Genomic DNA, 112560 nt, shown 5'->3' on the forward strand with positions numbered 1-112560 from the left:
ACCCGTTCCACGCGCACCGTGAGCGGGTTTTCGCCATTGATCGACCCGGCATGGGCCCGGCAGCCGGGCCCGCGGGCTTCGGGCAGGTATTCGCCGGTGAGCGCGGCCTCGTTGAGAGTGGAATGTCCCGACTCGATGATGCCGTCCACCGGAACCACCTCGCCGGGCCTGATCCGGACGCGATCGCCGGGGTGCAACTGCTGCACCGGCACCACCTCGAAGCCGGTGACGGTTTCCCGGGTGGCGATCGGCGGTGGCGATGAGGCCAGCGCGCCGCTGCTCAACCCCGCCCGGTAGCGGGCCTGCATTTCGATGTAGCGACCCAGGGACAGGAAAAAGGTGAACATGCAGACCGACTCGAAGTACACCTCTTCGCCGCCGGCCACGGTAACCCAGGCGCTGGCCACGTAAGCGAGCCCAATGGCGAGCGCCACCGGCACGTCCATGGTCAGGTGACGGCTGCGCAGGTCCCGCAGTGCGTTCCGGAAAAACGGACGGGCGCTGTACATCACCACCGGTGTTGCCACCAGCAGGCTGACCCAGCGAAAGAAATCGAGTTGCGCCTCGCTGACGCCGCTGATCAGGCCGAAGTAGAGCGGCATGGCCAGCATCATGTTCTGCATGGTCCCGGCGCCGGCAATCCAGAGCCGGATCAGTGCGGTGCGTTTCTCTCGCTGGAGCTGGGCCTCCGCCTGGTCGGGCTCGTAGGGGCGGGCGCCATAGCCCAGCTCATGGATCGCTTCCAGCAGGTGACTGAGCGGGACCCGATCCGGGTTCCACACCAGGCGGGCACGGCGGGTGGAATGGTTGACGCTGAACTGCTCGACGCCGGGTTGCTGGGCCAGGTGATGCTCAAGCACCCAGATGCAGGCGGCGCAGGACAGTCCGTCTATGAGCAACTGGGCGTCGTGGCGCGGGGCTCCGTCGACGTCGCCGATTCGGGAGACAAAGGTTCGTTGCACCTGTTCATGGTCATATAGCGCCAGCTGTTCGCGTCGGCGTTCGTCCAGCGGTTGCGGTGTGGCGGGGCGGGCGGTGCGGTGATGGTAGAAGCCGGTCAGCCGCTCATCGATGATCAACTGGCACACGGCGCGGCAACCCTGGCAACAGAAACGGCGTGTCTCGCCGTCGACGGTCAGAGTGATGGCGGGGTGGGCGGAAATCGGCTCCCCGCAGTGGAAGCAGGTGTGATCGTTCAAGACTTACCCCTGCGGTGCCGGTCGCAACGGCAGGGCGACATCGGACGGCAGGGCCGCCTGGCCCTTCAGGCGCCAGCTGTTGTCCGGTCCGCGCAGATCCAGGTACCAGCGACCTTCCAGTGGCGTGGCCAGCGTGGTTTCGTAGCGACCGTCTCTCACCGGCTGCAACTGGAGCCGGCGGTCTTTCTCGGACAGGGTGGGGTGCGACAGGTTGAGTACCAGGAACGGGAAGCCGTCGCCATCTTGCAGCGTCAGGGCGACCCGCCGCTCGTCGAAACGGATGTTGCCGTTCAGCCCCAGGTCGGCGGCCTTGCGGTCTCGCGCCAGTTCCATGTTGATGCCCAGGCCATCCCTGGAGTAATCGTCGCTGACCATTGAGCCCCGGGTCTGGACCGCCACGGTGATCATGAAGATGCACCAGAGGATGGTGACCGCCGGAATGGCCAGCACAAACCAGAGCCAGAACTGCTTGTACCAGGGGCCGTGGTCTTCGACGGAATTTTCGGACATGGGTGTCAGCCTCGCAGCAAATCGGATCAGCGCCGTCGGGCGCCCAGGAAACGGCTTTCAGTCTCGGCCCGCAAGTCGCTGTCTTCGGCGCCGCTGACCACAAACACGATGTCGTTGTGGGTGCCGGGCAAGGCGTCGGGACTGGCTTCGACGACCGTGGGCAAGGCGAGATTCTCGCCGGCATCCAGTCGCACGCGGGTATCGGTCAGGATACGGGCGGTATCCAGGCCGATGACCGACAGCGTCAGCGTCTGCGGCACTTCCGTCTTGTTCTGGATCTTGACGGTGTAGGAGTTTTCGATCAGGCCGCGATTGTTCATCTGATAGAGTGCACCGCGATCCCGTAGCACCTCAAGTTCCAGCGGGGAGCGCGTCAGCAGGGTGAACACCAGCGCGCCGATCATCAGCGCCAACGCCACACCATAGCCGATGGTGCGCGGTCGCAACAGCTTGGATGGCTTGCCTTCGAGCGTGTGTTCGGTGGTGTAGCGGATCAGCCCGCGCGGGTAGTTCATCCGGTCCATGATCTCGTCGCAGGCGTCAATGCACAGGGCGCAGTTGATGCACTCGTATTGCAGGCCGTCGCGGATGTCGATGCCCGTCGGGCAGACCTGCACGCACTGGCCGCAGTCGATGCAGTCGCCCAGGCCCAGCGCGGTTTTGTCGGCGTCCTTGCGGCGCCCGCCGCGGGGCTCGCCGCGGTTGAAGTCGTAGGACACCACGCGGGTGTCTTCGTCAAACATCACCGACTGGAAGCGGGCGTAGGGGCACATGTACAGGCAGACCTGCTCGCGCATCCAGCCGGCGTTGGTGTAGGTGGCCACGGTGAAGAAGAACACCCAGAAATAGGCCCAGCCGTTGGCCTGCAGCGTGAACAGGTCCACCGCCAGTTCGCGCACGGGGTAGAAGTAGCCGACGAACGTCAGGCCGGTGGCGAAGGCGATGCCCAGCCAGAGGGCGTGCTTGATGACTTTCTTGGTGGATTTCGCCGTGCTGCCCGGCGCCTGGTCGAGCTTGATGCGCTTATTGCGACTGCCTTCGACCTTCTCCTCGACCCACATGAAAATAAAGGTCCAGACCGTCTGCGGGCAGGTGTAGCCGCACCACACGCGTCCGAACAGGGTGGTGATGAAGAACAGGCCGAAGGCGGCGATGATCAGCATGCCCGACAGCAGGATGAAATCCCGGGGGAAGAAGGTGGTGCCGAACAGGTGGAATTCGCGACCGGGCAGGTCGAAATAGATCAGCGGCTCGCCACCAATGTGAATCCAGCAGAACAGGAAGTACATGCCCATCAGCGCCCACAGGCTGAAAAAGCGGATGCGCTGATACAGGCCGGTAACGGCTTTGACGTAGATCTTTTTCCGGCTGGCGTAGAGTTCGACGTTGTCGGATTTCTTGTTGTCGGAGGCAGCGTCAGTCGCAGGGTCAATGTCTTTGACCGGGATTTGACGGCTCATCATGACCTCTCATCAGTACTGACGGCCGGCGAGTGCGGACAGTCTTGCGCTGCCTTGCGGGCTCACCGGATGGTGCACCGGGTACGTAGCCGCCCGGCCGGCTGTGGCGTGTGCCATCGGTTGCGCGGCCCGTCCGGAGAACGGGCCGGTGGTAAACAGGTTTACTCATCGCGACGCGACAAGCCGTAGACGTAAGCGGCCAGGATGTGGATCTGGTCGTCGCTCAGGCGCCCCTCCTGCGGCGGCATCCGGTTTTGTCGGCCGTACACCACGGTTTCCCGGACCCACTCGTAGGTGCTGCCGTACAGCCACGCGTCGTCGGTCAGGTTTGGGGCCCCCAGCATCGGGTTACCCTGGCCTTCCGCGCCGTGGCATTGCGCACAGGCCTGAGCGAAAACGGCCTCGCCCTGTCTGGCCAGTTCCGCGTCCTGTTCGCGGTCGCTGAAACTGAGCACGTAATTGACCACCGCATCCACCTGCTGATTGGTCATACTGGGCATCAGTCCCTTGGCCGGCATGGCGGCGACGCGCCCCTCGTGCAGCGTTTGCAGGATGCGGTCGGGTTCGCCGCCCCAGATCCAGGCGTCATCGGTCAGGTTGGGAAAGCCGATGGCGCCGCGCGCGGCGGAACCGTGGCACACCGAGCAGTTGTTGGCGAACAGCCGCTGGCCCATCTTGCGTGCGTCCTCGTTCTGCGCCAGTTCCGGGATCGGCACGTCGCCGTAACGCGCGAACAGCTCGCCATAGCGGGCCTCGGCCTGCTGCATTTCCTCTTCCCACTGTTTCTCCTGGCTCCACCCAAACAGGCCCTGGAAGTTGCCCAGCCCGGGATACAGGAGCAGGTAGATGAGGGCAAAGACGCAACTGGCCGAAAAGAGATAAAACCACCACTTGGGCAGCGGGTTATCGTATTCCTCGATGCCGTCGAAGGAATGACCCATGGTGCGATCGGTTTCGGTATCGGTGGTCTGGCTCTTGCGTGTCGCCCAGAGTAGCCACCAGCACCCGATGACGGTACCGAGCACGATCACGCTGATCCAGATGCTCCAGAACGTACTCATGGCTTCTTCTCCGTCTCCGTCTTGTCCTGCTGCTGAGTGCGCTGGTCGATGTCGTCGTCCTCGAACGGCAGGTTGGCCGCCTCGTCGTTGTGCTTGCGGCGGTGGGCGCTGTAAGCCCACCAGACAACGCCGACGAAGGCGATCATCACGAGCAGGGTGTGAATCCCGCGCAGGTCGTTCATATCCATCGCGATCACCGTTTCGTCGAAATCACAGTGCCCAGTTGCTGCAGGTAGGCGACCAGGGCTTCGATTTCATACTTGCCGCGGATCTCGTCGGGCGCGGCGGCGATCTGCTCATCGGTGTAGGGCACGCCGAGCATCTTGTACGCCTCCAGCTTGCCCTGGATGCCGTCCGGGTTCAGTTGACGATCGAACAGCCAGGGAAACGCCGGCATGTTGGATTCGGGCACCACGTCCCGTGGGTTGTACAGGTGAACCCGGTGCCAGGCATCCGAGTAACGATCGCCCACCCGTGCCAGATCCGGACCCGTGCGCTTGGAGCCCCACAGGAACGGATGGTCGTAGACGAACTCACCGGCCACCGAGTAATGCCCGTAACGCTCGGTTTCGGCGCGGAAGGGGCGGATCATCTGGGTGTGGCAGACGTGGCAGCCCTCGCGGATATAGATATCCCGGCCTTCCATCTCCAGTGGCGTGAGCGGCTCCAGGCCGGCGATGGGTTCGTTCACTTCCTTGAGGAAGAACAGGGGCACCACCTCGACCAGAAAGCCGCCGCTGATCACCAGTACGATCAGCACGGCCATCAGTCCCAGGTTCTTCTCGACAACTTCGTGCTTCATTGGCTCTCTCTCCTGCTCACGCGGTCTGCGCCACGCTGTTGTCGAGGGCGGCAGCGTCCTTCTGGCGGATCGTCATGCGCACGTTGTAGGCCATCACGAACATGCCGGCGAGGAAGATCACGCCCCCGATCAGGCGCACCAGATAGCCCGGCTTGGACGCCTCCAGGGCCTCCACGAAGCTGTAGGTCAGGGTGCCGTCGGCGTTGACCGCACGCCACATCAGGCCCTGCATGATGCCGTTGACCCACATGGCGACGATGTAGAGCACCGTGCCGATGGTCGCCAGCCAGAAGTGCACGTTGATCAGTCCCACGCTGTACATGCTGGAGATGCCCCACAGCCGCGGGATCAGGTGGTAGACCGCGCCGATACTGATCATCGCCACCCAGCCCAGCGCGCCGGAATGGACGTGGCCGATGGTCCAGTCGGTGTTGTGGGACAGGGCGTTGACCGTCTTGATGGACATCATCGGGCCTTCAAAGGTCGACATGCCGTAGAAGGACAGGGACACCACCAGGAAGCGCAGGATCGGGTCGGTGCGCAGTTTGTGCCAGGCCCCGGACAGGGTCATCATGCCGTTGATCATGCCGCCCCAGCTCGGTGCCAGCAGGATCAGGGACATCACCATCCCCGCGGTCTGGGCCCAGTCGGGCAGGGCGCTGTAGTGCAGGTGATGGCCGCCGGCCCAGACGTAGGTGGCGATCAGCGCCCAGAAATGGACGATGGACAGGCGATAGGAATAGACCGGCCGCTCTGCCTGCTTGGGCACGAAGTAATACATCATGCCGAGGAAACCAGCGGTCAGGAAGAAGCCCACCGCGTTGTGGCCCCACCACCACTGCATCATGGCGTCGGTCACGCCGCTGTAGATGGAGTAGGATTTGAACGCTGCTACCGGCAGCTCCAGGTTGTTGCCGATATGCAGTACCGCCACCGTGATGATGAACGCGCCGTAGAACCAGTTGGCCACGTAGATGTGTTTGGTCTTGCGCTGGGCAATGGTGCCAAAGAACACCAGCGCGTAGGTCACCCAGGTGAGGGCGATCAGGATGTCGATGGGCCATTCCAGCTCGGCGTATTCCTTGGTGGACGTGAACCCCATGGGCAGCGTGATACAGGCCGCCACCAGCACAAGCTGCCAGCCCCAGAAGGTGAACGCCGCCAGGCCGTCGGAAAACAGCCGGGCCTGGCAGGTGCGTTGCACCACGTAGTAGGAGGTGGCAAACAACGCACTGCCGCCGAAACCGAAGATGACGAGGTTGGTGTGCAGCGGACGCAGTCGGCCGAAATGGGTCCAGGGCAGATCGAAATTCAGGGCGGGAAAGCGCAACTGGGCGGCGATCAGAACCCCCATGGCCATGCCGACGATCCCCCAGACGACCGTCATGATGGCGAATTGGCGCACTACCTTGTAGTTGTAGGTCAGCGTTGGATGCACTGTGCTCATAATGGCCCTGCCAGAGGATTACGAGGGAGAAATGTCGCGTTCGCAAGTATGGTTAATGGGTAGCCGCTTTTCAATGATCTGGATCAAGCAAACAAGTCGTCCAAATCAGCGACATAGCTGCCAAACAGGGGGTTATTCGACTTGAGGAGCAGACGCGTCCCTCGAGCGTGCAGTCAGCAGCTGTCCCGTGCCCCTGGCCCCGCTCCAGTAAGGGTAGCCGCAAATATGGGGTTCGCACGGCAGGGCTGATAAACTGCCGGGCTTTGCGGATCGGTTGGCCCGAGCCGGCCGGGAAGGAGGCACCTTTGGAGCTACGACCAATGGCCGAAGACATTCAGACGGGAGAAGCAGGCCCGATATTGCTGCTGGCCCATGGTGCGGGAGCGCCAATGGATTCCCCATTCATGGCCGCACTGGCTGACGAGCTGGCCGAGCGTGGCGTCCAGGTGGTGCGCTTTGAATTCGGCTATATGGCCCGGCGCCGGGAGGATGGCAAGAAGCGGCCGCCCCCCAAGGCGGAAAAGCTGGTGGACGAGTTCGCCGAGAAAGTCACGGCCTACGGCGGCGATAGCCGGAAGCCTGTGTTCGTCGCCGGTAAATCCATGGGCGGTCGGATCGCCTCGTTGCTGGCGGCTTCTCACGCCGCGCCGGTTAGCGGCTGCGCCTGCTTCGGCTATCCGTTCCATCCGCCGGGCAAGCCCGATCGCTGGCGCACCGACCATTTTGCCGAACTGGCTGTACCCCTGCTGGTCAACCAGGGGACGCGGGATCCGTTTGGCCGCCAGGAGGAAGTCCTGGCGCATTTTGAGTCGTCCCTGCCGTTTGCCGTGGAATGGCTTGAGGATGGCGAGCACGATTTCAAGCCGCGCAAAGCCTCCGGCCTCACCCAGCAGGCGCTGATCGCCCAGGCGGCGGAACGCACGGCGCGCTGGATCAACGATCTCACGACCTGACCTTTTCCAACCGAACGAGCGAACCACCATGGATCAGATTCTTCTTTTCTGCCGGGCCGGCTTCGAGACCGAGGCGGGTCGGGAGCTGACCGACGCCGCCGCAGCGGCTGGACGCTACGGCTATTTCCAGCCTGAAGCCCATGCCGGCCGCGTGCTGTTCGTGCTGGCCGATGGTGGCGAGCCCGGTCAATTCATGAACCAGGTCGAACTGGCGGATCTCGTCTTCGTGCGCGACTGGTTCCAGGTGATCGCCGACGAGCCCCTGCCGCAGGAAGATCGGGTGGGTGCAGTTCTGGACGTGCTCCGGGAGCAGCCTGAGTTGCCGGTGGCAGCGCGGGTCGAGATCCGGCTGCCTGAAGACAGTGAGCAACGGGATCTCAGCCATTTCGGGCGCAAGTGGGCTTCGCCCCTGTCCCGTGCATTGCGGGAAACGGGGTTTCTGGAGGAAAACGCCGACAACCCTTGGCGCCTGGAAGTTTTCCTGCCGTCTTTCGAGCGCATGGTGGTGGGCCTCAGCCACGCCGGAAACCGGTCGCCCTGGCTGAGCGGAATCCCGCGGCTGCGGCTGCCGGCTTCGGCGCCAAGCCGCTCCGCGCTCAAGCTGGAAGAAGCTTGGAAAGTGTTTATCCCCGATGCCCAGTGGCTTGACTATCTGGGGGGCGCCAAGAAGGCTGTGGACCTGGGCGCGGCGCCTGGCGGTTGGACCTGGCAGCTGGTGCAGCAGGGCATGCTGGTGACCGCCGTGGATAACGGACCCATGAACGACGAGCTGATGGCGTCGGGCCACGTCGAGCATGTGCGCGCCGACGGTTACCTGTGGCGTCCCCAGCGCGCGGTGGACTGGATGGTGTGCGACATCGTCGACAAGCCACGTCGCACCACCGACATGGTGGTCGACTGGTTGGGCCAGCGGCTCTGCAAGTACGCTGTCTTCAACCTGAAACTGCCGATGAAAAAGCGCTACGACGAGTGGTTAACCTGCCGTGAGCGTCTGCTGGAAAACCTGGACGCGGTCGGCGTTCAGGTGCGCCTGCGGGCAAGGCACCTGTATCACGACCGGGAAGAGATTACCTGCTTTGTCGAACGCATGAGCTGAGCGGGCAAGACCGTAACCTGCATGCCTCAAGAGTCCGTCAGCATTGCTCCAGGATGGTGATTTTCTCGTCCTGGTCCATCATCGGACTGAGTTCGTTCATCATGTCCTTGCGCTCGTCGGAGTGGTACCACTGGTCCCAGTCCGAAATGCAGCGCCAGTTGCACAATGTCAGTCGGTGATTACCATCCCTGGCGTCCACCAGCGTCTCTCCGGATATGAAGCCGGGGGCGCCGACGGCCCGTTGCAGCAGTCGTCTCGACTGCTGTTCGTAGGCGGATTCCAGGGTGGCAGCGATATGGCGTTCGATCAGTACCCGTATCATCATGGCCTCCGCAACTCTTTGTTCTTATAATTCAATCTAGCACCGTAATCGACGATTCGCCTGTAAAGGGCGGGGGAGACATGATTTGGCGGACCTGACCTTCGACCTGGAACTGGATGCCACGGGCCTGATGTGCCCCGAACCGGTCATGATGCTGCACAATCGCATGGCGGAATTGCCGGTCGAGGGGGTGCTGAGAATGGTCGCCACCGACCCATCCACGCAGCGCGACGTGCCCAAATTCTGCCAGTTCCTCAACCATCGGCTGCTGCAGGAAGAGCACACCGACACGCAGTTCGTCTATTACATCCAGCGGGGCGCCTGAAGATTGCGGCCGGCGCGGCTCTGTGGTCGTGTCAGGCCGGTGCCCGGCGTTGGCGCAGGTTGAACAGGCCCGCGCCGACGATCAGTGCGCACCCGATCACCTGGGAACCGGTCACCGGTTCCATAAAGAACAGCCAACCCAGCAGTGCGGCGAAAATCACCGACGAGTAGGTGAACTGGCCAATCTGCCCGGCCGGTGCAATGCGGTAGGTGGTGGTGATCAGCATTTGCGCCAGGGTGGCGCAAAGTGCAAGCCCACCCATCCAGAGCCAGGTCGACAGGCCTGGCGGAACCCAGACCGCAGCGGCGGCCGGCGCGGTGACCAGAGTTCCGAACAATCCGAAGTAGAAGACGATGCGCGCACTGGGCTCGGTAACGCCCATGCGCCGGATGGTCACCTTCGCCGTGGCTCCGAGCAGGGCACCGGCGAGGCCCGCCGCCACAAACAGGTAGTCGTTCAGGTCGGCGGAGGCCGGATCGAGGATCACCAGAACGCCGGCAAATCCCACCGCGATGGTCAGCCAGATAAGGCGCGAGGTGCTTTCCTTCAGCCACAGCAGGGCAATGACCGGAATGAAGAAAGGCGCGGTCAGCTTGAGCAGCACCGCTTCGGTCAGCACCAGCTTCTCCAGGCTCAGGTAGTAGCAGTACATGGCGCTGACGCCGATGACCGCGCGCATCAGGTGAAAACGCAGGTGCCGGGTTTTCAGGCCGGCCACGCCCTCGCGGCTGATCAGCAGCGGTCCGATGATGGCCAGCCCCAGGATATTGCGCAGGAAGACCAGTTGGGCGGACGGGATATCCGGCGACAGGTGCTTGATGATCGCCCCCATGACCGCGAGCAGCATCTCGCCGGCCAGGACAAAGGCCGCGCCACGCTGGATGGCCGTCACAGGCCCGCGGAGAGGGGTTGGAGGCGCTCCAGGTGGGACAGGAACTGTTCCCGGTCCATTTCACCCATGATGCGGGCGTTGACGCGCTCTTCACCGGCGGCGTCGAAGAACAGGATTGCCGGAGGGCCGAACAGTCCCAGTTCGTCCAGCAGTGCCTGCTGTTCGGCGGTGTTATCGGTCACGTCAATCTGCAGCAGCGTCAGCGGGGCCAGGGCTGAACGCACCGCCGGCGCGCTGAACACGTTGCGCTCCATCACCTTGCAGCTGATGCACCAGTCGGCGTAGAAGTCGAGCATCACCGGACGGCCGGCGCTGGCGGCGTCGGCCAGCGCGTTCCGGAGGGCCCCCGGTGAATCGACGCGGCGGAATATCGTTTCAACGTCGTGGGTGCTGTTATTAGCGAGGGTCGGCTGCGTGGTAAACGGCGCCAGCGGCCGAAGCGGATCCACGCCGCCAGCCAGGCCGCCGCCGATCAGCGCAATGGCGTAGGCGAACAGGACCAGACCCGCCCCTTTCCAGGTGCGCTGCCAGCCGACACGGGCCGCCTCGAACGCCCCCAGTTGGACGCCGGTGACCGCCGCCAAAAGGCCCCACAGAATGAGCGTGACCCAACCGGGCAGCAACCGCTCCAGCAGCCAGATGGCAACCGCCAGCAGCATCACCCCGTAGAACGCCTTGACCGTCCGCATCCAGGGGCCGGTTTTCGGCAGCCAACGGCGACCGCCGACGGCCACCAGGATCAGCGGAATGCCCATGCCCAGCCCCAGAGCCAGCAATGCCATGCCGCCCAGGATGGCGTCCTGGGTGGTGCTGATATAGAGCAGGCTGCCCGCCAGGGGCGCCGACACGCAGGGGGATACAACCAGGGCCGACAACGCGCCGATGGCGAACACCCCCAGCGTCTGGCCGCCGGGCAACCGGCTGGAAGTGGCATCGAGTCGGCTGGTCAGGGTCTGGGGCAGGCGCAGGTCGAAGACGTCGAACATGGCCAGGGCAAAGACGAAGAAGAAGGCGGCGAACGTCACCAGCACCAGCGGCGACTGCAGTTGTGCCTGCAGATTGAAGCTGGCTCCGAGCAGGCCAGTCAGAACCCCGGCGGCAGCATAGGTCAGCGCCATGCCCAGAACGTAGCTGATCGATAGCGCCAGCGCGCGGGCGGTGCTGCTGGTCCGATTCGACACCACCGCGGTGATGATCGGCACCATGGGTAGCACGCAGGGCGTGAAGGTGAGCCCCAGGCCCAGCAGCAGGAAGAGTCCGGCAATCGCCAAGGGCGACTGGCTGCTCAGCAACGCGGCGATGCCACTGGCGTTGTCGGCAGAAACGGTGCCTGCCGGATCTGCGCTGGTTGTTGCGCCGGCCGCTCCGGCGCCATTGCCGACGAACAGTACCGGTCGCTTCTGAGGCGGATAACACAAACCGGCTTCTGCACAGCCCTGATAGCTGACCGTCAGCTGTGCCTCGTCCATGCCGCTGGGCAGGGTGACCGGCACATTGGCGGTCACCGGCTCGGTAAAGACTGTGACCTCGCCGAAATAGGGGTCGTCTTTCAGATGGCCCGGCGCGGTGAAGCTTGGGGTACCGATCCTGACGTCCGGGTTGTCCGCCGTGACCGTCACGCGTCCGCGATACAGGTAATGCTCAGGGGCGATGTCCCAGCGTAACGCGACGCCGCCGTCCGTCACGGACGAGCTGAACGGCAGCGCTTCATCGACGGGCAGGAATTCACCGAGCTGATCGTTTCCGGTTGCCGACTTGAGATCGAAGGCGTGTGCCGGAGCGGTTGCCAGCAGGAAAACGACGGCAAGGAGCTTCAGCAGGGCCTGCAAGGCGCGCCGGTGTGTCGATGAGCGGAATATCGGGGGCAAACTGGTCAAACGTCGACTCTTCTCGCCTGGTCAGTGAAAGCGGAGCGCGGCGCGGGGCCCGTATCGGGCGCGCCGCGAGCTGGCCATTTAGAGTCGAATGGTATCAGAAAGTTCGCAACCCGGTGGGGCCGTGGATGCCGCAACTATCCCACCATTGGTGCGGTCTTGATCCGAATACTGGTATTGAGTGGACGAAACACGCACAATAGCGCACGCATGCAACACCATCCAGACGACCTGATAATGCTTTTTAACGATCTTTTTCGCGCACGATGGCGAACAGAACTGGTGCGTGGAGAGGACGAGCCTGAATACATTCCGGCCGCGGACAGCGAGGCGTACCACCGCGTTGTCTTTGCCCACGGCTATTTTGCCAGCGCCCTGCACGAAATCAGTCACTGGTGCATCGCCGGCGAAAAACGGCGCCAGCTCTACGATTACGGCTACTGGTACTGTCCCGACGGGCGCACCGGTGATCAGCAGGCGGCTTTCGAGAGTGTGGAAGTCAAGCCCCAGGCCCTGGAGTGGCTGTTCAGCGAGGCTGCGGGCCGCCGCTTTCACATCAGCGTCGACAATCTATCGGGCGATGGTGCCTGCGACGAGGAGCGCTTCCGGCGGAACGTGGCGTTGCAGGCCCAAACCTACCTGGCGGAAAAGATGCCGGAGCGGGCCCGGATGTTCCTGGATACCCTGCTGGATTTCTACGACCGCCGTTCCCGGTTCGGCGCGCACCTGTTCCAGGCCTGAAGACGCCGACGAGGTGCGGGCGCGGATAGCGGATAGAGAACGTAAGACGCTCGATGAGAGTACAATGACATGTTGCTCCCGCCGAACCCATCACAAGGGCGGGACGAAGACCGTGGAGAGGTTTCTTTGAATACGATGGAAGTGCCACAAGACGACGGCCAGACGCCGTTCACCTCGTTCGATCTGGACGCGAAGCTGCAACAGGCGATCAGCGGTATCGGTTTCGAATACTGCACGCCGATCCAGGCGGAGGCGCTGCCGCTGACCCTCGCCGGCCATGACCTGATCGGTCAGGCCCAGACCGGGACCGGAAAGACCGCCGCGTTCCTGATCACTGCGATCCAGCGCATGCTGAAGTCCCCGATTCCGTTGGAGGAGCGCTATGCCTCCGAGCCGCGGATCCTGGCCCTGGCACCGACGCGCGAGCTGGCCCTGCAGATCGCCAAGGACGCCGAGGAACTGTGCGCCCACACCGGCCACAACGTGGTGACCGTGCTGGGCGGCATGAACTACGACCGCCAGCGCGACCAGTTGCGCAATGAGGTGGTGGACGTGCTGGTGGCCACGCCGGGCCGCCTGATCGATTTCCTGGGTTCCCAGGATGTGTTCCTCGATCAGCTCGATATCCTGATCATCGACGAAGCGGATCGCATGCTGGACATGGGCTTTATCCCTGACGTCAAGCGCATCATCCGCAAGTGCACGCCCAAGGAAGAGCGCCAGACCCTGCTGTTCAGCGCCACCTTCAACCAGGACGTGCTCAACCTGGCGTCCATGTGGACCCGGTCCGCTGAATTCGTGGAGATCGAACCGGAACAGAAGACAGCCGAGCGCGTCGAGCAGACCGTTTATATGGTCAGCGAGGACGACAAGCTGAAGGTGCTGGTCAACTACATCCAGCGCCCGGAGGTCACCAAGGCGATCATTTTCGCCAACCGGCGCGACCAGTGTCGCGATCTGGAACAGGATCTGCGCCGCCAGGGTGTGAGTACCGCGCTGCTGTCCGGCGAGATCGCCCAGAACAAGCGTCTGAAAACCCTGGATCGCTTCAAGGACGGCTCAATCAAGGCTCTGGTGGCCACCGACGTCGCCGGTCGCGGCATTCACGTCAGCGGCGTCAGCCATGTGTTCAACTACAACCTGCCGGAAAACGCCGAGGACTACGTGCATCGCATTGGCCGTACCGGGCGTGCCGGTGAGCACGGCGTGTCGGTCAGTTTTGCCAGCGAGGACGATGCCTTCTCGTTGCCGGCCATCGAAACCTACATCAGCCAGAAACTGCCTTGCACGATTCCCGAGGAAGGCCTGATGGCGGAACTGGCCCAGCCCCAGGAACCGCGTCGCCGGCGTCGGAGTAGTGGCGGCGGCGGTGGCAACCGCCGGCCGTCGTCGGGGCGCCGTCCGCGCCGGGCGTGAGGTAGAGACAGATGCTGATCGTTGCGGACGAGAACATTCCCTTACTGGATGCCTTCTTCGACGACATGGGGACGATTCGCCGGGTGTCCGGCCGGGATCTGACGCCGGCCGACGTGGCGGACGCCGACATCCTGTTGGTGCGGTCGGTCACGCGTGTGGATCGGCAGTTATTGGAAGGCAGTCGCGTCAAGTTCGTGGGCACCGCCACCATCGGTACGGATCACGTGGACACCGAGTGGCTGGCCGGGCAGAGCATTGCTTTCGCCAGCGCCCCGGGCTGCAACGCTTCCAGCGTCGTGGAATACGTGATCAGCATCCTGTCGATTTATGCCGAGCAGCGCGGCCATGACGACTGGTCTGACCTGTCGGTGGGCGTCGTCGGCGCGGGTAACGTCGGGCAGCGCCTTGCCGATACGCTGGGCCGCCTGGGCTTCCAGGTTCGACGCTACGACCCGCCGCGGCAGCAGGCCGAGCCCGGCGAAGACTTTGCCACGCTCGAGGATGTCCTGGCCTGTGACGTGATTTCCCTGCACACGCCGTTGACCGACGACGGCGATTGCCCGACGCGGCACATGATCGATACCGATCGCCTGGCGACCCTGAATGCCTCCCAATTGCTGATCAACAGCGGTCGCGGCGGCGTGGTGGATTGTCAGGCCCTGAAAGGGCGACTGGCGCAGCCGGAACCGCCCTGGGCGGTGCTCGATGTCTGGGAAGGGGAGCCGGCTGTGGACCCGGAGCTGGCCCGGATGCTGTGGTTGATCACGCCGCATATTGCCGGCTACAGCCTGGAAGGCAAGGTCGGGGGAACGGAGCGGATCTACCAGGCGCTGTGTCGTTTCCTGGGTTTGCCGGCCCGCAAGAAGAGTGGTCAGTTTATGGCCGATCCGGCCTTGAGCAAGCTTTCGTTTACAGCGTCGGCGACCGCTCAGGAAGCCGCTCACCTGGCGATTCGCGCCTGCTACGACGTGCGTCGCGACGATGCCCGCTACCGGCGGGTGCTCGATCTGCCGGAGAGCGAGCGGGCAGCAGCGTTTGATGCCATGCGCCGCGATTATCCCGTGCGTCGGGAATTCTCCAGCACCAAGGTACAGCTCAAGGGCGGTGCCAAGGACCTGCAACAGGTGTTCAAGGCGCTGGCCTTCAAGCTGAAAACCTGACGCTTCGTCGATCCGCCGGCAAGCGTCCGCTGGCCGGCCATGTCAACACTTTCCCGCTGTGTCTGCGGGCGGCCCGATCCGGGATCGCGCCTGTTAGCCTACTTTGCGCAGCGGCTCCTCGCGGGTGTCGTCCGCGTCAGCCAGCTGTGCCAGCGATGAGCGAACCATCGCATCGGTAATCGGTACTTCACGGCCATCGGACAGGACGATGGCGGCGCCGTTCATCCAGCTTTCCGTTTGCGGTTGCTGTTGCGTCATGAATCCGGCCTCTCTCGGTTGTCGTTTCATCCTGCTGGCAGGCTAAAGCAGCTATGTGTCCGATTGATGACATCGGTACGATGCCTGCTGTTGCCTGACCTTTGCAACAGTCTGTCAGTCGGCGGAGAGGGAGGCTATTGTACGAAGGTGGGGGCCAAGCCAGGGGAAGGGCAGAGATAAGGCGGGGCGAAGGGCCCCGCCATCAAACTCAGTTGCCCCGGCCCTGCAGGGCGGCAATGCGCTCTTCCAGCGGTGGGTGCGTCATGAACAGGGCGCTCAGGCCCCCGCGGGCGCCACGGTTGATACCGAACGCCTGCATGGAGTCGGGCATCTGGTCGGGCACACCGCTTTCCTGGCGCAGTCGCTCCAGGGCGCTGATCATGGCGCCGGTGCCGGCCAGCTGGGCGCCGGCAATGTCGGCGCGGAATTCCCGCCGGCGCGAGAACCAGAACACGATGGTGCTGGCGAGGATGCCCAGGACCACTTCGGCGATCATGCTGACCACGAAAAAGCCGATGCCGTGGCCGTTTTCGTTCTTGAGGATGACCCGGTCCACCACGGAGCCGATTACCCGGGCGGCGAAGATCACGAAGGTGTTGACCACGCCCTGGATCAGCGCCAGCGTCACCATATCGCCGTTGGCCACGTGACCGATCTCATGGCCCAGCACGGCACGGATTTCATTTTTGTTGAAGCGTTCCAGCAAGCCCTGGCTGACGGCCACCAGCGCATCGTTCTTGTTCCAGCCCGTGGCAAACGCGTTGGACTGGCTGGCCGGGAAGATGGCCACATCCGGCATCTTGATGCCCGCCTGCTGAGCCAGGTCGGCCACGGTTTCCACCAGCCAGCGTTCGGCCGGCGTACGCGGTTGTTCGATGATCTGGGCGCGGGTGCTCCAGAGCGCCATCTTCTTGGAAATAAGCAGCGAGATAATTGATCCCGCAAAGCCGAAGACGGCGGCAAAGATCAACAGGTTGCCGTAGGCAATGCCGTTTTGCGCCAGGTAGCTGTCCACGCCAATCAGCTTCAGCGTGATGCTGGCTACCACAATCACCGCCAGGTTTGTGGCGAGGAAGAGCAGGATTCTCATCAGGTTCCAACCTCCAGTTGAATACGACAGACAATATCGGGGCGGCAGAATTCCCGTTCAATGGGATTACAGGGAATTAACCTGGAGGGCTGTGGGCTTTTCGGTCGCGGATCAGTTGCCGACGAAGAGAATGGCATGGACCGTATCGGCCAGCAGCGAGGAGTTGCCGTGTTTCAGGGCAACGCGGACCAGGTGGATATTGGTGGCCAGGTCGGCCTGAACCGCGGGCGGCAGACCTTCGGTGTCCTCCGGGTAAGTACCGGCCAGGGAAGCGGGGAGGGCATCGGTGCGCACCGCGGCGTTGAGCCGGGTGAAGGTGGGCTGCGTCAGCACCACCTGGTCGACGGCGTCCTGGTGGATCGTATCCTGGTAGCGGATGTGGCCCTCCTCAGCGAGCCACAGCATGGTGGAGAAACAGGCGCGGTGGCGGCGGCTGTGCAGGCCGAACTCGTCGGGGGTGTCCGGGCCGGCAATGTCTTCCACGTACAGGCTCACCTTGCGCGGAAAAGCGTTGTAGAGCTGTACGAGGATGATGGCGGTGTCCCGGAAGAACTCCTCGATGTGGATGTCTGCCATGGTGCTGATACGTCCCGCTTGCCGATGATTTACTGCTGGTAGGTCGACAGGAAGTGCGCCAGGCGCTTGACGGCGTCTTCCAGGGTGTCGACCCGCGGCAGGAACACCACCCGGAGGTGTTGCCGGTCCTCGATATTGAAGGCCGAGCCCTGCACCAGCAGGATACGCTCCTGCATCAGCAGATCCAGGACCAGCTTCTCATCGTCGAAGATCGGAAAGCGCTTGGGATCCAGCTTGGGGAACATGTACAGCGCGCCGGCGGGCTTCACGCAGCTGACACCGGGGATGTCATTGAGCAGGGACCAGGCGGTTTCGCGCTGTTCGTAGAGTCGCCCGCCCGGCGCCACCAGATCGTTGATCGACTGGTAGCCGCCCAGGGCCGTCTGGATCGCCAGTTGCGCCGGCACATTGGAGCACAGGCGCATGGAGGCCAGCATCTCGATGCCCTCGATCAGATCACGGGCCTTGTGCTTGGCGCCGCTGATGATCATCCAGCCGGAGCGGTAACCCGCCGCCCGGTAGTTCTTGGACAGGCCGTTGTAGGTGAAGAACAGCACGTCGTCCGCCAGGGAGGCGGTGGATACGTGCCTGGCGCCGTCGTAGAGGATCTTGTCGTAGATTTCGTCGGACAGCACGATCAGGTTGTGCTGGCGCGCCAGTTCGATGACCTGTTCCAGCAGTTCCGGCGGATACACGGCACCGGTCGGGTTGTTCGGGTTGATCAGCACAATGGCGCGGCTGCGCGATGTGATCTTGCTGCGAATGTCGTCGATGTCTGGGAACCAGTCCTGGGATTCGTCGCAGTGGTAGTGCACCGGCTTGCCGCTGGACAGGGTGACGGCGGCGGTCCAGAGCGGATAGTCCGGGGCTGGAACGAGCACCTCGTCACCGGTGTTCAACAGGGCCTGCATGGACATGACGATCAGCTCGCTGACGCCGTTGCCCAGGTAGACGTCGTCGATGTCGACTTTTTCGATGCCGCGCTGCTGGCAGTAGTGCATGACCGCCTTGCGGGCGGAAAACAGGCCCTTGGATTCCACGTAGCCCTGGGCCGAGTGCATGTTATAGATGACGTCCTGCTGGATCTCTTCGGGAACGTCCATCTCGAAGGCGGCCGGGTTGCCGATGTTGAGCTTCAGTACCCGATGGCCTTCCTCTTCCAGGCGACGCGCTTCACGCAGAACCGGACCGCGGATTTCATAGCACACGTTATCCAGCTTGGCGGACTTCTTGAAATTCTGCATGAGCGTTCAATTCCTGAAAGATGGGGTGTATCGATTGCCCGGTTATCCCGGAAGCGTTCTATTCTAGCCAAAGCGCCAGTTGGGTAGAAAGGGCGAAAGGCTCCTGAATTGTGATGAATAGTGGCACAATGGCCCGGAATTTGAGAGTCACAGTCCCTGGCCCGGCGACCGGTACAGTTGGCGGCTGATGACTTGCTGTATCGGTATTCAGTGTACAGGGAGACAGACATGCTGGCTTTTGACGTCATCCACGATCGTGCCGCTGCCCGCGCGGGCGGTCCTTCGGCGTTGGCGGCGCGGATGCCGCCGGTGCGCAGCGCTCAGGAGCTGGCCGGTTTGCCCGATCGATTCTACCTGTCCGCCATGACCCGACGGATCTTTCAGGCCGGCATGAAGCATAGCCTGATCAACGAGCGCTGGCCGGTGTTCGAGGAATGGTTCTGGGCCTTTGAGCCGGAGAAACTGATGCTGCTCTCCGAGGAGCAGCTGGAATCCGCCATGCAGAACCCGAAGCTGATTCGTCATTGGGGCAAGCTGCGCACGATCCCGGTCAATGCCGGCGAACTGCATCGCGTCAGTCAGGCGGAGGGCGGTTTCGGCCAGTTTCTGGCGCAGTGGCCGGACGACGACCTGTTCGGGCTGTGGCGCTGGCTCGGCAAGCGTTTCCAGCGCATGGGCGGTCATTCCGGCGCTCGCTTCCTGCGTCTGGTCGGTCGCGACACCTTTCTGTTGACCGACGATGTGCTGGCGGCCCTGCAGGCCAGCGACGTGATAGACGATAAACCCACTCGTAAGGCGGACAGGCAGCGCGTGAACGACGCCTTCGTCACCTGGCGCGAACAGTCTGGCCTGCCCATGGCACACATCAGCCGGATCCTGTCGATGACCGTCGATTGATGGCCTGATCGGCGGTGTTACGTCGTTGCCAGACGCACTCTGTTGTGCAAAATTAAATGGTGAAAAATAATAAGCCCGGTGCCCGTCAGGCTGGCGACCGGATTCCGAAAGACACCGCTAATCGGGGAGTGACTATGGCAACGGAAGACATCTACAGCTTCAACGTGCAGGATATCCAGGGCCGCGACCGGTCCCTGGCCGAGTACAAGGGGCATGTGATGCTGATTGTGAACACGGCCAGCAAGTGCGGCTTCACCCCGCAGTTCGAAGGGTTGCAAACGCTTCACCGCGAGCTGTCGGATCGCGGGCTCAGCGTGCTGGGTTTTCCGTGTAACCAGTTCATGAGCCAGGATCCCGGTGACAACGACGAGATCAGCCAGTTCTGTAGCCTGAACTATGGCGTTGACTTCCCGATGTTCGCCAAGATCGAGGTCAATGGCGACGGAACGCATCCCCTCTACCAGTTTCTCAAGCGTGAGGCGCGCGGCGTGATGGGGTCGGAGAAGATCAAATGGAACTTCACCAAGTTTCTCGTCAACCGCGAGGGTGAGGTGGTCAAGCGCTACCCGCCGACAACCCGCCCGGAAGACATCCGGGAGGATATCGAAAAGCTTCTGTCATGAATGGGTACCACGACCGCAATGAGTGAGAACAAGGACCCGCTGGCGCTGGACAACCAGGTCTGTTTCGCGCTGTACGCGGCCAATCGAGCGATCACCGGCCTTTATCGCCCGCTGCTGGAAGAGCTCGGGCTGACCTATCCGCAATACCTGGTGATGTTGGTGTTGTGGGAGGCGGAGCAGGTTGCCGAGGCCACCGAAGTGATCAGCGTCTCGTTCCTGGGGCAGCGGCTGCGGCTCGATTCCGGGACCCTGACGCCGCTATTGAAGCGCCTCGAATCCCGCGGTCTGCTGCGGCGTCAGCGTCACCCGGAGGACGAGCGGGTGGTTGTGGTATCCCTGACCGAGACCGGCCGCTCCCTGCGCCAACGTGCCGAATCCGTGCCCGGCGAACTGATGTGCCGCAGCGGCCTGGATACGGAGCAGGCCCGGCAGCTGCGATCGTCACTGCAGGCGTTGCTGGATCATTTACCCTGAGCGACGGTATGGCCGGCCCAGCGTTCGATCACCGCGCGTAGCTCGTCCTTGTTGTAGGGCTTCGTGACGTAGTCGTTCATGCCCGCTGCCAGGCAGTCTTCCTTGTCCCCCTGCATGACGTTGGCCGTTACGGCGATCACCGGCAGATGTTTCCATTGCGGGTGTTTGCGAATGTGGCCAGTGGCGGCGTAGCCGTCCATCACCGGCATCTGACAGTCCATCAGCACGATGTCGTAATCCTGCTGGCGCAGGGCGGCCAGGGCCCGCTCACCGTTCTCCGCCAGATCCACCCGATACCCCAGCTTGCGCAGCATGCTGCTGGCCACGATCTGGTTGACCCGGTTGTCCTCCACCAGAAGGATGTTCAGGTCCGGGCTCGCTTCCCGGGGCGGCGAGGGCGCGGCGATCTCATCCGCTGCCCGTTCCCCTGAAGCCCACTGCAGAACGTCCTGCAGCTGGTCGCGGCGTAGGGGCAGGGCCACTACCCGAGGTGTTTCCCCGGCCAGGTTGGTGATCGACTGCTCCGGTTCACCGAACAGGATCAGGGGTGCAACGGGGGACTGATCCACCAGCGCCCCCCGGGTCCAGAGATCCGTGTCGCACAGGTAGGCGCCGGCCTGCTCGGCATCGGTTTCCAGCACGGGAATCTGCCAGGTCTGAAGTTGGCGTTCCAGTGGCAGGCGATGCGGATTGTCCAGCGGGATGTCGAGGATGACGCCCTGGTCCCGCAACGGGGACTGGTCCATCTGGGTGACCAGGGACGGGCTGCGGACGGGCAGGGGCAGGATGACCGTGAAATGGGTGCCCCGGTTTTCGCGGGACTCCACGGTAATCTGTCCATGCATGCGTTCCACCAGTTGCCGGCACAGGGTCAGCCCGAGACCGGTGCCGCCGAAGCGCCGGGTGGTATCGGCTTTACCCTGGGCAAACGGCGAAAAGATGCGGCGCAGGGTCTCGTCGGTCATGCCGATGCCGGTATCGATCACGTCGATCCGGGTCTCGCCATCCTGGCACAGGGCGCGGATGCGGACTTCACCGGCTTCGGTGAACTTGATGCCGTTGCCCAGCAGGTTGTTGATGATCTGGCGTACCCGGGTCGGGTCGCCCTGGAAGGTTTCCGGCAGGGCCGGGTCGATGTCGATCACCAGCTGCACGTCGCGGCCTCGGGCCTGCTGGTTGAGCAGGGTGGCGCATTCCTCAATGACATCGCGCAGGCTGAACTCGATGGCTTCCAGGCTCAGTTTGCCGGCTTCCACCTTGGAAATGTCCAGAATGTCGTTGAGCAGTCCCAGGAGGCTTTGGCCGGCATTGCGGGCGATCTCCAGCCGGTTGCGCTGACTTGGCGACATTTCGCCGTCCAGGGCCAGTTCCAGCATGCCCAGCACGCCGTTGAGTGGGGTGCGGATTTCGTGACTCATGCTGGCCAGGAAGTTGGCGCGGCTGCGGGCCCGGTGTACGGCGTCTTCCTTGGCGCGGATCAGGGCCCGGTTGCCGCGTTGCAGGGCTTCGTTCTTCTCGGAGATCTCCCGGGTGCGGTCTTCGACCTCCCGTTCCAGCTTGGACGAATAGTGCTTCATCTTGCTTTCGGCCAGGCGCACCTGGTCCAGGCTGCTGTCGATGGTATCCAGGTGCTCGTTGATGATGCCGACCATCTGGCCGATCTCGTCGTTCTGGTGATTGCCCGGGATAGGCAGACGCACTTTTTCCGGCGCCTGCGGTTCCACCTCGCGCAGGGCCTGGATGACTCGCATCAGCGGTTTAGTGAGGATGAAATAGAACACGAACAGCAGGATGATGCTCAGGATCAGGCTCTTGATGAAGCCGCTGAACAGGGTATACCCGGCGCGGCTCAGAAAGGCCGTGCCGTAGTGATAGGTGTCGATGCGCACTTCCAGTTGGCCGAGGGGGATTTCCTCCAACTGGGGTACGCGCAGGTTTTCACTGTATTCGCGGGAAGATCCGAACAGGAAGTCGCTCAGAACCCGGTAGGTGGACTCGGTGGAGCGCCGTGAAGAGGCGGCCAGCACCCGACCGTCCGGATCGACGATGCGGGCGTCGATGATTGCCGGGTGGCGAAGCAGGCCATCGAGCAGTTCCTTGGCCAGGCGGGTGTCGATGTTGTAGGCGATCTGGGAGGCAGGGCTGAAACTGATGTCCATCAGTGCCCGGATTTCCTCGTCCATGCTCTTGCGGGCGGTGAAATAGTCCAGCGTGACCTGGACCATATTGAGCAGGACGCCCAGGGCCATGGCCAGGAGCACTGTGTTGCGGGTCAGCCTGAACGACAGGCGCTTTGTGAATGTCATACTCACCGGTTTACAGTCCCTGTTCGGACAAGGCGGCCGAACAGGCTGTCCATGCAGTGCACTGCGTTGCCCGGGTCATCGGCCACTAACACTAGTCGTCATAGTCCGCTTTTTTCTTCCACTCTTCCTCTTCGTGCAGGAAGGTGTCCCATTCCTTGTCGAGACGGTGCTTTTCCTCTTCCTGGCTTTTGGCCCCTTCGGTCGTCACCATGTCCTCCAGCTCCTTGATGCGGGTCCGGTAACTCTTGATGGACTTGACCGCGAGTGGGTGATCCTTGGTCTTGCCCATCTCCGTCGACGCCAGGTGATAGGCGTGGATCGCCTTGCGCAGCTGCTTCTGGCGGATCATGTCGCGGGCCTGGGCGACATGAAAGTCGGCGGTGGTCTTGTGCACCAGGAAAACCGTCAGCTTGAGGTTCTTGCGCGCCAGCTTGGTGTCGAGACGGCCCCGCTTCTGCATGGACTCGATGATCCGGTACAGGGACTGCAGCATGGAGCGGACTTCGCCGGCCCGGGCCGGACTGTCGATGCGCACGGGAGAGCGTTCGTCGGCACCGTCTTGCATCCGTTCCCGCCGTGTGACGAGATCTTTTTCCCAGTCGTCGACGGGCTGAGCCCCCTTGAGCCCCTTCAGCTCGCGGCAGGCGTCTTCGGCCCGCATCAGCAGGATCGACTTGATGTCCCGGGTGAGGTACTGCGGAGGCAGTTCATCCAGCAGTCTCAGGCAGAGGCGAAAACCGTCTTCGCTGGATTTGGCCTTGCGGGCCCGTTCGATCCGGGCTTTTTCACGAGCCTGGACAAGCACGATAACGGCGATGGACACCAGTACGATAACCGCGAAGAAAATGACAATGAGCGTTGTATCCATGCCCGGGCAGCCGTCTCTCTATCGTTGATGTTTATTATGGCGGCGCATCACCTGGATCCGCCTGATTATCCCTATCGGAAAACCTGTCGATACCGTATCCGTAATACCGGCTTCGAGTATAGCGTATTAAGCGTGTTCAAAGGGTTAAGTTGTGTGTTCTATGCAACGAGTCCGCCGGATGGCACTCAAGGGCCTTGGGTTTGAGCGACTGTTTGATTCCGGAAGGTGATGGTCTTCTTGTTTTGTATTTATCTGATGAATGATAGGCTGAGCCCCTGATTCTCTCTGGAACTTGCCGATGGATATTTCCCGCGTCGACCTGAATCTTCTGGTCTATCTCGACGTACTGTTGCGCGAAAAGAACGTCACCAAGGCGGCCAATCACCTGGGTATTACCCAGCCGGCCATGAGCAACGGCCTGCGCCGCCTTCGCGATCTGTTCGAAGACCCTCTGCTGGTGCGCACCAGTGAGGGGATGACGGCCACCGAAAGGGCGCTGGAGCTTAAACCGCTGGTGCGTAGCGTGCTCTCGGACATAGAGCGGGCGGTGCAGGCCAAGTCCGAATTCTCCGCCGCGGACAGTAACCGGGTGTTCCGTATCATGGCCAGTGATTACGCCGAATCCTGCCTGATCCCCCGGGTCCTTCGACGTATCCGCCAGGAAGCGCCAAATGTGACGCTGGACGTGCTGACGCCCAGTGACGTGAGCTTCCCCGATGTGGAGCAGGGGCGGCTGGACATGGCCATCAACCGTTTCGACAAGCTGCCGCAGTCGTTCCACCAGAAAACCCTGTGGATCGAGTATTTCGCCTGCCTGATGAGCGCGCACAACCCGATCCTGCGCGAGCCATTCACCCTCGACACCTACCTTGACGCGAGTCACATCTGGGTCAGCAAGACCGGGTTTGGCGTGGGCGTCGGGGTCAACCCGCAGGACGTGCAGCGGCTGGGTTGGGTGGACGAGGCGCTGGGTCTGATGGGGCGCAAGCGGCGGATTTCGGTATTTACCCGTCATTATCAGGTGGCGATGTTGCTGGCCGAGCAACACGACCTGATCGCCACGCTGCCCAGTCGGGCCGCCTGGCTTCAGCAGCACAACGCCAACCTGGTGGTGAAAGTGCCGCCGTTCCGGATTCCCCCGTTCGAACTGAAAATGGCCTGGAGCCCGCTGCTCCAGCACAACCCGGATCACCAGTGGCTGCGCCGCCTGATTGTGGATGTGGCGGCCGAGGTGGATGAGGAGTTTGCCGACTTCGGCCGGCCTTTCGAAAACCAGGGGCCGCAGCCGAGTCTGCAGTCAGAGCGGTAGTTCGCGCAGCTCCAGGGACGGGCGGGCCGTATCCCACATACGCTGGAAGGCCTCCGCCTGGAGTTTGACCCGCCCGGAGTCGCTGAACCGGGCCCAGCCTTCCAGGGTGTCGAAACCGTGGCGCCAGGCCATGGTCTCGCGATCGCCAATCAGGAAAGGCGCGTCTTCGGCCGGGTAGTCGTCATTGACCAGGCGCAACTCAATCTTGCTGGGCAGTCGGCGCATCAGCTGCACAATCTGGTGGCGGCGCTGGACCAGCGGCTTGTCGTCGTGGACCAGCAGGCGGATCTCGCATACCCGGTGACGCCGCGCCATGGCGGAGAAAATGTCCCGCAGACGCTCGCGGTCGTAGAGGTCGTGATCCAGCAGGCGGTCGTAGAGCCAGAGGCGCTGGTTGGCCTGACCGGCGACCGTATCCAGCAAATCGGTAAAATCATTCTCCTGGGCAAAATGCCAGGTGGCGTCATCGCGCCCAGCGATGGTTGGAGCCTGTTCCCGGCCGGACTCGATAATCTGGGTCGCGGCCAGGCAGCGCATGTCCAGATGCGGTATGCCGGCGTCGTCGTAGGGCGTGGAGCATACGTGGAAGCCCAGCTTCTCGTAGAAGGGCACCGCGTATTGCTGGGCGCTGAGCCAGAGTTCGCTGAACTGTTCGGCAGCTTCTGCCATCAGGTGGCGCAACAGCTGCTCGCCGTAGCCCTTACCCCGGTGTTCCTTGACGACCGCCATGCGTCCGATGCGGCCGATGTCGGTGATCGACGGCACCAGGCGGGCGACCGCCACCGGCGTGTTGTCCGGCAGGACCGCGACGAAATGATCGGACACCTCGTCCGTATCGTCCCACTCCAGCTCGGGCGGGACACCCTGTTCGTCGATGAACACCTGCTGACGAATGGTCTTGATCGAGGCCGGCGCCAGCTGCCAGCTGTATTTGCGAATCTTCAGTGTCATTCCAGGTACAGGCTGCCTTGGTTGATCAGTGTGACGAGCAGGCCAGCGAGGGCCGGGTCCGCGGCGGCTTCACGCATCCGTGCCGGGTCCGGCTGGTGACCGGCGCAGAGCAGGGGGGCGATCCAGCGAGCGTCGCCGTTCAGCAGGTAGCGTTCACCGTCCACGAACAGCGCAATCCGGTCGTCCATGGGGCGGTAGGCGAAGCGCGATCCTTCATTCCAGCGCAGCGTAAAACCGTCTTCGAGGGCCGCGCCAAGCTGCTCGGCGTCCAGCGCTTCTTCTGGAGGCTGCACGATCTGGGCGCTCTTGGGCGCGGTGCTGTACTGGCCCAGCCACAGGGCCAGCAGGTCTTCCCGGCGCAGTGCATTCTCGACAATCGCCTTGACGCCATCAACGGCGGCATCGCTGACCAGGCCGGGATTGTCCTGGGGTGCCAGGTCCGGGTCGCGCAGCAGCTGCTCGGCGCCGGGCTGGTTGCACAGGAAGTCGCTGAAGCCGGTGAGAATGTCGTCGTGGCTGGGCGCGCGGAAGCCGATGGACAGGGTGATGCAATCGTCCTGGGCGATGCCGTGATGGCCCACGCCGGGCGGAATATAGAGCATATCCCCCGGAGCCAGGACCACGGTTTCTTCCGGCTGCCAATCCTTGAGGATGCGCAGCGGCGTGCCGTCCACGCGGGGCGAGGTTTCATCGCACCGGCCGCCGAACTGCCATTCCCGATGGCCTTCCGCCTGCAGCAGGAACACGTCGTACTGGTCGTAGTGGGGACCGACGTTGCCACCTTGCGGCGCGTAGCTGGCCATGATGTCGTCGAGACGCCAGTTGGGGATGAAGCGGAAGCGGTCCAGTAACGGGGCCAGTTCCGGCACCCAGTGGTCCAGGCCCTGCACCAGCAGGGTCCAGTGGGTCGCCGGCAACTGCTCGAACCGCTCCGGCTGGAACGGGCCGTTCTCCAGCTGCCAGGGGCGTCCGCCATCGTTCTCGATGACGATGCGGGACTCCACCGCCTCCTCGCAGGCCAGGCCGGCCAGTTCGTCCGGTGTCACCGGGCAGGTCAGGCCGGGAAAGGCCTGACGGATAACGAGCGGCTTCTTCTGCCAGTAATCGCGCAGGAAGACATCGACGTCGAGGCCACCGGGAAGCTGCATCAGAGCGCCCTGGTCTGGTCGATCGCGTTGCCGACGTAAGTCGCCGGTGTCAGGGCCAGCAGCTCTTCCTTGGCGGTCTCGGGGATATCCAGATTGCGCACGAAGTCCTGGATCAGCTCCGGCGTCATCGCCTTGCCGCGGGTCAGTTCCTTGAGCTTCTCGTAAGGCTTCTCGATGTTGTAGCGGCGCATGACCGTCTGGATCGGCTCGGCCAGCACTTCCCAGGCGTGGTCCAGGTCCGCGTCCAGGCGTGCCGGGTTGACTTCCAGTTTGCCCAGGCCTTTCAGGGTCGCCTCATAGGCGATCAGGCTGTGGGCGAAACCGACGCCCAGGTTGCGCAGCACGGTGGAGTCGGTCAGGTCACGCTGCCAGCGGGAAATCGGCAGCTTGGCGGACAGGTGGCCGAACAGCGCGTTGGCGATGCCCAGGTTGCCCTCGGAGTTCTCGAAGTCGATCGGGTTGACCTTGTGCGGCATGGTGGAAGAGCCCACCTCGCCGGCCACGGTCTTCTGCTTGAAGTAGCCCAGGGAGATGTAGCCCCAGATGTCCCGGTCGAGATCGATCAGGATGGTGTTGAAACGGGCCACCGCATCGTACAGCTCGGCGATGTAGTCGTGCGGCTCGATCTGGGTGGTGTACGGGTTCCAGGACAGCCCCAGGGACGTCACGAAAGCTTCAGCATTGGCCGCCCAGTCGACGCTCGGGTAAGCGGACAGGTGCGCGTTGTAGTTGCCCACGGCGCCGTTGATCTTGCCCAGGATCTCGACGGCACGGATCTGCTTGAGCTGGCGGCGCAGACGGTAGACCACGTTGGCCAGTTCCTTGCCTACGGTGGACGGGGAAGCGGTCTGGCCGTGGGTGCGCGACAGCATCGGCTGTTCGGCGTGCTCGTCGGCCAGCTCGGTCAGGCGCTCCACCACGCGATCCATGGCCGGCAGCAGGCCGTGGTCCAGGCCTTCGCGCAGCATCAGGCCGTGGGACAGGTTGTTGATGTCCTCCGAGGTACAGGCGAAGTGCACGAACTCGGTGATGGCCTGCAGTTCCGCGTTGTCCGCGATTTTTTCCTTGATGAAGTATTCCACCGCCTTGACGTCGTGGTTGGTGGTGCGCTCGATGGACTTGATGCGCTCGGCGTCTTCCAGGCTGAATTCGGAGACGAGTCGGTTCAGTTGGGCATCTGCATCGGCGGACAGGGCCGGCACTTCGGTAATACCGGGGTGTGCGGCCAGTTGTTGCAGCCAGCGGATTTCCACCGTGACACGGTTTCTGATCAGGCCATACTCGCTGAAAATTTCGCGAAACACGCGGACTTTTTCGCCGTACCGGCCGTCAACCGGTGAGATGGCGGTGAGGGCAGTTAATTCCATCAGAAACCTCTCAATAGATCGTATGCGGACTGCAGTTCATCGATGCGGGATGCGTGGGCGCTCGCGGCGATCGCCCACGCTGGAAAATGGCGCCTATGATACACCACCCGGCGGCGCGGTTCAGTGAAAAACGGCCTGGTTGGCCTGCTCCGAAAGTCGCCTGGCGGTCTCCACCACACGCTTGCGGTAGAACACCAGGTGCCAGCGGCGCCCACCCAGTTGCCGCCAGAGCACGGCGGAGCGGATGCCGGCCAGGAGCAGGGCGCGCACCCGCGCGGCGTTTTCCTCGACCCGCAGCTGGTTGGGGTCGCCGGTGACCTGGATGCGCAGACGGAAGGTGCTGATGGTGTCGGTGTAGATCGACGCCAGGTTGTTGATCAGATTGATGTGGTTGTAGCCGAAATGCTCAGCGGTGTGGCGGGCCTGGTCGATGCGGCTGCCGATGACGTCCATCATGTCCGGCTGCTTGCGCAGGCGCGCTTCCAGGTGGATCAGGTTCAGGGTGTAGCGCAGGATTTCCACGTCCTGCTGGCCGTCCTGCTTCTGCATCAGACCGTGCAGGACCGACAGGCCTTCCCGCAGGTCACGCAGTTCGCCATAGACGCTGAGCGTGTTGGGAGGATCGGTCATGAACAGGGAGCGAATGCAGGTCTCGAACGTGGACTGCGCGCATTGGCCCTGGTGGGCAATCTGTTGCACCAGTTCGGCGGCTTGAAACACGCCGGCCAGGGCCAGGGTCTGATCTTCCAGTGAGCGGCTCAACGTCACCTCACGTCTGTCGGGTTAGCGGGAAATGGGGTGCCCGGTGGTCGTCTTTCAGCGACACCGTCGGCTCAGGATGCGGTCCGGTCCAGGCCGGGCGCTTCATCGCGCCACGTGGTTTCGATCACGCCGCCACCAAGGCAGATGTCGCCGTCGTAGAACACCACCGATTGACCGGGGGTGACGGCGCGCTGGGCGTCGTCAAAAACCACGCGGGTGCCCGCGTCGGTCACCGTGACGGTGCAGGCCTGGTCAGGCTGGCGGTAGCGGGTCTTGGCGTGGCAGCGGAATTCCTTCGCCGGCGGCTCGTCTGCCACCCAGTCAATGGGGCCGCTGGTCAGCCCGCGGGAGAACAGCAGCGGATGCTGCTTGCCCTGCACGGCGATCAGCACGTTGCGGTCCAGGTCTTTCTCCGCCACGTACCAGGGATCGTCGTTGTAGTGGCTCAGTCCGCCGATACCCAGACCCTGTCGCTGGCCGATGGTGTGGTACATCAGGCCCTGGTGGCGGCCAATGACGTCGCCGTCCGGCGTTTCGATGTTTCCCGGCTGGGCCGGAATGTACTGTTTGAGGAAATCCCGGAACTTGCGTTCACCAATGAAGCAGATGCCGGTGGAATCCTTCTTGTCGTGGGTGACCAGACCCGCTTTCTCGGCGATGCCGCGCACTTCCGGCTTCTCGATCTCGCCAACCGGAAACAGGGTGCGCGCAATGCGTTCACCGGAAACAGCGTGCAGGAAGTAACTCTGGTCCTTGTTGTCGTCCAGGCCCTTGATCAGCTGCGCGCGGCCGTCATCGGTGACGCGGCGGCGGGCGTAGTGGCCAGTGGCGATGTAGTCGGCGCCCAGGGTCACGGCGTAGTCGAGGAAGGCGCGGAACTTCACTTCCTTGTTGCACAGGATATCCGGGTTCGGGGTGCGTCCGGCCCGATATTCCGACAGGAAGTGCTCAAACACGCGATCCCAGTACTCGGCGGCAAAGCTGGCGGTGTGCAGTTTGATGCCGATCCTGTCGGCCACTGCCTGGGCGTCGGCCAGGTCGGTCATGGCGGTGCAGTATTCCGTGCCGTCGTCTTCGTCCCAGTTTTTCATGAACAGCCCCTCGACGGCGTATCCCTGTTCCTGCAGGAGGAGGGCGGCGACGGAGGAGTCAACACCGCCGGACATGCCGACGATGACGCGGGTGTTTTGGTTGGCGTTGGACACGGACTCAGTCATAACGGTGGCGGACGCAGTTGCTCGCAAATGTGTGTTGAATGACGCGCATTCTAACAGGTTTGCGGCGCCGGGTGATCCGTAGTAGCACGTCCGCCCCGACCGGCCTCAGGATCAGGCCGCCGGATCGATGATCACCGACAGCGGGAAACGGCGGCCGGCCAGATAATCCTCAATGCAGCGCATCACCAGAGGGCTGCGCAGTTTTTCCGACTGCTCCTTGAGCTCTTCGTAGGTGAGCCAGTGGGCGGCGATGATGTCGTCGTCCAGTTCGTCGGTCTCATGAGTCAGCGCCTCGGCGACGAAGCACATGCGATAATATGTTTTGCCGGTGGCCGGCGCCTGGTAGGTGTACAGTCCCAGAAAGTGGCGCGGCTCGACCTGCCAGCCGGTTTCCTCAAGGGCTTCCCGGCAGGCCGCCTCCAGGATGGTTTCGTTCTCTTCCACGTGGCCGGCCGGCTGATTGAAGACGACCAGTCCATTGCTGCGCTCTTCGACCATCAGGAATCGACCGTCTTTCTCGGTAACGACGGCAACGGTGGCGTGTGGCTTCCAGGTCATTCAGGTCTTCCTTCTGTTGGACCGCGACGCGCCCCGGCGCTGGCGGGGTGCGCCGGACGATCGGGGTAAATGGATACTGAGGTGGCGGCTTTCACCGGGCGCCAGCTTGTCGATGGACCAGTCGCCGATCGAGCGCCGGATCAGGCGGAGGGTCGGAAAGCCAACGGCGGCGGTCATGCGACGTACCTGGCGGTTGCGACCCTCGGTTAGCGTGAGTTCAATCCAACTGGTGGGCACGTTGGCGCGGTAACGCACCGGCGGCTGGCGCGGCCAGATGTCCGGGTCTTCCAGACGCCTGGCCCTGGCCGGACGGGTGGGGCCGTCCTTCAGGTCCACGCCGGTGGCGAGGCGCTCAAGCGCCGCGTCATCGATGGCGCCATCGACCTGCACCCAGTAAGTTTTCGCCATCTTCTGGCGCGGCGAGGCGATGCGGTGCTGGAGCTGGCCGTCGTCCGTCAGCAGCACCAGACCCTCGGAATCGAAGTCGAGCCGCCCAGCCGGGTAGACGTCGCGATGGGCCACATAATCGGCCAGGGTTGGACGCCCCTCAGGGTCGGTGAACTGACACAGTACGTTGTACGGCTTGTTGAGGAGAATCAGGTTGGCCATCGATGCTCTGCTGGCAGAGGCGGAGTGATGCCGCCGGATGAATTCGATTACTGATCTTACAAGACGGTGGCGGCGATCACTATGACCGGGCGGTCATCGGCCTGTTACAGGCGCCGCCGCGCGGGACGGTTCAGCGGGCGCCGGGCACGGTTACGAGCGATAGTCGCCTATAAGGACATCCGCCCATAAAAAAGCCGGTGCATCACGCACCGGCTTTCGGCAAATAGACTGCGTTGTTGTGCCGGGTTGTCCGTTCTCCGGCACCAAGTTTGAGGGTGATCTGACCAAAGTCAGACCGCTTTCATTCATTGCTTAGCCGACGCTTGGCCGGTTGGTAATCCCTGTAGCCGGCGTCAGGCGTGGGCCGTTCGCATCTGACTGTCGTTGGCGGTTTCCGAGCGCTCCGATCGCGATTCCGCGTGATCGGAGTTTGCTGCCTTGCTCTGCGTAGGCTCCCGCTTTTCCAGGCGATCAAGAGGGACGATGTTGACCGCGTGGGTTCCCTTGTCACTGGGCTTCTTATCGAAACTGACCGTCTGGCCGGCTTTCAGTGTCTTGTAGCCTTCCATCTGGACAGCCGAGAAATGAGCAAACAGGTCTTCGCTGCCGCCATCCTCGATAATGAAGCCGTAACCCTTGGCGTTATTGAACCACTTCACTTTGCCTTGAGGCATGATTCACTCCCTTGGTTTCCTGCTCGTCTTATTATTGCTTTTCATTAAGTTACAAATGCCGAAACAGAATAATAGTGTAGTCGATGCGGTGCCGGATGGTGCGGCTTCCGGGTTTACATAATTTTACAATAGCAGTACCTACTCTTGACCAATATTTCCACAGAGTCAATAGGCAAAAAACTGGTTGGCGAGGCGGCTCAGGCGTTAAGATGATGACGTCGATAAACAAGGTTTAACCTGCCTCGTCTTGAAAACGTCCGTCAGGGGAACCACCTTCATTCAAGAGCGGAACTCGGCCAGCAGGCGAGCATCTAAATTCCGGAACGAACCATGCGGAACATCGAGAATTCTCTACTAATATTGAATCAGGGGGATCATGATCAGGATCCGGATCACGACGACGGTCTGGTGACTTCTCCTGAGAAACCGGCCCTGAAACGCCCGGCGCGATTTCGGGTCGTGTTACTCAATGACGATTACACGCCGATGGATTTCGTCGTTGATGTCCTGATGAAATTCTTCGCAATGAACGAAGAAAAGGCGACGCAGGTGATGCTGCTCGTCCATACGCAGGGAAAAGCTGTATGTGGGGTGTACACCCGTGACATCGCGGAGACCAAAGCGGCACAGGTGAACCAGTACTCTTCGGAGTGTGAGCACCCGCTGCTTTGCGAGATTGAACGTGCGGACTGATAGACCTTGGGGTGGCCCATGCTAAGTAAAGATCTGGAAATCACGCTGAATACTGCGTTCAAGAATGCCCGTGACAAGCGGCACGAGTTCATGACGGTGGAGCACCTGTTGTTGGCTCTGCTGGACAATGACTCTGCCATCGGTGTGCTCAAGGCATGCGGCGCAGATCTGCAGCGACTCCAGGAAGAGCTTCTGGAGTTCGTGGATTCGACCACGCCCCTGATTCCCCATAACGACAGTGAGCGTGAAACCCAACCGACGCTCGGTTTCCAGCGTGTGCTGCAGCGGGCCGTCTTCCATGTCCAGTCTTCCGGCAAGAAGGAAGTAACCGGGGCCAATGTGCTGGTGGCCATCTTCAGTGAGCAGGAAAGTCAGGCTGTGTATGTGCTGAAGAAGCAGAACATTGCCCGGATTGATGTCGTCAATTACGTATCCCACGGTATTTCCCGGGTTCAGGGCGGAGAAGAGCAGGAAGGCACCGACCATACCCAGGAAGAGGTGGGCGAGGACGGAACGTCCTCCAAGCCGCTGGAAAGCTATGCCACCAACCTGAACGAGCAGGCCCGGCAGGGCCGCATCGATCCGCTGATCGGTCGCGAGCACGAAGTCGAGCGGGTGGTGCAGATTCTGGTGCGGCGTCGCAAGAACAACCCGCTGCTGGTCGGCGAGGCCGGCGTCGGCAAGACCGCCATCGCCGAAGGTCTGGCCAAGCGGGTGGTCGACGGTCAGGTGCCGGACGTGATTTCCGACGCGGTGGTCTATTCCCTGGACCTGGGCGCGCTGCTGGCGGGCACCAAGTACCGTGGCGACTTCGAGAAGCGCTTCAAGGGGCTTCTGGCCGAGCTCAAGAAAGAGGATCATGCGATTCTCTTTATTGACGAGATTCATACGATCATCGGTGCCGGGTCGGCATCGGGTGGCGTCATGGACGCCTCCAACCTGCTCAAGCCACTGCTGAGTTCCGGGGAGATCCGTTGCATCGGCTCCACGACCTTCTCCGAATTCCGCGGTATCTTCGAGAAAGACAGCGCCCTGGCGCGCCGTTTCCAGAAGATCGATGTCAACGAGCCCAGCGTAGAGGATACCTACCAGATCCTGCGCGGCCTGAAGTCCCACTTCGAGAAGCATCACGACCTCAAGTACACGGACAAGGCCCTGCGCGTGGCGGCTGAGCTGGCGGATCGTTACATTACCGACCGGCACCTGCCGGACAAGGCTATCGACGTGATCGACGAGGCCGGTGCCCGTCAGCGCCTGATGCCGAGCAACAAGCGCCGCAAGGTCATCGGTGTCTCCTCGATCGAGGACGTGGTGGCCACCATCGCGCGAATTCCGCCGAAGAGCGTATCCACCAGCGACAAGGATCTGCTGCGCAACCTGGAGCGGGATCTCAAGATGGTGGTGTTCGGTCAGGACCGTGCCATCGAGTCCCTGTCCACCGCCATCAAGCTGGCGCGGGCGGGTCTGAAGGCACCGGAGAAGCCGGAAGGGGCGTTCCTGTTTTCCGGCCCCACCGGGGTCGGTAAGACCGAGGTCACCCGGCAGCTGGCCAAAATCCTGGGAATCGAGCTGGTGCGCTTCGACATGTCCGAGTACATGGAGCGTCACACCGTGTCGCGACTGATCGGTGCGCCTCCGGGCTACGTCGGCTTCGATCAGGGCGGTTTGCTGACCGAGGCGGTCAACAAGCAGCCGCATTGCGTCCTGCTGCTGGACGAGATCGAGAAGGCGCATCCGGAAGTGTTCAACCTGCTGCTGCAGGTGATGGATCACGGCACGCTGACCGACAACAACGGCCGCAAGGCGGATTTCCGCCACGTGATCCTGGTGATGACCACCAACGCCGGCGCCGAGACCATGACGCGTCGCTCTATCGGCTTCAGCGAGCAGGATCACAGCACCGACGGCATGGAAGTGATCACCAAGACCTTCACGCCGGAGTTCCGCAACCGCCTGGACGGCATCATCCAGTTTGCCGATCTGCAGCGGGACACCATCACCCACGTGGTGGACAAGTTCCTCACCGAGCTTCAGGCGCAGTTGGATGAGAAGCGCGTTGTCCTGCATGTGGACGATGACGCCAAGCTCTGGCTCGCCGAGAAGGGCTACGACGTGACCATGGGCGCCCGCCCAATGTCGCGCCTGATCCAGGACAAGATCAAGCGGCCGCTGGCCGAGCAGATCCTGTTCGGAGCCCTGGCCGAGACGGGAGGGGAGGTTCATATCCATCTCGAGAACGACGAACTGGTTTTCGAGTACGAGAACGAACCCGCCGAAGCTGTCTGAGATTCGGCATCGGTATAGAAAACCCGCTTCTCTGGAAGCGGGTTTTTTTATGCTCGCGTCAGCAGGCGGGTTCGCTGGGCAACGGGGCCGACGGGCAAGCGGCAAACAAGTGGGGATACAAAAGCGGGAAAACAAAAAGCCCCGCGCGAAAGGCGGGGCTTTTGACGGCGCGGGCGTTGTCGGCCCGGCAAATCGCAGTGCGGAAACCGATTAACGGGCGCGGTAGACGATGCGGCCCTTGCTCAGGTCGTAGGGAGTCAGCTCAACCTTGACCTTGTCGCCGGTTAGGATGCGGATGTAGTTCTTGCGCATCTTGCCGGAAATGTGGGCTGTCACGACGTGGCCGTTGGACAGCTCAACGCGGAACATGGTGTTGGGGAGGGTGTCTACAATCACACCTTCCATTTCAATGACATCGGATTTCGCCATTCAGTAGGAACCTCACGTGTTTGAGTCGATTGATTACGGGCTATAACGTCTGGCCGGAAATAGAAAAATCAAGGGCCCGACGCCCAGCGCGATAAATGTGCGCAATTCTGCCTGAATTATAACCCGATGGCAAAATGGAAAGTTGCCGGATCCTGCCGGCCGTGCCGGCCGCCTCAATCACTGACGTTCAGCGGTTGCCAGTGGCCGCCGATCAGGGCCTCCAGCGGCTTGAAGCGCGACTTGTAATTCATTTTTCGGCATTCACGTATCCAGTACCCCAGGTACAGGAACGGCAGATGCCGGCGCTGGGCTTCTTCCACTTGCCAGAGAATCCCCAGGGTACCCAGGCTGCGCCCCTCTTCATCCGGGTCGAACAGGGTATAGATGGCGGAAAGTCCGTCGTCAAGCGCGTCCAGGACGGCCAGGCCAATGAGCTCGTCGTCGAGCCACATTTCCAGGAACTCGCTCTGGTTGGCGCCTTCCACCAGAAAAGAGGTGAACTGTTCCCGTGAGGGCGGATACATATCGCCGTCATGGTGGCGTTGCTCGATATAGCGGGCGTAGAGCTGGTAGTAATTTTCCTGGAAACGTGCCGGTTGCAGGCGGAAGGTGATGTCCTCGTTGCGCTTCCAGACCCGGCGCTGGGATCGGTTGGGCTGAAACGCGGTGGCGTCCAGCCGCACCGGGATGCAGGCGTTGCAGTTTTCGCAATGCGGCCGGTAATAGTGGGAGCCGCTGCGACGAAAACCAAGGGCCGTGAGCTGGCTGTAGAGGCGCTTGTCGACATGGGCGCGGGGGTCGACAAACATGGTCGTCGCCTCGCGGTCAGGCAGGTAGCTGCAGTCGTGTGGGGGGGTTGCGAAGAATACCAGTGTCTTGAGGCTGCTCATCACACCTCCTGCTAGCGTTCGGCGCGGGTCCAGTGTTTTTCCAGGATCCACTGCTGGTGTCCGGGTGATTTGTCGATGTTTTTCTCCAGTATAGTTAAAAAGGATTTGCGTGGAATACACCGCGCCCCGAGGCTGATCAAGTGACTGTTTTCCACCTGGCAGTCCATGAGCGCATAGCCCCAGGCCTGCAGTTGACGGGCGACGTGGACGAAGACGACCTTGGACGCGTCGGTTTCCCGGGTGAACATGGATTCGCCGAAGAAGCAGCACCCGATGGCGACGCCATAGAGTCCGCCGACCAGTTCGCCCCGGTCGTTCCAGGCTTCAAAGGAGTGTGCCAGACCGCGGCGGTGCAGGCGCTTGTAGGCCTGTTCCATCTCGTCGGTGATCCAGGTGCCTTCCTCGCGCACCTCGGCGCAACCGCGAATCACACCGGAGAAATTGCGATCGATGGTGATGCGGAAGTGTTCCTGGTTGAGTGTGCGCCTCAGTCGCCGCGAAATGTGCACCTCGTCGGGAATGAGCACGCAGCGGGGGTTGGGCGACCACCAGAGAATGGGTTGCTCTTCACTGAACCAGGGGAATATGCCGGAACGATAGGCTCTTTCCAGCCGCTCGGGGGCGAGGTCGCCGCCAATCGCCAACAGGCCGTCAGGTTCGTCCAAAGCCTCTTCCGGCGAGGGGAACCAGAGCTCATCGGGATCAAGCCAGGGCAATGAGGTCATTGTCGGGTCGGGTACTCCAGTGCACGCCGTTGGCTCTTTACAGGAAGGGTAGCATCTACGCCGGACTCGGGCACGACTCGGGGATGACCCACAAAAAAGCCCGACGGGCGCCGGATCAGGCGCGCCGTCGGGCTTTCTGCGGCGAGTCAGTCGCCCAGTTCGTCCAGGAAACGCTCCGCGTCGAGTGCTGCCATGCAGCCAAAGCCGGCGGAGGTTACCGCCTGGCGGTAGACGTGGTCGGCGACATCGCCCGCGGCAAAAACGCCCGGCACGCTGGTCTGTGTGGCCATACCTTCCAGGCCGGAACGGATGCGCAGGTAGCCGTTCTCCATATCCAGCTGTCCGCTGAACAGGTCGGTGTTCGGCTTGTGGCCGATGGCGATGAAGACGCCGGCCAGCTCGATGTCCTGGGTCTCGCCGGTCTGGGTGCTCTTGATGCGCATGCCGGTGACGCCGGTCGCATCGCCCAGCACCTCGTCCAGGGTGTGATCCCAGACAACCTTGATGTTGTCCTTTTCGAACAGCTTGTCCTGCAGGATCTTCTCGGCACGCAGCTTGTCGCGGCGGTGGACCAGAGTGACTTCCTCGGCGATGTTGGAGAGGTAGAGCGCCTCTTCCACAGCGGTGTTGCCGCCGCCGACGACTGCGACTTTCTGCTTGCGATAGAAGAAGCCGTCGCAGGTCGCGCAGGCGGACACGCCCTGGCCCTTGAACTTCTCTTCGGACTCCAGGCCCAGATACATGGCGGACGCGCCGGTGGCGATGATCAGGGCGTCACAGGTGTATTCCCCGCTGTCACCCTTGAGGCGGAACGGACGCTGGCTGACGTCCGCTTCGTTGATGGTGTCGTACACCACGCTGGTTTCGAAGCGCTCGGCGTGCTTGAGCATCCGCTGCATCAGTTCCGGACCCTGCACACCGTCGTTATCGCCCGGCCAGTTGTCCACGTCGGTGGTGGTGGTGAGCTGGCCGCCCACTTCGATGCCGGTGATCAGAGTGGGGCTCAGGTTGGCACGGGCTGCGTATACAGCAGCGGTGTAGCCGGCCGGACCGGAACCGAGAATGATCAGTCGGGAATGTTTCGCTTCGCTCATCTTGCGCTCTCTCTTGAAACGTGTCGGTAACCAACAGGCGCATCGCCCGCCTGTGTAAATGGGGGCGAGGATAGCACGATCCGGGTCTTCGCCTGAATTGATCGCCCTAATTTGTCCGATTGCAACGGGCTATGGGCGTGGCTTCCGTGCCGGGTTTCCAACGGATATGACGGTTGAGCCGACTTTTTCAAGGGCCGTCCGCTCAGGTCAGAACGGCCACCTGTTCCATCAGCTGTCGAATGCGCTGCTGACTCTGGCCGGTATCGCCCTGTTCCAGACGGTGGCGGGCAACGGCGGGGAGGACCGCCTGAACGTCGTCCGGCAGCACGTGATGGCGGCCGTCCATCAGCGCCCAGGCACGAGCGGCTCGCACCAGGCCCAGTCCGGCGCGGGGCGACAGGCCGTAGAGAACGCCCGGCATCTGGCGGCTCTGCTGGAGGATGCGTTGCACGTAGTCGAGCAGGGCTGGGCTGGTCTTGATGCGGTCGACGGCTTGTTGCAGCACCGACAGGTTGTCGGGCGTGAGGATGGGCGACAGTTCGGCCGTGAGCTGCCGGCGGTCCGAGCCTTCCAGAAGCTCACGTTCGGCCCGTGGATCCGGGTAACCCAGTTCGATGCGCATCAGGAACCGGTCCAGCTGGGATTCCGGTAGGGGGTAGGTTCCACCCTGTTCCAGCGGATTCTGGGTGGCGATGACAAAGAACGGTTTCGGCAGGGGGCGGGTCTCGCCCTCAATAGAGACCTGACGCTCTTCCATGGCCTCAAGCAGCGCGCTCTGGGTGCGTGGAGAAGCGCGGTTGATCTCGTCCGCCAGGACCACCTGGCTGAAGATCGGGCCCGGGTGGAATACGAGGCTGCCGGCTTCCTTGTCGTACATGGAAAAGCCCAGTACGTCCGCCGGCAGCAGGTCGTTGGTGAACTGGATGCGGGTATAGCTCAGATCCATGGCGCGGGCCATGGCATGGGACAGGGTGGTCTTGCCCATGCCCGGGATATCCTCGATAAGCAAGTGTCCGCGGGCCAGGATGCAGCACACGGCCAGGCGCACCTGGTGATCCTTGCCCAACAGGATGCCGTTGAGACGGGCGACCGTATCATCGATGACTTTTTTCATACGATCCATCAATCTCGCACCCGCTTGAGGATGTCGCCATAGGCGTCGATGCGGCGGTCCCGCAGGTAGGGCCAGATGCGGCGGATGGACTCGCTACGGTCCCGGTCGATCACCGCGTGCAGGATGGATTCCCCGGCGTCGCCCGCGCGGGCCAGGAACTCGCCCTGAGGGCCGCAGATGAAGCTGTTGCCCCAGAACCGGATGCCGTCGCCAATACCTTCCGGGTGCGGCTCGGTTCCGACGCGATTGGGCGCGATGACCGGCAGGTTGTTGGCCACGGCGTGGCCGCGCTGCACGGTCACCCAGGCTTCAAGCTGGCGTTGCTGTTCGTCCGCTTTGTCGGTGATGTCCCAGCCGATCGCGGTGGGGTAGATCAGCAGCTCGGCGCCGGCCAGTGCCATCAGGCGGGCGGCTTCGGGATACCACTGGTCCCAGCAGACCAGGAGGCCCAGCTTGCCCACCGAGGTGTCGATCGGGGTAAACCCGCTGTGGCCGTCGTTGAACTGGGCGTCGCCAGGTGTGAAGTAGAATTTCTCGTAAAAGCCGGGGTCGTCCGGAATATGCATCTTGCGATACAGCCCGGCGAGGCTGCCGTCACGCTCAAACACGACGGCCGTGTTGTGGTAGACGCCGTTCATGCGGCGCTCGAAGATTGAGCCCACCAGTACGACGTCGAGCTCTCGGGCCAGGCCGGCCAGATGCTCGGACGTGGGGCCGGGGATGGGCTCGGCCAGGTTGAATGTGTCTGTATCTTCGTTCTGGCAGAAATACAGGGTGGCGTGCAGTTCCTGCAGGACCACCAGTTGAGCGCCATCGGCCACAGCCGCGCGGATCAGGCGCTCGGAAGTGGCCAGGCTTTCGTTTTTGTCCGGGCTGCAGGCCTGCTGGATGGCAGCGACCCGGAGTTGGCGTGTATCGGTCATGGGGTGACGACTCCTGCCGGCACCTGCATGGTGACGCAATGCAGGCTGCCGTGCTGTTCGATCAACGGGCGGCAGTTGATGGGGATAATCTCCCGGTCCGGGAAAATGTCGCCGAGGACGCGGATGGCTTCGTCGTCCTGGGGAACGTCGTAGACCGGAAGCAGAACCGCATCGTTGATGATCAGGAAATTGGCGTAGGTCGCCGGCAGGCGTTCGCCGTCTTCGCCGTAGCAGGCTTGAGGCCAGGGTAGGGCGGTCAGGCGGTAGGGGCGGTCATCGGCCGTGCGAAATTGCCTGAGTTCATCCGCCATGGCCTGCAGGGCCGGGTAGTGTTCGTCTTCCTGGTCGTCGCAGGCCACGTAGGCGATGTGGTCGGGCGCACAGAAGCGGGCCAGGGTATCGATGTGGCTGTCGGTGTCGTCACCGGCAAGGTAGCCGTGATTGAGCCAGAGCACACGCTCGGCGCCCAGGGTCCGCGCCAGCATGCCCTCGATGCCGCTGCGATCCAGGTCGGGATTGCGGGCGGTGGCCATCAGGCATTCGCTGGTGGTCAGGATGGTGCCCTGTCCGTCGGATTCAATGGAGCCGCCCTCGAGTACGAAGTCCACCGCTGTCAGCGGCGTACGGCCGAACAGGCCGGCTTCGCTCAGCAGGCGATTGAGAGCGTCATCCTTGCGCCATTCGAACTTGTCACCCCAGGCGTTGAAGCGGAAGTCGAGCAGCTGCACCTGGCCATCTTCCTCAACCGCGATGGGGCCGTGGTCGCGCGCCCAGGTGTCGTTCGCCGGAGCGGCGGTCGCCTGTACCCGGCCCGGCAGTGCGTTGGCCTGCGCCCAGGCGTTGAGTGAGTCCCTTACCCTGGACAGGCGGTCGGCCTCCTCGCAACTGAGTACGAGGTGTTCGTGGCGCAGCACGGCTTTGGCAATGTCACGGAAAGCCGATTCTACGGTATCCAGGCTGTCTTGCCAGTCAGTGCCGGCGTGGGGCCAGGTCAGCATAACGGCACTTTGCGGTGCCCATTCGGCGGGCATACGGCGGAAGGTACTCAAGCTCTGTTCACCTTTTTCCGGTCGTGGTGCCGCCTGGCCGTTGATTTGAAGCCTGTTTCAGGATGGGGCGGTCACCTGGGAAGTCGCTATTCTACCTGCTTCGGGGGCGGGCGCCAGCGGCCCTGGCCGTTCTCTGACAGCGTTTTCGGATTTCACTGACGCGCCGGGTTTTACGATCGCCCCACCGTTGTTATTCGGGCTTTTTTACCGAATGGATGACATGGTCGTATTCGAAATAAACCACGAAATCGTCGTAGACCCATTGTGTGATGGGCGGATCGCCCACCGGCCCCTTGACGGTCTGTGGCTGGCCGTAGTCGCTCTGCACCTGCTGCTGGGGCTGGCCGTGACGGGGCATCTGCACCTGCTTACGGTCCGCGCCCTGCTGCATGACCGGTGTCTTGAGCTCATCGGCGGCGACGCTACCGGCGGCGCCCCACAACAGGCCGCCGGCCACCAGAGCCATGGTGGCCCGAGCCATTGTGCGACGTTGCCCATGCTTTGAATGTCTGTCCATGAATGCGATTTCCTCAGTGACTGCTTGCTACTGCTACGCGTTGTTTTGGTTACGTAAATTTATTATCAGGCCAACAGTACTACAGGTTAAGGTCCCAAGAAACGTTTGCGCTTACCCGGTATGGGCCGGGTCGTCGGCAATGTCGACCCGTTCCCGTTTCCGCTGGCGGACCTGCCAGCGCATGACGTGGCGGGCAATCTGCTGGCGGTCGGCGTCGTCAATCTGGCGGAAATCGGCGTGGGCCCAGGGTGCGCCTTCGGGATCCTCGCGAATCGAGACGACTTCGGCCACGGCAACCGGACGGTAAAGTTCCGGTGGCAGGGTCATTCGGACGGCGATGGCGTCGCCCGGTGAAAACGCCGCATCGGCCAGGGGAAAGGCGATGCCCCCCTCACTGAGCGTCACATCCCGCCATTGCTGCGGTTGCAACGGATTTTGCTCAAAGGCCATAATGCGCGCCAGCGTGTCGACCTTGGTGTTCAGGGATTTCAGCAAGTTGGCGAGCAGGCGATCTTTTTCCGCCAGGCTGGCGAGCTGATTGCGCACATCCTGGTCGACCCGGCGCAGCTCGGAATGCAGTGCCGCCAGGTGGTCAGGGTCGAAGGGACGCGTCGTATCTTCCGGCGGATCCGGTTCCAGTGGGCGGACCTCCAGGCCGATGTGATCCTGGATTCGGTAGTATTCGCGGCGATCATCGCTTGCGTTCGGAGCCATGCCTTGCACCTCGTACTTCCTGTCGGTTGGCTGTGGGTTGGCACTGGTAGATGCTTGCGGGCCCGCAACCGGGTTTCCGGACCCCAAACGGTAAGCACGATTCAAGTTTAACAGCTGGACCGATCCGTTGGGGCGGTTAACAGCACGGACTTCAGGGAAGTGGTAGGCCCTCATTAATGTTCAAACCCTTAACCTTTTCCATCGGTCTGCGGTACACCGCGGCCAAGCGACGTAATCATTTCATCTCCTTCATCTCGCTGACCTCGATGCTGGGCCTGATGCTGGGCGTCGCCCTGCTGATCATTGTGCTGTCGGTGATGAACGGCTTTGACCGCGAGTTGCAGAACCGGATCCTGGGCATGGTGCCGCACGCCACGATCCAGGGGCAGAGCACTGTCGATGACTGGCAGCGGCTGGATCGCATGGCCACCGAGGATCCCGATGTCCTGGCGGCGGCGCCGTTCATCCGCGGGCAGGGCATGATGACCGGCTCCGGGAACGTCCACGGCATCCTGCTCAACGGCATCGTGCCGGACGAAGAACGCCAGGTGTCGATCATCGACAAGCACATGCAGCAGGGTTCGCTGGACGATCTCAAGTCCGGCGAGTTCGGCATTATTATCGGTCGTCTGCTGGCGTCGAGCCTGCGGGTGGGCATCGGCGACAAGGTCACCGTTGTCATGCCCGAGGCGTCGATCACCCCGGCCGGGGTGTTGCCGCGACTGAAGCGGTTTACCGTCAAGGGCGTCTTCAGTGTCGGTGCCGAGCTGGACGGCAACTATACCCTGATCCACATGGACGATGCCGCCAAGCTGATGCGCACCGGGGGCAAGGCCCAGGGCGTGCGACTGCTGGTGTCCGACCTGTTCAAGGCGCCCGGTGTGGCTGAGCGGGTCGCGCGCAGTCTGGGGGGGCGCTACTACGTGTCCGACTGGACCCGCACCCACGGCAACCTGTTCCAGGCCATCCGGATGGAGAAGACCATGATCGGCCTGCTGCTGATGTTCATCGTCGCCGTGGCGGCCTTCAACGTGGTGTCGACCCTGGTCATGGTGGTGACCGACAAGACCGCCGACATCGCCATCCTGCGCACCATGGGGGCCACCCCCGGACGCATCATGCGCATCTTTATCGTGCAGGGCGCGATCATCGGCGTGGTCGGCGTGCTGGTGGGCACGGTGCTGGGCATCCTCGGTGCCGAGAACATCAGCGCCATCATCAGTTGGCTCGAAGGCGTAATGGGTCACAAGTTCCTGAGTCCGGACGTGTACTTCATCAGTTACCTGCCTTCCCAGCTAGAATGGGAAGACGTGTTCATTATCAGCGGGTCGGGCCTGATCATGGCCTTACTGGCAACCATTTATCCGGCATGGCGTGCGTCCCGTGTCGATCCGGCGGAGGCTTTGCGCTATGAGTAATGCGGTACCATCCACGCAAGCGGCCGAAGCACCGCTGGTTATCGACTGTCAGACCATTACCCGGTCTTACCGGCAGGGACCGGAAACCCTGACCATCTTCTCCGACATTTCCCTGGAAGTGTCCGCCGGGGAGACGGTGGCCATCGTGGGTAGCAGCGGCGCGGGTAAAACCACGCTGCTCAACCTCCTGGGCGGTCTCGACAAGCCATCCTCCGGGCACATTTCGATCTGTGGCGCCGATATTCACGCCATGCGGGAGAAGGTTCGGGCGAAGTTTCGCAATCGCCAGCTTGGCTTTGTCTACCAGTTCCATCACCTGTTGCCTGAATTCACGGCGCTGGAAAACGTCATGATGCCCTGTGCGCTGGCGGGGCAGTCCATGTCCGAGGCGCGTCGCAAGGCCACACGGATTCTCGAACAGGTGCGCCTCGGCAGCCGGCTGGAACACAAGCCTGGTGAGCTGTCCGGCGGGGAGCGTCAGCGTGTGGCCATTGCCCGGGCGCTGGTCAACGAACCGGAATGCGTGCTGATGGATGAGCCGACCGGCAATCTGGATGAGCATACCGCTCGCGAAGTGCAGCACCTGATCGAATCATTGCGGGATGACTTGGGAATCGCCTTCGTGGTGGTGACCCACGACATGGGCATCGCGCGCCAACTGGGACGGGTGTTGCGACTGGAAGAGGGGCGCCTGGTCGAGGTCGATTGATCGCTCAGGCCGACTGGCGCAGGTCACGGCGTTTGCGCCAGTCGCCCCGTACTTTTCTCCGCCACAGGAACTGGATCAGCAGGTAGCTGATGCAGGCGCCGATAACGCCCATCACGATCGACCCGAAGTAGAGCGGCACGCCGATGTCGATCAGGCGCTCACAGAGCCAGTGCCACGACAGGTGGAACTCGAAGTCGAGAACCGGACGGCCCAGCAGCCAGGCGCCTACCTTGTAGTTGAAATAGAACATCGGCGGCATGGTCAGCGGGTTGCTGATCCAGACGAGGATGATTGACAGCGGCAGGTTGGCGTTGAACCAGATCGCAAAGAAGCCGGCCGCGACCATCTGGAACGGCATCGGGATAAAGCAGAAGAACACGCCAACCAGGAAAGCGCGACTGACCGCGTGGCGGTTGATGTGCCACAGGTTGGGCTCATGCAATACGTCGCCCAGAAAATGCAGGGCCTTCATCTCCCTGATTTTCTCCGGCGTGGGCATGTGCCGTTTTATGAACCGTTTCGGCATGGCGTGATTGTCGGTCGTCTTCCGTCGTTGGCAAATGACCTTCTGAGGGTCAACTCTGCCGTTATTATGGATGAAGGGGCAAGGATTGCCCGGGAGTTTCACCGTGCGAGTCTGGATGACGGCGTTCGCGGGCGGCGTAATCTTACTGTATAGCCTTGACGAAATACCACCGTGGCCGGTCTTCGTAATTGCCGCGATCATGGGCATCGGCCTTTGGCGGATTGGGCACCGTTGCCGCCGGATTGCGCCCTGGGTGTTGGGACTGGCCTTCGGCCTGGCCTGGGCCGGGTGGCACGCTGGCGCACGCATCGATTCGCGATTGCCGGCGAGTATGGAAGACAGCGTCTGGCAGGTCCAGGGTTATCGCTGCAGCCTGGTGTCGCCCGGCGCCTACGACAGTCTTCGCTTCGATTTCTGCGTGACCGGGTGGGTCGCACAACCGCCGTCGGTGACCACTGCTCCCAAACGTCTCCGTCTGGCGCTCTACGACGAGGACCCGCCACCCGACCTTCCCATGCGGATGCAATTGAGTGTTCGCCTGAAGCGCCCCCATGGCGCGGTTAATCCGGCTGGCTTCCGTTACGAAACCTGGCTTTTCCGGCACGGATACGATGCGACGGGCAGCGTCCGTGAGTGGCGCGAAGCCGATGTTCCCTGCTGGCTGACGTGCCGCTACCACACCCTGCGCGAGGATCTCGCCGGGACTCTACGGGACCGCCTGGGCGGCATGGACGAATACCGGTTGCTGGAAGCGCTGCTGCTGGGCGAGCGGGGGCGGCTGACGCCCGCTGACTGGGACCTGTTCAAGGCCACCGGCACTTCCCACCTGATCGCTATTTCCGGGTTGCACATCGGTCTGGTTGGCATGCTGGTCGGCGGGCTATTCGGGCTGGTTCAGCGCCGCCTGTCCGGCCGCGGATCAGACGCCCGGCGCCAGCGATGGGTACGGGCGGCCGGGGTGCTTCTGGGGTGTCTGGCTTATGCCCTGGCCGCCGGATTTACCGTGCCCACGCAGCGGGCGCTGGTCATGGCCGTGGTGGCGTCGGTGCTGTACGTCAGGGCTCGGCTGTCCGGAGCCTGGACGGCCTGGCTCTGTGCCCTCTGTTTTGTGCTGCTGATCGACCCGTTAGCACCGCTGGACGGTGGTTTCTGGCTGTCTTTCGGCGCGGTAGCCAGTCTGATCCTGGTGTTTGTGGGCCGGGTGGCGCCTGCCGGTCGCTTGCAGGGGCTGTTGCAGGCTCAGTTCGTGGTGGTGGCGGGATTGCTGCCGGTGATGGCGCTGGCCGGATTGCCGATGGCGCCGCTGGGTTGGCTGGCCAATCTGGTGGCCATTCCGCTGGTGTCGGTGCTGGTTCTGCCGGTGGCGTTGGCGGGGGCTCTAATTGCTTTGGCGGTGGCACCTCTGGCGGGCTGGGCCGGGCTGGTGATCGATGCCTGCCTGCAAGCGCTGATGCAATGGCTGTCGTGGGTGGCGGCAATTGCCCCGGAGCCCGTTGCTGTACCGCTGCCACTGGCGGTGCTGCTTGCCTCGCTGGCGGTGGTGGCGCTGTTGCCGCTCCGCTGGCCCGCGCGCGCCGGCCTGTTCTGCGTAGCGGTGTTTGCGATTGCCGGTTGCGTGGTGCCGGGTCGCACGTCGGCACCCGCCGCCAACGACCGCATAATGGAACCGGAGCTCTGGGTCTGGGATGTGGGGCAGGGGCTGGCCGTCACCTATCGCGAGGGCGCCCGGGTGCTGCAATACGATTCCGGGCCCGGCTCGGCATCCGGCTATACGGCGGTCGAGTCGGTGTTGTTGCCGGTCTACCGGGCGCTGGGTATCGGCAGGCTGGACTGGCTGGTGATCAGCCACGGCGATGCCGATCACGCCAGCGGCCTGGATGATCTGCTGGATAAGGTGTCCAGCGACCGGTTTATCAGCGGTGAGCCCGGACGGGTGACTGACCGCATCGAACGGCATCATCGCGCGATTGGACCCTGTCACGGAAGCGGTCAACTGGGGCAGGCCAGACTGTCCTTCTGGCGGGATGCGCAGGCGGAACCCGGCAACGCGTCGTCCTGTGTGCTGGTTATCCAGCGCGACGGCTGGCGGGTCGTGCTGCCCGGCGACCTGACGGCGGAGGAGGAACGGCGTTGGCTGGCGCAGCATCGCGATGAGGCCCGCAGCCGTACGATTCTGGTGGCGCCGCATCATGGCAGCGCCACATCGTCCAGCGAGGCCTGGATCCGGGCGCTGGCGCCTGACGTGGTGGTGTTCGCCGCCGGTTACCATCACCCTTACGGCCATCCGGCCCCGGAAGTGGTGCAGCGTTATCGGGCTGCCGGGGCGCGTCTGTTCAACACGGCGACGGCCGGGGCGGTAAGAATCCGGCTGTCGGAGTCCGGCGTTCAGGTCACCCCCTGGCGCAGCGACGTCCCGTTCTGGGTCGAACCGTTTACAGACGCTATACGATGAAGGTCCCGCCAGGGTGTGGCGCGCGGGGCGGCCTGTGCTAAAGTAGCGCGCGGCTGTTCATTATCAGGGAGATAAAGCGTGTTAGAGCTTCTTCAGGCGGGTGGCATCATCATGGTGCCGATTGTTGCGTGTTCCATCCTCGCCCTGGCTATCATTCTCGAAAGATTCTGGTCCTTGCGCGAATCCCGCGTGGCACCACAGGAAACCATCAACGAACTGTGGCGCTGGATCAAGAAAAAGGAGCTGAACGCGCGCAAGCTCAAAGCCCTGCAAGGTTCCTCCCCGATGGGCCGCGTTCTGGCCGGTGGCCTGATGAACGCCAAGCACGGTCGCGAGATCATGAAGGAAAGCATCGAGGAAGAGGCCAGCCAGGTCATTCACGACCTTGAGCGTTTCCTCAATCCGCTGGGTACCGTGGCCACGATCACGCCGCTGTTGGGTCTGTTGGGCACGGTGATCGGCATGATCAAGGTGTTTGCCGAGATCCAGTTGGCCGGCGTCGGCAACGCCGGCAACCTGGCCGGAGGGATTTCCGAGGCGCTGATGACCACCGCCGCGGGCCTGAGCGTGGCGATTCCCGCCCTGATCTTCCACCGCTACTTCATCCGCCGTGTCGATGCGCTGGTGGTGAGCATGGAGCAGGAAGCCATCAAGTTGGTGGAAGTGGTCCACGGTGACCGCGAAATTGACGTAGAGGGAGCTTGAGCGTCGTGAAGTTCAAGCGCCAGAGAAGCCAGGAAGTCGGCGTTGACCTGACCCCGCTGATCGACGTCGTGTTCCTGCTGTTGATTTTCTTCATGGTGTCGACCACCTTCACTCGGGAGAGTCATCTGCAGGTGGACCTGCCTGAAGCGGACGGCAAGGTGTCGGAAGCCCCGGTCGAGCAGGTGGATGTGGTGATCAATGCCGAAGGGCAGTATTCGGTCAATGACCGCCGCCTGGTCAACAACCAGCGCGACACACTGCAGAAAGCCGTGAAGGATGTGTCGGGAGGCGACTCCAAGCTGCCGTTCATCATCACGGCCGATGCCCAGACCCCCCACGAATACGTTGTCCGGGCGATGGACGTGGCTGGCCGACTGGGTTTCGTCAAACTCAGTATCACCACCGAACGTCCCTCGGATGGCGAATAAATCCAGTGCCCTGGCGTACCGCCGGGGCGCGTGTACAGACCGACCATCTTAACGGAACCCGACTATGACAGCGGACTCCGCATCCAACTGGCAGACGTACAAGCGTCTGCTGTCCTACGTTAAGCCCTTCTGGGTCGCCTTCTCCCTCGCCGTGTTCGGCAACATGATCTACGCCGCTGCGTCCACTGGCATGGCGGCGGCCATGGAATACGTCATCAACGCCATTGAGAACCCGACCGACCAGAATCGCATGCTGCTGACCGGGATGATCGTGGGCGTGTTCGCTCTGCGCGGGCTGGGGACTTTTCTGGGCCAGTACTTCATCAACTACGTTGGCCGGCACGTGGTCAATGCCCTGCGTAACCAGGTGTTTGACCGCCTGCTCAAGCTGCCTTCGCGTTTTTTTGACGACCATTCCTCCGGGCACCTGGTGTCCAAGCTGACCTTCAACGTCGAGCAGGTGGCCGATGCCACCACCAGCGCGGTGACCATCACCCTGCGCGAAGGGCTGACCATCATCGGCCTGATGAGCTTCATGCTTTATACCAACTGGAAGTTGACGCTGATTTTTGTCGCCCTGGGGCCGGTGATCGGTTTCGTGGTGAGCTACGCCAGCAAGCGCTTCCGCAAACTGAGCCGCCGTATCCAGGGTTCCATGGGGGACATTACCCATGTGGCGTCCGAGTCGATCGGCGGCTATCGCGTGGTACGGATTTTCGGTGGTGAAGGCTACGAGCGCGATCGTTTCTATGCCGTCAGCGGTCGCAATCTGAACCAGAGCCTGAAAATGGCCTCCACCCAGGCGATCAGTGTGCCGGTGATCCAGATCCTGGTGGCGCTGTCCATTGCCGCGCTGGTGTGGGTCATGCTGGCGCCTGAGATTCGGGGCGGCATGACCACCGGCGAACTGGTCGCTTTCATCACTGCGGCGACCACCATGGCCAAGCCCATCCGTCAGGTCACGTCGGTGCACGCCAAAATCCAGAAAGGCGTGGCGGCGGCACACGATGTGTTCGAGACGATCGACGAGGTGCCGGAAAACGACACGGGCACCTTCGCGCCGGAACGCGTCAAGGGCGATATCAGCCTGCGTGACGTGCGTTTCCGCTACCGCGACCAGTTGGATGACGTTCTCAAGGGCATCGATCTGGAGATTCCGCAGGGCCAGAGTGTGGCTCTGGTGGGGCGCTCAGGCAGTGGTAAGTCCACCCTGGTCAGCCTGTTGCCGCGATTCTATGAATACACTGGTGGCGACATCCTGATTGACGGTGTTCCCCTGACCGATTTCAGTCTGGAAGCGCTGCGTCGACAGATCGCCCTGGTGACCCAGAACGTGGTGCTGTTCAACGACAGTATCGCCGCAAATATTGCCTACGGCGCGCTGCGAGACTGCAGCCGCGAGGAAATCCGCGAGGCCGCCGCCAAGGCCCACGCGCTGGAGTTCATTGATCGCATGCCGGAAGGCATGGACACCCTGATCGGCGACAACGGCGTGATGCTGTCCGGCGGTCAGCGCCAGCGTCTCGCCATTGCCCGGGCGTTGCTCAAGGATGCCCCGATCCTGATTCTGGATGAGGCCACCTCGGCGCTGGACACCGAGTCCGAGCGGCATATCCAGGAGGCCCTGGATGTGGTGATGAAGGGGCGTACCACGCTGGTCATCGCGCACCGGCTGTCGACCATCGAGAAGGCTGACCGCATCCTGGTGATGGACAATGGCCAGATCGTGGAATCCGGCAACCACGAGGCGTTGCTGGAGCAGGGCGGTATCTACGCCCAGCTGCACCAGACCAACTTTGCCGAGGCCGGCTGAACACCATGATCCAGCGCCTCTGGTATGGAGCCGGGCGGCCGCTCTGGTTCCTGTGGCCACTGGCCTGGCTCTACCGCTGGGTCAGTCGGCGTCGGCGGCAGGCCTATGCTGACGGTCACAAGGCGTCGGCTCGGCCGCCGATCCCCGTCATCGTCGTGGGCAACATCACCGCCGGCGGCACCGGCAAGTCCCCCCTGACACTGGCGCTCGTCGATCATCTGCGACAGGCCGGCTGGCGGCCGGCGATTGTCAGCCGGGGTTATGGTGGCAAGTCCGATCGCTATCCCCTGGAAGTCACCCGCGATACGCCGGCCAGCATCAGTGGCGATGAGCCCCGGATGCTGTTGGAGCAGGCCGGGGTGCCGGTGGTTGTCGATCCCAGGCGTGCCCGGGCCGCTGTCTGGGCCCATGATGAAGGATTGGCGGACATCCTGGTCTGCGATGACGGCCTGCAGCACTATGCCCTGGGGCGCGATCTCGAAATCGCGGTGTTCGACGGTCAGCGCGGGCTGGGCAACGGGGCCCCGATTCCTGTGGGCCCGCTGCGTGAAGGGCCGGAACGCCTGGCTGACGTCGATGCCGTAGTGTTCAACGGCAGTCCGGTGGCGGGCATTCATCATTCCCAGACGGCGGTCATGCAGTTCCAGTCGGTGCACCTGAAAAATCTGGTCAGCGGTGAGCGGGTGCCGGTGGACTGGTTGCAGGGGCGCTCGGTGGCGGCCGTGGCCGGTATTGGCAACCCGCAGCGGTTTTTCCAGGCCCTGGAAGCCCTCGGGGCCCGGGTCGACGGTCACCCGCTGCCGGATCATCACACCTTTGAGGCGCGCGATCTCCAGCGACAACCGCAACAGGCATTGGTCATGACCGCCAAGGACGCCGTAAAATGTCGGGAACTGGCCGATGCCGACTGCTGGTCGCTTGAAGTTCGCGCCACCTTGCCGGATGCTTTCTGGAGTTGGCTGGATCAGCGTCTGGCCGCTCTGGTCCAGCGTCCGGCCTGACAGTGAGAGAAACGAATATGGACAAGAAACTGGTAGCCATGCTGGCCTGTCCGGTGTGCAAGGGTGAGCTGCACCTGACCGAGAACCGGGAGGAGTTGATCTGCCGGCCCGACGGGATGGCCTTTCCCATCCGTGAGGGGATCCCGGTGATGCTGGCCGTCGAGGCCCGCACCTTGACCACCGACGAGCGCCTGGAAAAGCGCTAGGGCGGTCCGGGGCCGGTCACAGACTGGTCCCGGGCGAATCCGCAACACCACCGAGTCAGGAACGACCATGTCTTTTACCGTAGTCATTCCCGCCCGCTATGCGTCGACCCGTCTGCCGGGTAAGCCGCTGCTGGAAATCGGCGGGCAAACGATGATCGAGCATGTTTATAACCGTGCCTGTGAGAGCGAGGCCGGCCGGGTGATCATCGCCACCGACGACGAGCGCATCGCCACCGCTGCCGAAGGTTTCGGGGCGGAAGTGGTGATGACCGCCGCCAATCATGCCTCGGGCACCGACCGACTGCAGGAAGTGGCCGACACCCTGGGCTTCGGCCCGGAGGAGCGTGTGGTCAACGTGCAGGGGGACGAGCCGCTGATTCCGCCTGTGCTGATCAACCAGGTGGCCCAGAACCTGGAGCGCTACCCGGACGCGGACATCGCGACCCTGTGCGAGTCCGTTGAATCCCCCGAACTGGCGCTCAACCCCAATGTGGTGAAAGTTGTTCGCGGCCTGGACGGGTTCGCACTCTACTTCAGCCGCGCGCCGGTGCCCTGGGCGCGCGAGCATTGGCCCGATCTGGCCGGCGCCGCGGCGGCCGGTATGCCGACCGGCATTCGGTACCTGCGGCATATCGGCATCTACGGCTACCGGGTGCGCCTGCTGCACGACTTCGTGCGCTGGCCGGCGTCACCACTGGAACAGGCTGAGTCGCTGGAGCAGCTGCGCGCTCTGGAAAACGGTGCTCGCATTCACGTGGACGTGGCCTCCGAACGGCCTGCCGGCGGTGTGGATACCCCTGACGACCTGGAGCGGTTACGCCGCGCCTTTGCCGACGGCCTGCTGGAGGTTGAGCAGGATGCCTGATCCGGTCCGCGTACTGTTCGTCTGCATGGGCAATATCTGCCGCTCGCCGACGGCGCATGGTGTTTTCCAGGCCCGGGTGGAGCAGGCCGGTCTTGCCGACTCTATCGAGATCGATTCCTGCGGCACCGGCGCCTGGCATATCGGCGAGCCGCCCGACGAGCGCGCCATGGCGGCCGCCGGCAAGCGCGGATACGACCTGTCGACCATTCGCGCCCGCCAGTTGAAATCGGCGGATCTGGATCATTTTGACTATGTGCTGGTGATGGATCGCGACAACCTGGCCCGAAGTCGCAGCCTGGCCAGTTCACGACGCACCCAGCCCGAGCTGTTCCTGACCTACGCCGGCGACAGCCCGGTCGATGAGGTGCCCGATCCCTATTACGGTGGCGGCGACGGCTTCGAATTTGTGCTCGACCTGGTGGAGTCGGCCTGTGACGGCCTGATCGATCACATCCGGGAGCACCGGCTTTGACCGGGAAGCCGTTTGAACCGGCCGCCAACGTGAGCCTGCAGTCCCGTAACACACTGCGGCTCCCGGCCGAAGCGGCCTGGTACGCGCGCGCCGGTGATGTGACCGAACTGCGTCGTGCACTGGACTGGGCGGATCGACAGGATCTCCCGGTGCTCCTGCTTGGTGGCGGCAGCAATCTGGTACTGGCCGGGGATTTCCCGGGACTGGTGTTGCGTGTGTCCCTCGGCGGGCGCTGCTGGAGCGGCGTGGATAATGGTTCCGCGATCCTGGAAGTGGGCGCCGGCGAGAACTGGCACGAAACGGTGATGTACTCGGTGCGTTCGGGCTATCGCGGCCTTGAGAACCTGGCGCTGATTCCCGGCACGGTGGGGGCGGCGCCGATTCAGAACATTGGCGCCTACGGTGTGGAACTGTCCCACGCCTTGGTCGATGTGAGCGTCTGGGACCGGGAGCAGGGCGCCGAGCGCGTACTGACGTGCGAAGAGTGCGCCTTTGGCTACCGCGATAGTCTGTTCAAGCGCCAGCCGGAGCGTTATGTGGTCCTGAAAGTGCGTCTGCGTCTGTCCAAGCGGGCGCCGTTGAGACTCGGCTACCGGGATCTGGAAGAATTCTTTGACGGTCAGGCCATTGACGCGCTCACCGCCGAAGACGTGGCCCAGGCCGTGATCCAGGTGCGCAGCCGCAAGCTGCCGGACCCGGATTTCCTGCCCAACGCCGGCAGCTTCTTCAAGAATCCGGTGGTGTCGTTGGAGCAGTTCGAATCCCTGCGACAGCGCTTTCCCGACATCGTGGCCTATGTTGGCGAGGACAGTGCCAAACTCGCCGCGGGTTGGCTGATCGACCAGTGTGGCTGGAAAGGTCATCGTGACGCCCACGTTGGTGTCCACAATCGTCAGGCCCTGGTACTGGTGCACCATGGTGACGGACAGGGCGGGGAATTACTGGGGCTGGCCTCGCGTATCCGCGACGATGTCCAGGCCCGTTACGGCGTCGCGCTGGAGGTCGAGCCGCGGATTTTTCCGGTGTCGATGCGGGAGGAGTTCCGTTTTTAGTGTCCCGCGAGCAACAAAACGCCTAGCAACAAAACGCCTAGCAACAAAAAAGCCACCCTCGGGTGGCTTTCTCGTTTGTGGCGGTGCGACTCAGATCAGCCGCACTTGCTGTCGCCACAGGACAGGCAGGTGGCGCAGCCATCCATAACGATGACCGCCTTGGTGTTGCACTTGCCACACATGGTGGCGTTGGCCGGGTAGTCCCCGCCGCCGCTGTCTTCGTTATTGGCGGACTGGCGCGATTCGAACTCCGCCCGCTTCTCGGCCAGAACGCGCTTGGTGACGTCGCTCATCTCGTCGCTTTCGATCAGGCCGATGGCCTTCATGTGCTTCTCGATCACGGCGCCGATCTCGGCCACCAGGGACGGCATGAAGACGCCGCCTTTCTTGAAGTAACCGCCGTTCGGGTCATACACCGAGCGCAGCTCCTCCACCAGGAAGGTCACATCGCCACCCTTGCGGAACACCGCGGAAATGACGCGGGTAAGGGCGATGACCCACTGGAAGTGCTCCATCGACTTGGAATTGATGAACACTTCGTACGGCTGACGGCTCTCGTGGTCCGTGTCCTCATTGAGCAGGATGTCGTTGATGGTGATGTACATCGCGTGCTCGGCCACCGGCGGCTTGATCTTGTAGGTGGTTCCCAACAGGAAATCCGGGCGCTCGATGTGCTCGTTCATCTCGATCGGCGCATTATCCTGCGCGGATTCGGCGGCCTCGTTGCTCTTCGGGGCGTCTTCCCCGGCCTTGGCGACCCGGTAGCCCACGATGTTCTTTTCAATCTTAACAGTCATCTTTCTGTGTCCTGTGCTGTGGTGACGGATCAGTACTTGCCGTAGGTGCCTTCTTTGAGGGCGTCGAACAGGTTGGCGGCGGTGTGGACCTCACCGTCGTACTCCACCTCTTCGTGGCCCTTCAGGCTCACCTTGGAACCGTCATCCAGAGTAAATTCGTAAACCGTGTTCTCCAGGTCTTTCTGCTTGACCAGGACGCCCTGGAAGGCTTCCGGGTTGAAGCGGAATGTCGTGCAGCCCTTGAGACCCTTCTCGTAGGCGTACATGTAGATGTCCTTGAAGTCCGGGTACGGGAAGTCTGTCGGCACATTGGCCGTCTTGGAAATCGAGGAATCTACCCATTTCTGGGCGGCGCCCTGGATGTCCACGTGCTGCGTCGGCGTCACGTCGTCGGATGTGGTGAAGTAGTCCGGCAGCTTGGCTTCCTGGTCGTCCGAGAAGGGCATGGCCTTCGCGTTGATCAGGTGGCGGTAGGCCAGCAGCTCGTAGGAGAAAACGTCCACTTTCTCTTTGGTCTTGCGGCCTTCGCGGATGATGTTACGCGCGTAGTGGTGCGAGAAGCTCGGCTCGATGCCGTTGCTGGCGTTGTTGGCCAGGGACAGGCTGATGGTACCGGTCGGCGCGATCGACGTGTGGTGCGTGAAGCGACCGCCTTTCTCGGCCAGCTTGGTGATCAGCTCCGGCTCCACCTCGCCGATGCGCTGCATGTAGCGGCTGTATTTGGCGTGGAGGATGCGGCCAGGCACCTTGTCGCCTTCCTTGTAGCCGTCTTCGCGCATCTGCGGGCACTTGGCCAGCATCTTACCGGTGACTTCGAACTCGTCGATCATAATCGGTGCCGGGCCTTTTTCCTCGCCCAGGGCGAGAGACTGGCGCCAGCCTTCCACGGCCATCTCGCGCACGACTTCCTCGGTGAAGGCCACGGATTCGTCGGACCCATACGGCATGCGCAGCATGGCCAGGGTGGAGCCCAGACCCAGGATGCCCATGCCGTGGCGGCGCTTGTAGCGGATCTCGTGACGCTGCTCTTCCAGCGGCAGGCCGTTGATCTCAACCACGTTGTCCAGCATGCGGGTGAAGGTACCCACGACCTGGCGGTATTTCTCGTAGTTGAAGCTGGCCTTGTCGGTGAACGGGTAGTCCACGAACTTGGTCAGGTTGACCGAGCCCAGCAGGCAGCTGCCGTAAGGCGGCAGCGGCTGCTCGCCACACGGGTTGGTGGCGCGGATGTCCTCGCAGAACCAGTTGTTGTTCATCTGGTTGACCTTGTCGATCAGGATGAAGCCCGGTTCGGCGTAATCGTAGGTGGAGGTCATGATGCTGTCCCAGATGAACTGGGCCTTGACCGTCTTGTAGATCCGGCAGGCGACCTTGCCTTCGCTGTTGCAGACGTAGCTCTCCTGGATCGGGAAGTCGCGATAGACGAAGCTGGATGTATCGGTCAGGTCCAGGCCTTCCGCCTCGGCTTCCTGCTCGGTAACCGGGAAGGACAGGTGCCAGTCGTCGCCGTTCTTGACCGCCTCGATGAAGTCCTCGGTGATCAGCAGGGACAGGTTGAACTGACGCAGGCGGCCGTCTTCACGCTTGGCCTGGATAAAGTCGATCACGTCCGGGTGGTGCACGTCGAAGGTCGCCATCTGGGCGCCGCGGCGGCCACCGGCGGAGGACACGGTGAAGCACATGCGGTCGAAGATATCCATGAACGACAGCGGGCCGGACGTGGTGGCGCCAGCACCGGCCACGTAGGCGCCTTTCGGGCGCAGCGTGGAGAACTCGTAGCCGATACCGCAACCGGCTTTCAGGGTCAGGCCGGCTTCGTGGTTCTTCTCCAGGATGTCATTCATGGAGTCGTTGATGCTGCCGGAAACGGTGCAGTTAATGGTCGACGTGGCCGGTTTGTGCGCTTCGGCGCCAGCATTGGAGGTTATGCGGCCGGCCGGGATGGCACCGTTCTGCAGGGCCCACAGGAACTCCTTGAAATACTTTTCCCGTTTCGCCTTGCTGGTTTCCACGTCCGCCAGGGAGCGGGCAACGCGCGCATAGGTTTCCTCGATCGTGGCGTCCACCGGATCGCCACTCTTGGTTTTCAGCTGGTATTTGGAATTCCAGATATCCAGCGAAGCATCCTGCATGGGAATGGTGTTCATGAGTTCCTGTACTTTTGCGTTCATTGCCGCCCTCAAAGCTCCGAATGTTCTCTGCTTCAGGCTGCTGTCAGCCTGACCCCGTCCAGGGAGTGCTTCCCTGGCTAAATCCTGATCACTACATCTGGTGTCTGCCTGCGCGACACTCCGGACCATCGCTCGACGCCCCTGAAAGCCTGCTGCGACGCTGTTTGGCGTCGAGAGAGCGGGCGTCGAATCGTGTCGGCTAGTATTGGGTTGGTGGAGAAAAACCCAATATATCGGTCGTTTTCGGGAGAGTATAACAGGATATTGTGGTCTGTGAAGGAAGCGGAAACTATCGGATCGTGCCGGAGAAAAATAAAAATCAATGCAGCGATACTTGCAAACCAGGGAGGTTTGGGGTTCCTTTCCGCCAGGTCGCGGCTACTACATATTGTGTCCGCTGCTCCGATCGCAACCGGCGCCATCGTGTCCTGTCCAGGGGCTGGGGTGTAGCGGGCGCGGGCGCCGATTTGCCAGAAAGAAGCGCAGCGGAATGGGGGCATGCGGGCCGACGCCGAGGCGACGCTGGCCCGCATAGGCGGATTCAGCCCAGCAACAGGCTGTCGTCGGTGACTTCGATGCCGCGCTGTTTCTCAAACAGCTGGAGCAGGTCGCTGACCGTCAAGCCCTGGCGCTCATTGCCCGCAATGTCGAACACCACCTGCCCCTGGTGCAGCATGACCGTACGATCGCCGACTTCCAGGGCCTGTTTCATGCTGTGGGTGACCATCAGCGCCGTTTTCTTCTGCTCGTCGATGATCTGGGTGGTCAGGTCCAGCACGAACGAGGCCGTGCGCGGGTCCAGTGCGGCCGTGTGCTCGTCCAGCAACAGGATGCTGGACGGGTTAAGGCTGGCCATCAGCAGACTCACCGCCTGGCGCTGTCCGCCGGACAGCAGCCCCATCTTGTCCCCCAGGCGGTCTTCCAGACCCAGGTTGAGGCTGGCCAGGCCATCGCGGAAGCGCTTGCGGTAGCGGGATTTGACCGCCGCGCCCAGGCCGCGGGGCATGCCACGCTTGATCGCAAGCGACATGTTCTCGTCGATGGTCAGGTTTTCGCAGGTGCCGGCCAGGGGATCCTGGAACACCCGCGCCACCCGGTCGGCACGCTTGTGGGTGGGCAGGCGGGTGACGTCCTTGCCGTCCACCTCAATGCGGCCGCTGTCCACTAGGACTTCGCCGGACAAGGCATTGAGGAAGGTGGACTTGCCGGCGCCATTGCTGCCGATTACGGTGACGAACTCGCCCTGGTTAACGGTCAGGCTCAGGCCGCGCAGCGCCGGGTTTTCCAGCGGCGTGCCCTTGCCAAAGGTGAGCTTGAGGTTGTCTGCGCTGATCATGGGCTCAGCTCCGGGCGAAGAAGGATTTCACCGAATGCCGGGCATTCGGCAGCACGATGGCCAGGGTCACCAGCACCGCGGTGATCAGGTTCAGGTCCTGGGTCTTCAGGCCGATGAAGTCGGCGTTCAGGGCCAGGGCAATCGCCAGACGGTAGAGAATGGCGCCGATCAGGCAGGCCAGCAGCGCCCGGAACACGGAGCGCGGCGACAGGACGGCTTCACCGCCGATCAGTGACGCCAGGCCGATCACGATCACGCCCACGCCCATGGTGACGTCGGCGGCGCCCTGGCTCTGGGCGAAGAGGGAGCCGGCCATGGCCACCAGACCATTGGACAGGGCCACGCCGAGGATGATCATCCAGCCGGTGGCAATGCCCTGTGCCCGGGCCATGCGCGGGTTGGCTCCGGTGGCCCGCATGGCCAGGCCGACTTCCGACTGCATGAAGCGCCACAGCAGGACCATGACCACGATAGCCACGATCAGGAACAGGATCACCGGTACCTGGTGGAAGGCCAGCCCCAGGTCGTACCAGGGCGTCAGTACCGTGTCTTCCGACAGCAGGGCGATGTTGGGGCGGTCCATGATGCGCAGGTTGACCGAATAGAGCGCGATCATGGTGAGGATCGACGCCAACAGGTTGAGGATCTTCAGGCGCACGTTGAGGATGGCGGTGACGGCGCCCGCGGCCATGCCGGCGAGAATCGCCGCTGCGGTGGCCAGCCAGGGGTTCCAGCCGCCGATGATGAGCACGGCGGACACGGCAGCCCCGAGCGGGAAGCTGCCGTCCACTGTCAGGTCGGGGAAATCGAGTACCCGGAAAGACAGGTAGATCCCGAAGGCAACCAGACCGTAGATCAGCCCGGTTTCGAAGGCCCCGTAGAGGGCGATTTCACTAAGCATGTTGATCCTGCGGCTGTTTTATTCGGTGGTCACGACTTCTTCGGCATCGGCAATGACGTCCGGTGCCAGTTCGACGCCCATACGCTTGGCGGCTTCGGGATTGACGAACAGCGACAGGGCATCAACCCCGCCGACCGGGATGTCGCCCGGGTTCTCGCCGGCCAGGATGCGGCCGACAACCTTGCCGGTCTGGCGGCCCACGTCGTAGTAGTCGAAGCCCAGGGCGGCGATGGCACCGCGGGAAACGGTGGCGGTGTCGGCGGCGAAGACGGGGATCTTGGCGCGCTCACCCACGGAGATTACGGCTTCGGCCGCTGAGACCACGGTGTTGTCGGTGGTCAGATAGATGGCGTCGGTCTTGCCGACCAGGGAACGGGCCGCGCCCAGCACCTCGGAGGTTTTGGTGGCGGCGGCTTTGACCAGGATCAGGCCGCGCGCATCCAGCTTCTTCTCAAGCTGGTCGACCAGTGCCACGGCGTTGGCCTCGCCGGGGTTGTAGACGGTGCCGATGCGCTTGGCGTCAGGCACTACGCGCTGCAGCATGTCCAGGTGCTTGTCCAGCGGCAGCATGTCGGTGATGCCGGTGATGTTGGCGCCGGGCTTCTCCAGGCTCTTGACCAGACGCGCGCCGACCGGATCGGTGACGGCGGAGAAGACCACCGGGATGTTGCGGGCCGCGGCGGCGACGGTCTGGGCGGAGGGCGTGGCAATGGCCACGATCACGTCCGGCTGTTCGCCGACAAACTTGCGGGCGATCTGGGAAGCCACCGCGGTGTTGGCCTGGGCGCTCTCGTGGACGTAGCGCACGTCTTCGCCTTCCTTATAGCCGGCTTCGGAGAGCTCATCCTTGACGCCTTCATAGACGGCATCGAGGGCAGGGTGTTCGACGATCTGGGTGACAGCCACGGTGCGGGGCTCCGCGTGCAGAGCGCCGGCGGCCAACACGAGGCCGGCCGAAATGAGGGCTTTCAGGATAGAGCGGTTCATGCGCTGATACTCCCGGTCCATTATTAGTGATGGGTTTTTATCGGTCGATGAAATACAACAAGCGGGGTCGCTGAAAGGGAGCGGAGTCTACCACAAACCGTAGGTATTGCCTCCTACGGGGATGCCGCACCCGGCAGGCCGTCAGTGGGCGGGGTGGCGGTGCCGGTAGCGGAACTGCGTGCGGAGGTTACGCAGGGCTTTATAGAGGGTGAAGGTGAAACCGCCAACGAACACAAGGGCCAGTCCCGCCAACAGGAGATCCCGGGTGACGCTGCCACTGAGTCCCAGTTGGAACACCTTTAATGCCGCGCCCAGGTGCTGCAACAAAAGGAAGAGGGTGAAACCCAGCCCGAGCAGGCAGGAGCCGATCTGGGTCAGGCTGATCATCAGCGGCGGGATGGTGGCGCGGGCGCCGCAATAGCTGCACTGGAAACGGTCTGTGGCGGTGGGTTCGTCCAGGTGCGAAACCGGATCCATCAGACCCTTGCGGCAGTCAATGCATACATACATAGGGGCATTCCTGTCAGTCCACGTGCAGGCATTATGGCCGGAATTCAGGAAACATGCCGGGAAATGGTCACAATTTGTCCGTTGGGCGCGCTACCTGGTTGAGCGGGCGGGGGATTCGGTCTATCGTCAAATGGGCCGCTTGCAGTTGGTACCATCGGTGATTGGGCGGAGCGGCACTGCAGTGGTCCAGTTCAGCGACAAAACCGTGACAAAGAACACGTGAATTCCAATAACAATAGACAAGGAACTTCCATGGACACCAACAATAAACTCCCCCTGGAAATGCTGTATTACTGGGAATCGGCCAAGGCCGGTGACGTCTACATGTCTCAGCCCATGGGCGACGGCCATGTGGTGGATTTCACCTGGCGCCGGGCGGTCGGTGAGGCTCGCCGGATGGCGGCCTATCTCAAATCTCTCGACCTGCCCGCGAAAAGCCGCATCGGGATTGTTTCCAAGAACTGCGCCCACTGGATCATGTCGGACTGGGCGATCTGGATGGCGGGCCACGTGTCGGTGCCGCTCTATCCCACGCTGAATGCGGACACCGTTCAGTACACCCTGGAACACAGCGGATGCGAAGTGTTGTTCGTGGGCAAACTGGACGACTGGGAACAGATGAAACCCGGGGTGCCGGCCTCGATCCACTGCATTTCCTACCCGCTGAGCCCGGAAAATGATTTCCCCACCTGGGACGACACCGTTGCCGAGTTCGCTCCCGTGCAGGAAAACGTGACGCGGGATCCGGAGGAGATGGCGACGATCATCTACACGTCCGGCAGCACTGGCCGGCCCAAAGGGGTGATGCTCAGTTTCCAGAACCTCGCGTTTGCCTCTCTGGGCGGGGTCGAAGCGCTGGAAGTGACGGCCAGCGAGCGCATGCTGTCCTATCTGCCGCTGTCCCACGTGTTCGAGCGTTTCGTGGTCGAGCTGGGTTCGATCTACCGCGGTTTCCATATCTATTTCGCCGAGTCTCTGGACACGTTCGTCGAGGACCTCAAGCGAGCCCGGCCCACACTGTTCCTGGCGGTGCCGCGGATCTGGACCAAGTTCCAGCACGGTGTGTTCGAAAAAATGCCCCAGGAAAAGCTGCAGCGTCTGCTGCGCGTGCCGATTCTCAACCGCCTGATCAAGAAGAAGATCCTGACCGGACTGGGGTTGCAGCACGTCAAGTTCGCCGGCAGTGGGTCGGCGCCGTTGTCGCACGATATTCTCGACTGGTACCGGGACCTTGGGCTTGAGCTGCTCGAAGGTTACGGCATGTCCGAGAATTTCGCCTATTCCCATATGACCAAGCCCGGCCGTGCCCGGACCGGATACGTGGGCGAAGCGTTGCCGGGCGTGGACGTCAAACTGAGCGATCAGGGCGAGGTGCTGGTCAAGAGCCCCGCTACCATGATGGGCTACTACCGGGATGAGGAGAAAACCCGCGAGGCCTTTACCGAAGATGGCTACCTGCGTACCGGCGACAAGGGCGAGATCGACGAGCAGGGGCGGCTGCGGCTGACGGGCCGCATCAAGGAGATTTTCAAGACCAGCAAGGGCAAATACGTGGCGCCGGCACCCATCGAGAACCGCCTGATGAGCCATCCCGATATCGAGATGGTGTGCGTCTCCGGCGCGGATCAGCCTCAGCCCCACTGCCTGGTCATGCTCTCGGAGGAGGCTCACCGCAAAACCGCGGACGACGCTTTCCGGATGCAGCTGGAGACCAGCTTCAAGTCGTTGCTCGATGAGGTCAACGGCGCGGTGGATCCTCACGAGCGCCTCAAATTCATCGCCGTGGTTCGGGATGAGTGGAGCATCGAGAACAATTTCCTGACACCTACCCTAAAGCTCAAACGCAACGTCGTGGAGGACGCCTACAAAGTGGAAGCGGATCGCTGGTACGACGAGAAGCAGCCGGTCATCTGGCAGTAGACTTCCCGGCGTCAGGTGGAAGCCTGTCGGCAAGAGGGCTCCCGTGTGGAGCCCTCTTGCGTTTCCGGTGCGCGGGCCGACAGCCGATGACGGTTGTCCTGTCGTCATGACAGTATTTATGGGGCGCAAGCCTTTGGTCGAATTGGGCGTGTTCGAGGTGGGCCCTAGACTGGTGGTAAAGGAGGCGCAGCGATGATCGATCTTGACGCATTTCAGGCTCGTATCCACGAGCAGATACCGCTAACCAGGGCCCTCGGCGTAACGCTTGAGGATTTTGATGGCGAGCGTCTGAGCGTCCGCGCGCCGCTTGAGGAAAACCACAACCATCAGGGGACCGGTTTCGGTGGCAGTCTGTATGCCGTTGCGGTTACCGCCGCCTGGTCCCTGTTGGAGTTGTGGTTGGCTCAGCGCGACCTGAACTGCCGCGTCGTCGTTCAATCCGGGAGCATGGACTACGGGTTGCCCGTCAGCAGTGATTTCTACGCCCAGTGCGCGCTGCCCGTATCGGACGACCTGGAGCGTCTCGAACGGAGTATCGAACGCCGGGGTAAAGGCCGGGTGACGCTGGAGTCGACCATCTTTGCCGAAGAGGGCGGTACGGCCTTTCCCGCCGCGACGTTTTCCGGGCGCTTCGTCGTGGTCCGGGAGTGAATGCCGTCCGCTACTGGAACTCCCTGGACTGGCCGATCGATCGGCTCATCAGGATCACCGGCACAATCCCCGCCAACACGATAACCAGCGCCGGCAGGCCGCTCTGGCGCAGCATTTCGTCTGACGCGTACTGGTAGACATAGGTCGCCAGGGTCTCGAAGTTGAACGGTCGCAGGATCAGTGTGGCCGGCAGCTCCTTCATGCAATCCACGAACACCACCAGCGCAGCGGTAATCAGGGTTCCCCGCAGCATGGGCAGGTGCACCCGCAACAGCGTCCTGCCGGCCGGCATGCCCAGAGAGCGTGAGGCCATGTCCATGCTCGGCGTAATCTTTTGCAGTGCACTTTCCAGGCTGCCTGCCGATACCGCCAGGAAGCGGACGGTATAGGCGAAGACGATGGCGAAGGCGGTGCCGCTCAGCAGTAGACCGGAATTCCAGTCGAACCAGCTCTGCATGCGCAGGTCGAACCAGTTGTCGAACGCTGCCAGGGGAACGATAACGCCAACGGCAAGCACCGCGCCGGGCATGGCATAGCCAAGGCTGGACAGTCGCATCAACAGGCGCATGCCCGGGGTATCGTGCAGGCGGCGGCTGTACGCCAGCAGGAGGCCGATGATCAGCGTCGACACGGCGGCCAGCGAGGACAGCGTCAGGCTGTTGAGGCTGTTCTCGACAAAATCGTCGGTCCAGCTTTCGGCGAAATATTCCGTAGCGTAATAGCCCAGCACCAGCGCCGGCACCAGAAAACCCAGCAGCAGTGGCAGGGCGCAGACCAGCAGGCACAGCCCCTGACGACCGCGGGACAGGCGAAAGCGCTGCAGTGGCTCGCGCAGGTCGCGGGCGGCGAATTGTTGCTGGCGTCGACGGGAGTAGCGTTCCAGGGTCACCAGAATCAGCACAAAGGCCAGCATGACGGTGGCGATCTGGGCGGCGCCGCCCAGGTTGCCCAGGTTCATCCAGGTGTCGAACAGGCCGGCGGTCAGGGTGTTGACCGCAAAAAAGTCCACCGTGCCGAAATCATTCAGGGTTTCCATCAGCACCAGCGACAGGCCGACGGCGATGGCCGGCCGGGCGATGGGCAGAACCACCCGGAAGAAAGTCCCGAGGGCTGACCGGCCCAGGCTGCGGCTGACGGCAAACAGTGAGGGCGACTGCTCCATGAAGGCCGCGCGAGCCAGTAGGTAGATGTAGGGGTAGAGCACCAGCCCCATCATGAGCACCGCGCCGCCCAGGCTGCGGATGTTGGGGAACCAGTAGTTCGATGCGTTCTCCCAACCGAAGGCGTCCCGCATCCACGACTGAACCAGCCCTGGGTAGTCGAGCAGATCGGTGTACACGTAGGCGATGACGTAGGCCGGTACCGCGAACGGCAGCAACAGGGCCCACTCGAAGAAGCGGCGGCCGGGGAACTGGCACATGGTGACCACCCAGGCCGTGGATACGCCGATCACCAACGTCAGCAGGGAAACACCGAGCATCAACTGGAAGGTATTGGACAGGTACAGCGGCAGCGTGGTGTTGATCAGGTGCGGCCAGATGTTGTCCTCGGGGAACAACGCCAGGTAGAGGACGGCAAACACGGGCAGCGCCACCAGGGCGGTGGTCAGCCCCGCCGACAGCACCCATCGCCGCGCCGCGCCGGAGCGGAGGATGTGCGAGGGCGGCTGTTGCTGAAGGTCTTTGACGGCCTGGTTCATGACCGTCCCTGGCGGGAGCGGCGGACGGTGGCGTCCGCCGGTTTTGCGTGTGACATCAGTTATCGTAGTTGACCCGGTCAACCATCTTGACAGCAGCCTCCCGGTTGGCGGCGATCTCGTTCAGGGAAAGCGAGTCCGGGTTCAGGTAGCCCCAGGAGGCAACGGCTTCCGACGGCGGCACGTCCGGGTTGGCGGGGTACTCATAGTTAACCTTGGCGTAAATGCTCTGTGCTTCCGGCGTGGTGAGATATTCCATCAGTTTGATGGCGTTGTCCCGGTTGGGCGCGCTCTGGGTCAGGGCCATGCCGCTGACGTTGACGTGGGTGCCGCGCCCTTCGGCGTTCGGGAACACCAGATTGACCGACTCGGCGGCCGGGCGCTGGTTTTCGTCCTCCAGCATCTTGCCGTAGTAGTAGCTGTTGCCGATGGCGACGTCACAGACGCCTTCGGAAATCGCCATGATCTGGTCCCGGTCGCCACCTTGCGGCCGCCGGGCCAGGTTATTCTTGAGTCCGGCCAGCCAGGTTTCCGCTTCACGCTCACCGTGATGGGCGATCATCGATGCAAACAGGGCGACGTTATAGGGGTGCTTGCCGCTGCGTGTGCAGATGCGGCCTTCCCATTGGGGATCCGCCAGGTCTTCGTAGGTGCTGATCGCGCCCGGTTCCACTCGCTCTTTGGATACGAAGATCAGACGCGCGCGGGTGGTCAGGCCGTACCATTTGCCTTCAGGGTGGCGCAGGTTCTCCGGAATGTCTCCGGTCAGGGTGTCGGTCTCGACGGCGGCGGTGAGGTTGCCCCCGACCAGTTCGCTCAGGCGCGAGATGTCGACCGTCATCACAACGTCAGCCGGGCTGTTTCGGCCTTCTCTTTCCAGGCGCTCGGCCAGGCCGGCGCGTGCAAAAACCACATTGGTCTCGATACCGGTTTCCCGGGTGAAGGCTTCCAGCAGGGGCTCCAGCAAGTAGGGCTGGCGATAGGAATAGATGTTGACTTCGCCGGCGGCATTGGCCTGGAGTGAACCGGCGGTGCAGGCCGCAGTGGCCAGCGCAATAACGGCAGTGCGAATGGACATGGTTTCGTAACTTCCCGCTCACAGTTTGTGTTTGACGTTCTGCCGCGTGGCGGACGGCGTCTTCAAGCGACATTAAACATGAAAATCGAGAATATTGCTAAACGGAATTATTATTGTTTTTAGAGGGAGCGACCAGGGGCGCGAACTGACAACCCATTTGGTGCTATCCTCAGCCAAAAGATAGGGAAGTCTGGCAGCTGTCAGCACCAAAACCGCCAACGCAGTAGTCGAGATCCACGATGTCCCACGACCGACGTTCAGCGCTTCGAACCGCTCTCAGTGCCCGGGTAAGGATTAGCCATCCCACTTTAGGTGAGCGGGTGTATCACACCCGAGATATCTCCGATAGCGGTATATTCGTCGTTGTCGAAGACGATACCTGGCCGGATATAGGTGACCAGGTCGAGGTTCAGGTACAGGGGTTGCCCGGGGAGGCACCTATTCTGGGCATGAAGGTCGTCCGCCTGACCCCGGAGGGATTCGGTCTCGAGTTCCTCAATCTCTAGTTTCTTGCATCGCTGGTTTCTTAATATCTGGTTTCCTGATCCCGGGTGCCCGCATGCGTTGATGCGTCGATGGAGCCCTTCATCGGCGCTCTGAAGCGTCCTTTCGGCTGTGACAGATAGAGCGCATTCGAAACCAATGTCATGACGATTACGTAACAATCGCGGACTTTCGGCCACTTTTTGTGATGAAGTTCTCCGCCCGACCGTTACTCAATTCTCGACGCTACGTTCTGTTTAAGTCAGCAAAGATTTGCAATGTTTTGTGGCCAGTTGGTTACCCTTTAGCTGCAAAATGTTGTGGAGTCTGGCCGCCCTGACGTCAGAATGGAAACGTCGACCGGTTTGTTCTATCAGAGGTATGCCGTGGGTGTCCGTCAGCAGAAAGTGGCCGTACAGGACCTGACTATTGGATCGTTTGTCTCGGACCTGGACCGTCCGTGGCACGAGACGCCGTTCCCGATCCAGGGGTTCTACATTCGCACCCAGGAGGACATCCGCTCCCTGACGTCGTACTGCCGCTGGGTAATGGTCGACGTCACCGAAACCCGTGACACGTCTGAATACGAAGCCTCCAATGCGCCCATCTTTTCCCGGCGCAGCTCCAAGCGTCATCAGCAGGAAACCCTGAAGCTGCCTGCCATCCAGGTGCGTAACCGCCAGGAGTATCCAGTGGCTTCCACGCTCAAGCGCGAGGCCCGCCAGGGTAAGCGTCTGATGCAGGATATCGCCAAGACGCTGAGTGCCATCGAGCGTCAGGTGCGGGCGGGCCAGACCCCGGATTTTGCGCCGGTGTCGCGGGTGGCCCGGGGCATGGCCAGCAGCGTGGTGCGTCATCCCGACGCCATGCTCTGGGTATCGCGCCTGCATCAGCACGACAACCACAGTTACCGGCATGCGTTGAACGCCTCTGTGTGGGCGTTGGTGTGCGGCCGGCACATGGGGCTGGAGCGCCCGGCGCTGGAAAACCTGGCGTTGGGCACGCTGTTGTGCCAGATAGGCAAGCTGGATCTGCCTGTCGAGGTGGTGCGCAATGAACACAAGCTGGATGCGGATGACTTCGCACTGTTCCGCCGGTACGTCGACAAGGGGGTGGAGCGACTGGAAGCGGCCGGCCTGTCACGGGCCGTGGTGAACGTGGTGCGCTATCACCGGGAGCGCCACAACGGCTCGGGTTTCCCGGAAAGGGTCCGCGGTGACCGCATTCCGCTGCTGGCCAAGATCGCCGGTCTGGTGGACCATTACGAAACCCTGGTGGAGCCCCGCGCCGACCAGATGCCGCTGACCCCGGCTCAGGCTGTGGCGCACCTGTACGAGCTGCGCAACATCGAATTCCAGGAAGACCTGGTGGAGCACTTTATCCAGTCGATCGGCGTCTATCCGACCGGCACCCTGGTCCAGCTCAGCAGCGGAGAGCGGGGTGCGGTCGTGGCTCACTCGCCGGGGCGCCGTCTCTGGCCGCGGGTCATGGTGATGACGGACCGCGACCAGAAACCCCTGAAAACCGCGCGGGTGGTGAATCTGGCGGAGCTCAACGAAGGTCGACAGCCCGAGGACGCGCTGTCGGTCAGTGGCTGCCTGCCGTTCGGTGCCGACGGTCTTGATCCCCGCCACTTCGAGGTGACCGGCGCCGCCAGCCGCTGGAGCTTTCGTCATTTGATCGGCTGAGTGCCTGTCGGTCCGGGCTACTCAATCACCACGCGTAACGGTTTGCGTAGCCAGTGGTAATCGCCGGCAGGCCTGAAGTTGACGATCAGGTCGCTCTCGTCGCCGGCACGGCCATCCACGAAATACTCCACCGAATGGGTCTGGGCGCTCGCGGCGTGCACGACGACGGCCCCGGGATCGGTGCTGAGGGCTTCGATGTTATCCAGAGTTACCTCGCCGCCGGCGCGCCGGACGAACACCTCGCGGATCGCGGTATCTGACGCCGGAATGTTGGCGGTGACCGTCGACAGGTAATAGCGGTTGGTCCGCTCGGTGGTGATGGCGTCCAGTTCCCGGGTCAGGTAGTCGTCGACGTCCTCCAGCTCGATATCCTCGATGGAGCGGACCGCGTTGAGAATGCGGTTCCGTTTATTCTGCAATTCGTCGCTGTAGTCGATGTCCGGGTCCCGGGCCTCGCTCTGGGGTGGCGGCTCCGGTGCTGCATCGATTTCCGCCTGACTGGGCGGTTCCTCGCACAGCTCGTCGCCTTCGGGGTAGAAGCAGATGGCCGCCAGCAACTGATTGACCGGAGACAGGCTGTCGTCGCTGACGTCCGGATCGGCGAAGGCGTTCACGCTCTGGTGAACGTCGATTGGTTCCGCCAGTGCGGGCAGGGCGGCATTGAGCTGGCGGATGACCCGGTCGCTGAAAACCAGCGGCTCACCCTCGGCGGCGGTGCCGTCTTCATCCAGGGCCAGCATCAGGCGTACGGTGTTCTGTACGGCGGGGGTGTCCATCACCTGTTGTTCCACTGGTTTGTGGCTGAGAAGGCCCAGGTCGTCTGCGATCGCGCCGGTCAGTGCCGAGCGGGCCTCTGCAAAGAACGCCAGCGGCGTCACCATGCGACTGGCGGGAACATCGCTGGCCAGCGTCAGATTGCCGATGCTGAAGTCGATGGTCTCGCCCGGGTAGTAGCGGAAGCGTCCCGCGGCCTTGGTAGTGCCGCTCTGGCTCCGGGTCTGGTAGGTCAGACCCAGGACGCCCGAGGGCATCACCTGGCCTCGCGAGGTGTCGTCGTCGCTGTCACTGCTGCTGTCGCCGCCCATGCAGCCGGCCAGCCACAGGCTGGCGACAAGCAGCGTCAGGGATCGATGCGTCCGGGGCATGTTGTCTTTCCTTGCGTCTCCCGTTGACCCGGGCTGGGGTGGTCACGGGGTTTCATTGTTGTTGGCCCGAGTATAGGGGCGAGGCGGCGGGGATTCCGGGCATCCGTCGCAGTTTGCCGAGATCGCAAGGCAAGGGTTCGATCGGCCCGGGCGGGTTGAAATCGGGGGAAGCGGCACAATAACAGGGTGTTGCCGCATGTGACCCACCCCAAAGACAAAGCAGGCAGCGTGCCCATGACCAATGCTCTGAAAATACAGGACCTCCGCAAGACCTATGACTCCGGTTTCGAAGCCCTCAAGGGCATCGATCTGACCGTCGAGGAAGGGGACTTCTTCGCCCTGCTGGGCCCCAATGGGGCCGGCAAGTCGACGACGCTGGGGATCGTCTGTTCGTTGGTCAACAAGTCGTCGGGCAAGGTGTCGGTGTTCGGCTACGACATCGACAGGGATCTGGCCAGGGCCAAGCTGAATCTGGGCGTGGTGCCCCAGGAAATGAACTTCAACCAGTTCGAAAAAGTGCTCGATATCGTCGTCACCCAGGCTGGTTACTACGGCATACCCGCCCGTAAGGCGCGCCAGTCCGCCGAGCACTATCTGCGTGAGCTAGGGCTGTGGGATAAACGGGATACGCCGGCGCGGATGCTGTCCGGCGGCATGAAGCGGCGCCTGATGATTGCCCGGGCCCTGGTCCACGAACCGAAGCTGCTGATCCTGGACGAGCCCACCGCCGGCGTGGACATCGAACTGCGCCGTTCCATGTGGACCTTCCTGGAGGAGATGAACCGCCGCGGCACCACCATCATCCTCACCACCCATTACCTGGAAGAGGCGGAAGCCCTCTGCCGCAATATTGCGATCATCGATCATGGTCAGATCCTGCACAACACCAGCAAACGTGACCTGCTCAAGCAACTGAGCATGGAGACCTTCCTGCTGGATACGGCCGAGGCGCTGGAGCAGGCGCCGGCATTGGCGGACTTCGATACCCGCATCAACGGCGACGGGCAACTGGAAGTGGACGTACGCCAGGGTCAGGACCTTAACAGGGTGTTCGGTCAACTGGACGAGCAGGGCGTCCGCGTCACCAGCATGCGCACCAAGGCCAACCGTCTCGAGGAGTTGTTTATCCGCATGGTCCAGGAAAACAAGCAGGAAGGAGGTGAGGCATGAGCTTCGACGCCAAACTGACCGCCTTCCTCACCATCGTCGTCCGGGAAATCCGCCGCTTTACGCGAATCTGGCCGCAGACGCTGTTGCCCCCGGCGGTGACCATGACGCTCTATTTCGTCATCTTCGGCAACCTGATCGGCTCTCGGATCGGGCAGATGGAAGGCCACGACTACATGGCCTTCATCGTGCCCGGGCTGATCATGATGTCGGTGATTACCAGTTCCTACGCCAACGTGGTGTCGTCCTTCTTCAGCATGAAGTTCCAGCGCAGCATCGAGGAACTGCTGGTGTCGCCGGTGCCCAACGGTATTATCCTGGCCGGTTACGTGGCCGGCGGCATGGCTCGCGGCCTTGGGGTGGGGGTGATCGTAACGGTGCTGTCCCTGTGGTTCACGGATCTGAGCCTGCATCATCCGCTGGCAACCGTCATCACCGTGATCCTCACGTCGATGCTGTTTTCGCTGGGCGGTTTTATCAACGCCATGCTGGCCACCAAGTTCGACGACATTTCCATTGTCCCGACCTTCGTGCTCACGCCGCTGACCTATCTGGGCGGGGTGTTCTACTCGATTCAGCTGCTGCCGGATTTCTGGCGGGCGGTGTCGATGGTCAACCCGATCCTGTACATGGTGAACGCGTTCCGCTACGGCATTCTGGGAATTTCCGATGTGAACGTGGGCATTTCGCTGGCCATGGTGCTGCTGTTCATTATCATTCTGGTTGTTGTCAGTCTGCGAATGCTGGCTCGCGGTCGCGGCATTCGCCATTGAGGAAACGAGTTTATGGCCCTGGAACACGCCCCGCTGGGCAAGAGCAGCGAATACCCTGAACATTACGCGCCGGAGCTGCTGTTCCCGGTGCCGCGACGGGACAACCGTCAGGGCATCGGGCTGGAGGATGGCCGCTGGCCCTGGTTCGGCAGCGACTACTGGCAGGCCTGGGAAATCTCCTGGATTCGCCCCAACGGCGTGCCGGCGGTCGCCTGGGCGGTCATTGAGGTGCCGGCGGCGTCGCCGTCGATTATCGAATCCAAATCGCTCAAGCTCTATCTCAACTCGCTGAACCAGGAAACCTTTTCCGACGCCAGCCAGGTGACCGAGCGCATTGAGCAGGATCTGTCCAGCGCCTCGGGAGCGGCGGTGCACTGCCGCCTGCATTCGGTGGACGAGGGAGCGACGGTCCCCGGGCGTCCGGCGGAATACCAGCTGATCGACGACGAGCCGATCGACGTGGATGGCTACGAGCCGTGTCCGGAGCGGCTGCAGGCGTCCGGCCCGGTGGTCACCGAATCCTTGTGCTCGCATCTGCTCAAGAGTAACTGCCCGGTGACCGGGCAGCCGGACTGGGGCAGCCTGTTGATTCACTACAGCGGTCCGAAAATCGATCGGGCGGGACTGTTGGCCTACGTGGTGGGGTTCCGGCAGAAGCAGGATTTCCACGAGCATTGCGTGGAGACGGTGTTCACTGAGCTGATGGCGCGTTGCCAGCCGCAGTCGCTGACCGTCAGCGCCCATTACACCCGTCGTGGCGGACTGGACATCAACCCCTGGCGCAGTACCGGTCCGGGTCAGCCGGAATGCTTGCGGCTGGTGCGGCAGTAATTGGCCGGCGGTGCGGGCTCCTCCTCGATGCGGAGGCGGTCCACCGCTTCCTCCAGCGCGCGCAGGATTTCGGTTCGCTCGGTGCTGCGGACCTTGTCCGAGTCCAGGTACATGGCAAAGCCGGCCTGCTCGTGTTCCATGAAGCTGCGTTCGGCGCCCAGGTCGCGACGGAAATCGACCACCTCGTAGATGGGCACCGGACGCCCGAATCCTTTCACCGTGATCTCTCCCTTGTCCCGGCACATGATCTTGTCCTTGATCAGTGAAAACGTCTCGTAGGAAATCAGGATCTCGCCGGGGTCGGCCAGGGATTCCAGCCGGCTGGCCAGATTCACTTCCTTGCCGATAATGGTGTAGTCCATCCGGTTCTCGGCACCGAAATTCCCGACCGTGGCATAGCCGGCGCTGATTCCCATGCGGATCTGAAGCGGGGTCTTGATGCCCTGGCTGCGCCACTTCTGACGCATGATCTTCATGTGTTTGCGCATGTCGATGGCCATGGACACGCAGGCCAGGGCGTCTTCGCGTGGCCCACGGCTGGTGGGATCACCGAAGAAGATCATGATGGAGTCGCCGACGAACTTGTCGATGGTGCCGCCGTATTTCAGGGCCACCTGGGACATTTCGTTGAAGTAGTGGTTGAGCAGCTCGGTCAGGGCTTCCGGTTCCATTTCCTCGGACAGCTCGGTGAAGCCCTTGATGTCCGAGAAGAAGATCGACAGCTTCTTGCGCTGGGTTTCCAGGCGCACGTCCCGCTCGCCGGTAAAAATGGATTGCCAGACCTGCGGCGAGAGGTACTTGGAGAGCTTGTGGGATAACGCGATGGACTGCTCCCGCTGATACTGGATCTGGGATTTGGCGGTCATCAGGGCGCGCGCCTGCTGGTGGGCGTAATAGGCGGTGATGCAGATGTACAGGGCGGTCGCCAGCAGGGCGACCAGGCTGAGCGCCAGCGGCGCCTGCAGCGATACCGACATGCCGCGGCAGGTCAGGCCCACGGCCGCGGCACCGGCGAACAGCAAGGTTCCGAAGAACCACTGGCGCAGGCCACCGACCAGCATGGCGCTGAACATCAGCATCATCAGCACCGCCAGCGACGGCACCGCGACCAGCCCGATCACGCCGGTGAACGCGCCTCCCAGCAGGCAGTCGAGCAGCAGCATTTTCTGACGGATGCGGTTGGAATGGCGCAGTCGGGTCTGATGGGTCAGGAAGTGGACGGTGTGGGGCCAGAGCAGCGCGGCGGGCACCAGCCAGATCAGCCAGTCCGGAAAGTGGTCGGTGAGCAGGCCGGTGAAAATGATGGCGGCCGCACCGGTGTAGGCCAGCACCCGGCCGTTGTAATCCGGCATCGGGGGGATGGCGACCGGCTTGCTCTGTGCCTCAAGCAGCAGTGATTTTCCGCTGGCCAGGGGAGCGTTCATCATCGGGTATCCCGTCGGGTTGGTTCGCTGATCGACTGAAGGCGCTAGAACCGGATGCGGCCCGTGAGCATGTCCTTGAGCATTACCCAATCACCCATCAGGCTGTAGAGCGGATGCTTGAACGTGGCCGGACGATTCTTTTCGAACACGAAGTGGCCGACCCAGGCAAACCCGTACCCCAGCACCGGCACCAGCAGCAGGTAGAGCCATTGCCCGGTGGTGATGGCGTAGAGCAGGACGGCAATCACCAGGACGCTGCCCAGGTAATGCAGGCGGCGACAGGTGGGATCGCTGTGCTCTTCCAGATAGAAAGGGTAGAAATCGGCAAAACGATCAAAATGGCGTTGTTCTGTCATGGCTTTCCGCCGTCAACTTGTTGTTATAGTGTGGTATCCGAAAGGTCGATGGCGCCCGTCCAGCGAAGCCGGACTGCCAGACGTCGAGCGGTGTGACCTGTCGGAAAAAGGTTAGCAGTATTGGTGAAATGTCACAATTGCAACGTGATCTGCGTCGATTCTGTTTTGGCGGCGTCAGCGTGGCGGCGTCAGCGTGGCGGCTCCAGGGCTGCAGCTCCGTTCCGGTCAGCCGCATCGGCGTTGGCATGACCACGCAACCGTTTTGATGAACCCGGGAATCAACTATGACTGATACCGTGAATGCGATCCTCAGCCGCACGTCGGAGCCCCAACTGCAGGCACCCGCTCCAGACCCGGAGGTGCTCGAAGATCTGTTCGCCTGCGCTGCCCGGGCGCCGGATCACGCGTTGCTGCGTCCCTGGCGTTACCTGGTGGTGGAGGGTGAAGGACGCTCGGCCCTGGGTGAGGTGTTCGCGCGGATCGCCAACCCGGAGGACCCGGCCGCGCCCAGCGAGGAAAAGCTGCGCAAGATGCCGTTACGCGCGCCGATGATCCTGGTCGGCATCACCCGTCATCAATCGCATCCCAAGGTGCCGGCCATCGAGGAGTCCGTTTCCACCGGCTGCGGTATGGCTTATATGCTTTTGGCCCTGGAAGCGCGTGGCTTTTCCGGAATGTGGCGCACCGGACCGGTGGCCTATGACCGGCGTGTCCACGAGGGCCTCGGGCTGGCAGAGAACGAATCGATCGCCGGTTTCCTCTATGTGGGAACGCCGGCCCTGCGCAAGCCGCAGATGGAGCGGCCGCAGCCGGCCACCTTCGCGTCCCGCTGGCCCGTCTAGAGAGGGGCCGCCGCCGCAGGGGAAACTCCGGGGGAAAGTCCTTGCCGCTTTCCCCGTCCCGCCTTCATTCCGCAAACCGCTTATTCCTCTCCAACCCTCTGTTTTCAGGGGTTTCCGTAAACTGGCATTGCTGTTGCTTTGTCTTATCCAAAGCGATATGCGGCAATCCTCCGGAGAGAGACGGCATGGCCATCAGTTTTGCAAACGCCCTGGGCATTCACGAGAAAGCGCTGAACGTACGGGTTCAACGTGCCGAAGTGCTGGCCAATAACCTGGCCAACGCGGATACCCCGGGCTTCAAGGCGCGCGACATCGATTTCAAGGCGGCGCTGGGTAATGCCCAGTCGCAGGCCTCGTCGCTGCCGCTGGAGCGTACCAGCAGCGGCCACATCGATCCGCAAGCGGCCATGACCGAGCGCGCCGCGCTGATGTATCGCAACCCGTACCAGCCTTCCCTGGACGGCAATACGGTGGATGCACAGCAGGAAGAGTCCCGGTTCATGCGCAACGCCATGGATTACCAGGCCAGCTTCCAGTTTCTCAACAGCAAATTCCAGGGCCTGACCAAGGCCATCAAGGGCGAATAAAGGACCGCAGGGTAGAGGACACGCGTCATGTCACTTGGAAACATCTTTGATATTGCCGGCTCCGGTATGACAGCCCAGTCCCTGCGGCTGAATACCACGGCGTCGAACATCGCCAACGCCGAAACCGCCAGCTCCAGCACCGATACCACCTACCGGGCGCGTAAGCCGGTTTTCTCCGCCATTCAGCAGGACATGATGTCCCAGGGCGATTTTGGTACCGGCTGGAGCCAGGGCAGCAATGGCGCCGCGTCGGCCGGCGTCAAGGTGGACGGTGTGGTGGAAAGCGACGCCGAGCTGCAGATGCGTTACGAGCCCAACCACCCCGCGGCGAACGAGGACGGCTACGTCTACTACCCGAACGTGAACGTGGTGGAGGAAATGGCGGACATGATGTCCTCCTCGCGGAGCTTCGAAATGAATGTGGACGTGATGAACACGGCCAAGTCGATGATGCAGCGCATCCTCACTCTCGGCCAGTAATCGACTCAGTAAGGAGTAGAGCATGAGCACCGTTAACAGCACCTCCGCTACCGATGTACTGAGTCAGTACCGGACCCAGACCGCCAGCGGCACGTCATCCTCCGACGAGCTTGGCAAGAACGAATTCATGGAGCTGATGATCGCCCAGCTCAATAACCAGAACCCCCTCAAGCCCCAGGAAAACGGCGACTTCCTGGCACAGCTGGCGCAGTTCAGCTCGCTGGAGGAAATGCAGGGGGTATCGGACAGCGTGCAGGACCTGGCCGGCCAGTTCCGTTCCACCCAGGCGTTGCAGGCTTCGGCCATGGTTGGCCGCACGGTGATGGTCCCGTCCCAGACCGCCATCCTCGGCGCTTCCGGTGAGGTAGAGGGGGCCGTGCAGGTGCCGGCGTCGACCTCCAGCCTGCGTCTCGACGTGCTGGATTCGTCCGGTGAGCTGGTGCGCCAGATCGACCTGGGGGCGGCGTCCGAAGGACAGAAGTCGTTTACCTGGGATGGCAAGGACGCGGACGGCAATGATCTGCCGGAGGGCACCTACGTGCTCCAGGCCCATGGCAGTTACACCGGTGGCTCCGAGCAGCTCAGCACGATGCTCAGTGCCAACGTTGACAGCGTCTCCCTGGCCAGCAGCGGCGATGTCACGCTCAATCTTGCCGGCATGGGCTCGGTAGCCCTGTCCGACGTGCAGCAGATTAACTGAAGAGTCCGCTAAAGGCTCCGTAAACAGATTTAAGGATGAGGTGAAGTATGGCGTTCAATATCGGTCTCAGTGGCTTGCGGGCCGCGTCCGTGGATCTGGATGTCACCGGCAATAACATTGCCAATGCCAGCACCGTCGGTTTCAAGGGCAGCGAGGTCCAGTTCGGTGACCTCTACGCCAGCGGTTTCCTGTCCGGCGGCACCAACGCCATTGGCGACGGGGTGCGCGTGCAGGACATCAAGCAGTCCTTTGGTCAGGGCAATGTCAGCTTCACTGACAATGGCCTGGACATGGCCATCGACGGCGACGGCTTCTTTATACTGAATAACAACGGCGAAGTCCGCTACAGCCGCGCCGGTCAGTTCAGCATCGACCGCGAAGGCTATGTGGTGAACAACCAGGGCATGCGCGTGCAGGGCTTCCAGGCCGATGACGAGGGCAACCTGTCCGGCGTCCGCGGTGATCTGTTCATCGACAGCGATAACCTCTCACCGCGCCGGACCACCGGCGTCGAGTCGGAGCTGAACCTGGATTCCCGCGAAAGCGTCCTGGCTGAAAGCGGCACCCGCGTCACCAGTCGGGACTTCGCGCCCAACGCCAGCACCGGGGCACAGACTTTTACCATTACCTATCCGGACGGCTCCACGCGCGATGTCTCGGTAGCCGCCGACAGCTCCGCGCGGGAGATCGCCAACGCCCTGAGTCAGGAGGAGGATGTCAGCGCCTCGGGCCGCACCGAGGTGCTGCTGGACGGCTCGTCCATCCAGGCCGACGACATCTTTTCCCTGGAAGGCGTGGACTTCACTGTGGCCGACACCGACAGCTCCGGCAACACCCTGACCACGGCCGAGCGTCTGCAACAGCTGGCGGACGATATTAACGGGTCGTCGCTGAGCAGCATCAACGCCACCATCAACAGCAGTGGCCAACTGCGCCTGATTTCCAGTCGCGGCGACACCCTGCGCATGAGCTACGAGGACGTCAACGCCAACGGCGGCGCGATGGCGTTTGACGATGGCACGGCGGTGTCCACCGACAGCACCAATCCGTCCACCCAGGTGGGTACGGTCAGTGTCACGCTGGACGGCGAGGTGCAGATGACCGCCGCCGCCGATGCGCCGTCGACGACCACCATTCTGGATGGGGTCACGCCGACCTCGTTCACCAACAACACCTTTGATCCCACGGACCAGAAGACTTACAACCACGCCACGTCGACCACGATTTACGACAGTCTGGGGAATCCGCACGTGATGACCCAGTACTTCGTCAAGGAGCCCAACACCAGCGCCAGCCAGGGCAACGCCTGGAGCATGTACGTCCAGATTGACGGCGAGAACATCGGTGATCCGCCCAATTCCACCGGTCAGGCGACCATGGCCCAGTACGACCTGGTATTCAGCGAGGACGGCACCCTGCAGAGCGTCAATGGCGATCCCGATGGTGAGGTGCTGATCTCCAACTGGACGCCGCTGGATTCCAATGGTCAGCCCAACGGTGCGGATGGCCCGCGACTGGTGGCCGACGGCGGCACCACGCCGATTCCGGATCCCCCTGTCAGCTCCAACTTCGTCATTACGCTGGACGAGACCACCCAGTACGGCAGCGACTTTGCGGTGAACGACCAGGCCCAGGACGGCTACACCACCGGCCGCCTGTCGGGTCTGGATGTGTCGGACGAAGGCGTGGTCTTCGCCCGCTACACCAACGGCCAGTCGCAAACGCTGGGGCAGGTGGCTCTGGCCACCTTCCGCAGCGCCGAGGGTCTGTCGCCGGTGGGTGACACCACCTGGGTGGAGACTTTCGAGTCCGGCCAGCCGATCATCGGCTCACCGTCCAGCGGCACCTTGGGGTCGATCACCGCCAGTTCGGTCGAGGAGTCCAACGTCGACCTGTCTGAAGAACTGGTCAACCTGATCGTGGCGCAGCGTAACTATCAGGCCAACGCCAAGACGATCGAAACGTCGGACGCCATTACCCAGACCATCATCAATCTCCGCTAATCCCTCCTGAAAACCGCCGGATCCGGGCTCCAGGCCCGGTCTGGCGGCATTTCTACAGTTCTGGCACGACTTCTGCAATGACTCTGTTATCGAGTCAAAAATCCGGCAGGAGTTTTCCTCATGGACAAGGCCATCTACATCGGGATGTCCGGCGCCAAGCAAAGCATGCTGGGGCAACAGGCCCACGCCAACAACCTGGCCAACGTCAATACCACTGGTTTCAAGCGGGATTTTGCGCAGGCCCGCAGTATGCCGGTGTTCGGTGAGCATTATCCGACGCGTGCCTACGCCATGACGGAGCGCCCGGGAACCGATCTGTCTTCCGGCGCGCTGATGGAAACGGGACGGGATCTTGACGTTGCCATTTCCGGCGACGGTTGGCTGGCGGTCCAGGCGGATACCGGTGAAGAAGTCCTGACCCGGTCCGGCAGCCTCAGCGTGGACGTCAACGGCATCCTGCGTACGGCCACCGGCGAACCGGTGCTGGGCAACGGCGGGCCGGTGGCTCTGCCTCCCTACGATAAATTGCAGATCGGTCAGGACGGCACGGTATCGATTGTTCCAGCGGGTGGACCGCCGGATCAGCTGGTGCAGTTGGATCGCCTCAAGCTGGTCAATCCGCCGGCGGACAGCCTGATGAAAGGGACCGACGGCTTCATGCGCAGCAAGCCCGGCGAGGCGGCAGGACCTTTCGCAGCCGACGGCGCCGTGCGCCTGCAATCCGGCTTCCTGGAATCCTCCAACGTCAACGCGGTGGAGGAGATGATTGCCAATATGGAGCTGGCGCGCCAGTACGAAATGCAGGTGAAGGTCATGCGCACCGCGCAAAGCAATTCCGAAGCGACGGCACGGCTGTTGCAAAACCTTGGATAACAGTCTGAGTGGCCGGTAACGGCGGATAAAAGCGGCAATGTCTCGCCGCTGTCGCCACCGGCACCATGCAGGAGATAGAGCATGCATCCAGCACTTTGGGTCAGTAAAACCGGTTTGAGTGCGCAGGACACCAACATGTCCACCATCTCGAACAACCTGGCGAACGTGAACACCACCGGCTTCAAACGCGACCGGGCGGTGTTCCAGGACCTGCTGTACCAGATCAACCGGCAGCCGGGCGGCATGAGCGCCGAGAACTCGGAACTGCCGTCGGGTCTGCAGCTGGGTACCGGTGTGCGCGTGGTGGGGACTGCAAAACAGTTCACCCAGGGCAACCTGCAGGTGACCGAGCAGCCGCTCGACATGGCCGTGGATGGCCGCGGTTTCTTCCAGGTCCTGATGCCGGACGGCAGCATCTCCTACACCCGGGACGGCCAGTTCCAGCTCAACTCCGAGGGCGACATCGTGAACGCCAACGGCTACCCGCTGGAGCCCAACATCAACGTGCCCGAGAACACCACCAGCATCACCATCGGCACGGACGGTACCGTCTCGGCGGTCGTGGATGACCAGGCCAACCCGGTGGAGCTGGGCGATATCACGCTGGTGGACTTCGTCAACCCGCAGGGTCTGCAGGCGATCGGCAACAACCTGTTCCGTGAAACCGCTGCCAGCGGTGATCCCCAGGAAGGCGAGCCGGGGCTGGATGGCCTGGGCCAGATCGAGCAGGGCATGACCGAGGCGTCCAACGTCGAGGTGGTCGAGGAACTGGTGAACATGATCACCACCCAGCGCGCCTACGAGATGAACTCCAAGGTGGTCTCCACCACCGACCAGATGCTCCAGTTCCTGAACCAGAACGTCGGCTAGGGCTGACGGCGGTTCAGAGGAGGAATGAGACCATGCGAACCAGACTGACTCCTTTCCTGATCGTGTCGCTGATCGTCCTGCAAGGCTGTCAGGCGGTCAGTCGTCCGCGTGCGGTTCCGGACGATCCGGCGTATGCACCGGTCAAGGCCCAGGCCCTGATGCAGCGCGACCCATCGTCAGGCGCTATCTACCAGACCTCGCGTAACTTCAACTTCTACGGCGATACCGTGGCGTTGAACGTGGGCGACATTCTGATGGTCAGCCTGGAAGAGCAGACCCAGGCCTCCAAAAACGCGGAAAGCAGCATCACCAAGGACAATGAGGTCAATTTCAACGACGGCAGCATCCTGGGACTGAATAATCTGAACCTGGGCACCAACCCCAACCTGGAACGGGATTTCGAGGGGGAAGCCGAGGCGGACCAGAGCAACAGCCTGGCCGGCAGCATCACGGTAACCGTCACCGAGGTTTATCCCAACGGCATCCTGCGCATTCGCGGGGAGAAGTGGCTGTCGCTGACCAACGGTGATGAGTACATCCGCCTGACCGGGCTGGTGCGCCCGCAGGATATTTCGCCGAATAATGTGGTGTCTTCCAATCGCATCGCCGATGCCCGCATCGCCTACGGCGGCACCGGTGACTTTGACGATGCCACACGCCAGGGCTGGCTGTCGCGCTTCTTTAACAGCGAGTGGTTCCCGCTATGAGTTTGCTTAGAACGTTGATCGCCGGTTTGGTGCTGGCCGTCGTGGCCGAGCCGCTGCTGGCGGATCGCCTGAAAGACATGGCCCGGATCCAGGGCGTGCGCTCGAACCAGCTGGTGGGCTACGGCCTGGTGGTGGGGCTGGATGGTACCGGCGATTCGGCGCCGTTCACCAACCAGACGTTCCGCAACCTGATGAACCAGTTCGGCATCACCGTGCCGGCCGACGTCAACCCCAAACTGGAAAATGTGGCGGCGGTCACCGTGCACGCGACGTTGCCGCCGTTCTCCAAGCGCGGCAACGAAATCGACATCACCGTGTCGTCCATCGGTAACGCTGAAAGCCTGCGCGGTGGCAGCCTGCTGATGACGCCGCTGAAAGGTGCCGATGGCCAGGTCTATGCCCTGGCGCAGGGTAGCCTGGTGGTGGGTGGCTTTGGCGCCTCCGGCAACGACGGCTCGCGGATTTCCGTCAACGTGCCCAGCGTGGGCCGGATTCCCAACGGGGCCAGCGTTGAGCGTGAAGTGACCTCGCCGTTCAGTCGCGGCGATACCATCACGTTCGACCTGCTGCAGCCGGATTTCACCACCGCCCGCCGTGTGGTGGACGTGATCAACAACACGCTGGGCCCGGACATGGCCTACGCCCAGGATGCCTCGTCTATCCGGGTCAAGGCGCCGCGGGATCCGTCCCAGCGGGTCAGTTTCCTGTCGGTGCTGGAAAACCTGGAGGTCAATCCCGCCGAGGCGGCGGCCAAGGTGGTCATCAACAGCCGCACCGGCACCATCGTGGTCGGCCAGAACGTCCACGTCAGCCCGGCCGCGATCACTCACGGCAACCTGACGGTGACCATCGAGGAGAATCCCAACGTCAGCCAGCCTGGCCCCCTGTCCGGCGGTGACACGGTGGTCACCCAGAACAGCACCATCACCACCACCCAGGAGCCGGCGCGCATGTTCAAGTTCGGTCCGGCGGTAACGCTCAACGAGATCGTCGAGGCGGTGAACCAGGTGGGTGCCGCGCCGGGTGATGTGATGGCGGTGCTGGAAGCCCTCAAGCAAGCCGGCGCGCTGCGTGCCGAGTTGATTGTGATCTAGGTGCCGTGATGCAGGATGCCCGTCTCGACAGCGCTCAGTATTACACCGATTTCAGCGGCCTCAACGCCCTGAAAACGGAGGCGCACAAGGACAAGAAAGCGGCGCTGGGACAGGTGGCCAAGCAGTTCGAGAGCCTGTTCCTGTCGCAGATGCTCAAGTCCATGCGCAAGGTGAACGACGTCTACGCCGAGGGCAACTACCTGAACAGCAGCCAGAGCAAGTTCTACCAGCAGATGTTCGACAGCCAGCTGACCCTGAGCATGAGTCAGAACAGTGGTTTCGGGCTGGCGGAGACCCTGGTGCGGCAGCTGTCGAAACAGATCCCCGGTCTGGAAGGGGACGGCGACAAAAGCGCCAGTCACCGGGCCAGCATTGCCGATTACCAGCGCAGTCTGCCGCCGCTGTCTCCGCGTTTGCCGAAGGAAGTGGATGAGGTCAAGGCGATCGCTGCGAACCAGGCGAGCAGCAGCGCGGAACCGGAAGCCCCGGTTGCCGCGACGGCCGACTCTGACGCGGCAGCCGAGACAACGGCACTCATGCCCGAGCGCTTCGAGTCGCCGGAGCACTTCGTGCAGACGCTGCTGCCGATGGCGGAGTCCGTGGCGGGGGACTCGGGTATCGATCCCAGGGTCATGGTGGCCCAGGCCGCACTGGAAACCGGCTGGGGCAAGCACATGATTCGGGGGAGCGAGGGAGAAGCCAGCTTCAACCTGTTTGGCATCAAGGCGGACAGCCGCTGGCAGGGCGACTCCGTGGACATACTGACCACCGAGTTCCGCGATGGGATCCCGTTGAAGGAGCGGGCGGCTTTCCGGTCGTATCCGGACTACCAGTCCAGCTTCGAGGACTATGTTGGCTTCCTGGAACGTAATCCGCGATACCGCGACGTGCTGTCGGTGGCGGACGATCCGGAAGCCTTTGCCGACGGCCTGCAGCAGGCCGGTTACGCGACCGATCCGGCCTACGGGGCCAAGATCCGCCGCATTCTCAACAGTGACTCGTTCGAGGGAGTCACGGGGCAGTCCCTGTCCCTGAAACAGGGCGGTGAGGAGTAACTGTCATGGCTGGCCTGATCAACATCGGTCTTTCGGGGATTCTGGGGCACCAGTCCGCGCTGAATACGACCGGCAACAACATCACCAACGCCAACACCGACGGCTACAGCCGCCAGCAGGTGGTATTCGAGAGCCAGAGCGGCATCAACACCGGTGCCGGCAGCATCGGCTCGGGCGTCAGTATCAGCGAAATCCGCCGGATTTCCGATCAGTTTGTGGTCAACCAGCTGCGCTCGGACACCTCCCTGTTCAACGAGCAGGACACGCTCAACACGGAGCTCACCCGCCTGGATAACCTGCTGGGTGGGGAGAGTACCGGCCTCAATGATGCCCTGAACAACTTCTTTTCCAGTCTGCAGAGTGCCGCCGAAGACCCGGCGGCGTTGCCCCAGCGCCAGGCGGTACTGAGCGAGGCGGAAAACCTGGTCAACCGTTTCCAGTCCCTGCACGGAGAGATGGTTCAGCAGCGGGAGTCAGTGACTGGCCAGATGTCAGCGGCGGCGTCGGATGTGAACAGCCTGCTCAGCACTATCGCGGATCTGAACGAATCGATTTCGGAGAGCCCGGGCATTGCCCAGGGCAACCTGCCCAATGATCTGCTGGACAAGCGCGACGAGAAAATCCGCGAATTGTCCGAGTTGCTGCAGGTGAAAGTCACCGAGGTCGATGGCTACCAGGTCAACGTTGCCCTGAGCAGTGGTCAGGCGCTGGTGGTCGGTAACGAGGCTGCCAGCCTGTCCACCGAAACCTCACCGGACGACCCCAACAAGCTGGCGTTCAAGCTGACCACCGGCAATCGCGTTGCCGATGTTACCGACCAGATGATCGGCGGCACCATCGGTGGTCTGCGGACCTTCCAGAACAAGGTGCTGGAGCCCGCGTTTGACCAACTGGGCCGTGTGGCCCTGGCGGTCTCGGACCAGATCAACCAGCAGCACAGTGTTGGTATGGATCTGGAAGGCGACCTGGGCGGACTCTTCTTCAGCGACGTCAATACCCGGGCGGCGCAACTGGACAGAGTGTCGGCCAGCGATAACAACGCGCCGCCGCAGGACGGTGTGGTTTCCGTCGAGATTACCGACACCAGCGAGCTGGCGGCCAGATCCTATAATCTGGAATTCAGCGGCACCAACGGCGAGAACTTCCAGTTGGTGGACGCCGAGACCGGCGAGATCGTGCGCCAGGGGCAACTGCCGGATCCGCTGCCGGCGGAAATCGAGATGCCGGGTTTCAATGTCCACATCGAAGCCGGTTCTTTCAGCGATGGCGACAGCTTCCTGGTGCGACCGACCCGAAATGCCGCGGCGAATATCGGGATGGAGATCAATCGGGAAGAGGACCTGGCGTTTGCCACGCCTGTGTCCGCCGAGTCGGATGAAGGCAACACCGGTGATGCCCAGATTTCCCAGGGCACCATGCTGAGCACCACCAATCCGCTCACCAACGTGCCGCTGGACGAGTTCAGTCAGCGCGGGGAGCTGTCTCCGCCGTTGATGGTCCGGTTCACCTCGGATACCAGCTACGAAATCCTGGACGCGACCGACCCGACCAACCCGCAGGCGCTGACGCCTCCGGTGACCGGCACCTATCAGCCGGGCGTGTCCAACAAGCTGTTCTCCGAGGACCCGTCGGATCCGAACTATCGAGGCTTTCAGTTCGAGATCAGCGGCAACCCGGAAGCGAATGATGTCTTCACCATTGGTTACAACACCGATGGGGTTTCCGATAACCGCAATGCCGCGATCCTTGGCGGCATGGGTACGACCAACACCATGAACGGCGGTAACCAGAGCTTCACCGAGGCTTATGGCGGGCTGGTGGAAACGGTGGGTGTGACCACTCGTCAGAGCCAGCTCGATATGGAAGCGGGGCAGGCACTGCTGGAGCAGTCCACCAACCAGTGGGAGTCCACCTCCGGGGTGAACCTGGACGAGGAAGCCGGCCGTCTCATCCAGTACCAGGCCGCCTACAACGCGTCGGCGCAGGTCATGAGCGTGGCGCAGGACCTGTTCGACACCCTGTTGGGTACCTTTAACTAAGGCGTCTGACCATGCGTATTTCATCACAGCAGATTTTCAGCGGTGGCGTTAACCGGCTGCAGGACCTCAACACCCAGTTGCAGAAAACTCAGCAGCAGGTGTCCACCGGCAAGCGGGTCATCAACCCGTCCGACGACCCGGTGGCCGCGGCGCGACTGCTGAAACTGGACCAGCAATCGGCCCAGATCGACCAGTTCCAGCGCGGTATCGACCTGGCCACCAACCGTCTGCAGCAGGAGGAGAGCACGCTGGGAGACGTCACCGACGTGATCCAGCGGGTGCGCGAGCTGACCGTGCAGGCGGGCAACGGCACCCTGTCGGCGGAGGACCGCGATTCCATCGCCTCGGAGCTGCGCGAACGGCTGGACCAACTGGCGTCCCTGGCCAACACCCGGGATGCGTCCGGCGAGTACATCTTCAGCGGCTTCAAGGGCAACACCCAGGCCTACCAGCAGAACGTCTCGGGAAGCTGGGTGTACCAGGGCGACGAGGGGCAGCGGGAGCTGGAAATCGATGTGGGCGTCAAAGTGGCGATCAGCGACCACGGCAAGGGCATCTTCTCTGACGTGGCCAGCAACAACCCGACGTTTTTCACTGAAGCCAGTAGTGCCAACAGCACCAATCCCCCGGCCACCATCAGTACCGGGATGATGCTGGATCAGGAGGTGTTCAATTCCGTTTACCCGGATGATCTGGTGGTTGAGGTAGATGCCACCGCCGGCACTTACACGGTGACCAATCGCTCTACAGGCGCCGATCTGACGCCGGCGGACAACACGTACGCCAGCGGTGACAGCATCCAGGTGGCCGGGATGCAGTTCGAGATAACGGGGGCTTCGGACGGGGACAAGTTCTTCGTCAAGACATCCGACCGCCAGTCAATGTTTTCCACGGTCGAGAAGCTGATCTACGGCCTCGAGAACCAGGCCAAGACGCCGGCGACCGCGACCATCTCCGACTTTTCCGCCCAGGCGGGCGGTGATTCGGTGAGCATCAACGGGGTGACCTTCAGCTTCGACAATACGGACGACCTGCAGTCCGTGGCCGACGCGATCAACAGCAGCACCGACCCGGCCCTGGAGGGGGTGAGCGTGAACACCGACGATCTGCCGGGGTCGATCAGCCTGGAGTCGACCCAGGGTGACCTGGAGATCGACGCCGGCGGCTGGGGCGGTGACCTGGAGGTCAGCGGCGCCAAGTTCCAGGACATCGACATCAACGGCAGCGTGGTGCAGCCGGACAGTGCCGACGCAGCCACGTTCCCCAGCGGTCAACAGGCGTTCAACGACCTGATCGCCGACTCCCTGGAGAATCTGGACAACGCCCAGGAAAGCGTCCTCACGACCCAGACCCAGATCGGCGGGCGTCTCAATGCCGTGGAGAGCACCAGCGAGTTCCTGACCGATTCCTCCGTCTACAATGAGCAGATCACTTCCGAACTGCGCGACGTGGACTACGCCGAGGCGATCAGTCGCCTGAGTTTCCAGAGTTTCGTGCTGCAGGCGGCCCAGCAATCGTTCGCGCAGGTGTCCCAGTTGTCGCTGTTCGATCGTCTGTAACCGGAACGGACCGGGTCAAGAACCGGATTTCGTGTGGAAACCCGCGTTATCCGGTTGACCCGGGCATTCCGCTCAGTATAATCGCCACACTCTCCAGACGCCGGGGTGGTGAAACTGGTAGACACGCGAGATTCAAAATCTCGTGCAGGCAACTGCGTGTGGGTTCGAGTCCCACCCCCGGCACCAAATTCCTGTTTTTCTGTAGCTGTGTGTCACCGTACGCACCCGCCGGGACCTGAATGCCAGCCGTTGGTGAGTCCCCTTGCCAGACCAGGTTGAGCCTCGATGAAAGTCTCCGATTTCCATTTTGACCTTCCGGACGAACTGATTGCGCGCTATCCCCTTGAGGAGCGTACCGCCAGTCGACTGTTGCACCTCGATGGCTCCACGGGCGCGGTGACCCATCGCCAGTTCCGGGATATCCAGAGCCTGCTGAAACCCGGCGATTTGCTGGTCTTCAACGACACCCGCGTGATTCCCGCCCGACTGTTCGGCCACAAGGAAACCGGCGGCAAGCTGGAAATCCTGGTGGAGCGGGTGCTGGACGAAACACAGTTGCTGGCCCATATCCGCTCGTCGAAATCGCCCAAGGCAGGCCAGCGGATCCTAGTGGACGAGGGCGGTGCGTTCCGTGTCGTCGGTCGGCAGGACGCCCTGTTCCAGCTTGAGCTTGATAGCGGTGCCGAGTCGGTCCTGGCGCTGCTGGAAGCGGTGGGGCACATGCCGTTGCCGCCGTATGTCGATCGTCCCGACGAAGAAGCCGATCGCGAGCGCTACCAGACCGTCTATGCCCGGGAAGCGGGCGCGGTAGCGGCGCCCACGGCGGGACTGCATTTCGACGAGACGATGCTGGCGGCGTTGGCAGAGCAGGGTGTCGAGCAGGCGTTCGTGACCCTGCACGTGGGCGCAGGCACCTTCCAGCCGGTGCGCGTCGATTCGGTGGAAGAACACCATATGCACAGCGAAGTGGTGGATGTGCCGCAGGCCACGGTCGATGCCATCCGGCGCACCCGCCATCGAGGCGGGCGAGTGGTGGCCGTGGGGACCACTTCGGTGCGCTCTCTGGAGTCGGCCTCCCGTCATGGCGAGCTCCGGGCGTTCCAGAGTGATACCGATATCTTTATCTACCCCGGCTACCGGTTTCAGTGCGTCGATGCACTGATTACCAACTTCCACCTGCCGGAATCCACCCTCATTATGCTGGTCAGTGCGTTCGCCGGGTACGAGTCGGTGATGTCCGCCTATCGTCAGGCGGTTGACGAGCGCTACCGTTTCTTCAGTTATGGTGATGCCATGTTTGTGACCGGCCAGCAGCCGTCGGCGCAGGCGGAGCAGGCCCATCAGGAGTCAGATCAATGAGAGAAGAGTGCTTCATGTCCTTCAAGACCCTGGCCAGCGACGGTCGGGCGCGGCGGGGCACCCTCAGCTTTCCACGGGGCGAGGTCCAGACCCCGGCCTTCATGCCGGTGGGCACCTACGGCACGGTCAAGGGCATGCTGCCGCGGGATATCGAAGGGATCGGCGCGCAGATTATTCTGGGCAACACCTTCCATCTGATGCTCCGTCCCGGCACGGAGATCATCAAGCAACACGGCGACCTGCACGACTTCACCCAATGGCAGGGCCCGATCCTGACCGACTCCGGCGGATTCCAGGTGTTCAGCCTGGGCGAAATGCGCAAGATCACCGAGCAGGGTGTGAAGTTCCGCTCGCCCGTGGATGGCTCGCCGGTGGAGCTGACGCCGGAAATCTCGATGCAGGTGCAGCGCGATCTGGGCTCCGATATCGTGATGATCTTCGACGAGTGCACCCCGTACCCCGCCACTGAAAAGCAGGCGAAGGCGTCCATGGAAATGTCCCTGCGCTGGGCCCAACGCAGTCGTGATGCCCATGGCGACAGCCCGTCGGCACTGTTCGGCATCGTCCAGGGCGGCATGTATGAAGGGCTGCGGGAACAATCCCTGGCAGGCCTGGTCAATATCGGGTTCGATGGCTACGCCATCGGTGGGCTGTCGGTGGGCGAGCCCAAAGAGGAAATGATGAAAATCCTCGATCACCTGCCGCCAAAGATGCCTGAAGACAAACCGCGTTACCTGATGGGTGTGGGCAAGCCGGAAGACATCGTCGAGGCGGTGCGTCGTGGTGTCGACATGTTCGATTGCGTCATGCCGACGCGCAATGCCCGCAACGGCCATCTGTTCACCAGCGAAGGGGTGATCAAGATACGTAACGCGCGGCATCGGACCGATACCGGTCCGCTCGATTCCGAGTGCGACTGCTACACCTGTCAGCACTTCTCGCGCGGTTATCTGCACCACCTGGATCGGTGTGGAGAGATGCTGGGATCGCAGCTCAATACGATCCACAACCTGCGCTATTACCAGAACCTCATGGCTGGATTGCGTGGGGCCATTGAAGCAGGTACATTGTCGGACTTTATCGAGCAGTTCTACGCGCGTCGGGGGCAGCCTGTGCCGGCCCTGGCTGGTGAATCCGAAGGCTGACGCGCACCGCCTTGCGGAGACAAGATTCAAATCAAAAACGGAGTACTCGAATGAAAGCTTTGCGTAACGCGCTTACTGTCTGCCTGGCCGCATCGCCTGCGGTCGCCATGGCTCAGCAGCCGGCGGCAGGTCAGGGTGGCATGGGCGTCATCGGTCAGGTGATCTTCTTTGCCGGCTTCATCCTGATTTTCTACCTCCTGATCTGGCGCCCCCAGTCCAAGCGTGCGAAGGAACACAAGGCGCTGATGGCCGGCTTGGACAAGGGCGACGAAGTGGTGACCTCCGGCGGTATGGCCGGCCGCATCACCAAGGTCACTGACGATTTCATCGTGATCGAAGTGGCGGACAACGTCGAAGTCAAGGTCCAGAAGGTCGCAGTTGCGACTGCGCTGCCCAAAGGCACGCTGAAAGATATCTGATCCTTCCGGAAGGGGCACGAGATGAGTGCCCCTTCTCATATCAGGTCCGGCCGTCCTGGCGCGGATCTGTAGACGGCGCCGGCCAACCTGGCCGGCGTCAGGTATTCAAGACGGTACAGGGCTGGTTCTGACCAGCAGAACAAGGCATTCCATGCTCAATAAATTCCCGCTCTGGAAAAATATCGTGATTCTGGTCGCGGTGGTGATTGGTTTCATCTACGCGCTGCCCAACCTCTATCCCGATGACTATGCGATTCAAATCACCGGTGCACGAAGCAGCACCCAGGTCGATCAGGCGACCCTGGACGAGGCTGTTGATGCGCTGGGCGAAGCCGGCGTCCAGGTCAAAGATGCGGTGCTCAACCCACCCAACGCGCTGATTCGCGTGCAAAGCTCCGATGCCCAGCTGAGTGCCCGCCCGGTCATCCAGGAGGCCGTGGGCCAGGATTACCTGGCGGCGCTCAATATGGCCCCAACCACGCCGGAATGGCTGCGCAACATTGGCGCCGGGCCAATGAAGCTGGGGCTGGACCTGCGCGGCGGTGTCCACTTCCTGCTGGAAGTCGATATGGACAGCGCCCTGCAGAAGCGCCTGGAAGTCTATGCCAGTGAGATCAAGCGTCAGCTGCGCGAGGAGCGCATTCGCTACCGCGGCGGTGATGTGGGTGACGGCAATACCATTGAACTGTCGTTCCGGGACGATGCGGCCCGCGATGAGGCGTTGGACCTGATTCGCGGCCAGTACAACGAGTTCCTGCTGAATCGCGAGTCCGGCGACGACGACCAGAGGCTGCTGACACTGCAGCTGTCGGAAGCGACCGTGACCGAAATCGAGGACTACGCGCTACAGCAGAACCTCACGACGATCCGCAATCGGGTCAACGAGCTGGGTGTTGCTGAACCACTGGTCCAGCGCCAGGGGCGTGACCGCATCGTGGTGGAGCTGCCGGGCGTGCAGGACACGGCACAGGCCAAGCGGGTATTGGGTGCCACGGCCAACCTCGAGTTCCGGCTGGAAGCTCGTCAGGACGCCTCGTCCGGGACAGCCGAAGTGTATCCGTTCCGGGATGAGCCGAACCGTACCGCTCGTCTTGAGCGCGAAATCATCGTCACCGGCGAAAACGTCGCTAACGCCCAGCAGGCTTTCGACCAGAATGGCCAGCCGCAGGTCAATATCACGATGGACGGCACCGGCGGTGACCGGATGACCCGTGCCACCCGCGACGCCATAAAGCGGCGCATGGCGGTGCTGTTCATCGAGTACAAGACCGAGACGGTGGACAAGCGCGTCGACGGCGAGATCAAGCAGGTGGAAGAGCGCAAGGTGGATCGCAGCATTATCAGCCTGGCGACCATCCAGTCCACCCTCGGCAGCTCGTTCCGCATCACCGGTCTCGATTCCGTGGCTGAAGCGGGCGAGCTGGCCCTGCTGCTGCGGGCCGGTTCCCTGGCGGCGCCGATGTACTTCGTGCAGGAGCGGACGATTGGTCCGAGCCTGGGGCAGAAGAATATCGATGCCGGCGTCATGTCGGTGACCGTCGGCTTCGCCATCGTCCTGCTTTACATGCTGCTGTACTACCGCTTCTTCGGTCTGGTGGCTAACGTAGCGCTGACCGTCAACCTCATGTTGCTGGTGGCTTGCATGTCGATCCTGTCGGCCACGCTGACGCTGCCGGGTATCGCCGGTATCGTGCTGACTGTGGGTATGGCCGTGGATGCCAACGTCCTGATATTCGAGCGAATAAAGGAAGAGCTGAGGCAGGGCGCGCCACCCCAGAGTGCCATTAATGCCGGTTTCTCCCGGGCGTTCGTGTCCATCTTCGACGCTAATATCACCACCTTGCTGGTAGCGGTCATCCTGTTCGCCATGGGCTCCGGACCCGTCAAGGGCTTTGCGGTAACCCTGTGCATCGGCATCCTGACCTCCATGTTCACGGGCTTGCTGGTCAGCCGCAGCATCATCAATCTGATTTACGGCGGTCGCAAAATCGAGAAGCTTGCGATCGGGGGGAAGCTTGCCAATGGCTAATCTGACGGATAAAACCATCAACTTCATGGGAGTGCGGCGCGTTGCGTCGGTTGGCTCCCTGGCCGCAGTGATCCTCTCGATTGTCATCCTCGCGGTGAACGGACTCAATCTGGGTCTGGACTTTACCGGCGGCACCTCGGTTGAGTTCGCCTACGAGGAGGCGCCGTCGCTGGACGAGGTACGCCAGACGCTGGATGACGCCGGCTACACCGAGTTCGTTGTCCAGAATTTCGGCGACGAAAAGTCGGTGCTGGTGCGTCTGCGCCAGGATCTGGATGACGAACTCTCCGCGAACATGATCAATGCGCTGCGTGCCGATGGCGACCAGCTTGAGTTGGTGCGGGCGGAGTTCGTTGGTTCCCAGGTGGGTGACGAGCTGAAGGAAGACAGCGGCCTGGGGCTGCTGCTGGCCCTGTTCGTGGTGCTGATCTACGTGGGTATGCGTTTTCAGCTCAAATTCGGAATTGCCTCGGTTCTGCCGCTGGCACACGATGTCCTGATCGTGCTGGGTATTTTCTCGCTGTTTCAGTGGACGTTCGATCTGAGCGTGCTGGCCGCGTTGCTGGCCGTCATCGGTTACTCGCTGAACGATACGATCATCGTGGCGGACCGTATCCGGGAGAATTTCCGCAAGCTGCGCACCGGTGGTACCGAAGACGTGGTCAACCACTCGATCACCGAGACCCTGAGCCGGACCCTCAACACCTCGGGTACGACGCTGGTCGTCCTGCTCTCCCTGTACTTCCTCGGTGGTGAGGCGATCCATAACTTTGCCGTTGCGTTGATCATCGGCATTGTCGTGGGTACCTACTCCTCCATCTACGTCTCAGCGAACCTGTTGGTGCTGCTGGGCGTTACCCGGGAAGATCTGGTTGTGCCGCCCAAGGAAGGCGCCGCCGATCAGCAGGAAGACGAGGAACCGCCCGAATGGCTGAACCGGATGTAAATCCGGTGATGCTGTTCCAGCCCGGTCCCCGGGCACAAAAAAAGGCCGCGATTGCGGCCTTTTTTATGTCTGATGAAAGCGCAGGATCAGCGCGGCAGTCGGCCGCGGAACGGATGCAGCGTTTTCAGCAGCTCCTTGAACAGTTTCGGGTTGGCGATCGCCAGCTGACGACTGGTGTCCCCGCCGGCCGGGTTGCCGGAAAAGTCGCCGGACAGGCCGCCAGACTCGTGGGTCAGCAGCAGTGCGAGGGACTGTTCCACCGCGGTGGGGCGGAACAGGACGACGCCGTCCAGGTGGCCGGCACTGGCGCGGGCGATATCCAGTACGCCGCAGCCGCAGGTACGGGTCTGTGAGGATTCACGGGCCAGGGTGCTGATGAGTTCGCCCCAGATCAACGGATCGTCGGTCTCGCGGGTAAAGTCGAGGACGTTGGTCGCCAGGATGGCGCGGCGCATGCCCTGAGCGCCGTTCATGCGGATGCGGCGGCTGTTGAGAGCGGCGCCGTGACCACGGCTGGCTGAGTATTCCTCACCCGTGATCGGGTTGACCAACAGCATGTGCTCGGCCCGGTTGGCTTTCTTCTGGACCAGGGCCAGCGCAAACTCGGGGATGCCACGCAGGAAATTCTCGCTTCCGATCAGCGGGAAAACGTGCCAGCTCAGAGCCTCATCGCCGGCCTCGATGTCGCCGGCCGGAGCAATGTAGTGATCCTTGTAGGCTTTCTGCAGTTGCTCGGCGAAATTGGCATAAACAGAAGCTTCTGCGCGGGCCAGCTGCTGGCGGGCGCCGTCGTCGATGGCTGCAGGATCCTGGCGTTCAAAGTGGGCCTTGAGGTACTCGGAGCCCTGGCGCGCAATGCGCAGAGCCATTTTAATCGCTGGTTGCATGGAGCTCTCTGTCAACTGGCTGTTCAAAGGGCGCGTATGATAGCAAATCACTGACTCAGCTTGTACGTTTTTTGACGGGGTGCTCATAGGGAATTACCCCGGTGGGCAGCTCAACTGCCGCGACTTTCTGCTATCATATTGCGCCCTTAAGCCAACGGTAAGACCCGAGACAGTCGCATGACCCAGACAGACCCCCAAGCGCACATCCGCATCGTCCTGATTGAAACCTCGCACTCCGGCAATATCGGCGCGGTGGCTCGGGCCATGAAGAACATGGGGCTGTCCAATCTGTATCTGGTGAACCCGGCGTCTTTTCCTGACGAGGCTTCCTATGCCCGGTCGTCCGGTGCATCCGATATCCTCGATCGGGCTGTGGTCGTCGATACCATGGAGCAGGCCATTGAGGATTGTGTGCTGGTGATGGGGACCAGCGCCCGCGGACGCAAGGTGCCCTGGCCGGTGATCCCGCCGTCGGAAAGCGCCGCCCGGGCGGCCGAGCATGCGGGGCAGGGGGATGTGGCCCTGGTGTTCGGACGTGAGAATCATGGCCTGAGCAATGAAGAATTGCAGCGTTGCCACTACCATATCCACATACCGTCCAATCCGGATTACAGCTCCCTGAACCTGGCCATGGCGGTGCAGGTGATTTGTTACGAGGTCCGGATGCATCAGCTTCGCGCGCTGGAAGCCGGCGACGGGCAGGCGCTGCTCAAGCCGATGCTGCGGCCCGGCGACGAGGGCTGGGATATCCCGTTGGCCTCGGTACAGGACGTGGAGGGATTCTTCGGGCACCTGGAGCAGGTGCTCGTGGACGTGGATTTCCATCGGCGGGACAATCCGCGCCAGTTGATGACCCGGCTGCGACGGCTGTTCCAGCGGGCGCATCTGGATCAGATGGAGATCAATATTCTGCGCGGCATCCTCTCTGCCGTGCAGAAGAGTGCAGGGGGCGGCCAGAGCCGTCCCGAAGCGGAGCAGGAGCAGGACTGAGCTATGTTTGAGCGTTTGCGCGAAGATATCGGCAGTGTGTTTCATCGTGATCCCGCCGCGCGGAACACGTTTGAGGTACTGACCAATTACCCGGGGCTGCACGCCCTCCTGTTTTACCGCCTGGCTCACAGTCTCTGGTGCCGTGACTTCAAGTGGCTGGCGCGCACCATTTCCACCGTGGCGCGCTGGCTGACGGGGATTGAAATCCATCCGGGCGCGGTGATCGGTCGCCGTTTCTTTATCGACCACGGCATGGGCGTCGTGATCGGCGAAACCACCGTTATTGGTGACGACGTGACGCTTTACCAGGGCGTTACCCTGGGAGGAACCAGCTGGAATAAGGGGAAGCGGCACCCGACGCTGGGCGATGGTGTGGTGATCGGCGCGGGGGCCAAGATCCTGGGGCCGTTCGAGGTAGGTGACCGGGCCAAAGTGGGGTCCAATTCCGTGGTCACCAAGGCGGTACCGGCGGATGCCACCGTGGTGGGTATTCCTGGCCGGGTGATCGTCAAGCGTGACAAGGACGCCGAATCCAGCAAGCGCCGCGATATGGAGCAGCGAATGGGGTTCGACGCCTACGGTGTCACCGAGGAAATGCCCGACCCCGTGGCGCGTGCCGTGCGCAGTCTGCTGGATCATATGCACGTGGTGGACGAGCGTATCGAAACCATGTGCAAGGCGCTGCAGCGGGTGGATCATGAGTACCGTAACGGTGCTTTGCCGCCGCTCGACGAGGAAGATTTCGACTGCGTAAGGGACGATAAGGAATCGTCCTGACAGGGGTGGTAACTGTCGGCGTTGCCTGGATTTTTGGGCGAGAGGGCAATACTTGACTGATTTAGTCGGTCAATTCATACTCTCAAGTCGACAGACCCACTGGTTCGATCTCTCGAGGCTGTGATCCATGCGACTGACGACGAAGGGCCGCTACGCCGTGACGGCGATGCTCGACCTGGCGCTCCACGCCGAGGACGGGCCTGTGTCGCTGGCGGATATTTCACAGCGCCAGGATATATCCCTGTCCTATCTTGAGCAGTTGTTTGCCAAGCTCCGCCGTCAAAAGCTCGTGGTCAGCGTGCGTGGTCCGGGCGGGGGCTATCAGCTTGGACGTCCCCACGATGCTGTGTTCATCGCCGACGTGGTTGATGCGGTCAACGAGTCCCTGGACACGACCCGCTGCCACAACAAGGGCGACTGTCAGAATGGTGAAAAATGCCTGACTCACCATCTCTGGTCGGACCTGAGTGACCAGATTCATACGTTTCTCAGTGAGATCAGCCTCGCCGATCTCATGCGTAAGCGGGAAATCCAGGTGGTGGCCCATCGCCAGAACCGGCGTCAGGCGGAAGCCATCAATACCCGGCGCCTGGTCCAGAACGATCCCGCCTGATTCAACCTGTCCCGGCCCCGGAGTCAGGGGCATCGATTCATTCAGTTCCAGAGTGCTATGAAGAAACCAGTTTACCTCGATTATGCGGCTACGACTCCGGTTGACCCGCGCGTGGCCGAGCGCATGGCCGAACACCTGACCCTCGACGGGGTTTTCGGTAATCCGGCATCCCGTTCCCATGGCTACGGCTGGCAGGCAGAGGCCGCCGTCGAAGGTGCCCGGCGGCAGGTGGCCGATCTGATTGGTTGTGATCCCCGCGAGATCGTCTGGACATCCGGCGCCACCGAGGCCGATAACCTGGCCCTGAAAGGCGTTGCCGCCCGCTTCCCGGGTGCCCACATCGTGACATCCGCGATTGAGCACAAAGCGGTGTTGGACACCTGCGCCTGGCTCGAATTCCAGGGGATGCGCGTTACCTACCTGCAGCCGGATGCCGCCGGACACATTACGCCGGACCAGGTTGATGACGCGCTGGAAGAGGACACCTGTCTGGTCAGTCTGATGTGGGTGAACAACGAGATCGGCGTGATGACCGATGTGGCGGCGATTGGTGAGCGTCTGCGAAAGCGTGGCGTCCTGTTTCACGTTGATGCGGCCCAGGCGGCGGGCAAGCTCCCGGTTGACCTGTCGCAGGTCAAGCTGGACCTGATGTCCTTGTCCGGCCACAAAGTGTACGGCCCGAAAGGCATTGGCGCGCTGTACGTCCGTCGCGATCCCGCTGTGCGTGTTGAGGCACAGATCCACGGTGGTGGCCATGAGCGGGGCATGCGTTCCGGCACCCTGGCGACGCACCAGATCGTCGGTATGGGGGAAGCCTTCCGGCTCGCCGATGACGAGCTCAACACTGAGCGGGAGCGCCTGACAGCGCTGCGGGAGCGGTTCCTGGTCGGAGTGCTGGCGCTGGAGGGTGTGCATTTCAACGGCGATCAGGAACTCTGTGTGCCGGGCATTGTCAATCTGAGTTTTGAGGGTGTTGATGGCGAATCCCTGATGCTTGGGTTGCGAGATCTGGCGGTGTCGTCCGGTTCCGCCTGCGCATCGGCATCCCTGGAGCCGTCCTACGTGCTGCGTGCTCTGGGCGTCAGCGACGAGCTTGCGCACAGTGCGCTACGCTTTTCATTCGGTCGTTTCAGCACCGAAGAGGACATTGCTTTTGCCGTGTCAGAGATTGCGACAGTGCTGGAGCGTCTGCGGGGCCTGCAGCGCTCGCGCTCCGGAGTCAGGTAGGCAGTGGCTGGCTTCCTGCGTATAATCGCCGTCTAGTTTTTTACCCTTAACCAATTGGAGATATAGCATGGCTATCGAGCGTACGCTCTCTATCGTTAAACCCGATGCAGTGGCCAAGAACGTCATTGGCGAAATCTACTCCCGCTTCGAGAAAGGCGGTCTGAGCATCGTTGCTGCCAAGATGATGCACCTGACCCAGGAGCAGGCGGAAGGTTTCTACGCGGAGCACAAAGAGCGTCCGTTCTTCCCGGACCTGGTGGCTTTCATGACCTCCGGCCCGGTTGTGGTCCAGGTGCTGGAAGGTGAAGGTGCTATCGCCAAGAACCGTGACCTGATGGGCGCGACCAACCCGAAGGAAGCGGACGCCGGCACCATTCGTGCGGATTTCGCGTCCTCCATCGACGCCAACGCCGTACACGGTTCCGATTCTCCGGAATCGGCCGAGCGCGAGATCGCGTACTTCTTCAACGACAACGAGATCTGCCCGCGCGGCTGATTCTCTTCGGGGCGGGCGGCCAGGCCGGCCGCCCGTTCTGACGGGTTATTTGATCGAGGTTATCGTTATGTCATCGCCGACCGAAAAAACCAACCTTCTGGGCATGCCCAAGCCCAAACTGGAGGCCTTTTTCGAGTCTCTGGGCGAAAAGAAATTCCGCGCCACCCAGTTGCTCCAGTGGATGCATCAGCGTGGCGTTGATGACTTCGACCAAATGACGAACGTCAGCAAGGCGTTACGGGAAAAACTTAAGGCTGTCGCTGAGATCCGCGGGCCCGAAGTCGTGTTTGACGAGACGTCGAAGGACGGCACCCGCAAGTGGATCATGCGCATGGACAGCGGCAACAGTGTTGAAACCGTCCTCATTCCGGATGGCCAGCGCGGGACGCTGTGTGTCTCCTCACAGATCGGTTGCAGTCTGGACTGCACCTTCTGCTCCACCGGCAAGCGCGGGTTCAACCGCAACCTGACGGCCGCGGAAATCATCGGCCAGGTCTGGGTGGCGCGGCGCTCGTTTATGCCGTTCAATCCCAACGAGGAGCGCCCGATCACCAACGTCGTGATGATGGGGATGGGCGAGCCGTTGCTCAACTTCGACAATGTGGTCGATGCCATGGACCTGATGATGGAAGACTACGCCTACGGTCTCTCCAAGCGCCGGGTGACCCTGAGCACGTCGGGCGTGGTGCCCGCGCTCGACCGCCTGGGCGAACTGACCGACGTGTCCCTGGCGATTTCCCTGCACGCCCCCAACGACGAACTTCGCAACCAGTTGGTTCCGATCAACAAGAAATACCCCATCAGCGAACTGCTGGCCGCCACTCGACGCTATCTGTCACGCCTGCCGGACAAGCGCAAGGTGACCATCGAGTACACGGTGATCCAGGGCGTGAATGACAAGCTTGAGCATGCCCACGAGTTGGCCAGGCTGCTCAAGGGGTTGCCGTGCAAGATTAACCTGATCCCGTTTAACCCATTCCCGGAGAGTGATTTCAAGCGGCCCAAGGCGATGGCCACCCGTCGCTTCCAGTCGATCCTGAATGAGGCCGGGCATGTGACAACGGTCAGGACGACCCGTGGCGACGATATCGACGCCGCCTGTGGCCAATTGGTGGGGCAGTTCGAGGATCGAACGCGCCGCAGCCAGAGGTATATTCCCGTTCACCAGATGACGCCCTGACGCGCCTTTCAATAAAAGGATTTGCCAAGCGTGAAACTTAACGCCTTTCCCAGTGCAGTCGTCAGAGCCATTCTGATGGTTGGGTTGCTGGCCTCCAGCGCCGGTTGCGTCACCACTACGAACAGTCCATTTGCCAAGGACGCTGACCAGCAGAAGGCTGAAGAAAGTTACGTGCGGCTGGGTCTCGCCTATATCGGTCAGGGCCATTACGATCGGGCACGGGATCGGTTGCAGCGTGCGCTGGATATTGACTCGGACAGCCCGGGTGCGCTGGCCGGGATGGGGCTGGTGTACCAGTCCGAAGGCGAGCCGGAGTTGGCGGAAAAGGCGTTTCGCCGGGCGCTGTCCAGTGACAGTAGTTACACCCGCGGGCGCATTTTCTATGGCGCCTTCCTCTACAACCAGGGGCGTTACGAGGAAGCCGAGGAGCAGTTCCAGCGCGCGTCACAGGATGTTGAGTACACCGAGCGCGCGTCGATTTTCTATAACCTGGGCCGCGCTCAGGAGCAGCAGCAGGATTACCCGGCCGCGGCCAAGAGTTACAAGCGCGCCGTCAACCTCAGTCGCGGCAAACCGGATTACCTGCTTGCCCTGTCCAGCCTGTTGCTCAAGGCCGATGATTACAATCAGGCGTCGATCTATTATCGCCAACTGACCACGGTGATGGATCGAAACCCCAATCTCCAGCACTCGCCGGAAAGTCTCTTGACGGGGCTGCGGCTGGCGCATTATTTCGGGGACTCGCATCGCGAGGCGAGCCTCGCTTTACTTCTGCGGAACCAATACCCAGAATCAGAACAACTTAAACAGTACAGAGCACTGATTTCGAATGACTAATGATGATACCCAGGAAATACCGGTTGCCGAGGCGGTAACCGGAGAGGTCGGGAATCAGCTCCGCCGCGCCCGGGAATCGAAGGGGATTTCGATTACTGACGTGGCGGACAGTCAGCATTTGCGCCCGTCGATCATCCAGGCGATCGAAGAAGGGCAGTACGAGAAAATTGGTAGTGAGTTGTTCCTGAAAGGGTATGTGCGGGCCTACGCCGAACAGGTTGGTCTCGACCCCCGCAAACTGGTTGATCAGCTCGATCTGGAGCTGATGCCGATGCGCGAGGAGGAGGAACAGGCACGCCGCGATAACCCTCTGGAATCCATCGAACGCAAGAAGCGGCAGAAACGTCGTGTTGCCCGCTGGACGTTGATCATCCTGTTGATTGCCGTGGTGGCTGGAATCGGCTATCGCGTGATGGAGACGGAACTGTTCCCGGGCGGCATCAGCGGTGCACTCGATACATCCGATCCCGCGCCTTCCGAAGACGTGAACGAAGCGGCGACAGGGGAATCGCAAATCGGTGGCGACGCGGATGGTTCTGTGGTTGACCAGGCGGCGGCAGACGATTCGGCAGACAACGCCACGGCCTTCGGCGAGTCGGTCGAGGACGCCTCGGCAAGTGGCGCTGCGGACAGCCCGGAGGCTGCTGAAAACGACGCCGGCATGCCGGCCGGGAACGACCCGGAAAGTACATCGGCCACCACGCAGGACGATATGGAACAGCCGGCCGCCACCGATCAGGCGCCGTCCGGTGACGGCAGTGACATGAGCGAAGACGTGCCTGCGGCGGTCGCGCCCGACGCCGCGGCTCCGGTGGCCGAACCGGAAGCGTCGTCGGACGAGGCGAGTGCGCCGGCGCCGGAGAGCCCGCCGGTTACACCGACATCCCCGGATATGGACTTGCTGACGGCCAGCTTTACCGGCGATTGCTGGGTGTCGATCAAGAATGCGGAAGGGACCACGGTTGTCGCGTCCCTGAAACGTGCCGGTGAGAGCCTGCGTTATGAGGGCCGGGGGCCATTCCAGATTGTCCTCGGGGCTGCGGACGCCGCCACGTTGCGTTTTAATGGTGAAGCGGTGGATCTTTCCGTTTATCCGGCATCAAATAACCGCGTGGCGCTGACCGTTGGAAACTGATCCGTTAAACGAATCCAGGACCTTATGAAACACGAATCCCCCATCAAGAGACGTCAATCCCGCCAGATTCACGTGGGCTCTGTGCCCGTCGGTGGCGATGCGCCGATTGCGGTGCAAAGCATGACCAACACCGAAACCTGCGACGTCGATGCCACTGTTGGGCAGATCGAGGCCTTGCAGCAGGCCGGCGCCGACATCGTTCGGGTTTCCGTGCCGTCCATGGATGCGGCGGAAGCTTTTGCCAAAATACGCGCCCGCGTGTCGGTGCCGCTGGTAGCCGATATCCATTTTGATCACAAGATCGCCTTGAAGGTCGCCGAATACGGCGTCGACTGTCTGCGGATCAATCCCGGCAACATCGGTCGGGAGGACCGGGTAACGGCGGTCATCAATGCGGCCAAGGATCGCAATATCCCGATCCGTATCGGCGTGAACGCGGGTTCGCTGGAGAAAAGCCTCCAGCGCAAATACGGCGAGCCGACGCCCGAGGCGCTGGTGGAATCGGCCATGCGTCACATCGACATTCTGGACCGCTACGACTTCCAGGACTTCAAGGTGAGCCTGAAGGCCTCGGATGTGTTTATGGCGGTGGCGGCGTATCGGCAGATTGCCACCCAGATCGAACAACCGCTGCACCTGGGTATTACCGAGGCGGGTGGTTTCCGTTCCGGTACCGTCAAATCATCCGTCGGCCTGGGCATGCTGCTGATGGACGGAATCGGCGACACCATCCGCGTGTCTCTGGCAGCGGATCCGGTGCAGGAAGTGAAAGTTGGTTTCGATATCCTCAAAAGCCTGCGGTTGCGGGCCCGGGGGATCAACTTCGTGGCCTGCCCGAGTTGCTCGCGGCAGAACTTCGATGTCATCCAGACCATGAATGAGCTGGAAGAGCGTCTTGATGACGTCAACACGTCGCTGGACGTGGCCATCATCGGTTGCATCGTCAACGGCCCCGGTGAGGCCAAGGAAGCGGATCTGGGCCTGACCGGCGGCAGTCCGCGCAACCTGCTTTATCTCGACGGCAGCCCGAACCAGAAGCTGGATAACGAGAATCTGGTGGATGACCTGGAACGCCTGATCCGGGAACAGGTGAAGCGCCGCAAGGAGCAGGACGACTCCATTATCGCCCGCGCCCAAGATTGATACCGTGCGGCGCGGGGCATAACACCCGCCTCATGCCGGCCTGCGGGCCGGCCCTGCCGCACGACTTTGAGAAGCTCAGACTGGAAAGACACCTTGGCAAAGATTAAAGCAATTCGAGGCATGAACGACATCCTGCCGGACCAGTCGCCGGTCTGGCAGTATCTGGAAGGTACGGTGGCGCAGGTCCTGCGCAACTACGGGTATCACGAAATCCGTATGCCCATCGTGGAGCAGACCGATCTGTTCAAGCGCTCCATCGGCGAAGTGACCGACATCGTCGAAAAGGAGATGTACACCTTTGAGGATCGCAATGGCGACAGTCTGACTCTGCGTCCGGAAGGGACCGCCGGTTGCGTTCGCGCCGGTGAGGAGCACGGCCTGCTGTTCAACCAGACCCGCAAGCTCTGGTACACCGGCCCAATGTTTCGCCATGAGCGTCCGCAGAAGGGGCGCTATCGCCAGTTCCACCAGATCGGCGTGGAATGTTTTGGCATGAACGGGCCGGATATCGACGCCGAGCTGCTGACTCTAACCGCACGCCTCTGGAAGGTGTTGGGTCTGGCGCCCCACGTTCGTCTGGAAATCAACTCCATCGGCACCAGCGAGGCCCGCAAAGCCTATCGTCAGGCGCTGGTGGACTATCTCTCGGCGTATACCGAGCAGCTGGACGAAGACAGCCGCCGGCGGATGGAGAGTAACCCGCTGCGGATCCTCGACTCCAAGGTGCCGGAAACCCAGGCCATTCTCCAGGGCGCGCCGGATCTGGTGGATTTCCTCGACGCTGAATCGATCGAGCATTTCGACGGTCTCAAACGCCGCCTGGAACTGGCGGGAATCGAATACACGGTCAATTCCCGTCTGGTGCGGGGGCTGGACTACTACGGCAAGACGGTATTCGAATGGGTCACCGACAGCCTGGGTGCTCAGGGCACGGTCTGCGCCGGCGGCCGCTATGACGGGCTGGTTGAGCAACTGGGCGGCAAGCCCACGCCGGCCGTGGGATTCGCCATGGGAATCGAGCGTCTGGTGCTGATGCTGGAAACCCTCGAGCTGGTGCCTGAATCGGTCAGCGGTGACGCGGACCTCTACGTCATGGGCATGGGCGAGGCCGGCGAGTCGGAGGCCCTCAAGGTGTCCGAAGCGCTGCGTGAATCGCTGGCGGACAGGGTGATTGTTCTGCATTGCGGTGGCGGCAGTTTCAAGAGCCAGATGAAGAAGGCGGATCGCAGCGGCGCCCGTTATGCGTTGATCATTGGCGACAATGAAGTTTCTGAGCAAGCGGTCAGTCTCAAGCCCTTGCGCAGCGACGAAGAACAGCGCACGGTTGCCCAGTCCGGCCTCGCGGATGAACTTGCTGCGTTGCTGCAGTAACCGGATACACGACGTTTTTGGATTACGGGAGTCATAGAAGGTGGAATTGCGTAGCGAAGAAGAACAAGTCGAAGCCATCAAGGGCTGGTGGAAAAAGAACGGCAGCTCCCTGCTGATTGGCATTGGCGCCGCACTGGCCATCGTCTTTGGCTGGCAGGCGTGGCAGCAGCACCAGGCTGACCAGCGCAGTCAGGCCGGTTCGCAGTACCAACAGTTGCTCAGCGCCGTGAACCAGCCCGCGAACGACGAGCGGGAGAAGACCATCACATTTGTCGCACAGGAGCTGCAGGACGAATTCTCAGACAGCGCCTATGCGGTGTATGGCACGCTTATCCTGGCGTCGCACCAGTTCGACGAGAAGGGTGATCCTGAGGCGGCGACGGAATCCCTCACCTGGGCCCGGGACCACACCGAGGAAGGTCCGCTCAAAGTGATGATTGAACATCGTCTGGCCCAGGCCCAGTTTGCGGCCGGCGATGGCGATGCGGCGCTGGACACCCTGAATGGCGTGGCTTCCCCCGGTGCCTTCAGTGCCCTGTATGCAGAGCTGGAAGGTGACATCCTGCGGTCGCAGGGGGATCTCGAAGGCGCGCGCAAGGCTTACCTGGCGGCGAGCAAGGCGTCTGAAGGTCAGGCCAACCCGCTGCTGCGCCTTAAGATGTCCGATCTGGCCATTGGGGAGGATGCTTGATGCCCCTGGGTGCGCGAGTCATCCGTCACGGGGCATTGGCTGGTGCCATGGCCGCACTGCTTGCCGGATGCAGTTCCAACGACAATTTTGAGCAGCCCAAGCCGTTGCCTGAAATCGAGAGCACGGTGTGGCTTGATGAAGTCTGGGACACCAGCATTGGCGACGGCGCCGACGAACAGTTGCTTTTCCTGCAGCCGGCGCTGTCCTACGGCGAGCTGTTCGCTGTCTCGGCGGACGGCGAGTTGGCCTCGCTGAACCCGGAGAACGGCGACTACAACTGGGACACCGAGCTGGATCGGTCCATCCTGGCCGGTGTCGGGGCGGACGCCAACCAGTTGTACCTGGGCACCCGTGACGGTCAGCTACTGGCCCTGTCCCGGGAAGAGCAGGGCGGTGAAGTCTGGTCTGTCGACCTGCCCAGTGAGATTCTGGCGCCGCCGCAGTCCAATGGTTCGGTGGTGGTGGTTCAGACCATCGACGGTAAGGCGGTGGGATTCAGCACCTCCGATGGCGAAAAACTCTGGCAGTACGACGGTTCCATTCCGGTCCTGAGTTTCCGCGGCAACGCCACGCCCCGCGTGGGTGACGAGGTGACCCTGCTGGCTTTTGCCAGCGGTGAAGTGGTGGCGGTGCTGTCCGAATCAGGCCAGCCGCTGTGGCAGTACTCGGTGGGCGAGCCCAGTGGTCGTACTGAGCTGGAGCGCCTGGTGGATGTCGACGGTACCCCGGTGGTGCGTGATGGGGTGGCCTATGTCACCGGCTATCAGGGCAGCGTGGCGGCCGTGGATATGCGCAGCGGGCAAGAGATCTGGAAGCACCAGGCCAGCAGTTTCCAGTCGCCGACCCTGGATTACGGCAACATCTACATTTCCGGCTCCGACGGGGTGATCACCGCGTTCAGCGTGTTCAACCGTAAGGAGCTGTGGAAGCAGGATCAGCTTGAGTGGCGTCAGACGACCGGCCTGCTGCCGGTGGACGGTTACCTGTTGACCGGCGACTACGAAGGCTACGTGCACGTGCTCTCACAACTGGACGGGTCCCTGCAGGGGCAGCGCCAGGTTGACGACGCCGGCCTGCGGGTGCCCATGATCCGCAACGGTGATCTGATCTATATTTACGGCAACAGCGGTGAACTGGCGGCCTACCGGCTGCAGGAATCCGACTAATCCATACCGGCGCGTCGAATCGGCGCGCCCGGTTCACGACTTCTGAATGACGACGACGCTATGATTCCTGTAATCGCCCTGGTTGGACGCCCCAACGTTGGCAAATCGACCCTGTTCAACCAGATGACCCGCTCCCGGGACGCCCTGGTCGCTGACTTCGCTGGCCTGACCCGGGACCGGAAATACGGGGAGGGCAATTACGAGGGGCGTCGCTTCATCGTCATCGACACCGGCGGTCTCACCGGAGACGAGGAAGGCATCGACGCCGAAATGGCGCGCCAGTCGCTGCAGGCGGTGGAAGAGGCGGATATCGTCCTGTTCATGGTGGACGGCCGCTCTGGTCTGACCAGTGGCGACGAGCTGATCGCCCGCCAACTGCGCCGGTCCGGAAAGCAGGCCCATCTCGTGGTCAACAAGACCGATGGCCAGGATCCTGATGTGGCCGCCGCCGATTTCTACCAGCTTGGTTTCGAATCCGTGTTCCTGACGGCGGCCTCCCACAACCGCGGCATTCGCTCAATGCTGGAAGACCTGCTGGTTGAGGTGCCGGAGGTCGAGGAAGACGTTGCCGAGAAATACCCGGGGATTCGCATCGGTATCGTGGGCCGGCCGAACGTGGGTAAATCCACGCTGGTCAACCGCATGCTCGGCGAAGACCGTGTGGTGGTCTACGATATGCCCGGTACTACACGCGACAGCGTGTACATCCCGTACGAGCGCCAGGGGCATGAATACACCCTGATCGACACCGCCGGTGTCCGGCGCCGCAAGAGTGTGCGCGAAGCGGTCGAAAAATTCTCGATTATCAAGACCCTCAAAGCAATCGAGGATTCGCATGTGGTGATCCTGGTGATCGACGCCCGGGAAGGGCTGGTGGACCAGGACCTGCACCTGATCGGTTTTGTGCTGGACGCCGGGCGGTCGCTGGTGATTGCCGTCAACAAGTGGGATGGCATGGATGGCGAGCAGCGTGGCCGCGTGAAGGAGCAGGTCGCTCGTCGGCTTGATTTCCTGGACTACGCCGACAAGCATTACATCTCGGCGTTGCATGGCTCGGGCGTGGGCGTGATGTACGACTCCATTGCCGACTGCTATGAATCCGCCATGGCCAAGTGGCCGACCAACCGTCTGACGGCTATCCTCGAGGACGCGTTGACCCAGCATCAGCCCCCGCTGGTCAACGGCCGGCGCATCAAGTTGCGTTATGCGCACCAGGGTGGTTCCAACCCGCCGCTGATCGTGGTTCACGGCAACCAGACCGCCTCCTTGCCAGGAGCCTACAAACGCTTCCTGGAGAATACGTTCCGCCGTGTGCTGGACGTTAAAGGCTCTCCCATCCGCTTCGAGTTCCGTTCCAGCGAAAACCCCTATGCCGGGCGCGTCAACAAGCTGACCCCGCGTCAACAAGCCAAGAAGCGTCGGATGATGCAGCACGTGCGCAAGACCAAGCAGAAGGACAAGCGCAAGAAAGCGCGTTAGTCTTTCTGCGCTCGTTTCTAGGCGCTCCTGTCCATCGGGGGCTTCGAACTTTTCTCAGGCATTCGCCGATGCCCGCCGGGGTGCCCGTATTCAGGCGCCCTTGGCCGGGTGGTGCTTGCGAACCCATTCGACGAACGCCTCGCCTGAGGCCGGCCGGCTATAGAAATAGCCCTGGGCGTAGTCGCAGTTCTGGGCTTGCAGGAACTCGCTCTGGGCCTTTTCTTCCACTCCTTCGGCGATCACCTCCAGATCCAGGCTGTGGGCCATGTGGATGATGGCGCGCACCAGGGCGGCGTCGCCCGGTTCGACCATCACATCCCGGATGAATGACTTGTCCACCTTCAGGGTGTCGAACGGGTACGACTTGAGGTAGCTCAGGGCCGAGTAGCCGGTGCCGAAGTCGTCCACGGACAGGCGCACGCCCATCCCGTCCAGCCGGCGCAATATGTCGGCCGTCTCGATGGTGTTATCCAGAATCAGCCGTTCGGTGATCTCCAGTTCCAGGCAGGCGGGATCCAGTTCCTGCTCCGTCAGGGCGCGCTGGATGGCGTCGATGAAAGACGGATCGCGGAACTGTCGGGGTGAAACATTGACCGCGATGCTCAGCTTGAGGCCGGTACTTTCCTGCCATTGCCGTGCGGCGGCGCAGGCCTGCCGGACTACCCATTCCCCGATGGGGATGATCAGCCCGGTTTCCTCGGCCAGCGGGATGAACTTGTCCGGCATCATCAGCCCCATGGTGGGGCTGTTCCAGCGGATCAGCGCCTCGGCACCGATCAGCTCGCCAGTGGCCGCGCGCACGATCGGCTGGTAGTGCAGGTCGAACTCGTCCAGCTCCAGGGCACGGCGCAATCGTGATTCGATTTGCAGGCGCTCGTGGGAGACTTCTTTCATCTCCGGAGCGAAACGCTCGTACGCGCTCTTGCCCTTGCTCTTGGCCTGGTACATGGCGGCGTCGGCGTGCTGCAGCAGGTTGCCGCTGTTGTCCGAGTCGGTGGGGTAGATGGCGATGCCGATGCTGGTGCTGACAAAAACTTCCTGGCCATTCAGATGGAAGGGCGGCGCGAACGTTTGCAGGATTCGGTCGCCCACCTGCTCGGTCGCCTCCGGATCGCGTAGGCCGGGCAGGATCACCAGGAACTCGTCGCCGCCCAACCGGGCTACGGTGCTGGTGCCGCGCAGACAGCTGGAAATGCGCCGGGAGGCTTCAATAAGCAGGTTGTCGCCGGCTTCGTGCCCCATGGTGTCGTTGATGTGCTTGAAGTTGTCCAGATCGAGGAACATCACGCCGACCAGGGTTTCTTCCCGGCGGGCCTGGGCCAGGGCGAGCTTGAGGCGGTCCAGTGCCAGCATGCGGTTGGGCAGGCCGGTGAGTATGTCGTAGTTGGCCTGGCGCAGCAGCTGCTGTTCATAGCGTTTGCGGATGCTGATGTCTTCGCCGAGGATCAGGAAATGACTGGGATTGCCATCGTCGTCCTTGATGGGCGTGACGATCACCTGCTCCCAGAAGCGCTCGCCGCTGCGTCGGGCACTATTGATTTCACCCTGCCAGACGCCCACGCGCTGCACCTGCAAACGGATGTTCTGCCACAGCTGCTGATTCTCGCGCTGGGAGAAGGTGTCGCTGGTGAACATCCCGGGATGCTTGCCGCGAATCTCTTCCAGGCTGAACCCGGTGAGCTGAGAGAATTTGTGGTTGGCGAACTCGATGTGCCAGTGACGGTCGCAGATCAGCACCGACGACGGACTCTGCTCGATGGCCAGCGACAGTTTGCGGATCTCCGAAGCATCCTCCTCCTGGCGCTGGATGTCCTCGTTGAGCCGTTCCCGCATCTGGTTGAAGGCGTCCACCACCTGAGCCAGCTCGTCGCGGCGATTCATGTCGGTGTCGGGCCGGTCCAGTTGCAACGGCTGCTGCAGGTTACGCAGGGAGAAGCCTCGGGTGTAGTTGGCCATGGTGGACAGGTGACGGGTGACGAAAAACTGGAAGATCCAGATGATCAGCACGGAGATGAGGAACGTCTTGAAGAACTGGGTGGTGAGAATCACCAGCACCTTGCGTCGCAGGTCCTGGTAGATGTCCGCCAGGCTGGCGGTAATGGTCAGTTTGCCCAGTTTGTAGACCTCGTCGCCTTCATGGTTGAGGACGAAAGAGCGGGTCATGGTGGAGGTTTCCCGGGGTATTTCACCCATCACCACTTCGGAGTCCGGGTAGATCTTGAGCCTGAGGTGCACGATGTCCGGCAGGCTGAGGATACCTTCCATCTGCACCTGCAGCAGTTTCTGGTCCAGTGCCCAGAGGCTGCGTGACAGGCTGCTGGCGTAGCTGGTTTCGATCACCGCCATGCGCTCGTCTACCAGGGACACATCCTTGCGATAGTCGGTGTAGACCTGAATGGCCGACGCAACCAGGGTAAACAGGGAACTGAACAACAGGATATAGGCCAGTAGCCGGAAGGAGAGGGGCGAACTGGCTTTGAACTGGCTTAGTCGCGTCGACAATTTGGGCATGCTGTCGAGTTCATGGTCTCAGGTAAACCGAATGTCCCGAAGCCTTCTGGCCAGGCGTTTTGGGCCGGGCGGCTGGCGGGGGCTGGCATCAGTTGGCTAAAAGTTCGACAGAAAAACAACGAGCAATCAGCCCTTTAGCCACTATAGCAGCACATCTGCGCCCATGCCCTGTCGGTACGCTGAATAAGCCGGTGATTTTGCAAAAATTAAGAGTTGCCCGCCGGCTTTTGACCGGTGAGTTGATGACGATAGCTCCTCCATCCTTTCCTATACTTCAGTGACGAAACGGCGCCGACCCCGTTCCGGAGGCCGGCAGGCAGACTGTTGACGAGGTTTGAGGAGGGTGTCATGACCACTGTGGGAGTGCTCCGGGAGATCAAGAACCACGAATACCGCGTCGGGCTAACGCCGGCCGGCACTCGCGAGCTGACCGAGCACGGCCATACGGTCGTTGTCCAGCGTGGTGCCGGAGAAGGCTCAGGGTTTACCGATGAGCTTTACGAACGGGCTGGAGCGCGTATAGCCGATGATGCCGACGCAGTGTTCAAGGCGGCGCAGTTGCTGGTCAAGGTCAAGGAGCCGCTGGCGGAAGAGCGTCGCAAGCTGGCGCCGCATCATGTGCTGTTCACCTTCCTGCACCTGGCTCCGGACCCGGAGCAGACCCGCGACCTGCTGGCATCCGGCGCTACCTGTATTGCTTATGAAACCGTGACCGATGCCCACGGGCAGTTGCCTTTACTGGCGCCCATGTCCGAGGTCGCCGGGCGTCTGGCCATCCAGGCGGGAGCCCAGGCGCTGGAGAAAGTGAACGGTGGTCGCGGAGTGCTGCTGTCCGGTGTTCCCGGGGTGCATTCGGGCAATGTCGTGATCATCGGTGGCGGCGTGGTGGGACGAAACGCGGCACAACTGGCGGTTGGGCTGGGTGCCCACGTGACCGTCATGGATCGCTCCGTGCCGGTGTTGCGGGAACTGGACCAGTTGTACCGGGGGCAGGTCACCACGCTTTATTCGACCCGTGACGCCATCGAATCGGTTCTGGCCGATGCCGATCTGGTCGTGGGGGCGGTGTTGATTCCCGGCTCTTCGGCGCCCCGACTGATTACCCGGGATCTGTTGCAGGTCATGCCGGAGGGGGCGGCCCTGGTGGATGTGGCGATTGACCAGGGCGGCTGTGCCGAAACGTCGCGCCCCACCACTCACGATGACCCCACCTACGTCGTCGACGGCATCGTTCACTATTGCGTCGCCAACATGCCGGGGGCCGTGGCGCGCACGTCCACTCTGGCGTTGACCAACGCGACCTTGCCGTATGTGTTGCGGCTGGCGGATTACGGGGTGCGCAGTGCGCTCGATGGCGATCCAGGCTTCCTGGCGGGATTGAATGTGGCCCAGGGCAAGCTGACCTGTGAAGGCGTGGCGGAAGCTCAGGGGCTGGAATTCATTTCACCGGATCGTCTGTTGCCCAAACTATAATGGTCCGCAACGTGTCAGATCGGCTGGATCTGTATCGGTTGAAACTCATGGAGCAAAAGAAAATACGAAGCAATAAGGAAGGAAAGAAGTGGCGTCCCCTAGGGGGTTCGAACCCCTGTTGCCGCCGTGAAAGGGCGGAGTCCTAGGCCACTAGACGAAGGGGACGCATCGGCTTCAAAAGCTTGCCTCGTCGAGGTGGCGCGTATATTAGGTAAGGCGCTGGACGCTGTCAAACCCTTTTATAAAAAAATCTGCTTTTCGGGTTTCAGGCGTAGCGTCAGCCTGGATTGACCGGGCATGCGCCTCTGTCGATCTGTATCCAATCCACGGCAACCAGCGTCCCGAGCATCGCGGTGCGCCGGATACAGATCGAATCGCTCAGACAATCTGGTGCAGCGCGTCTTCCAGCTCCGGGTATCGGAACTCGAACTGGGTTTGCTGCAGTCTCGCGGGGAGGGCGCGCTGACCCTCGAGTAACAGCACCGCCTGTTCACCCATGGCGGCGCGCAGGGCGAACGCGGGCACCGTGAACAGCGTGGGCCGGTGCAGGGCTTTGCCCATAGCGCGGGTGAAGGCCTTGTTGGTGACCGGATGGGGGCTCACCACGTTGTAGGGGCCGGATGCGTCCGACGACTCCAGCATCCAGATGAGGGCCTGCACCACGTCTTCGCGATGAATCCACGGCATGTATTGCTGGCCGTCTCCCAGGCGCCCTCCGAGACCAAGCCGGAAGGGCAGGAGCAGCCGGGCCATGGCGCCACCGTCACGATCCAGGACGACGCCGGTGCGCGACAGGCAGACCCGGGCACCCCAGGCCTCGGCGCGGCGGGCAGCGGCTTCCCAGTCGGCGCATAGTTGGTGGGTGAACTCGTCCCGCGGCGGTGCGTCCTCGGTGACGGCCTCACCGCCGTGACTGCCGTAATAGCCCACGGCTGAGCCGGAAACAAAGATGTCCGGCCGCTGTGTCCGCTGTTCCAGGGCATCAATCAGGGCATGGGTGAGGGCGATGCGGCTGTCCCTGAGCGCCCGTTTGCGGGCTTCGGTCCAGCGGCCCTCGGCGATGCCTTCGCCGGCCAGGTTGATCACGGCGTGGATGTCGTCGAGGTCAAGAACCGCCTCGGTTGACTGGATGCTGTTTACGCGCCCGCAACGGGCCCGGACTTCAGCATCATCGCGGCGGCTAAGGATGGTCAGACGATAGCCCCGCTCCAGCAGCTCCGGACACAAACGCTGGCCGATGAACCCGGTACCGCCGGTGACCAGAATGTGTTGAATCATGCGGCGCCCCCAGTGATTATTGAGTCAGGCTTTCCTCTACGATATGCCGTATGGCATCGCCCAGCAAAGGATGTTCGCCAACCGGGGCGGACAGCTCAATGGCGATACCGTGCTCTGTCGAGAGCCGTTCCAGCATGGCGGGTACATCCTTGCGGAGATGTCGGCCGGCGGCCAGGAACAGGGGCAGGACGGTTATGGATTTGACGCCATCGTCGGCGGCGCGCCGGACCTCGTCGTCCAGTGATGGCTGGCTCAACTCCATGTAGGCGATGGCGGCGTCCGGAATGGACGACAGGCTGGGGGCGGCCAGTTTCTCGAAAGTGGCACACCACTTGGGATCACTACTGCCATGTGCCAGCAGGAGAACGCGATGGTCGGACATTTTGATACTATCTCCTCGTATCAACAGGGTTAA

At 62.2% G+C, this 112560-nt stretch carries 110 protein-coding genes and 2 tRNA genes (1 of these 112 running past the window's edge); 62 read left to right on the forward strand and 50 right to left on the reverse strand.

The window, feature by feature from the left end:
• From GQB00_RS01225 to ccoN, 7 genes are all read right to left on the reverse strand, one after another.
• Positions 1–1199: the 5' portion of a heavy metal translocating P-type ATPase gene (locus GQB00_RS01225; RefSeq protein WP_165854959.1), read on the reverse strand. 1285 nt of this gene lie to the left of the window's left edge; only the first 1199 of its 2484 coding nucleotides appear in the window; the start codon lies at positions 1197–1199; the stop codon falls past the left edge of the window.
• 3 nt (positions 1200–1202) lie between these two features.
• Complete coding sequence (locus GQB00_RS01230) at positions 1203–1709, reverse strand: FixH family protein (RefSeq protein WP_165854960.1); 507 nt, start codon at positions 1707–1709, stop codon at positions 1203–1205.
• A gap of 26 nt (positions 1710–1735) precedes the next feature.
• Positions 1736–3172 carry a cytochrome c oxidase accessory protein CcoG gene (ccoG, locus tag GQB00_RS01235; RefSeq protein WP_228276642.1) on the reverse strand — a complete coding sequence of 479 codons (1437 nt, stop codon included), beginning with the start codon at positions 3170–3172 and terminating at the stop codon, positions 1736–1738.
• Positions 3173–3330: 158 nt separating this feature from the next.
• Complete coding sequence (gene ccoP / locus GQB00_RS01240) at positions 3331–4230, reverse strand: cytochrome-c oxidase, cbb3-type subunit III (RefSeq protein ID WP_165854961.1); 900 nt, start codon at positions 4228–4230, stop codon at positions 3331–3333.
• Positions 4227–4418, reverse strand: coding sequence for a cbb3-type cytochrome oxidase subunit 3 (locus GQB00_RS01245; protein ID WP_165854962.1), 192 nt, complete (start codon positions 4416–4418; stop codon positions 4227–4229). Before GQB00_RS01245 ends, ccoP begins: the two co-directional genes overlap by 4 nt.
• A 5-nt stretch (positions 4419–4423) precedes the next feature.
• Positions 4424–5032 (reverse strand): cytochrome-c oxidase, cbb3-type subunit II, encoded by a 609-nt coding sequence (gene ccoO / locus GQB00_RS01250; RefSeq protein ID WP_165854963.1) that lies wholly within the window; start codon positions 5030–5032, stop codon positions 4424–4426.
• 16 nt (positions 5033–5048) lie between these two features.
• Positions 5049–6479 carry a cytochrome-c oxidase, cbb3-type subunit I gene (gene ccoN, locus GQB00_RS01255; protein WP_111496491.1) on the reverse strand — a complete coding sequence of 477 codons (1431 nt, stop codon included), beginning with the start codon at positions 6477–6479 and terminating at the stop codon, positions 5049–5051.
• 320 nt (positions 6480–6799) lie between these two features.
• On the opposite strand from ccoN, the gene GQB00_RS01260 reads away from it, so the two are divergent.
• Both GQB00_RS01260 and rlmM read left to right on the forward strand, forming a co-directional pair.
• Positions 6800–7432 carry an alpha/beta fold hydrolase gene (locus GQB00_RS01260; protein ID WP_165854964.1) on the forward strand — a complete coding sequence of 211 codons (633 nt, stop codon included), beginning with the start codon at positions 6800–6802 and terminating at the stop codon, positions 7430–7432.
• Between the two features lie 28 nt (positions 7433–7460).
• On the forward strand, positions 7461–8528 hold the full coding sequence (gene rlmM / locus GQB00_RS01265; protein WP_165854965.1) for a 23S rRNA (cytidine(2498)-2'-O)-methyltransferase RlmM: 1068 nt from the start codon (positions 7461–7463) through the stop codon (positions 8526–8528).
• 37 nt (positions 8529–8565) lie between these two features.
• Here rlmM and GQB00_RS01270 read toward each other — a convergent pair whose 3' ends face one another.
• On the reverse strand, positions 8566–8850 hold the full coding sequence (locus GQB00_RS01270; protein ID WP_111496876.1) for an antibiotic biosynthesis monooxygenase family protein: 285 nt from the start codon (positions 8848–8850) through the stop codon (positions 8566–8568).
• 85 nt (positions 8851–8935) lie between these two features.
• On the opposite strand from GQB00_RS01270, the gene tusA reads away from it, so the two are divergent.
• A complete protein-coding gene (tusA, locus tag GQB00_RS01275; protein ID WP_111496488.1) occupies positions 8936–9175 on the forward strand; it encodes a sulfurtransferase TusA in 240 nt (79 codons plus the stop codon).
• Between the two features lie 31 nt (positions 9176–9206).
• Here tusA and GQB00_RS21975 read toward each other — a convergent pair whose 3' ends face one another.
• Both GQB00_RS21975 and dsbD read right to left on the reverse strand, forming a co-directional pair.
• Entirely contained in the window at positions 9207–10067 is an 861-nt protein-coding gene (locus tag GQB00_RS21975) for a DMT family transporter (RefSeq protein ID WP_207950578.1), read from the reverse strand.
• The gene (dsbD, locus tag GQB00_RS01285) at positions 10064–11935 is read right to left on the reverse strand and encodes a protein-disulfide reductase DsbD (protein WP_207950695.1); all 1872 of its coding nucleotides are present in this window, start codon (positions 11933–11935) and stop codon (positions 10064–10066) included. Before dsbD ends, GQB00_RS21975 begins: the two co-directional genes overlap by 4 nt.
• Before the next feature lie 243 nt (positions 11936–12178).
• Here dsbD and GQB00_RS01290 point away from each other — a divergent pair, with 243 nt between their 5' ends.
• The 3 genes from GQB00_RS01290 (at position 12179) to pdxB (ending at position 15258) form a co-directional block, all read left to right on the forward strand.
• Positions 12179–12682 carry an elongation factor P hydroxylase gene (locus tag GQB00_RS01290; protein WP_416234141.1) on the forward strand — a complete coding sequence of 168 codons (504 nt, stop codon included), beginning with the start codon at positions 12179–12181 and terminating at the stop codon, positions 12680–12682.
• Positions 12683–12817: 135 nt separating this feature from the next.
• The gene (locus GQB00_RS01295; RefSeq protein ID WP_165856484.1) at positions 12818–14098 is read left to right on the forward strand and encodes a DEAD/DEAH box helicase; all 1281 of its coding nucleotides are present in this window, start codon (positions 12818–12820) and stop codon (positions 14096–14098) included.
• Positions 14099–14109: 11 nt separating this feature from the next.
• Positions 14110–15258 (forward strand): 4-phosphoerythronate dehydrogenase PdxB, encoded by a 1149-nt coding sequence (gene pdxB / locus GQB00_RS01300; RefSeq protein ID WP_165854967.1) that lies wholly within the window; start codon positions 14110–14112, stop codon positions 15256–15258.
• A 93-nt stretch (positions 15259–15351) separates the two neighbouring features.
• On the opposite strand, the gene GQB00_RS01305 is transcribed toward pdxB, so the two are convergent.
• From GQB00_RS01305 to GQB00_RS01320, 4 genes are all read right to left on the reverse strand, one after another.
• Positions 15352–15516, reverse strand: a complete 165-nt coding sequence (locus GQB00_RS01305; protein ID WP_162628822.1) for a PA1571 family protein — start codon at positions 15514–15516, stop codon at positions 15352–15354.
• Between the two features lie 208 nt (positions 15517–15724).
• Entirely contained in the window at positions 15725–16609 is an 885-nt protein-coding gene (gene htpX, locus GQB00_RS01310; protein ID WP_204355821.1) for a protease HtpX, read from the reverse strand.
• A 108-nt stretch (positions 16610–16717) separates the two neighbouring features.
• Positions 16718–17182, reverse strand: coding sequence for a hypothetical protein (locus GQB00_RS01315; protein WP_165854968.1), 465 nt, complete (start codon positions 17180–17182; stop codon positions 16718–16720).
• A 29-nt stretch (positions 17183–17211) separates the two neighbouring features.
• Entirely contained in the window at positions 17212–18426 is a 1215-nt protein-coding gene (locus tag GQB00_RS01320; RefSeq protein ID WP_111496481.1) for a pyridoxal phosphate-dependent aminotransferase, read from the reverse strand.
• Between the two features lie 228 nt (positions 18427–18654).
• Here GQB00_RS01320 and GQB00_RS01325 point away from each other — a divergent pair, with 228 nt between their 5' ends.
• From GQB00_RS01325 to GQB00_RS01335, 3 genes are all read left to right on the forward strand, one after another.
• On the forward strand, positions 18655–19323 hold the full coding sequence (locus tag GQB00_RS01325) for a DNA-3-methyladenine glycosylase I (RefSeq protein ID WP_111496480.1): 669 nt from the start codon (positions 18655–18657) through the stop codon (positions 19321–19323).
• Positions 19324–19457: 134 nt separating this feature from the next.
• Complete coding sequence (locus GQB00_RS01330) at positions 19458–19946, forward strand: glutathione peroxidase (RefSeq protein ID WP_165854969.1); 489 nt, start codon at positions 19458–19460, stop codon at positions 19944–19946.
• Positions 19947–19964: 18 nt separating this feature from the next.
• The gene (locus tag GQB00_RS01335; RefSeq protein WP_111496874.1) at positions 19965–20420 is read left to right on the forward strand and encodes a MarR family winged helix-turn-helix transcriptional regulator; all 456 of its coding nucleotides are present in this window, start codon (positions 19965–19967) and stop codon (positions 20418–20420) included.
• On the opposite strand, the gene GQB00_RS01340 is transcribed toward GQB00_RS01335, so the two are convergent.
• Both GQB00_RS01340 and GQB00_RS01345 read right to left on the reverse strand, forming a co-directional pair.
• On the reverse strand, positions 20408–22726 hold the full coding sequence (locus GQB00_RS01340; RefSeq protein WP_165854970.1) for a hybrid sensor histidine kinase/response regulator: 2319 nt from the start codon (positions 22724–22726) through the stop codon (positions 20408–20410). The two genes, GQB00_RS01335 and GQB00_RS01340, sit on opposite strands and share 13 nt — an antisense overlap.
• A 91-nt stretch (positions 22727–22817) precedes the next feature.
• The gene (locus GQB00_RS01345) at positions 22818–23594 is read right to left on the reverse strand and encodes a hypothetical protein (RefSeq protein ID WP_165854971.1); all 777 of its coding nucleotides are present in this window, start codon (positions 23592–23594) and stop codon (positions 22818–22820) included.
• 298 nt (positions 23595–23892) lie between these two features.
• Here GQB00_RS01345 and GQB00_RS01350 point away from each other — a divergent pair, with 298 nt between their 5' ends.
• Positions 23893–24903 carry a LysR family transcriptional regulator gene (locus tag GQB00_RS01350; protein ID WP_165854972.1) on the forward strand — a complete coding sequence of 337 codons (1011 nt, stop codon included), beginning with the start codon at positions 23893–23895 and terminating at the stop codon, positions 24901–24903.
• On the opposite strand, the gene GQB00_RS01355 is transcribed toward GQB00_RS01350, so the two are convergent.
• The 8 genes from GQB00_RS01355 to GQB00_RS21980 form a co-directional block, all read right to left on the reverse strand.
• Positions 24892–25854: a GNAT family N-acetyltransferase gene (locus GQB00_RS01355; protein ID WP_165854973.1), complete on the reverse strand. Its 963-nt coding sequence runs from the start codon at positions 25852–25854 to the stop codon at positions 24892–24894. The two genes, GQB00_RS01350 and GQB00_RS01355, sit on opposite strands and share 12 nt — an antisense overlap.
• Positions 25851–27002, reverse strand: coding sequence for a cupin domain-containing protein (locus tag GQB00_RS01360; protein WP_165854974.1), 1152 nt, complete (start codon positions 27000–27002; stop codon positions 25851–25853). Before GQB00_RS01360 ends, GQB00_RS01355 begins: the two co-directional genes overlap by 4 nt.
• Positions 27002–28369, reverse strand: a complete 1368-nt coding sequence (purB, locus tag GQB00_RS01365; RefSeq protein WP_165854975.1) for an adenylosuccinate lyase — start codon at positions 28367–28369, stop codon at positions 27002–27004. The genes GQB00_RS01360 and purB overlap by 1 nt, the downstream gene beginning before the upstream one ends.
• Positions 28370–28489: 120 nt before the next feature.
• Positions 28490–29131 (reverse strand): high frequency lysogenization protein HflD, encoded by a 642-nt coding sequence (hflD, locus tag GQB00_RS01370; protein WP_111496472.1) that lies wholly within the window; start codon positions 29129–29131, stop codon positions 28490–28492.
• A 71-nt stretch (positions 29132–29202) separates the two neighbouring features.
• Positions 29203–30348, reverse strand: coding sequence for a tRNA 2-thiouridine(34) synthase MnmA (gene mnmA / locus GQB00_RS01375; protein WP_165854976.1), 1146 nt, complete (start codon positions 30346–30348; stop codon positions 29203–29205).
• A gap of 111 nt (positions 30349–30459) precedes the next feature.
• Positions 30460–30906 carry an NUDIX hydrolase gene (locus GQB00_RS01380; protein WP_111496470.1) on the reverse strand — a complete coding sequence of 149 codons (447 nt, stop codon included), beginning with the start codon at positions 30904–30906 and terminating at the stop codon, positions 30460–30462.
• Entirely contained in the window at positions 30907–31515 is a 609-nt protein-coding gene (locus tag GQB00_RS01385) for a pseudouridine synthase (RefSeq protein ID WP_165854977.1), read from the reverse strand.
• 353 nt (positions 31516–31868) lie between these two features.
• A complete protein-coding gene (locus tag GQB00_RS21980; RefSeq protein ID WP_111496468.1) occupies positions 31869–32189 on the reverse strand; it encodes a cold shock domain-containing protein in 321 nt (106 codons plus the stop codon).
• A 330-nt stretch (positions 32190–32519) separates the two neighbouring features.
• On the opposite strand from GQB00_RS21980, the gene clpS reads away from it, so the two are divergent.
• Complete coding sequence (gene clpS / locus GQB00_RS01395; RefSeq protein WP_111496467.1) at positions 32520–32882, forward strand: ATP-dependent Clp protease adapter ClpS; 363 nt, start codon at positions 32520–32522, stop codon at positions 32880–32882.
• 18 nt (positions 32883–32900) lie between these two features.
• Positions 32901–35168, forward strand: coding sequence for an ATP-dependent Clp protease ATP-binding subunit ClpA (gene clpA, locus GQB00_RS01400; protein WP_111496466.1), 2268 nt, complete (start codon positions 32901–32903; stop codon positions 35166–35168).
• Between the two features lie 210 nt (positions 35169–35378).
• Here clpA and infA read toward each other — a convergent pair whose 3' ends face one another.
• From infA to GQB00_RS01445, 9 genes are all read right to left on the reverse strand, one after another.
• Entirely contained in the window at positions 35379–35597 is a 219-nt protein-coding gene (infA, locus tag GQB00_RS01405; RefSeq protein ID WP_008938619.1) for a translation initiation factor IF-1, read from the reverse strand.
• Positions 35598–35770: 173 nt separating this feature from the next.
• Complete coding sequence (locus tag GQB00_RS01410) at positions 35771–36487, reverse strand: arginyltransferase (RefSeq protein ID WP_165854978.1); 717 nt, start codon at positions 36485–36487, stop codon at positions 35771–35773.
• Positions 36488–36498: 11 nt separating this feature from the next.
• Entirely contained in the window at positions 36499–37212 is a 714-nt protein-coding gene (aat, locus tag GQB00_RS01415; RefSeq protein ID WP_165854979.1) for a leucyl/phenylalanyl-tRNA--protein transferase, read from the reverse strand.
• Between the two features lie 146 nt (positions 37213–37358).
• The gene (gene trxB, locus GQB00_RS01420) at positions 37359–38306 is read right to left on the reverse strand and encodes a thioredoxin-disulfide reductase (RefSeq protein ID WP_111496463.1); all 948 of its coding nucleotides are present in this window, start codon (positions 38304–38306) and stop codon (positions 37359–37361) included.
• 202 nt (positions 38307–38508) lie between these two features.
• Entirely contained in the window at positions 38509–39420 is a 912-nt protein-coding gene (locus GQB00_RS01425; RefSeq protein WP_165856485.1) for an AAA family ATPase, read from the reverse strand.
• 8 nt (positions 39421–39428) lie between these two features.
• Positions 39429–40343: a carbon-nitrogen hydrolase gene (locus tag GQB00_RS01430; protein WP_165854980.1), complete on the reverse strand. Its 915-nt coding sequence runs from the start codon at positions 40341–40343 to the stop codon at positions 39429–39431.
• Entirely contained in the window at positions 40340–41374 is a 1035-nt protein-coding gene (locus GQB00_RS01435) for an agmatine deiminase family protein (RefSeq protein WP_165856486.1), read from the reverse strand. Before GQB00_RS01435 ends, GQB00_RS01430 begins: the two co-directional genes overlap by 4 nt.
• A gap of 208 nt (positions 41375–41582) precedes the next feature.
• The gene (locus GQB00_RS01440; RefSeq protein WP_228276644.1) at positions 41583–41909 is read right to left on the reverse strand and encodes a hypothetical protein; all 327 of its coding nucleotides are present in this window, start codon (positions 41907–41909) and stop codon (positions 41583–41585) included.
• A 111-nt stretch (positions 41910–42020) separates the two neighbouring features.
• A complete protein-coding gene (locus GQB00_RS01445; RefSeq protein WP_165854981.1) occupies positions 42021–42623 on the reverse strand; it encodes a PilZ domain-containing protein in 603 nt (200 codons plus the stop codon).
• Positions 42624–42799: 176 nt separating this feature from the next.
• Between GQB00_RS01445 and GQB00_RS01450 the strand changes: the two genes are divergently transcribed.
• Positions 42800–44041: a lipoprotein-releasing ABC transporter permease subunit gene (locus GQB00_RS01450; protein ID WP_111496458.1), complete on the forward strand. Its 1242-nt coding sequence runs from the start codon at positions 42800–42802 to the stop codon at positions 44039–44041.
• Positions 44034–44750 (forward strand): lipoprotein-releasing ABC transporter ATP-binding protein LolD, encoded by a 717-nt coding sequence (gene lolD / locus GQB00_RS01455; RefSeq protein WP_111496457.1) that lies wholly within the window; start codon positions 44034–44036, stop codon positions 44748–44750. Before GQB00_RS01450 ends, lolD begins: the two co-directional genes overlap by 8 nt.
• A 4-nt stretch (positions 44751–44754) precedes the next feature.
• Here lolD and GQB00_RS01460 read toward each other — a convergent pair whose 3' ends face one another.
• On the reverse strand, positions 44755–45222 hold the full coding sequence (locus GQB00_RS01460) for a DUF2062 domain-containing protein (protein WP_228160579.1): 468 nt from the start codon (positions 45220–45222) through the stop codon (positions 44755–44757).
• Between the two features lie 169 nt (positions 45223–45391).
• On the opposite strand from GQB00_RS01460, the gene GQB00_RS01465 reads away from it, so the two are divergent.
• The 9 genes from GQB00_RS01465 (at position 45392) to murB (ending at position 54270) form a co-directional block, all read left to right on the forward strand.
• The gene (locus GQB00_RS01465; RefSeq protein WP_228276719.1) at positions 45392–47728 is read left to right on the forward strand and encodes a DNA internalization-related competence protein ComEC/Rec2; all 2337 of its coding nucleotides are present in this window, start codon (positions 45392–45394) and stop codon (positions 47726–47728) included.
• Between the two features lie 78 nt (positions 47729–47806).
• Positions 47807–48433, forward strand: coding sequence for a MotA/TolQ/ExbB proton channel family protein (locus GQB00_RS01470; protein WP_111496454.1), 627 nt, complete (start codon positions 47807–47809; stop codon positions 48431–48433).
• A 5-nt stretch (positions 48434–48438) separates the two neighbouring features.
• Complete coding sequence (locus tag GQB00_RS01475) at positions 48439–48861, forward strand: ExbD/TolR family protein (protein WP_111496453.1); 423 nt, start codon at positions 48439–48441, stop codon at positions 48859–48861.
• Between the two features lie 64 nt (positions 48862–48925).
• Positions 48926–50674 carry a lipid A export permease/ATP-binding protein MsbA gene (gene msbA, locus GQB00_RS01480; RefSeq protein WP_111496452.1) on the forward strand — a complete coding sequence of 583 codons (1749 nt, stop codon included), beginning with the start codon at positions 48926–48928 and terminating at the stop codon, positions 50672–50674.
• Positions 50675–50679: 5 nt separating this feature from the next.
• Positions 50680–51675, forward strand: coding sequence for a tetraacyldisaccharide 4'-kinase (gene lpxK, locus GQB00_RS01485; RefSeq protein WP_165854983.1), 996 nt, complete (start codon positions 50680–50682; stop codon positions 51673–51675).
• A gap of 17 nt (positions 51676–51692) precedes the next feature.
• Complete coding sequence (locus GQB00_RS01490; RefSeq protein ID WP_111496450.1) at positions 51693–51881, forward strand: Trm112 family protein; 189 nt, start codon at positions 51693–51695, stop codon at positions 51879–51881.
• Positions 51882–51948: 67 nt separating this feature from the next.
• Positions 51949–52746 (forward strand): 3-deoxy-manno-octulosonate cytidylyltransferase, encoded by a 798-nt coding sequence (kdsB, locus tag GQB00_RS01495; protein ID WP_111496449.1) that lies wholly within the window; start codon positions 51949–51951, stop codon positions 52744–52746.
• Positions 52739–53218: a low molecular weight protein-tyrosine-phosphatase gene (locus tag GQB00_RS01500; protein ID WP_165854984.1), complete on the forward strand. Its 480-nt coding sequence runs from the start codon at positions 52739–52741 to the stop codon at positions 53216–53218. Before kdsB ends, GQB00_RS01500 begins: the two co-directional genes overlap by 8 nt.
• Complete coding sequence (gene murB / locus GQB00_RS01505; RefSeq protein WP_165854985.1) at positions 53215–54270, forward strand: UDP-N-acetylmuramate dehydrogenase; 1056 nt, start codon at positions 53215–53217, stop codon at positions 54268–54270. The genes GQB00_RS01500 and murB overlap by 4 nt, the downstream gene beginning before the upstream one ends.
• 95 nt (positions 54271–54365) lie before the next feature.
• Here murB and GQB00_RS01510 read toward each other — a convergent pair whose 3' ends face one another.
• From GQB00_RS01510 to GQB00_RS01535, 6 genes are all read right to left on the reverse strand, one after another.
• A complete protein-coding gene (locus GQB00_RS01510) occupies positions 54366–55067 on the reverse strand; it encodes an NrdJb (RefSeq protein WP_165854986.1) in 702 nt (233 codons plus the stop codon).
• Between the two features lie 29 nt (positions 55068–55096).
• Complete coding sequence (locus tag GQB00_RS01515; protein ID WP_165854987.1) at positions 55097–57238, reverse strand: adenosylcobalamin-dependent ribonucleoside-diphosphate reductase; 2142 nt, start codon at positions 57236–57238, stop codon at positions 55097–55099.
• A 541-nt stretch (positions 57239–57779) separates the two neighbouring features.
• Positions 57780–58574, reverse strand: coding sequence for an ABC transporter ATP-binding protein (locus GQB00_RS01520; protein ID WP_165854988.1), 795 nt, complete (start codon positions 58572–58574; stop codon positions 57780–57782).
• A 4-nt stretch (positions 58575–58578) separates the two neighbouring features.
• Entirely contained in the window at positions 58579–59475 is an 897-nt protein-coding gene (locus GQB00_RS01525) for an ABC transporter permease (RefSeq protein WP_111496443.1), read from the reverse strand.
• An 18-nt stretch (positions 59476–59493) separates the two neighbouring features.
• Positions 59494–60462: an ABC transporter substrate-binding protein gene (locus GQB00_RS01530; RefSeq protein WP_165854989.1), complete on the reverse strand. Its 969-nt coding sequence runs from the start codon at positions 60460–60462 to the stop codon at positions 59494–59496.
• 141 nt (positions 60463–60603) lie between these two features.
• Entirely contained in the window at positions 60604–60972 is a 369-nt protein-coding gene (locus GQB00_RS01535) for a hypothetical protein (RefSeq protein WP_111496441.1), read from the reverse strand.
• Between the two features lie 252 nt (positions 60973–61224).
• Here GQB00_RS01535 and GQB00_RS01540 point away from each other — a divergent pair, with 252 nt between their 5' ends.
• Positions 61225–62892, forward strand: coding sequence for an AMP-binding protein (locus GQB00_RS01540; RefSeq protein ID WP_165854990.1), 1668 nt, complete (start codon positions 61225–61227; stop codon positions 62890–62892).
• Between the two features lie 192 nt (positions 62893–63084).
• Positions 63085–63543 carry a YiiD C-terminal domain-containing protein gene (locus tag GQB00_RS01545; RefSeq protein ID WP_111496439.1) on the forward strand — a complete coding sequence of 153 codons (459 nt, stop codon included), beginning with the start codon at positions 63085–63087 and terminating at the stop codon, positions 63541–63543.
• A gap of 10 nt (positions 63544–63553) precedes the next feature.
• On the opposite strand, the gene GQB00_RS01550 is transcribed toward GQB00_RS01545, so the two are convergent.
• Complete coding sequence (locus GQB00_RS01550; protein ID WP_165854991.1) at positions 63554–65242, reverse strand: ABC transporter permease; 1689 nt, start codon at positions 65240–65242, stop codon at positions 63554–63556.
• A gap of 55 nt (positions 65243–65297) precedes the next feature.
• The gene (locus tag GQB00_RS01555) at positions 65298–66317 is read right to left on the reverse strand and encodes a Fe(3+) ABC transporter substrate-binding protein (RefSeq protein ID WP_165854992.1); all 1020 of its coding nucleotides are present in this window, start codon (positions 66315–66317) and stop codon (positions 65298–65300) included.
• Positions 66318–66556: 239 nt separating this feature from the next.
• Between GQB00_RS01555 and GQB00_RS01560 the strand changes: the two genes are divergently transcribed.
• Both GQB00_RS01560 and GQB00_RS01565 read left to right on the forward strand, forming a co-directional pair.
• Positions 66557–66823, forward strand: a complete 267-nt coding sequence (locus GQB00_RS01560) for a PilZ domain-containing protein (RefSeq protein ID WP_165854993.1) — start codon at positions 66557–66559, stop codon at positions 66821–66823.
• Positions 66824–67147: 324 nt separating this feature from the next.
• Entirely contained in the window at positions 67148–68488 is a 1341-nt protein-coding gene (locus GQB00_RS01565; protein ID WP_207950580.1) for an HD-GYP domain-containing protein, read from the forward strand.
• A gap of 17 nt (positions 68489–68505) precedes the next feature.
• Here the strand turns inward: GQB00_RS01565 and GQB00_RS01570 are convergent, their stop codons facing one another.
• Positions 68506–69633, reverse strand: coding sequence for an organic solvent ABC transporter permease (locus GQB00_RS01570; RefSeq protein ID WP_165854994.1), 1128 nt, complete (start codon positions 69631–69633; stop codon positions 68506–68508).
• Between the two features lie 234 nt (positions 69634–69867).
• Here GQB00_RS01570 and GQB00_RS01575 point away from each other — a divergent pair, with 234 nt between their 5' ends.
• The 3 genes from GQB00_RS01575 to queF are packed head-to-tail and all read left to right on the forward strand — an operon-like array spanning position 69868 to position 72404.
• A complete protein-coding gene (locus tag GQB00_RS01575; RefSeq protein ID WP_165854995.1) occupies positions 69868–70803 on the forward strand; it encodes an ABC transporter ATP-binding protein in 936 nt (311 codons plus the stop codon).
• Positions 70800–71573: an ABC transporter permease gene (locus tag GQB00_RS01580; protein ID WP_165854996.1), complete on the forward strand. Its 774-nt coding sequence runs from the start codon at positions 70800–70802 to the stop codon at positions 71571–71573. Before GQB00_RS01575 ends, GQB00_RS01580 begins: the two co-directional genes overlap by 4 nt.
• 12 nt (positions 71574–71585) lie before the next feature.
• Positions 71586–72404, forward strand: coding sequence for an NADPH-dependent 7-cyano-7-deazaguanine reductase QueF (gene queF, locus GQB00_RS01585; RefSeq protein WP_165854997.1), 819 nt, complete (start codon positions 71586–71588; stop codon positions 72402–72404).
• Here queF and GQB00_RS01590 read toward each other — a convergent pair.
• Positions 72371–73831 (reverse strand): adenylate/guanylate cyclase domain-containing protein, encoded by a 1461-nt coding sequence (locus GQB00_RS01590; protein ID WP_165854998.1) that lies wholly within the window; start codon positions 73829–73831, stop codon positions 72371–72373. The genes queF and GQB00_RS01590 overlap by 34 nt on opposite strands.
• 41 nt (positions 73832–73872) lie before the next feature.
• Entirely contained in the window at positions 73873–74184 is a 312-nt protein-coding gene (locus GQB00_RS01595; protein WP_111496433.1) for an Mpo1-like protein, read from the reverse strand.
• A 284-nt stretch (positions 74185–74468) separates the two neighbouring features.
• Here GQB00_RS01595 and GQB00_RS01600 point away from each other — a divergent pair, with 284 nt between their 5' ends.
• From GQB00_RS01600 to secF, 18 genes are all read left to right on the forward strand, one after another.
• A complete protein-coding gene (locus GQB00_RS01600; RefSeq protein ID WP_111496432.1) occupies positions 74469–75026 on the forward strand; it encodes a nitroreductase in 558 nt (185 codons plus the stop codon).
• Between the two features lie 185 nt (positions 75027–75211).
• Positions 75212–75613, forward strand: a complete 402-nt coding sequence (gene flgB, locus GQB00_RS01605) for a flagellar basal body rod protein FlgB (protein ID WP_111496431.1) — start codon at positions 75212–75214, stop codon at positions 75611–75613.
• Positions 75614–75640: 27 nt separating this feature from the next.
• Entirely contained in the window at positions 75641–76093 is a 453-nt protein-coding gene (gene flgC, locus GQB00_RS01610; RefSeq protein ID WP_111496430.1) for a flagellar basal body rod protein FlgC, read from the forward strand.
• 22 nt (positions 76094–76115) lie between these two features.
• A complete protein-coding gene (locus tag GQB00_RS01615; protein ID WP_165854999.1) occupies positions 76116–76793 on the forward strand; it encodes a flagellar hook assembly protein FlgD in 678 nt (225 codons plus the stop codon).
• Positions 76794–76840: 47 nt separating this feature from the next.
• Entirely contained in the window at positions 76841–78796 is a 1956-nt protein-coding gene (locus tag GQB00_RS01620; RefSeq protein ID WP_165855000.1) for a flagellar hook protein FlgE, read from the forward strand.
• A 120-nt stretch (positions 78797–78916) separates the two neighbouring features.
• Positions 78917–79669 (forward strand): flagellar basal body rod protein FlgF, encoded by a 753-nt coding sequence (locus GQB00_RS01625; RefSeq protein ID WP_111496427.1) that lies wholly within the window; start codon positions 78917–78919, stop codon positions 79667–79669.
• Between the two features lie 81 nt (positions 79670–79750).
• A complete protein-coding gene (flgG, locus tag GQB00_RS01630; protein WP_111496426.1) occupies positions 79751–80539 on the forward strand; it encodes a flagellar basal-body rod protein FlgG in 789 nt (262 codons plus the stop codon).
• A gap of 32 nt (positions 80540–80571) precedes the next feature.
• Entirely contained in the window at positions 80572–81246 is a 675-nt protein-coding gene (flgH, locus tag GQB00_RS01635; RefSeq protein ID WP_111496425.1) for a flagellar basal body L-ring protein FlgH, read from the forward strand.
• Positions 81243–82340 carry a flagellar basal body P-ring protein FlgI gene (locus tag GQB00_RS01640; protein ID WP_111496424.1) on the forward strand — a complete coding sequence of 366 codons (1098 nt, stop codon included), beginning with the start codon at positions 81243–81245 and terminating at the stop codon, positions 82338–82340. The genes flgH and GQB00_RS01640 overlap by 4 nt, the downstream gene beginning before the upstream one ends.
• Before the next feature lie 8 nt (positions 82341–82348).
• Positions 82349–83395 carry a flagellar assembly peptidoglycan hydrolase FlgJ gene (flgJ, locus tag GQB00_RS01645; RefSeq protein WP_165855001.1) on the forward strand — a complete coding sequence of 349 codons (1047 nt, stop codon included), beginning with the start codon at positions 82349–82351 and terminating at the stop codon, positions 83393–83395.
• Between the two features lie 5 nt (positions 83396–83400).
• The gene (flgK, locus tag GQB00_RS01650) at positions 83401–85434 is read left to right on the forward strand and encodes a flagellar hook-associated protein FlgK (RefSeq protein WP_165855002.1); all 2034 of its coding nucleotides are present in this window, start codon (positions 83401–83403) and stop codon (positions 85432–85434) included.
• A gap of 11 nt (positions 85435–85445) precedes the next feature.
• Positions 85446–86993, forward strand: coding sequence for a flagellar hook-associated protein FlgL (gene flgL / locus GQB00_RS01655; protein ID WP_165855003.1), 1548 nt, complete (start codon positions 85446–85448; stop codon positions 86991–86993).
• 99 nt (positions 86994–87092) lie between these two features.
• Positions 87093–87179, forward strand: a tRNA-Leu gene (locus GQB00_RS01660).
• A gap of 99 nt (positions 87180–87278) precedes the next feature.
• Complete coding sequence (gene queA / locus GQB00_RS01665) at positions 87279–88352, forward strand: tRNA preQ1(34) S-adenosylmethionine ribosyltransferase-isomerase QueA (RefSeq protein WP_165855004.1); 1074 nt, start codon at positions 87279–87281, stop codon at positions 88350–88352.
• A gap of 14 nt (positions 88353–88366) precedes the next feature.
• Positions 88367–89497 (forward strand): tRNA guanosine(34) transglycosylase Tgt, encoded by a 1131-nt coding sequence (tgt, locus tag GQB00_RS01670; RefSeq protein WP_165856489.1) that lies wholly within the window; start codon positions 88367–88369, stop codon positions 89495–89497.
• Positions 89498–89547: 50 nt separating this feature from the next.
• Entirely contained in the window at positions 89548–89916 is a 369-nt protein-coding gene (gene yajC / locus GQB00_RS01675) for a preprotein translocase subunit YajC (RefSeq protein WP_111496418.1), read from the forward strand.
• 151 nt (positions 89917–90067) lie between these two features.
• Positions 90068–91945, forward strand: coding sequence for a protein translocase subunit SecD (secD, locus tag GQB00_RS01680; RefSeq protein WP_165855005.1), 1878 nt, complete (start codon positions 90068–90070; stop codon positions 91943–91945).
• Complete coding sequence (secF, locus tag GQB00_RS01685; protein ID WP_165855006.1) at positions 91938–92891, forward strand: protein translocase subunit SecF; 954 nt, start codon at positions 91938–91940, stop codon at positions 92889–92891. The genes secD and secF overlap by 8 nt, the downstream gene beginning before the upstream one ends.
• Positions 92892–92977: 86 nt before the next feature.
• On the opposite strand, the gene GQB00_RS01690 is transcribed toward secF, so the two are convergent.
• Positions 92978–93778, reverse strand: coding sequence for an inositol monophosphatase family protein (locus GQB00_RS01690; RefSeq protein ID WP_111496415.1), 801 nt, complete (start codon positions 93776–93778; stop codon positions 92978–92980).
• Between the two features lie 177 nt (positions 93779–93955).
• On the opposite strand from GQB00_RS01690, the gene trmJ reads away from it, so the two are divergent.
• From trmJ to der, 13 genes are all read left to right on the forward strand, one after another.
• Positions 93956–94768, forward strand: a complete 813-nt coding sequence (gene trmJ / locus GQB00_RS01695) for a tRNA (cytosine(32)/uridine(32)-2'-O)-methyltransferase TrmJ (RefSeq protein WP_165855007.1) — start codon at positions 93956–93958, stop codon at positions 94766–94768.
• Between the two features lie 3 nt (positions 94769–94771).
• Positions 94772–95545: a serine O-acetyltransferase gene (cysE, locus tag GQB00_RS01700; protein ID WP_111496413.1), complete on the forward strand. Its 774-nt coding sequence runs from the start codon at positions 94772–94774 to the stop codon at positions 95543–95545.
• A 127-nt stretch (positions 95546–95672) separates the two neighbouring features.
• Positions 95673–96158 carry a Fe-S cluster assembly transcriptional regulator IscR gene (gene iscR / locus GQB00_RS01705; RefSeq protein ID WP_111496412.1) on the forward strand — a complete coding sequence of 162 codons (486 nt, stop codon included), beginning with the start codon at positions 95673–95675 and terminating at the stop codon, positions 96156–96158.
• A 57-nt stretch (positions 96159–96215) separates the two neighbouring features.
• The gene (locus GQB00_RS01710) at positions 96216–97385 is read left to right on the forward strand and encodes an IscS subfamily cysteine desulfurase (RefSeq protein WP_165855008.1); all 1170 of its coding nucleotides are present in this window, start codon (positions 96216–96218) and stop codon (positions 97383–97385) included.
• Positions 97386–97452: 67 nt separating this feature from the next.
• On the forward strand, positions 97453–97881 hold the full coding sequence (gene ndk / locus GQB00_RS01715) for a nucleoside-diphosphate kinase (protein WP_111496410.1): 429 nt from the start codon (positions 97453–97455) through the stop codon (positions 97879–97881).
• Positions 97882–97948: 67 nt separating this feature from the next.
• Positions 97949–99061 carry a 23S rRNA (adenine(2503)-C(2))-methyltransferase RlmN gene (rlmN, locus tag GQB00_RS01720; RefSeq protein WP_111496409.1) on the forward strand — a complete coding sequence of 371 codons (1113 nt, stop codon included), beginning with the start codon at positions 97949–97951 and terminating at the stop codon, positions 99059–99061.
• A gap of 30 nt (positions 99062–99091) precedes the next feature.
• On the forward strand, positions 99092–99898 hold the full coding sequence (gene pilW, locus GQB00_RS01725) for a type IV pilus biogenesis/stability protein PilW (protein WP_322873909.1): 807 nt from the start codon (positions 99092–99094) through the stop codon (positions 99896–99898).
• Complete coding sequence (locus tag GQB00_RS01730) at positions 99891–101033, forward strand: RodZ domain-containing protein (protein ID WP_165855009.1); 1143 nt, start codon at positions 99891–99893, stop codon at positions 101031–101033. Before pilW ends, GQB00_RS01730 begins: the two co-directional genes overlap by 8 nt.
• A gap of 24 nt (positions 101034–101057) precedes the next feature.
• Positions 101058–102176, forward strand: a complete 1119-nt coding sequence (gene ispG / locus GQB00_RS01735) for a flavodoxin-dependent (E)-4-hydroxy-3-methylbut-2-enyl-diphosphate synthase (RefSeq protein ID WP_111496407.1) — start codon at positions 101058–101060, stop codon at positions 102174–102176.
• A 120-nt stretch (positions 102177–102296) separates the two neighbouring features.
• Positions 102297–103547 (forward strand): histidine--tRNA ligase, encoded by a 1251-nt coding sequence (hisS, locus tag GQB00_RS01740; RefSeq protein ID WP_416234149.1) that lies wholly within the window; start codon positions 102297–102299, stop codon positions 103545–103547.
• Between the two features lie 40 nt (positions 103548–103587).
• Positions 103588–104238 (forward strand): YfgM family protein, encoded by a 651-nt coding sequence (locus GQB00_RS01745; RefSeq protein ID WP_111496405.1) that lies wholly within the window; start codon positions 103588–103590, stop codon positions 104236–104238.
• Positions 104238–105404, forward strand: coding sequence for an outer membrane protein assembly factor BamB (gene bamB / locus GQB00_RS01750; RefSeq protein WP_165855011.1), 1167 nt, complete (start codon positions 104238–104240; stop codon positions 105402–105404). The genes GQB00_RS01745 and bamB overlap by 1 nt, the downstream gene beginning before the upstream one ends.
• A 60-nt stretch (positions 105405–105464) precedes the next feature.
• Positions 105465–106883, forward strand: coding sequence for a ribosome biogenesis GTPase Der (gene der, locus GQB00_RS01755; protein WP_165855012.1), 1419 nt, complete (start codon positions 105465–105467; stop codon positions 106881–106883).
• 90 nt (positions 106884–106973) lie between these two features.
• Here the strand turns inward: der and GQB00_RS01760 are convergent, their stop codons facing one another.
• Positions 106974–109394 (reverse strand): EAL domain-containing protein, encoded by a 2421-nt coding sequence (locus GQB00_RS01760; protein WP_165855013.1) that lies wholly within the window; start codon positions 109392–109394, stop codon positions 106974–106976.
• 348 nt (positions 109395–109742) lie between these two features.
• Here GQB00_RS01760 and ald point away from each other — a divergent pair, with 348 nt between their 5' ends.
• Complete coding sequence (gene ald, locus GQB00_RS01765; protein ID WP_165855014.1) at positions 109743–110867, forward strand: alanine dehydrogenase; 1125 nt, start codon at positions 109743–109745, stop codon at positions 110865–110867.
• 89 nt (positions 110868–110956) lie between these two features.
• Here ald and GQB00_RS01770 read toward each other — a convergent pair.
• The 3 genes from GQB00_RS01770 to GQB00_RS01780 all read right to left on the reverse strand — a co-directional run bounded on the left by GQB00_RS01770 (position 110957) and on the right by GQB00_RS01780 (position 112527).
• Positions 110957–111032, reverse strand: a tRNA-Glu gene (locus tag GQB00_RS01770).
• Positions 111033–111245: 213 nt separating this feature from the next.
• Entirely contained in the window at positions 111246–112145 is a 900-nt protein-coding gene (locus GQB00_RS01775) for a TIGR01777 family oxidoreductase (RefSeq protein ID WP_165855015.1), read from the reverse strand.
• A 16-nt stretch (positions 112146–112161) separates the two neighbouring features.
• Positions 112162–112527 carry a sirohydrochlorin chelatase gene (locus GQB00_RS01780; RefSeq protein WP_165855016.1) on the reverse strand — a complete coding sequence of 122 codons (366 nt, stop codon included), beginning with the start codon at positions 112525–112527 and terminating at the stop codon, positions 112162–112164.
• Positions 112528–112560 lie beyond the last annotated feature (33 nt).

This window comes from Marinobacter sp. JSM 1782161 (assembly GCF_011421605.1).
Taxonomy (GTDB): Bacteria; Pseudomonadota; Gammaproteobacteria; order Pseudomonadales; family Oleiphilaceae; genus Marinobacter_A; species Marinobacter_A bohaiensis.

Coding starts and splice junctions, on each gene's coding strand:
- clpA (WP_111496466.1), top strand. CDS start 32,901: ATGCTAAGTAAAGATCTGGAAATCACGCTGAATACTGCGTTCAAGAAT.
- GQB00_RS01595 (WP_111496433.1), bottom strand. CDS start 74,184: ATGACAGAACAACGCCATTTTGATCGTTTTGCCGATTTCTACCCTTTC.
- GQB00_RS01555 (WP_165854992.1), bottom strand. CDS start 66,317: ATGTCCATTCGCACTGCCGTTATTGCGCTGGCCACTGCGGCCTGCACC.
- GQB00_RS01565 (WP_207950580.1), top strand. CDS start 67,148: ATGGAAACGTCGACCGGTTTGTTCTATCAGAGGTATGCCGTGGGTGTC.
- GQB00_RS01620 (WP_165855000.1), top strand. CDS start 76,841: ATGGCGTTCAATATCGGTCTCAGTGGCTTGCGGGCCGCGTCCGTGGAT.
- GQB00_RS01510 (WP_165854986.1), bottom strand. CDS start 55,067: ATGACTGTTAAGATTGAAAAGAACATCGTGGGCTACCGGGTCGCCAAG.
- lpxK (WP_165854983.1), top strand. CDS start 50,680: ATGATCCAGCGCCTCTGGTATGGAGCCGGGCGGCCGCTCTGGTTCCTG.
- GQB00_RS01535 (WP_111496441.1), bottom strand. CDS start 60,972: ATGTATGTATGCATTGACTGCCGCAAGGGTCTGATGGATCCGGTTTCG.
- GQB00_RS01540 (WP_165854990.1), top strand. CDS start 61,225: ATGGACACCAACAATAAACTCCCCCTGGAAATGCTGTATTACTGGGAA.
- GQB00_RS01425 (WP_165856485.1), bottom strand. CDS start 39,420: ATGAAAAAAGTCATCGATGATACGGTCGCCCGTCTCAACGGCATCCTG.
- ccoG (WP_228276642.1), bottom strand. CDS start 3,172: ATGATGAGCCGTCAAATCCCGGTCAAAGACATTGACCCTGCGACTGAC.
- GQB00_RS01305 (WP_162628822.1), bottom strand. CDS start 15,516: ATGACGCAACAGCAACCGCAAACGGAAAGCTGGATGAACGGCGCCGCC.
- GQB00_RS01460 (WP_228160579.1), bottom strand. CDS start 45,222: ATGAAGGCCCTGCATTTTCTGGGCGACGTATTGCATGAGCCCAACCTG.
- GQB00_RS01230 (WP_165854960.1), bottom strand. CDS start 1,709: ATGTCCGAAAATTCCGTCGAAGACCACGGCCCCTGGTACAAGCAGTTC.
- GQB00_RS01590 (WP_165854998.1), bottom strand. CDS start 73,831: ATGATGAACGCTCCCCTGGCCAGCGGAAAATCACTGCTGCTTGAGGCA.
- GQB00_RS01570 (WP_165854994.1), bottom strand. CDS start 69,633: ATGCCCCGGACGCATCGATCCCTGACGCTGCTTGTCGCCAGCCTGTGG.
- pdxB (WP_165854967.1), top strand. CDS start 14,110: ATGCTGATCGTTGCGGACGAGAACATTCCCTTACTGGATGCCTTCTTC.
- GQB00_RS01615 (WP_165854999.1), top strand. CDS start 76,116: ATGAGCACCGTTAACAGCACCTCCGCTACCGATGTACTGAGTCAGTAC.
- clpS (WP_111496467.1), top strand. CDS start 32,520: ATGCGGAACATCGAGAATTCTCTACTAATATTGAATCAGGGGGATCAT.
- GQB00_RS01440 (WP_228276644.1), bottom strand. CDS start 41,909: ATGGACAGACATTCAAAGCATGGGCAACGTCGCACAATGGCTCGGGCC.
- GQB00_RS01325 (WP_111496480.1), top strand. CDS start 18,655: ATGCTGGCTTTTGACGTCATCCACGATCGTGCCGCTGCCCGCGCGGGC.
- aat (WP_165854979.1), bottom strand. CDS start 37,212: ATGACCTCATTGCCCTGGCTTGATCCCGATGAGCTCTGGTTCCCCTCG.
- GQB00_RS01580 (WP_165854996.1), top strand. CDS start 70,800: ATGAGCTTCGACGCCAAACTGACCGCCTTCCTCACCATCGTCGTCCGG.
- flgH (WP_111496425.1), top strand. CDS start 80,572: ATGCGAACCAGACTGACTCCTTTCCTGATCGTGTCGCTGATCGTCCTG.
- infA (WP_008938619.1), bottom strand. CDS start 35,597: ATGGCGAAATCCGATGTCATTGAAATGGAAGGTGTGATTGTAGACACC.
- GQB00_RS01290 (WP_416234141.1), top strand. CDS start 12,179: ATGCTTTTTAACGATCTTTTTCGCGCACGATGGCGAACAGAACTGGTG.
- GQB00_RS01315 (WP_165854968.1), bottom strand. CDS start 17,182: ATGGCAGACATCCACATCGAGGAGTTCTTCCGGGACACCGCCATCATC.
- GQB00_RS01295 (WP_165856484.1), top strand. CDS start 12,818: ATGGAAGTGCCACAAGACGACGGCCAGACGCCGTTCACCTCGTTCGAT.
- yajC (WP_111496418.1), top strand. CDS start 89,548: ATGAAAGCTTTGCGTAACGCGCTTACTGTCTGCCTGGCCGCATCGCCT.
- GQB00_RS01730 (WP_165855009.1), top strand. CDS start 99,891: ATGACTAATGATGATACCCAGGAAATACCGGTTGCCGAGGCGGTAACC.
- GQB00_RS01350 (WP_165854972.1), top strand. CDS start 23,893: ATGGATATTTCCCGCGTCGACCTGAATCTTCTGGTCTATCTCGACGTA.
- GQB00_RS01600 (WP_111496432.1), top strand. CDS start 74,469: ATGACTGATACCGTGAATGCGATCCTCAGCCGCACGTCGGAGCCCCAA.
- ispG (WP_111496407.1), top strand. CDS start 101,058: ATGAAACACGAATCCCCCATCAAGAGACGTCAATCCCGCCAGATTCAC.
- lolD (WP_111496457.1), top strand. CDS start 44,034: ATGAGTAATGCGGTACCATCCACGCAAGCGGCCGAAGCACCGCTGGTT.
- GQB00_RS01340 (WP_165854970.1), bottom strand. CDS start 22,726: ATGACATTCACAAAGCGCCTGTCGTTCAGGCTGACCCGCAACACAGTG.
- GQB00_RS01520 (WP_165854988.1), bottom strand. CDS start 58,574: ATGATCAGCGCAGACAACCTCAAGCTCACCTTTGGCAAGGGCACGCCG.
- GQB00_RS01545 (WP_111496439.1), top strand. CDS start 63,085: ATGATCGATCTTGACGCATTTCAGGCTCGTATCCACGAGCAGATACCG.
- GQB00_RS01430 (WP_165854980.1), bottom strand. CDS start 40,343: ATGACCGATACACGCCAACTCCGGGTCGCTGCCATCCAGCAGGCCTGC.
- GQB00_RS21980 (WP_111496468.1), bottom strand. CDS start 32,189: ATGCCTCAAGGCAAAGTGAAGTGGTTCAATAACGCCAAGGGTTACGGC.
- mnmA (WP_165854976.1), bottom strand. CDS start 30,348: ATGACTGAGTCCGTGTCCAACGCCAACCAAAACACCCGCGTCATCGTC.
- rlmN (WP_111496409.1), top strand. CDS start 97,949: ATGTCATCGCCGACCGAAAAAACCAACCTTCTGGGCATGCCCAAGCCC.
- GQB00_RS01380 (WP_111496470.1), bottom strand. CDS start 30,906: ATGACCTGGAAGCCACACGCCACCGTTGCCGTCGTTACCGAGAAAGAC.
- iscR (WP_111496412.1), top strand. CDS start 95,673: ATGCGACTGACGACGAAGGGCCGCTACGCCGTGACGGCGATGCTCGAC.
- GQB00_RS01760 (WP_165855013.1), bottom strand. CDS start 109,394: ATGCCCAAATTGTCGACGCGACTAAGCCAGTTCAAAGCCAGTTCGCCC.
- ald (WP_165855014.1), top strand. CDS start 109,743: ATGACCACTGTGGGAGTGCTCCGGGAGATCAAGAACCACGAATACCGC.
- bamB (WP_165855011.1), top strand. CDS start 104,238: ATGCCCCTGGGTGCGCGAGTCATCCGTCACGGGGCATTGGCTGGTGCC.
- hisS (WP_416234149.1), top strand. CDS start 102,297: ATGAACGACATCCTGCCGGACCAGTCGCCGGTCTGGCAGTATCTGGAA.
- ccoO (WP_165854963.1), bottom strand. CDS start 5,032: ATGAAGCACGAAGTTGTCGAGAAGAACCTGGGACTGATGGCCGTGCTG.
- trxB (WP_111496463.1), bottom strand. CDS start 38,306: ATGAGCGAAGCGAAACATTCCCGACTGATCATTCTCGGTTCCGGTCCG.
- cysE (WP_111496413.1), top strand. CDS start 94,772: ATGTTTGAGCGTTTGCGCGAAGATATCGGCAGTGTGTTTCATCGTGAT.
- GQB00_RS01690 (WP_111496415.1), bottom strand. CDS start 93,778: ATGCAACCAGCGATTAAAATGGCTCTGCGCATTGCGCGCCAGGGCTCC.
- GQB00_RS01335 (WP_111496874.1), top strand. CDS start 19,965: ATGAGTGAGAACAAGGACCCGCTGGCGCTGGACAACCAGGTCTGTTTC.
- GQB00_RS01560 (WP_165854993.1), top strand. CDS start 66,557: ATGTCCCACGACCGACGTTCAGCGCTTCGAACCGCTCTCAGTGCCCGG.
- ccoP (WP_165854961.1), bottom strand. CDS start 4,230: ATGAGTACGTTCTGGAGCATCTGGATCAGCGTGATCGTGCTCGGTACC.
- flgG (WP_111496426.1), top strand. CDS start 79,751: ATGCATCCAGCACTTTGGGTCAGTAAAACCGGTTTGAGTGCGCAGGAC.
- GQB00_RS01435 (WP_165856486.1), bottom strand. CDS start 41,374: ATGCCCGCCGAATGGGCACCGCAAAGTGCCGTTATGCTGACCTGGCCC.
- GQB00_RS01355 (WP_165854973.1), bottom strand. CDS start 25,854: ATGACACTGAAGATTCGCAAATACAGCTGGCAGCTGGCGCCGGCCTCG.
- secD (WP_165855005.1), top strand. CDS start 90,068: ATGCTCAATAAATTCCCGCTCTGGAAAAATATCGTGATTCTGGTCGCG.
- secF (WP_165855006.1), top strand. CDS start 91,938: ATGGCTAATCTGACGGATAAAACCATCAACTTCATGGGAGTGCGGCGC.
- GQB00_RS01780 (WP_165855016.1), bottom strand. CDS start 112,527: ATGTCCGACCATCGCGTTCTCCTGCTGGCACATGGCAGTAGTGATCCC.
- rlmM (WP_165854965.1), top strand. CDS start 7,461: ATGGATCAGATTCTTCTTTTCTGCCGGGCCGGCTTCGAGACCGAGGCG.
- kdsB (WP_111496449.1), top strand. CDS start 51,949: ATGTCTTTTACCGTAGTCATTCCCGCCCGCTATGCGTCGACCCGTCTG.
- GQB00_RS01270 (WP_111496876.1), bottom strand. CDS start 8,850: ATGATACGGGTACTGATCGAACGCCATATCGCTGCCACCCTGGAATCC.
- GQB00_RS01625 (WP_111496427.1), top strand. CDS start 78,917: ATGGACAAGGCCATCTACATCGGGATGTCCGGCGCCAAGCAAAGCATG.
- flgK (WP_165855002.1), top strand. CDS start 83,401: ATGGCTGGCCTGATCAACATCGGTCTTTCGGGGATTCTGGGGCACCAG.
- msbA (WP_111496452.1), top strand. CDS start 48,926: ATGACAGCGGACTCCGCATCCAACTGGCAGACGTACAAGCGTCTGCTG.
- GQB00_RS01550 (WP_165854991.1), bottom strand. CDS start 65,242: ATGAACCAGGCCGTCAAAGACCTTCAGCAACAGCCGCCCTCGCACATC.
- GQB00_RS01320 (WP_111496481.1), bottom strand. CDS start 18,426: ATGCAGAATTTCAAGAAGTCCGCCAAGCTGGATAACGTGTGCTATGAA.
- queF (WP_165854997.1), top strand. CDS start 71,586: ATGGCCCTGGAACACGCCCCGCTGGGCAAGAGCAGCGAATACCCTGAA.
- ccoN (WP_111496491.1), bottom strand. CDS start 6,479: ATGAGCACAGTGCATCCAACGCTGACCTACAACTACAAGGTAGTGCGC.
- GQB00_RS01345 (WP_165854971.1), bottom strand. CDS start 23,594: ATGGATACAACGCTCATTGTCATTTTCTTCGCGGTTATCGTACTGGTG.
- GQB00_RS01775 (WP_165855015.1), bottom strand. CDS start 112,145: ATGATTCAACACATTCTGGTCACCGGCGGTACCGGGTTCATCGGCCAG.
- GQB00_RS01360 (WP_165854974.1), bottom strand. CDS start 27,002: ATGCAGCTTCCCGGTGGCCTCGACGTCGATGTCTTCCTGCGCGATTAC.
- GQB00_RS01525 (WP_111496443.1), bottom strand. CDS start 59,475: ATGCTTAGTGAAATCGCCCTCTACGGGGCCTTCGAAACCGGGCTGATC.
- flgJ (WP_165855001.1), top strand. CDS start 82,349: ATGCAGGATGCCCGTCTCGACAGCGCTCAGTATTACACCGATTTCAGC.
- purB (WP_165854975.1), bottom strand. CDS start 28,369: ATGGAATTAACTGCCCTCACCGCCATCTCACCGGTTGACGGCCGGTAC.
- GQB00_RS01710 (WP_165855008.1), top strand. CDS start 96,216: ATGAAGAAACCAGTTTACCTCGATTATGCGGCTACGACTCCGGTTGAC.
- GQB00_RS01450 (WP_111496458.1), top strand. CDS start 42,800: ATGTTCAAACCCTTAACCTTTTCCATCGGTCTGCGGTACACCGCGGCC.
- trmJ (WP_165855007.1), top strand. CDS start 93,956: ATGACCCAGACAGACCCCCAAGCGCACATCCGCATCGTCCTGATTGAA.
- flgC (WP_111496430.1), top strand. CDS start 75,641: ATGTCACTTGGAAACATCTTTGATATTGCCGGCTCCGGTATGACAGCC.
- flgB (WP_111496431.1), top strand. CDS start 75,212: ATGGCCATCAGTTTTGCAAACGCCCTGGGCATTCACGAGAAAGCGCTG.
- GQB00_RS01575 (WP_165854995.1), top strand. CDS start 69,868: ATGACCAATGCTCTGAAAATACAGGACCTCCGCAAGACCTATGACTCC.
- GQB00_RS01465 (WP_228276719.1), top strand. CDS start 45,392: ATGACGGCGTTCGCGGGCGGCGTAATCTTACTGTATAGCCTTGACGAA.
- queA (WP_165855004.1), top strand. CDS start 87,279: ATGAAAGTCTCCGATTTCCATTTTGACCTTCCGGACGAACTGATTGCG.
- GQB00_RS01445 (WP_165854981.1), bottom strand. CDS start 42,623: ATGGCTCCGAACGCAAGCGATGATCGCCGCGAATACTACCGAATCCAG.
- GQB00_RS01385 (WP_165854977.1), bottom strand. CDS start 31,515: ATGGCCAACCTGATTCTCCTCAACAAGCCGTACAACGTACTGTGTCAG.
- GQB00_RS01530 (WP_165854989.1), bottom strand. CDS start 60,462: ATGAACCGCTCTATCCTGAAAGCCCTCATTTCGGCCGGCCTCGTGTTG.
- ndk (WP_111496410.1), top strand. CDS start 97,453: ATGGCTATCGAGCGTACGCTCTCTATCGTTAAACCCGATGCAGTGGCC.
- flgL (WP_165855003.1), top strand. CDS start 85,446: ATGCGTATTTCATCACAGCAGATTTTCAGCGGTGGCGTTAACCGGCTG.
- GQB00_RS01640 (WP_111496424.1), top strand. CDS start 81,243: ATGAGTTTGCTTAGAACGTTGATCGCCGGTTTGGTGCTGGCCGTCGTG.
- GQB00_RS01490 (WP_111496450.1), top strand. CDS start 51,693: ATGGACAAGAAACTGGTAGCCATGCTGGCCTGTCCGGTGTGCAAGGGT.
- GQB00_RS01500 (WP_165854984.1), top strand. CDS start 52,739: ATGCCTGATCCGGTCCGCGTACTGTTCGTCTGCATGGGCAATATCTGC.
- der (WP_165855012.1), top strand. CDS start 105,465: ATGATTCCTGTAATCGCCCTGGTTGGACGCCCCAACGTTGGCAAATCG.
- tgt (WP_165856489.1), top strand. CDS start 88,367: ATGTCCTTCAAGACCCTGGCCAGCGACGGTCGGGCGCGGCGGGGCACC.
- GQB00_RS01330 (WP_165854969.1), top strand. CDS start 19,458: ATGGCAACGGAAGACATCTACAGCTTCAACGTGCAGGATATCCAGGGC.
- GQB00_RS01515 (WP_165854987.1), bottom strand. CDS start 57,238: ATGAACGCAAAAGTACAGGAACTCATGAACACCATTCCCATGCAGGAT.
- GQB00_RS01260 (WP_165854964.1), top strand. CDS start 6,800: ATGGCCGAAGACATTCAGACGGGAGAAGCAGGCCCGATATTGCTGCTG.
- GQB00_RS01410 (WP_165854978.1), bottom strand. CDS start 36,487: ATGAGCAGCCTCAAGACACTGGTATTCTTCGCAACCCCCCCACACGAC.
- GQB00_RS01245 (WP_165854962.1), bottom strand. CDS start 4,418: ATGGATATGAACGACCTGCGCGGGATTCACACCCTGCTCGTGATGATC.